Source organism: Corynebacterium sp. H127 (genome assembly GCF_037482665.1).
Classification (GTDB): domain Bacteria; phylum Actinomycetota; class Actinomycetes; order Mycobacteriales; family Mycobacteriaceae; genus Corynebacterium.
The window spans coordinates 1-113,342 of record NZ_JBBHKY010000003.1 but is presented as its reverse complement, the minus strand read 5'-3'; the positions used below and the strand labels follow the sequence as shown (position 1 = coordinate 113,342).

The 113,342-nt window shown below is 57.2% G+C and carries 112 protein-coding genes and 6 tRNA genes (1 of these 118 running past the window's edge); 72 read left to right on the top strand and 46 right to left on the bottom strand.

Annotation, left to right across the window (positions count from 1 at the left end):
* Positions 1-205 carry the 5' portion of a rhodanese-like domain-containing protein gene (locus WG936_RS04540; protein WP_339563992.1) on the bottom strand. 83 nt of this gene lie to the left of the window's left edge, so 205 of the gene's 288 nt are visible here — the first part of the coding sequence; its start codon is at positions 203-205; its stop codon lies beyond the left edge, outside the window.
* Between the two features lie 105 nt (positions 206-310).
* Here WG936_RS04540 and WG936_RS04535 point away from each other — a divergent pair, with 105 nt between their 5' ends.
* The 5 genes from WG936_RS04535 (at position 311) to WG936_RS04515 (ending at position 3,815) form a co-directional block, all read left to right on the top strand.
* Positions 311-931 carry a DUF4178 domain-containing protein gene (locus WG936_RS04535; RefSeq protein WP_339563991.1) on the top strand — a complete coding sequence of 207 codons (621 nt, stop codon included), beginning with the start codon at positions 311-313 and terminating at the stop codon, positions 929-931.
* A gap of 3 nt (positions 932-934) precedes the next feature.
* Positions 935-1,426 carry a DUF2617 family protein gene (locus WG936_RS04530; RefSeq protein WP_339563990.1) on the top strand — a complete coding sequence of 164 codons (492 nt, stop codon included), beginning with the start codon at positions 935-937 and terminating at the stop codon, positions 1,424-1,426.
* 77 nt (positions 1,427-1,503) lie between these two features.
* Positions 1,504-1,839, top strand: a complete 336-nt coding sequence (locus WG936_RS04525; RefSeq protein ID WP_339563989.1) for a DUF4247 domain-containing protein — start codon at positions 1,504-1,506, stop codon at positions 1,837-1,839.
* 24 nt (positions 1,840-1,863) lie between these two features.
* The gene (locus WG936_RS04520; protein ID WP_339563988.1) at positions 1,864-2,289 is read left to right on the top strand and encodes a DUF350 domain-containing protein; all 426 of its coding nucleotides are present in this window, start codon (positions 1,864-1,866) and stop codon (positions 2,287-2,289) included.
* Complete coding sequence (locus WG936_RS04515; RefSeq protein WP_339563987.1) at positions 2,277-3,815, top strand: polyamine aminopropyltransferase; 1,539 nt, start codon at positions 2,277-2,279, stop codon at positions 3,813-3,815. Before WG936_RS04520 ends, WG936_RS04515 begins: the two co-directional genes overlap by 13 nt.
* Before the next feature lie 82 nt (positions 3,816-3,897).
* Here the strand turns inward: WG936_RS04515 and WG936_RS04510 are convergent, their stop codons facing one another.
* Entirely contained in the window at positions 3,898-4,371 is a 474-nt protein-coding gene (locus tag WG936_RS04510) for an inorganic diphosphatase (RefSeq protein ID WP_339563986.1), read from the bottom strand.
* A gap of 86 nt (positions 4,372-4,457) precedes the next feature.
* Between WG936_RS04510 and dacB the strand changes: the two genes are divergently transcribed.
* The 11 genes from dacB to WG936_RS04455 all read left to right on the top strand — a co-directional run bounded on the left by dacB (position 4,458) and on the right by WG936_RS04455 (position 14,255).
* A complete protein-coding gene (gene dacB, locus WG936_RS04505; RefSeq protein WP_339563985.1) occupies positions 4,458-5,717 on the top strand; it encodes a D-alanyl-D-alanine carboxypeptidase/D-alanyl-D-alanine endopeptidase in 1,260 nt (419 codons plus the stop codon).
* 41 nt (positions 5,718-5,758) lie between these two features.
* On the top strand, positions 5,759-6,634 hold the full coding sequence (gene tilS, locus WG936_RS04500; RefSeq protein WP_339563984.1) for a tRNA lysidine(34) synthetase TilS: 876 nt from the start codon (positions 5,759-5,761) through the stop codon (positions 6,632-6,634).
* A gap of 62 nt (positions 6,635-6,696) precedes the next feature.
* A complete protein-coding gene (gene hpt / locus WG936_RS04495; RefSeq protein WP_339563983.1) occupies positions 6,697-7,281 on the top strand; it encodes a hypoxanthine phosphoribosyltransferase in 585 nt (194 codons plus the stop codon).
* A 136-nt stretch (positions 7,282-7,417) separates the two neighbouring features.
* On the top strand, positions 7,418-9,928 hold the full coding sequence (gene ftsH, locus WG936_RS04490) for an ATP-dependent zinc metalloprotease FtsH (protein ID WP_339572210.1): 2,511 nt from the start codon (positions 7,418-7,420) through the stop codon (positions 9,926-9,928).
* The gene (gene folE / locus WG936_RS04485; protein ID WP_339563981.1) at positions 9,921-10,499 is read left to right on the top strand and encodes a GTP cyclohydrolase I FolE; all 579 of its coding nucleotides are present in this window, start codon (positions 9,921-9,923) and stop codon (positions 10,497-10,499) included. Before ftsH ends, folE begins: the two co-directional genes overlap by 8 nt.
* Entirely contained in the window at positions 10,499-11,344 is an 846-nt protein-coding gene (folP, locus tag WG936_RS04480; protein ID WP_339572209.1) for a dihydropteroate synthase, read from the top strand. The genes folE and folP overlap by 1 nt, the downstream gene beginning before the upstream one ends.
* 1 nt (position 11,345) lies before the next feature.
* Entirely contained in the window at positions 11,346-11,714 is a 369-nt protein-coding gene (gene folB, locus WG936_RS04475; protein ID WP_339572208.1) for a dihydroneopterin aldolase, read from the top strand.
* 2 nt (positions 11,715-11,716) lie between these two features.
* Positions 11,717-12,217 (top strand): 2-amino-4-hydroxy-6-hydroxymethyldihydropteridine diphosphokinase, encoded by a 501-nt coding sequence (gene folK, locus WG936_RS04470; RefSeq protein WP_339563978.1) that lies wholly within the window; start codon positions 11,717-11,719, stop codon positions 12,215-12,217.
* Positions 12,217-12,681, top strand: coding sequence for a DUF3180 domain-containing protein (locus tag WG936_RS04465; protein WP_339563977.1), 465 nt, complete (start codon positions 12,217-12,219; stop codon positions 12,679-12,681). Before folK ends, WG936_RS04465 begins: the two co-directional genes overlap by 1 nt.
* 18 nt (positions 12,682-12,699) lie before the next feature.
* The gene (locus tag WG936_RS04460) at positions 12,700-13,734 is read left to right on the top strand and encodes a DUF6779 domain-containing protein (RefSeq protein WP_339572207.1); all 1,035 of its coding nucleotides are present in this window, start codon (positions 12,700-12,702) and stop codon (positions 13,732-13,734) included.
* Positions 13,734-14,255 carry a hypothetical protein gene (locus WG936_RS04455; protein ID WP_339572206.1) on the top strand — a complete coding sequence of 174 codons (522 nt, stop codon included), beginning with the start codon at positions 13,734-13,736 and terminating at the stop codon, positions 14,253-14,255. The genes WG936_RS04460 and WG936_RS04455 overlap by 1 nt, the downstream gene beginning before the upstream one ends.
* Positions 14,256-14,464: 209 nt before the next feature.
* On the opposite strand, the gene WG936_RS04450 is transcribed toward WG936_RS04455, so the two are convergent.
* Positions 14,465-16,534 (bottom strand): PhoX family protein, encoded by a 2,070-nt coding sequence (locus WG936_RS04450; RefSeq protein WP_339572205.1) that lies wholly within the window; start codon positions 16,532-16,534, stop codon positions 14,465-14,467.
* A gap of 232 nt (positions 16,535-16,766) precedes the next feature.
* On the opposite strand from WG936_RS04450, the gene WG936_RS04445 reads away from it, so the two are divergent.
* The 3 genes from WG936_RS04445 to lysS are packed head-to-tail and all read left to right on the top strand — an operon-like array spanning position 16,767 to position 20,001.
* Positions 16,767-17,228, top strand: coding sequence for an RrF2 family transcriptional regulator (locus WG936_RS04445; protein WP_339563973.1), 462 nt, complete (start codon positions 16,767-16,769; stop codon positions 17,226-17,228).
* Positions 17,229-17,245: 17 nt separating this feature from the next.
* Positions 17,246-18,394, top strand: a complete 1,149-nt coding sequence (locus WG936_RS04440; RefSeq protein ID WP_339563972.1) for a globin domain-containing protein — start codon at positions 17,246-17,248, stop codon at positions 18,392-18,394.
* A gap of 35 nt (positions 18,395-18,429) precedes the next feature.
* Complete coding sequence (gene lysS, locus WG936_RS04435) at positions 18,430-20,001, top strand: lysine--tRNA ligase (RefSeq protein ID WP_339563971.1); 1,572 nt, start codon at positions 18,430-18,432, stop codon at positions 19,999-20,001.
* Between the two features lie 87 nt (positions 20,002-20,088).
* Here the strand turns inward: lysS and WG936_RS04430 are convergent, their stop codons facing one another.
* Positions 20,089-20,721: a Pr6Pr family membrane protein gene (locus WG936_RS04430; RefSeq protein WP_339563970.1), complete on the bottom strand. Its 633-nt coding sequence runs from the start codon at positions 20,719-20,721 to the stop codon at positions 20,089-20,091.
* 80 nt (positions 20,722-20,801) lie between these two features.
* On the opposite strand from WG936_RS04430, the gene WG936_RS04425 reads away from it, so the two are divergent.
* From WG936_RS04425 to WG936_RS04415, 3 genes are all read left to right on the top strand, one after another.
* Positions 20,802-21,155 carry a hypothetical protein gene (locus WG936_RS04425; protein WP_339563969.1) on the top strand — a complete coding sequence of 118 codons (354 nt, stop codon included), beginning with the start codon at positions 20,802-20,804 and terminating at the stop codon, positions 21,153-21,155.
* Positions 21,156-21,323: 168 nt separating this feature from the next.
* Positions 21,324-23,933: an ATP-dependent Clp protease ATP-binding subunit gene (locus WG936_RS04420; RefSeq protein ID WP_339563968.1), complete on the top strand. Its 2,610-nt coding sequence runs from the start codon at positions 21,324-21,326 to the stop codon at positions 23,931-23,933.
* A gap of 204 nt (positions 23,934-24,137) precedes the next feature.
* On the top strand, positions 24,138-24,308 hold the full coding sequence (locus WG936_RS04415; RefSeq protein WP_339565296.1) for a DUF4236 domain-containing protein: 171 nt from the start codon (positions 24,138-24,140) through the stop codon (positions 24,306-24,308).
* Here WG936_RS04415 and WG936_RS04410 read toward each other — a convergent pair.
* Positions 24,287-25,153 (bottom strand): A/G-specific adenine glycosylase, encoded by an 867-nt coding sequence (locus tag WG936_RS04410; protein WP_339565297.1) that lies wholly within the window; start codon positions 25,151-25,153, stop codon positions 24,287-24,289. The two genes, WG936_RS04415 and WG936_RS04410, sit on opposite strands and share 22 nt — an antisense overlap.
* Before the next feature lie 56 nt (positions 25,154-25,209).
* Here WG936_RS04410 and WG936_RS04405 point away from each other — a divergent pair, with 56 nt between their 5' ends.
* Together WG936_RS04405 and WG936_RS04400 are read left to right on the top strand one after the other, a co-directional pair.
* Positions 25,210-25,827 (top strand): carbonic anhydrase, encoded by a 618-nt coding sequence (locus WG936_RS04405; protein WP_339565298.1) that lies wholly within the window; start codon positions 25,210-25,212, stop codon positions 25,825-25,827.
* Positions 25,828-25,885: 58 nt separating this feature from the next.
* The gene (locus WG936_RS04400) at positions 25,886-26,548 is read left to right on the top strand and encodes a hypothetical protein (protein ID WP_339565299.1); all 663 of its coding nucleotides are present in this window, start codon (positions 25,886-25,888) and stop codon (positions 26,546-26,548) included.
* Between the two features lie 39 nt (positions 26,549-26,587).
* Here the strand turns inward: WG936_RS04400 and disA are convergent, their stop codons facing one another.
* The 3 genes from disA to WG936_RS04385 form a co-directional block, all read right to left on the bottom strand.
* Positions 26,588-27,655 carry a DNA integrity scanning diadenylate cyclase DisA gene (gene disA / locus WG936_RS04395; RefSeq protein ID WP_339565300.1) on the bottom strand — a complete coding sequence of 356 codons (1,068 nt, stop codon included), beginning with the start codon at positions 27,653-27,655 and terminating at the stop codon, positions 26,588-26,590.
* 6 nt (positions 27,656-27,661) lie between these two features.
* Positions 27,662-29,023, bottom strand: a complete 1,362-nt coding sequence (radA, locus tag WG936_RS04390; protein ID WP_339565301.1) for a DNA repair protein RadA — start codon at positions 29,021-29,023, stop codon at positions 27,662-27,664.
* A gap of 106 nt (positions 29,024-29,129) precedes the next feature.
* The gene (locus WG936_RS04385; RefSeq protein WP_339565302.1) at positions 29,130-29,678 is read right to left on the bottom strand and encodes a hypothetical protein; all 549 of its coding nucleotides are present in this window, start codon (positions 29,676-29,678) and stop codon (positions 29,130-29,132) included.
* A 229-nt stretch (positions 29,679-29,907) separates the two neighbouring features.
* On the opposite strand from WG936_RS04385, the gene WG936_RS04380 reads away from it, so the two are divergent.
* The 7 genes from WG936_RS04380 (at position 29,908) to WG936_RS04350 (ending at position 37,243) form a co-directional block, all read left to right on the top strand.
* On the top strand, positions 29,908-30,489 hold the full coding sequence (locus WG936_RS04380) for a CarD family transcriptional regulator (protein WP_339565303.1): 582 nt from the start codon (positions 29,908-29,910) through the stop codon (positions 30,487-30,489).
* Between the two features lie 16 nt (positions 30,490-30,505).
* Positions 30,506-31,237 carry a 2-C-methyl-D-erythritol 4-phosphate cytidylyltransferase gene (gene ispD, locus WG936_RS04375; RefSeq protein ID WP_339565304.1) on the top strand — a complete coding sequence of 244 codons (732 nt, stop codon included), beginning with the start codon at positions 30,506-30,508 and terminating at the stop codon, positions 31,235-31,237.
* Positions 31,230-31,709 (top strand): 2-C-methyl-D-erythritol 2,4-cyclodiphosphate synthase, encoded by a 480-nt coding sequence (gene ispF / locus WG936_RS04370; protein WP_339565305.1) that lies wholly within the window; start codon positions 31,230-31,232, stop codon positions 31,707-31,709. The genes ispD and ispF overlap by 8 nt, the downstream gene beginning before the upstream one ends.
* Before the next feature lie 10 nt (positions 31,710-31,719).
* Positions 31,720-33,072: a cysteine--tRNA ligase gene (gene cysS, locus WG936_RS04365; protein ID WP_339565306.1), complete on the top strand. Its 1,353-nt coding sequence runs from the start codon at positions 31,720-31,722 to the stop codon at positions 33,070-33,072.
* A gap of 10 nt (positions 33,073-33,082) precedes the next feature.
* A complete protein-coding gene (gene rlmB, locus WG936_RS04360; protein ID WP_339565307.1) occupies positions 33,083-34,021 on the top strand; it encodes a 23S rRNA (guanosine(2251)-2'-O)-methyltransferase RlmB in 939 nt (312 codons plus the stop codon).
* Positions 34,022-34,336: 315 nt separating this feature from the next.
* Positions 34,337-36,382 carry a glucose PTS transporter subunit IIA gene (locus WG936_RS04355; protein ID WP_339565308.1) on the top strand — a complete coding sequence of 682 codons (2,046 nt, stop codon included), beginning with the start codon at positions 34,337-34,339 and terminating at the stop codon, positions 36,380-36,382.
* A 21-nt stretch (positions 36,383-36,403) separates the two neighbouring features.
* Positions 36,404-37,243 carry a PRD domain-containing protein gene (locus tag WG936_RS04350; RefSeq protein WP_339565309.1) on the top strand — a complete coding sequence of 280 codons (840 nt, stop codon included), beginning with the start codon at positions 36,404-36,406 and terminating at the stop codon, positions 37,241-37,243.
* A gap of 6 nt (positions 37,244-37,249) precedes the next feature.
* On the opposite strand, the gene WG936_RS04345 is transcribed toward WG936_RS04350, so the two are convergent.
* Genes WG936_RS04345 through WG936_RS04335 form a run of 3 tightly spaced genes read right to left on the bottom strand, consistent with a single transcriptional unit; the run spans position 37,250 to position 39,808 of the window.
* The gene (locus WG936_RS04345; RefSeq protein ID WP_339565310.1) at positions 37,250-38,116 is read right to left on the bottom strand and encodes a metal ABC transporter permease; all 867 of its coding nucleotides are present in this window, start codon (positions 38,114-38,116) and stop codon (positions 37,250-37,252) included.
* 3 nt (positions 38,117-38,119) lie between these two features.
* Positions 38,120-38,821 (bottom strand): metal ABC transporter ATP-binding protein, encoded by a 702-nt coding sequence (locus tag WG936_RS04340; RefSeq protein ID WP_339572204.1) that lies wholly within the window; start codon positions 38,819-38,821, stop codon positions 38,120-38,122.
* An 18-nt stretch (positions 38,822-38,839) separates the two neighbouring features.
* Positions 38,840-39,808, bottom strand: coding sequence for a metal ABC transporter solute-binding protein, Zn/Mn family (locus WG936_RS04335; RefSeq protein WP_339565312.1), 969 nt, complete (start codon positions 39,806-39,808; stop codon positions 38,840-38,842).
* Positions 39,809-39,888: 80 nt separating this feature from the next.
* Here WG936_RS04335 and WG936_RS04330 point away from each other — a divergent pair, with 80 nt between their 5' ends.
* On the top strand, positions 39,889-40,953 hold the full coding sequence (locus WG936_RS04330; RefSeq protein WP_339565313.1) for a LacI family DNA-binding transcriptional regulator: 1,065 nt from the start codon (positions 39,889-39,891) through the stop codon (positions 40,951-40,953).
* Here the strand turns inward: WG936_RS04330 and otsB are convergent.
* Genes otsB through thrE form a run of 5 tightly spaced genes read right to left on the bottom strand, consistent with a single transcriptional unit; the run spans position 40,923 to position 45,366 of the window.
* The gene (gene otsB / locus WG936_RS04325; RefSeq protein WP_339565314.1) at positions 40,923-41,678 is read right to left on the bottom strand and encodes a trehalose-phosphatase; all 756 of its coding nucleotides are present in this window, start codon (positions 41,676-41,678) and stop codon (positions 40,923-40,925) included. The two genes, WG936_RS04330 and otsB, sit on opposite strands and share 31 nt — an antisense overlap.
* Before the next feature lie 10 nt (positions 41,679-41,688).
* Positions 41,689-42,117 (bottom strand): META domain-containing protein, encoded by a 429-nt coding sequence (locus WG936_RS04320; RefSeq protein WP_339565315.1) that lies wholly within the window; start codon positions 42,115-42,117, stop codon positions 41,689-41,691.
* Complete coding sequence (locus WG936_RS04315; RefSeq protein ID WP_339572203.1) at positions 42,114-43,538, bottom strand: alpha,alpha-trehalose-phosphate synthase (UDP-forming); 1,425 nt, start codon at positions 43,536-43,538, stop codon at positions 42,114-42,116. Before WG936_RS04315 ends, WG936_RS04320 begins: the two co-directional genes overlap by 4 nt.
* An 11-nt stretch (positions 43,539-43,549) precedes the next feature.
* Positions 43,550-43,888: a hypothetical protein gene (locus tag WG936_RS04310; RefSeq protein ID WP_339565317.1), complete on the bottom strand. Its 339-nt coding sequence runs from the start codon at positions 43,886-43,888 to the stop codon at positions 43,550-43,552.
* Between the two features lie 59 nt (positions 43,889-43,947).
* A complete protein-coding gene (gene thrE, locus WG936_RS04305; protein WP_339565318.1) occupies positions 43,948-45,366 on the bottom strand; it encodes a threonine/serine exporter ThrE in 1,419 nt (472 codons plus the stop codon).
* A 132-nt stretch (positions 45,367-45,498) separates the two neighbouring features.
* Here thrE and WG936_RS04300 point away from each other — a divergent pair.
* From WG936_RS04300 to WG936_RS04290, 3 genes are all read left to right on the top strand, one after another.
* Positions 45,499-45,571 (top strand) — tRNA-Thr (locus WG936_RS04300).
* 372 nt (positions 45,572-45,943) lie between these two features.
* Positions 45,944-47,683 (top strand): pyruvate dehydrogenase, encoded by a 1,740-nt coding sequence (locus WG936_RS04295; protein ID WP_339565369.1) that lies wholly within the window; start codon positions 45,944-45,946, stop codon positions 47,681-47,683.
* A 111-nt stretch (positions 47,684-47,794) separates the two neighbouring features.
* Positions 47,795-48,760 carry a diaminopimelate dehydrogenase gene (locus WG936_RS04290; protein ID WP_339572202.1) on the top strand — a complete coding sequence of 322 codons (966 nt, stop codon included), beginning with the start codon at positions 47,795-47,797 and terminating at the stop codon, positions 48,758-48,760.
* Here WG936_RS04290 and WG936_RS04285 read toward each other — a convergent pair.
* Complete coding sequence (locus WG936_RS04285; RefSeq protein WP_339565320.1) at positions 48,741-50,066, bottom strand: MFS transporter; 1,326 nt, start codon at positions 50,064-50,066, stop codon at positions 48,741-48,743. The two genes, WG936_RS04290 and WG936_RS04285, sit on opposite strands and share 20 nt — an antisense overlap.
* A gap of 97 nt (positions 50,067-50,163) precedes the next feature.
* On the opposite strand from WG936_RS04285, the gene WG936_RS04280 reads away from it, so the two are divergent.
* From WG936_RS04280 to WG936_RS04270, 3 genes are all read left to right on the top strand, one after another.
* Positions 50,164-50,916 carry a MerR family transcriptional regulator gene (locus WG936_RS04280; RefSeq protein WP_339565321.1) on the top strand — a complete coding sequence of 251 codons (753 nt, stop codon included), beginning with the start codon at positions 50,164-50,166 and terminating at the stop codon, positions 50,914-50,916.
* Between the two features lie 102 nt (positions 50,917-51,018).
* Positions 51,019-51,729, top strand: coding sequence for a response regulator transcription factor (locus tag WG936_RS04275; protein WP_339565322.1), 711 nt, complete (start codon positions 51,019-51,021; stop codon positions 51,727-51,729).
* A 9-nt stretch (positions 51,730-51,738) separates the two neighbouring features.
* On the top strand, positions 51,739-53,109 hold the full coding sequence (locus WG936_RS04270) for a sensor histidine kinase (RefSeq protein ID WP_339565323.1): 1,371 nt from the start codon (positions 51,739-51,741) through the stop codon (positions 53,107-53,109).
* Here WG936_RS04270 and WG936_RS04265 read toward each other — a convergent pair.
* Both WG936_RS04265 and WG936_RS04260 read right to left on the bottom strand, forming a co-directional pair.
* Positions 53,072-53,695: an esterase/lipase family protein gene (locus tag WG936_RS04265; protein ID WP_339572201.1), complete on the bottom strand. Its 624-nt coding sequence runs from the start codon at positions 53,693-53,695 to the stop codon at positions 53,072-53,074. The genes WG936_RS04270 and WG936_RS04265 overlap by 38 nt on opposite strands.
* The gene (locus WG936_RS04260) at positions 53,655-54,062 is read right to left on the bottom strand and encodes an HIT family protein (RefSeq protein ID WP_339572200.1); all 408 of its coding nucleotides are present in this window, start codon (positions 54,060-54,062) and stop codon (positions 53,655-53,657) included. The genes WG936_RS04265 and WG936_RS04260 overlap by 41 nt, the downstream gene beginning before the upstream one ends.
* Positions 54,063-54,124: 62 nt before the next feature.
* On the opposite strand from WG936_RS04260, the gene purD reads away from it, so the two are divergent.
* The 13 genes from purD (at position 54,125) to trhA (ending at position 69,111) form a co-directional block, all read left to right on the top strand.
* The gene (gene purD / locus WG936_RS04255; RefSeq protein WP_339572199.1) at positions 54,125-55,387 is read left to right on the top strand and encodes a phosphoribosylamine--glycine ligase; all 1,263 of its coding nucleotides are present in this window, start codon (positions 54,125-54,127) and stop codon (positions 55,385-55,387) included.
* A 28-nt stretch (positions 55,388-55,415) separates the two neighbouring features.
* Positions 55,416-56,771: a TrkH family potassium uptake protein gene (locus WG936_RS04250; protein ID WP_339565327.1), complete on the top strand. Its 1,356-nt coding sequence runs from the start codon at positions 55,416-55,418 to the stop codon at positions 56,769-56,771.
* Entirely contained in the window at positions 56,764-57,423 is a 660-nt protein-coding gene (locus tag WG936_RS04245; RefSeq protein WP_445227829.1) for a potassium channel family protein, read from the top strand. The genes WG936_RS04250 and WG936_RS04245 overlap by 8 nt, the downstream gene beginning before the upstream one ends.
* 48 nt (positions 57,424-57,471) lie before the next feature.
* A complete protein-coding gene (gene purB, locus WG936_RS04240) occupies positions 57,472-58,902 on the top strand; it encodes an adenylosuccinate lyase (protein ID WP_339565329.1) in 1,431 nt (476 codons plus the stop codon).
* An 82-nt stretch (positions 58,903-58,984) separates the two neighbouring features.
* Positions 58,985-59,878 carry a phosphoribosylaminoimidazolesuccinocarboxamide synthase gene (locus WG936_RS04235; protein WP_339565330.1) on the top strand — a complete coding sequence of 298 codons (894 nt, stop codon included), beginning with the start codon at positions 58,985-58,987 and terminating at the stop codon, positions 59,876-59,878.
* Positions 59,879-60,121: 243 nt separating this feature from the next.
* Positions 60,122-61,279, top strand: a complete 1,158-nt coding sequence (locus tag WG936_RS04230; protein WP_339572198.1) for an ABC transporter substrate-binding protein — start codon at positions 60,122-60,124, stop codon at positions 61,277-61,279.
* A complete protein-coding gene (locus WG936_RS04225; RefSeq protein WP_339572197.1) occupies positions 61,276-62,328 on the top strand; it encodes a FecCD family ABC transporter permease in 1,053 nt (350 codons plus the stop codon). The genes WG936_RS04230 and WG936_RS04225 overlap by 4 nt, the downstream gene beginning before the upstream one ends.
* Complete coding sequence (locus tag WG936_RS04220; RefSeq protein WP_339572196.1) at positions 62,325-63,077, top strand: ABC transporter ATP-binding protein; 753 nt, start codon at positions 62,325-62,327, stop codon at positions 63,075-63,077. Before WG936_RS04225 ends, WG936_RS04220 begins: the two co-directional genes overlap by 4 nt.
* A 19-nt stretch (positions 63,078-63,096) precedes the next feature.
* Positions 63,097-65,193, top strand: a complete 2,097-nt coding sequence (locus WG936_RS04215) for a S9 family peptidase (protein WP_339572195.1) — start codon at positions 63,097-63,099, stop codon at positions 65,191-65,193.
* A gap of 358 nt (positions 65,194-65,551) precedes the next feature.
* Positions 65,552-67,000, top strand: coding sequence for a cation:dicarboxylate symporter family transporter (locus tag WG936_RS04210; protein WP_339565335.1), 1,449 nt, complete (start codon positions 65,552-65,554; stop codon positions 66,998-67,000).
* Positions 67,001-67,094: 94 nt separating this feature from the next.
* Complete coding sequence (locus WG936_RS04205) at positions 67,095-67,772, top strand: DUF2334 domain-containing protein (protein WP_339565336.1); 678 nt, start codon at positions 67,095-67,097, stop codon at positions 67,770-67,772.
* A 9-nt stretch (positions 67,773-67,781) separates the two neighbouring features.
* Positions 67,782-68,273, top strand: a complete 492-nt coding sequence (locus tag WG936_RS04200; RefSeq protein WP_339565337.1) for a glutathione peroxidase — start codon at positions 67,782-67,784, stop codon at positions 68,271-68,273.
* A 151-nt stretch (positions 68,274-68,424) separates the two neighbouring features.
* On the top strand, positions 68,425-69,111 hold the full coding sequence (trhA, locus tag WG936_RS04195; protein ID WP_339565338.1) for a PAQR family membrane homeostasis protein TrhA: 687 nt from the start codon (positions 68,425-68,427) through the stop codon (positions 69,109-69,111).
* Between the two features lie 32 nt (positions 69,112-69,143).
* Here trhA and WG936_RS04190 read toward each other — a convergent pair whose 3' ends face one another.
* From WG936_RS04190 to WG936_RS04175, 4 genes are all read right to left on the bottom strand, one after another.
* Entirely contained in the window at positions 69,144-69,821 is a 678-nt protein-coding gene (locus tag WG936_RS04190; protein WP_339565339.1) for an ATP-binding cassette domain-containing protein, read from the bottom strand.
* A gap of 28 nt (positions 69,822-69,849) precedes the next feature.
* Complete coding sequence (locus WG936_RS04185) at positions 69,850-71,718, bottom strand: hypothetical protein (protein ID WP_339572194.1); 1,869 nt, start codon at positions 71,716-71,718, stop codon at positions 69,850-69,852.
* A gap of 216 nt (positions 71,719-71,934) precedes the next feature.
* Positions 71,935-72,357, bottom strand: a complete 423-nt coding sequence (locus tag WG936_RS04180) for a lactococcin 972 family bacteriocin (RefSeq protein WP_339565341.1) — start codon at positions 72,355-72,357, stop codon at positions 71,935-71,937.
* A gap of 402 nt (positions 72,358-72,759) precedes the next feature.
* A complete protein-coding gene (locus WG936_RS04175; protein ID WP_339565342.1) occupies positions 72,760-73,710 on the bottom strand; it encodes an acyl-CoA thioesterase in 951 nt (316 codons plus the stop codon).
* Positions 73,711-73,859: 149 nt separating this feature from the next.
* On the opposite strand from WG936_RS04175, the gene WG936_RS04170 reads away from it, so the two are divergent.
* From WG936_RS04170 to purM, 4 genes are all read left to right on the top strand, one after another.
* Positions 73,860-74,243, top strand: a complete 384-nt coding sequence (locus WG936_RS04170; protein WP_339572193.1) for a sterol carrier family protein — start codon at positions 73,860-73,862, stop codon at positions 74,241-74,243.
* Between the two features lie 83 nt (positions 74,244-74,326).
* Positions 74,327-75,043, top strand: a complete 717-nt coding sequence (locus tag WG936_RS04165) for a VIT1/CCC1 transporter family protein (protein ID WP_339572192.1) — start codon at positions 74,327-74,329, stop codon at positions 75,041-75,043.
* A gap of 72 nt (positions 75,044-75,115) precedes the next feature.
* Positions 75,116-76,615: an amidophosphoribosyltransferase gene (gene purF / locus WG936_RS04160; RefSeq protein WP_339565344.1), complete on the top strand. Its 1,500-nt coding sequence runs from the start codon at positions 75,116-75,118 to the stop codon at positions 76,613-76,615.
* 40 nt (positions 76,616-76,655) lie between these two features.
* The gene (gene purM, locus WG936_RS04155) at positions 76,656-77,726 is read left to right on the top strand and encodes a phosphoribosylformylglycinamidine cyclo-ligase (RefSeq protein ID WP_339572191.1); all 1,071 of its coding nucleotides are present in this window, start codon (positions 76,656-76,658) and stop codon (positions 77,724-77,726) included.
* Between the two features lie 307 nt (positions 77,727-78,033).
* Here purM and WG936_RS04150 read toward each other — a convergent pair whose 3' ends face one another.
* Together WG936_RS04150 and ygfZ are read right to left on the bottom strand one after the other, a co-directional pair.
* Positions 78,034-78,246: a DUF3073 domain-containing protein gene (locus WG936_RS04150; protein ID WP_339565346.1), complete on the bottom strand. Its 213-nt coding sequence runs from the start codon at positions 78,244-78,246 to the stop codon at positions 78,034-78,036.
* Between the two features lie 229 nt (positions 78,247-78,475).
* The gene (gene ygfZ / locus WG936_RS04145) at positions 78,476-79,537 is read right to left on the bottom strand and encodes a CAF17-like 4Fe-4S cluster assembly/insertion protein YgfZ (protein WP_445227929.1); all 1,062 of its coding nucleotides are present in this window, start codon (positions 79,535-79,537) and stop codon (positions 78,476-78,478) included.
* Positions 79,538-79,581: 44 nt separating this feature from the next.
* Here ygfZ and WG936_RS04140 point away from each other — a divergent pair, with 44 nt between their 5' ends.
* A complete protein-coding gene (locus WG936_RS04140; RefSeq protein ID WP_339565347.1) occupies positions 79,582-80,463 on the top strand; it encodes an aminodeoxychorismate lyase in 882 nt (293 codons plus the stop codon).
* Here WG936_RS04140 and WG936_RS04135 read toward each other — a convergent pair whose 3' ends face one another.
* Positions 80,464-81,096, bottom strand: coding sequence for an FABP family protein (locus WG936_RS04135; protein ID WP_339565348.1), 633 nt, complete (start codon positions 81,094-81,096; stop codon positions 80,464-80,466).
* Between the two features lie 34 nt (positions 81,097-81,130).
* Positions 81,131-81,892 (bottom strand): LmeA family phospholipid-binding protein, encoded by a 762-nt coding sequence (locus WG936_RS04130; RefSeq protein WP_339565349.1) that lies wholly within the window; start codon positions 81,890-81,892, stop codon positions 81,131-81,133.
* A gap of 37 nt (positions 81,893-81,929) precedes the next feature.
* Here WG936_RS04130 and mshD point away from each other — a divergent pair, with 37 nt between their 5' ends.
* The 5 genes from mshD (at position 81,930) to pstB (ending at position 87,265) form a co-directional block, all read left to right on the top strand.
* The gene (gene mshD, locus WG936_RS04125) at positions 81,930-82,898 is read left to right on the top strand and encodes a mycothiol synthase (protein WP_339565350.1); all 969 of its coding nucleotides are present in this window, start codon (positions 81,930-81,932) and stop codon (positions 82,896-82,898) included.
* Between the two features lie 209 nt (positions 82,899-83,107).
* Positions 83,108-84,205 carry a phosphate ABC transporter substrate-binding protein PstS gene (gene pstS, locus WG936_RS04120; protein WP_339565351.1) on the top strand — a complete coding sequence of 366 codons (1,098 nt, stop codon included), beginning with the start codon at positions 83,108-83,110 and terminating at the stop codon, positions 84,203-84,205.
* Between the two features lie 238 nt (positions 84,206-84,443).
* The gene (gene pstC / locus WG936_RS04115; protein WP_339572190.1) at positions 84,444-85,505 is read left to right on the top strand and encodes a phosphate ABC transporter permease subunit PstC; all 1,062 of its coding nucleotides are present in this window, start codon (positions 84,444-84,446) and stop codon (positions 85,503-85,505) included.
* A 10-nt stretch (positions 85,506-85,515) separates the two neighbouring features.
* Positions 85,516-86,439 carry a phosphate ABC transporter permease PstA gene (gene pstA, locus WG936_RS04110; RefSeq protein WP_339565353.1) on the top strand — a complete coding sequence of 308 codons (924 nt, stop codon included), beginning with the start codon at positions 85,516-85,518 and terminating at the stop codon, positions 86,437-86,439.
* Positions 86,440-86,488: 49 nt separating this feature from the next.
* Positions 86,489-87,265: a phosphate ABC transporter ATP-binding protein PstB gene (gene pstB / locus WG936_RS04105; RefSeq protein WP_339565354.1), complete on the top strand. Its 777-nt coding sequence runs from the start codon at positions 86,489-86,491 to the stop codon at positions 87,263-87,265.
* 215 nt (positions 87,266-87,480) lie between these two features.
* Here pstB and phoU read toward each other — a convergent pair whose 3' ends face one another.
* Together phoU and dusB are read right to left on the bottom strand one after the other, a co-directional pair.
* Positions 87,481-88,221, bottom strand: a complete 741-nt coding sequence (gene phoU / locus WG936_RS04100) for a phosphate signaling complex protein PhoU (RefSeq protein WP_339565355.1) — start codon at positions 88,219-88,221, stop codon at positions 87,481-87,483.
* 73 nt (positions 88,222-88,294) lie between these two features.
* On the bottom strand, positions 88,295-89,440 hold the full coding sequence (gene dusB / locus WG936_RS04095; RefSeq protein WP_339565356.1) for a tRNA dihydrouridine synthase DusB: 1,146 nt from the start codon (positions 89,438-89,440) through the stop codon (positions 88,295-88,297).
* A gap of 238 nt (positions 89,441-89,678) precedes the next feature.
* Between dusB and WG936_RS04090 the strand changes: the two genes are divergently transcribed.
* Positions 89,679-91,193 (top strand): acetyl-CoA hydrolase/transferase family protein, encoded by a 1,515-nt coding sequence (locus WG936_RS04090; protein WP_339572189.1) that lies wholly within the window; start codon positions 89,679-89,681, stop codon positions 91,191-91,193.
* A gap of 84 nt (positions 91,194-91,277) precedes the next feature.
* Here WG936_RS04090 and cydC read toward each other — a convergent pair whose 3' ends face one another.
* Genes cydC through WG936_RS04070 form a run of 4 tightly spaced genes read right to left on the bottom strand, consistent with a single transcriptional unit; the run spans position 91,278 to position 96,900 of the window.
* Positions 91,278-92,822 carry a thiol reductant ABC exporter subunit CydC gene (cydC, locus tag WG936_RS04085; RefSeq protein ID WP_339572188.1) on the bottom strand — a complete coding sequence of 515 codons (1,545 nt, stop codon included), beginning with the start codon at positions 92,820-92,822 and terminating at the stop codon, positions 91,278-91,280.
* Complete coding sequence (locus tag WG936_RS04080; RefSeq protein ID WP_339565359.1) at positions 92,819-94,375, bottom strand: ABC transporter ATP-binding protein/permease; 1,557 nt, start codon at positions 94,373-94,375, stop codon at positions 92,819-92,821. Before WG936_RS04080 ends, cydC begins: the two co-directional genes overlap by 4 nt.
* Positions 94,376-95,359: a cytochrome d ubiquinol oxidase subunit II gene (gene cydB / locus WG936_RS04075; protein WP_339572187.1), complete on the bottom strand. Its 984-nt coding sequence runs from the start codon at positions 95,357-95,359 to the stop codon at positions 94,376-94,378. It abuts the gene before it with no gap.
* A complete protein-coding gene (locus WG936_RS04070; RefSeq protein ID WP_339572186.1) occupies positions 95,359-96,900 on the bottom strand; it encodes a cytochrome ubiquinol oxidase subunit I in 1,542 nt (513 codons plus the stop codon). Before WG936_RS04070 ends, cydB begins: the two co-directional genes overlap by 1 nt.
* 252 nt (positions 96,901-97,152) lie before the next feature.
* Here WG936_RS04070 and WG936_RS04065 point away from each other — a divergent pair.
* Positions 97,153-97,225: transfer RNA gene (locus WG936_RS04065), tRNA-Lys, on the top strand.
* Positions 97,226-97,367: 142 nt separating this feature from the next.
* On the opposite strand, the gene WG936_RS04060 is transcribed toward WG936_RS04065, so the two are convergent.
* From WG936_RS04060 to WG936_RS04035, 6 genes are all read right to left on the bottom strand, one after another.
* Positions 97,368-97,580: a hypothetical protein gene (locus tag WG936_RS04060; protein WP_339572185.1), complete on the bottom strand. Its 213-nt coding sequence runs from the start codon at positions 97,578-97,580 to the stop codon at positions 97,368-97,370.
* Between the two features lie 151 nt (positions 97,581-97,731).
* A complete protein-coding gene (locus tag WG936_RS04055) occupies positions 97,732-98,301 on the bottom strand; it encodes a hypothetical protein (RefSeq protein WP_339572184.1) in 570 nt (189 codons plus the stop codon).
* On the bottom strand, positions 98,298-98,423 hold the full coding sequence (locus WG936_RS04050; protein ID WP_339572183.1) for a hypothetical protein: 126 nt from the start codon (positions 98,421-98,423) through the stop codon (positions 98,298-98,300). Before WG936_RS04050 ends, WG936_RS04055 begins: the two co-directional genes overlap by 4 nt.
* Positions 98,420-98,611, bottom strand: coding sequence for a helix-turn-helix domain-containing protein (locus WG936_RS04045; RefSeq protein WP_339572182.1), 192 nt, complete (start codon positions 98,609-98,611; stop codon positions 98,420-98,422). The genes WG936_RS04050 and WG936_RS04045 overlap by 4 nt, the downstream gene beginning before the upstream one ends.
* Positions 98,612-99,589: 978 nt before the next feature.
* Positions 99,590-100,198, bottom strand: a complete 609-nt coding sequence (locus WG936_RS04040; protein WP_339572181.1) for a hypothetical protein — start codon at positions 100,196-100,198, stop codon at positions 99,590-99,592.
* A 392-nt stretch (positions 100,199-100,590) separates the two neighbouring features.
* Positions 100,591-103,101 (bottom strand): bifunctional DNA primase/polymerase, encoded by a 2,511-nt coding sequence (locus WG936_RS04035; protein ID WP_339572180.1) that lies wholly within the window; start codon positions 103,099-103,101, stop codon positions 100,591-100,593.
* 180 nt (positions 103,102-103,281) lie between these two features.
* Here WG936_RS04035 and WG936_RS04030 point away from each other — a divergent pair, with 180 nt between their 5' ends.
* Entirely contained in the window at positions 103,282-103,434 is a 153-nt protein-coding gene (locus WG936_RS04030; RefSeq protein ID WP_339572179.1) for a hypothetical protein, read from the top strand.
* A 346-nt stretch (positions 103,435-103,780) separates the two neighbouring features.
* Here the strand turns inward: WG936_RS04030 and WG936_RS04025 are convergent, their stop codons facing one another.
* The 4 genes from WG936_RS04025 to WG936_RS04010 all read right to left on the bottom strand — a co-directional run bounded on the left by WG936_RS04025 (position 103,781) and on the right by WG936_RS04010 (position 106,141).
* Positions 103,781-104,059, bottom strand: a complete 279-nt coding sequence (locus tag WG936_RS04025) for a hypothetical protein (RefSeq protein WP_339572178.1) — start codon at positions 104,057-104,059, stop codon at positions 103,781-103,783.
* Complete coding sequence (locus tag WG936_RS04020; protein WP_339572177.1) at positions 104,059-104,259, bottom strand: helix-turn-helix domain-containing protein; 201 nt, start codon at positions 104,257-104,259, stop codon at positions 104,059-104,061. The genes WG936_RS04025 and WG936_RS04020 overlap by 1 nt, the downstream gene beginning before the upstream one ends.
* A gap of 134 nt (positions 104,260-104,393) precedes the next feature.
* Positions 104,394-104,882, bottom strand: coding sequence for a hypothetical protein (locus WG936_RS04015; RefSeq protein WP_339572176.1), 489 nt, complete (start codon positions 104,880-104,882; stop codon positions 104,394-104,396).
* Positions 104,879-106,141 (bottom strand): tyrosine-type recombinase/integrase, encoded by a 1,263-nt coding sequence (locus WG936_RS04010; RefSeq protein WP_339572175.1) that lies wholly within the window; start codon positions 106,139-106,141, stop codon positions 104,879-104,881. The genes WG936_RS04015 and WG936_RS04010 overlap by 4 nt, the downstream gene beginning before the upstream one ends.
* A 332-nt stretch (positions 106,142-106,473) precedes the next feature.
* On the opposite strand from WG936_RS04010, the gene WG936_RS04005 reads away from it, so the two are divergent.
* From WG936_RS04005 to WG936_RS03980, 6 genes are all read left to right on the top strand, one after another.
* Complete coding sequence (locus tag WG936_RS04005) at positions 106,474-106,899, top strand: VOC family protein (RefSeq protein ID WP_339572174.1); 426 nt, start codon at positions 106,474-106,476, stop codon at positions 106,897-106,899.
* A 217-nt stretch (positions 106,900-107,116) separates the two neighbouring features.
* Positions 107,117-107,189, top strand: a tRNA-Glu gene (locus WG936_RS04000).
* 38 nt (positions 107,190-107,227) lie between these two features.
* A tRNA-Asp gene (locus WG936_RS03995) sits at positions 107,228-107,304 on the top strand.
* Positions 107,305-107,557: 253 nt separating this feature from the next.
* Positions 107,558-107,631: transfer RNA gene (locus tag WG936_RS03990), tRNA-Asp, on the top strand.
* A 25-nt stretch (positions 107,632-107,656) separates the two neighbouring features.
* Positions 107,657-107,729, top strand: a tRNA-Phe gene (locus WG936_RS03985).
* A gap of 106 nt (positions 107,730-107,835) precedes the next feature.
* Complete coding sequence (locus WG936_RS03980) at positions 107,836-108,111, top strand: GNAT family N-acetyltransferase (RefSeq protein WP_339565363.1); 276 nt, start codon at positions 107,836-107,838, stop codon at positions 108,109-108,111.
* A gap of 60 nt (positions 108,112-108,171) precedes the next feature.
* Here WG936_RS03980 and epsC read toward each other — a convergent pair whose 3' ends face one another.
* Both epsC and cysK read right to left on the bottom strand, forming a co-directional pair.
* Positions 108,172-108,765, bottom strand: a complete 594-nt coding sequence (gene epsC, locus WG936_RS03975) for a serine O-acetyltransferase EpsC (RefSeq protein ID WP_339565364.1) — start codon at positions 108,763-108,765, stop codon at positions 108,172-108,174.
* 70 nt (positions 108,766-108,835) lie between these two features.
* Complete coding sequence (gene cysK, locus WG936_RS03970) at positions 108,836-109,771, bottom strand: cysteine synthase A (protein WP_339565365.1); 936 nt, start codon at positions 109,769-109,771, stop codon at positions 108,836-108,838.
* Between the two features lie 470 nt (positions 109,772-110,241).
* Between cysK and ramA the strand changes: the two genes are divergently transcribed.
* Positions 110,242-111,087, top strand: coding sequence for an acetate metabolism transcriptional regulator RamA (ramA, locus tag WG936_RS03965; RefSeq protein ID WP_339565366.1), 846 nt, complete (start codon positions 110,242-110,244; stop codon positions 111,085-111,087).
* A gap of 10 nt (positions 111,088-111,097) precedes the next feature.
* On the opposite strand, the gene WG936_RS03960 is transcribed toward ramA, so the two are convergent.
* The gene (locus WG936_RS03960; protein WP_339572173.1) at positions 111,098-111,670 is read right to left on the bottom strand and encodes a cob(I)yrinic acid a,c-diamide adenosyltransferase; all 573 of its coding nucleotides are present in this window, start codon (positions 111,668-111,670) and stop codon (positions 111,098-111,100) included.
* 61 nt (positions 111,671-111,731) lie between these two features.
* On the opposite strand from WG936_RS03960, the gene murA reads away from it, so the two are divergent.
* Entirely contained in the window at positions 111,732-112,988 is a 1,257-nt protein-coding gene (murA, locus tag WG936_RS03955; RefSeq protein WP_339565368.1) for a UDP-N-acetylglucosamine 1-carboxyvinyltransferase, read from the top strand.
* Positions 112,989-113,342 lie beyond the last annotated feature (354 nt).

Genomic DNA, 113,342 nt, shown 5'->3' with positions numbered 1-113,342 from the left:
ATTGGCCAACCTGGGCGGAACGACCCCCAGATTTGCAGATCAAATACACCTCGCGCTCTTTGTCCACGTTGTCCACGTGAGACATGAAGTCTGACATCGGCATGTTGATCGCGGTGGCTGCGTGAACATCTTCGAATTCGTTGACTTCACGGACGTCGATAAGCTGCGCGTCAGTGGGAACTTCGGTGACAGAAACGGTACGCATAGGGACTCCTTGATGATGAGAGATATTTCGCACCAGCGTACCGGGAGGTAAAGAGTTGGTCACTTGATGTGCAACAGGCAGGTGGTGCTTATAGAGTCGATTGACATGAGCTTCGGATTCTTGTTCTTCATTGTCTTGGCCGTGATCGCTGCGGCGTTGTCAGTCTATTTCTTCAAGACTGCGCGCTCTGCGGATGCGGACGGCATCGGCACGCCGCAGCGCTTCCATCAAGACCCGCTGAAGGACGTTGTCGGCGCAGATCAATTCGGTCCGGATGTGATTGCGCCGGGTGCCATCATTTCCCGCGGTGGCAAGGACTACGTTGTGCGAGGCACATTAACGCTGAACGAGGGCCCATACTACTGGTGGGAGCACCTGCTCGATGGCGGCGATGGATCCGAATGGTTCGGAGTCGAGGTCGATGAGGGCGAGCTGAGCCTCACCTGGTGGAAGACTCGGAAGGGGGCTGGAATCAGCCCGGATTCTCGCGTCGAATTTGAGGGCGTGACTTATATGGAGAGCGAGCGAGGGCACGCGAACTACCGTTCCGCCGGAACCACTGGGCTGCCCGAGAGCGGTGAGATGCGCTATGTTGACTTGGCCGATGCCTCGGGCAATAAGCTCCTCGGCTTTGAGGGCTGGGCAAACAATGAGTCCTGGGAAGTATCCACTGGCACTACAATCCAGCCGGGCGAGCTGACGGTTTACCCAGCACCAAAGGTGTAGTCGGTGCTCGTAACGCTGAACTGTCCTACCTCCGACGTGAGTGCCACCGCCCTAGGGCTGCGTCTCAACGGGCCAATGCCTGGTGTCTTAACAGATCGGGTGATTGTTGCTGAGTGGAACCAGCAGTCAACGCAGTTGCATCTGGGGATCATTGGTGCCTCCCATGTAGCAACAGTGACGCTAGGGGCAGCGAGCTTTCGGGAGGAAATCTCCTGCTTCGCGGGGGATCCTGGCAGCCTAGTCTCGCAGCACATAGGCGGTTACACTTTGCGTGCGGCAACCAAACATTGCCTAGACTTCAGTGCGGAGGCGAGCGACATCCTCGCGCAATGCAGCGGCGATGATTGGTTAATCGCCAGGTTTCCCGGGGTAGGAGAGCATCATTTAACGGCAGTTCGTGGCGAGTTCGTAGCCGGAATTTGGCATTGGGAAACCCACCATCTTTACCCTGAGGAGGCAATCATTGTGAGCACTGAAAGCAGGTATGAGCTGTGAGCCCGGAGTTTCGTAGAAATATCGCAGTATTCTTTGCCTTCGTTTCAGTATTCAGCTTGGTAGGGGCCTGCACGTCAGTGACAAATAGGTCTTCCGCCCCGCGCTATACCGCAATGGGGACCCATGCCTGCGAGGGGGATATCCAGCAGGTAGCCAGTGAGATCGCCAAAAATGACAAGCCGCAGGCGCGTCAATTCGATCCTAAAACCGGTACGGAGTACTTGCGCTACCGCAACCGCCTAGTGTCCGTCTCTAAGGCTGGCCCGAGCAATTGTCAGATCAGAGTGGAAAGCCTTGACCGCGTCAATGATGGTGGTTTTATCTGGCTCGGTCCCGGTTTCTCCCCTGGATCTCCGTCCGGTTCCTCTGGAGGATCTTCCGGCTCCGGTGGTTCTGGCACCGGCGTTAAATAGCCCAAATAGCAAGGAAAATGGCACATGACTTCTGAACTGCTTCTCGACGTCCGCGACACCGTCGTCTACTTTGTCCTCGCGCTATTCGTATTGCTCGCAGGATTCGGCGTCCTAGACCTACTCACCCCAGGCAAGCTCTATCGAGCAGTGTTCGTCGACCACCTGCCCAACGCCGGCATCATTGCGATCGGGCAGCAAGTGGCGCTCGGCATCATCGTGGTGACGGCCGTGCTCGGATCCCCGTCGGAACTACTAGCAGGGGTCAACGAGGTGATCGTGATCGGTCTCCTCGGCATCGTCCTGCAATCTCTGGCGCTGCTCGTGCTGGAGGCAGTGATTCCGGGGCGCTTCCGCGACCTAGTGCTTGATCACAAGCTTCGCTCTGGTGCCGTCGTAGCTGCCGTGGTGTTAGTGGTTATTGCCGCGGTAAATGCTGCATGTTTGACCTAGGTTCCCGCTGGTGGCGCTTCTTCCTCCTCAGTGCTGTTGGGGTATGTGCGGCTTCCGGCCTTATTTATGAGCTAGCACTGCTGACTCTGTCTACTAGCCTCAACGGCGGTGGGGTGGTGGAAACCTCGCTTATCGTCGCCGGTTATGTTGCAGCCCTTGGCGCGGGCGCGCTCTTTGCCAAACCGCTATTGCGTTGGCCGGGGATGTCCTTCCTTATCGTGGAGACCGCCCTCGGTATTGTGGGCGGCATTTCTGCGCTGGTGCTGTACATCGTCTTCGCTGCGGTTGGGCAGTCCGTGGTCGTACTGGTACTGGCCACTTTTCTTATCGGCGCATTGGTGGGTATGGAAGTACCCCTCCTCATGACACTGATTCAGCAGGGCAAGCTTGCCGACGCCCGGAGCGTTGGTTCCCTATTGGCAACCCTCAACTTCGCGGACTACTTTGGCGCCTTAGTGGGAGGGCTCGTCTGGCCGTTCATCCTATTGCCATCCTTAGGCATGATGCGTGGCACCCTGGCCGCAGGAATGGTGAACCTTGCCGCGGCGTTGTTTATTGCCGTCGTATTGCTGCGTTCCTCGCTGCCCGCGCGCCAACTTTGGTCCGCTGTGGTGGGACTGGTGCTGGCCCTGATAGTGCTCGTCGCACTGTTGGTACGCAGTGATGGCATTGTCACCACGGCGCGTGCGGTGCTGTACCGCGATCCAGTGATTCACGCCGAACAGTCGGCTTATCAAGACATTGTGGTGACTCGGCGTGGCCAGGATCGCCGGCTTTACCTCAACGGCGGCTTGCAGTACTCCAGTCGAGATGAGTACCGCTACACCGAGTCTCTGGTATATCCAGCGCTCACCGCAGAAACCAAGTCGGCCTTGATCATCGGTGGCGGTGATGGGCTTGCAGCCCGGGAGTTGCTGCGTTTCGGGGTGCCGTCGATTACCCAAGTGGAACTGGACCCTGCGGTGGTGGAGCTGGCCAATACTGTGCTGTTAGCTGATAATGGCGGAGCCCTGCAGGATCCGCGAGTGCACGTCATCAACGAGGACGCTTTTACCTGGTTACGCGCCGGAGGGGAAGGGAAAACCTACGATGCGGTGATCATCGATCTCCCAGACCCGGACAACCCCACCCTGGCGCGCCTGTATTCCGAAGAATTCTATATGTTGGCGCGCAGCGCTCTAGCCCCCGAGGGGCGCATGGTTGTGCAAGCATCCAGCGCGTTCACCACACCGGATGTGTTTTGGCGGGTGCGATCGACCCTCGCTTCCGCGGGGTGCCTAAAGACGATTCCGTATCATACGCACGTGCCGACCTTCGGGGACTGGGGTTTTGTGCTGTGCGGCCCCGAACAGATGCACCTAGAGCTTCCCGACGCCCAGGGGTTGCGCTACCTAACACCAGAAGTGTTGGCCGCAGCGGCAGTGTTCGGCCTAGACAATGGGCCTCGTGAATTGCCGCCTTCCACGCTTGACCGGCCCTACATCGTTGATGACCTCCGCCGAGGGTATCGCCAGGCGGGCGAATAGGTGTCAGATGTGGAAAAACCCACTTCTACTGGAAGAAAACACTCGGAAATCGTCCAGGAGAAGTGGGTAATTCGGCAGGCTGCTACTTGTAACGCGCGATAGCCTCGGCGAGGATCTTCTCTGCCTCAGCCTTATCGCCCCAGCCGGAGCCAGTTACTTCCTTGTTTGGCTCAAGATCCTTGTAGCGAGTGAAGAAGTGCTCGATCTCGTCTTTCTGGAAGTCAGAGACATCAGCGATGTCCTGCAGGTGATCCCAGCGCACGTCATCGACAACGCAGAGCAGCTTGTCGTCGCCGCCGGCCTCGTCGGTCATCTTGAATACGCCGAGCGGGCGTGCCTTCACGATCACGCCTGGGAAGACCGGCTCCGGCAGGATCACGAGTGCGTCCAGTGGGTCGCCGTCTTCGCCGAGGGTATGGTCGATGAAGCCGTAGTCAGCTGGGTAAGCCATTGGGGTGAACAGGTAGCGATCCAAGAAGACCTTGCCGGTCTCATGGTCAACTTCGTACTTGTTGCGGGAACCCTTTGGGATCTCGATGGTGACTTCGATGCTCATAAGCACTCCTTGGAATTGGTCAAAAGTTCACCACCATCGTAGCGCTGCAGGCACCACGGCAGGAGCCTAAGGGCTAACCTAGTGGGGTGTTTAAAAAGGTCGGGTGGATCAGTGCTGTTGTTGTCACCGCTATCGCCGTCGGTGGCGTAGCGACGACGGCTGCGCTACAAACCGACGCTTTTGAAACCTACGACCATGATCCAGCGCCGACCCTAGCTGCGCCAACCGGCCACATTGCTTCGCAAAGTGGTGGCGAAATTGATACAGAAGAACTGCGCGCGAGATTGGCGGAGCACGCAACTGATCCGCGCCTAGGAAAACTCAGCGGCGTAGTCAAAGATACCAAAACCGGGCAGGTGGTCTGGGAACAGAATGCCACCAGCGGTGCGCGGCCAGCGTCGACGACCAAAATCCTTACTGCCGCGGCTGCGCTGTTAACCCTGGACCGCAATGACAGAATCGAAACGCAGGTAGTGCAGGCTGAACCTGGCACCGTGGTCATCAAAGGCGCGGGCGACGTCATGCTGACCAACGAGCAACTGGATCAGCTCGCCTCCCAGATTGGCAGCGCGGACCGAGTCCTCGTGGACACCTCGCTGTGGTCCTCCGATACTTTCCTCAACAGCTGGGGGCGAGAGAATATCGCTTCCGGCTACATCGCGCCGATGGAGCCCGTGATGCTCTATGGTGCGCGCATCGGTGCCACCTCAGGAGATGTGCCGCGCTCTACGACGCCCGCCGCGGATGTTGCCAAGGCCTTGGCTGATCGCCTCGGTGCCAACGCGGGGCTCGGAAAGGCACCGGAGGGGGCATCCGTCATCGCTAGTACGCAGTCTGAGCCACTGTGGCAGCGACTAGAAGAAATGATGGAAGAGTCCGACAATGTAATGGCCGAGGCCGTCGGCAGGGAAGTCGCGCTCAAACGCGGAACGGGCAACACGGTCGCTGCCTCTGTGCAAGCCACACGCGAAGTGCTCCAAGAAGCCGGCTTTGACCTCACTGGACTAGACCTCAAGGACAACTCAGGGCTCTCCGAGAATAACGTCAACACCGCCCGGCTACTTGACGATGTCCTTTTCCGTGCGACTTCTGACGTGAGATTGCGTCCCCTGCTCGACACTTTGCCCATCGCTTCTGCAAACGGCACGCTGGCCAACCGCTATCTCGACTTGGCAGGACGTGGCTGGGTTCGCGCAAAAACAGGCACGTTGACCGGTACTTCAGCCTTGGCAGGGCTGGTCACGTCCGCCGAGGGCAACACCTTTACCTTCGCGCTGATCTGTAATGACGTAGACATCACTACCTCCCGAGAAGCGCTTGACGAGTTTGTCTCCGAGCTGCGCTGATGGCCCCTGACTACCCGAAACACAGTCCAGCTTTCCTGAGATTGCGCACGGCCGTGCGCCCCTTCGTCCGCCCAGAACAGTGTGTGTTGGGACTGTCCGGTGGCGCGGATTCATTGGGGCTGTTGGCAGCCGCTCTAGTAGAAGGGCAACAAGTCCACGCAGTGTGTGTTGACCACGGGCTGCAGGCAGGTTCCGACGCGGTAGCCGCTATGGCGGCGCGCATCGCACGCAGTTGGGGCGCCACCGCTGAGGTCATCGCGGTGGACGTACCAGGTGGAGAAGGAATGGAAGCGGCGGCCCGCGAGATCCGCTATCAAGCCCTGACCAAGTCGCGCCAGCCAGTCTGGGTAGCGCACACCATGGATGACCAAGCGGAAACCTATCTGCTCGCCGCGCTGCGAGGCAATCCTGCCGGAATGCTGCCGGAATCGAGCATGCACGGAGTCCCGCTTCTTCGTCCGCTGCTGAGCGTGAGGCGTGCGGATACTCTCGCTTGCTGCGCAGAACTGGGGGTGCAGCCCTGGCAAGACCCACATAACGATGACCTGGGGTTCCGTCGGGTAGCCATCCGGAAAAAGACCATTCCAGATCTTGGTGAACTGATCGGCGGAGACGCGGTAGCGCCGCTGGCGCAGGCAGCTACGAGGGCGGCGCAGCAAGCATCATATTTTGCTGAGGTGCCCGCGGAGTCGGACGTCGACAAGCTGTTGCACATGCACCCTGCACAGCGCCAGGCTGCCCTGGCGGCGCTGATCCGCCAGGAGGGTGGTGTCGTTAGCTCTGCTGTGGTGCAACAGGTGGAGCGATTGCTGACGCAGTGGCACGGGCAGGGGCCAGTCGCCATCGGCGCGAACAAGGGACAACGGGTCTGGTTAGGCCGTTCCGGGAGGCAATTAGGCCGGAATCTTGGTGCCTAGGGGCAAAAAGTGGCAAGCTGGCTGTAATCGTTTGTTTCTCGCTATCAAGGGGCACCTCGCACATGCACGATAAGAAGGACTTCAACGTTCCGGCCAACCGCTATGGGGAGGATGTCGAAGCAGTTCTCATCGACGAATCCACCCTGCACGCCCGCATCCAAGAGCTGGCGGATAAGGTATCGGACATTTACCAGGATGCTGAGGATGATCTCATCCTGATCTGTGTGCTGAAGGGCGCCGCATTCTTCATTACGGATTTCGCCCGCGCATTGCGTGTACCAAGCCAACTGGAGTTCATGGCCGTCTCCTCCTACGGCAACGCCACGAGTTCTTCTGGTGTGGTGCGGATTCTGAAGGATCTGGATCGCGATGTTGAAGGGCGCGATGTCATCATCGTTGAGGACATCATCGACTCGGGGCTGACACTGTCTTGGCTGATCAAGAACCTGAAGAATCGTAACCCGAAGACCCTTGAGGTGGTCTCCCTGCTCCGTAAGCCGGAAGCAGTCAAGGCCAAGGTAGATCTGCTCGACGTGGGCTTTGAAATCCCGAACGAATTCGTTATTGGATACGGTTTGGACTACGCCGAGCGCTACCGTGACCTGCCTTTCGTCGGCACGCTGCATCCCCGGGTGTACTCCAACTAACTCAAGCTTTTCGACGGCCACGGGAACACCAACCCGTGGTCGCTCGTTAATACTCCTGACACTGCACTACCCGCATAACTTTCGAGAAAGGTTCCGGCCGGGCTGGCGCGTCCAGTGACCGAGTCCGGCGGCATCTATGGACAACAAGAGACTGATTCGATACGGCGGAATTGCCGCGATCGTGCTGATGATCATGTTCAGCATCACGCTGCTGACTAGCGATACCCGGGGCTACCAAAAGGTGGAAACCTCGATCGCCATTGCGCAGCTGGACGCGAAGAACATCAAGGAAGCTCGCATCGATGACCGTGAACAGCGCATCCGGCTCGACCTCAAGGAGCCAATCAAGGTGGAGGAGCGCGAGGGAATCACCCAAGTAGTCTCCGATTACCCCGCCCGGACAGCACCGGCGATTTTTGAGAAGGTGCAGGCCGCCGACGCTGAGAAGTACAACACTAAGGTCACACAAGACTCCTTCCTCGGCTCGATGATTCAACTCATTCTCCCGATGCTGATCATCTTCGGTCTGCTCATGTTCATGATGTCCCGCATGCAAGGCGGCGGCATGGGAATGTTTGGTTTCGGCGGCTCCCGAGCCAAGGAACTGACCAAGGACATGCCAACCAACACTTTTGCCGATGTCGCCGGCGCAGACGAAGCCGTGGACGAGCTCCAGGAGATCAAGGACTTCCTCCAGGATCCAGCTCGCTACGAGGCCCTCGGGGCGAAAATTCCCCGCGGTGTGCTGCTCTACGGCCCTCCCGGCACAGGTAAGACGCTGCTTGCCCGCGCGGTAGCAGGCGAAGCCGGAGTTCCGTTCTACTCGATTTCAGGCTCGGACTTCGTTGAGATGTTCGTCGGCGTGGGCGCCTCGCGCGTCCGTGACTTGTTTAAGCAAGCCAAGGAAAACAGTCCATGCATCATCTTCGTAGACGAAATCGATGCCGTCGGCAGGCAACGTGGCGCCGGCATGGGCGGCGGACACGATGAACGCGAGCAGACGCTCAACCAACTCCTGGTGGAAATGGACGGCTTCGGGGATCGCCAGGGAGTGATCCTCATGGCCGCTACCAACCGCCCAGATATCCTCGATCCAGCGCTATTGCGTCCGGGACGCTTTGACCGTCAAATCCCCGTCACCAACCCTGACTTCAAAGGCCGTGAGGAGATCCTCAAGGTTCACGCCAAGGGCAAGCCATTCGCTAAAGACGTGGACATCACCGCCCTCGCCAAGCGCACCGCCGGCATGTCCGGTGCCGACCTGGCGAACGTTCTTAACGAGGCCGCACTGCTCACCGCCCGAGTCGGTGGAAATGTCATCACTGCCGACGCCCTGGAAGAAGCCACAGACCGTGTCATAGGCGGGCCACGACGCTCGTCCAAGGTCATCTCCGAGCATGAGAAGAAGGTCACGGCCTACCATGAAGGTGGCCACACCATCGCTGCGTGGGGTTTGAAGAATATCGAGCCCATCTACAAGGTCACCATCTTGGCCCGCGGTAAGACTGGCGGCTTCGCCATGACCGCCCAAGAGGACGACAAGGGCATGTATACCCGCGATGAACTGTTCGCACGCATCGTGTTCGCCATGGGCGGCCGGTCAGCGGAGGAACTCGTGTTTGGCGCACCTACTACTGGCGCTTCCAACGACATCGAGCAAGCCACGCGCATCGCCCGCTCGATGATCACCGAATACGGCATGAGTCCAGAGATCGGCACCGTCAAGTACGGCCAAGAGCAAGGCGACCCGTTTGCCGGCCGTGGGGGAGGGGGTACCTTCGATCCTTCGCAGTCCGTGCAAGCGACCATCGACGAGCAGACTCGTTACCTGGTGAATAAAGCGCACCAGGTTGCCTATGACATCCTGCGTGAAAACCGACACTTCCTAGACACGTTGGCGGAAAAGCTACTCGAGAAAGAGACCCTTCGCCGCCCTGATCTTGAGGTGATTTTCGCAGGCCTCGAACCACGTGATGCCCTGGAGGTATTCCCCGGTGAAACTGCAAACTTCCCCGCACAGGTTGGTTTCGAACCCGTGAAAACCCCAGTGGAGTTGGCTATTGAACGTGGGGAAGAGCCGCCGAAGCGCTTCTCCATTCTCGAGGCCTCCCGGGCCGCACGAGCAAAGCGCCAGCAGGAACTGCAACAACAGCAGCAAGGTATGGCGATCCCAATTGGGCAGCCAGGACTGCCGGGCCAGCCTGCGGCTCAGCCAGGCTCTGCCGAGGACGCCGGGCGGCACGCTGCGCCAGAAGGTGGCACCCCGACGTATGGCGGCACGCCACCTCCTGCTAGCTGGTCCGCGCCGGGCTGGCCACCGCGAGATGCTGCCAACAATCCTTATGCAGCTCCGCAATCCCCTTCGGCACCTCCAGTAGCGCCAGCTCCGACGCCTGCCAAGGATGCACAACCTGCTGCCCCGGCAGATCCAGACGCAGATCATGCAGCCACTCCGGAACCCCAATCCGAAGCGCGCCCACAAGGTGAGGCGAAAGGTGAGCATCCGGGCATGCACAACTATGCCAGCGACGTTCCAGAGAAGCACAGCTCAACGCACCCGCGTCCTAGCGATGCGCCGACGGAGGAAATCGGGTTCCGGTTGCCGGAAAATGAGCAGCCGGAAAACCAGGAGCGTAAGGATGACTAACCCGGATTTTGATCAGGCGCGGGCAGAAGCCGCGGTTCGGGAGCTGCTGATTGCCGTGGGTGAAAACCCAGACCGAGAAGGCCTGCAGGAGACTCCGGCCCGGGTGGCTCGCGCCTACGCAGAAGTCTTCGCTGGTCTGCACGTTGATCCAACTGAGGTGCTGGCAAAAACGTTCTCGGAAGATCACCGCGAACTGGTTTTGGTGCGTGATATTCCGATCTACTCCACCTGTGAGCATCACTTGGTGCCGTTCTTTGGCACTGCACATATTGGATACATTCCCGGGCACACCGGCAAGGTCACTGGCCTTTCTAAGCTCGCTCGCTTGGCTGATCTCTATGCCAAGCGACCACAGGTTCAGGAACGGCTAACCTCTCAGATCGCAGATGCGTTGATGGACAAACTCGACGCGCACGCGGTCATCGTGGTCATCGAATGTGAGCACCTCTGCATGGCGATGCGTGGAATCCGCAAACCAGGTGCCACCACCACTACTTCTGCGGTGCGTGGCGGTTTCCAGAAAAATGCTGCCTCGCGTGCTGAGGTGTTGAGCCTCATTAGGGGAGCCTGATGCGCGTCGCTGATTTGACGATCCCGGGCCGCTGCGCAGTCATGGGCATTGTGAACGTTACCGAGGATTCCTTCTCTGACGGCGGTCGATACGTGGACGTCGATAAGGCAATCGCGCACGCCCACGAGCTGATCGCCGCTGGTGCGGACATCGTCGATGTCGGTGGTGAGTCCACGCGCCCCGGCGCAGTTCGAGTGGCACCAGATCTGGAACGCGACCGGGTGGTTCCGGTGATTCGTGCGCTGGCGGAGGATGGGATCCGAACCTCTGTAGACACCATGCGGGCCAGCGTCGCCGAGGCCGCCGCAGCAGCAGGAGTCAGCCTGCTTAACGACGTCTCCGGTGGCCTCGCTGATCCCCGCATGTACTCCGTCATGGCGGATACAGACCTCCCGGTGTGTCTGATGCACTGGAAGACCGTGCAGTTTGGCGATGCCGCTGGCACTGCGCACTCTTCTGGTGATGTGGTGCAAGATGTGCGCGATGTCTTTGACCTATTGGTCTCCAATGCGCTGGCAGCCGGCGTACAACGCGATCAAATTACGCTGGACCCCGGCCTTGGCTTTGCCAAGTCTGCGGCAGACAACTGGGCGTTACTCAAAGCCCTACCAGACTTCATCGCCGGCGAATTCCCAATCCTGGTTGGAGCTTCCCGCAAGCGCTTCCTGGCCCAAGTGCGTCGAGACCGTGGGCTGGAACCCGAGTCACCGGTGGCCGCCGACTCTGCGACGGCCGCAGTGACCGCCATATCCGCTCAACTGGGAGCGTGGTGCGTGCGTGTCCACGAAGTCGGGGTATCCCGCGATGCGGTGGACGTGGCAGCGCGCTGGAATGTAGGAGGCTAAAGTGGCAGACCGCATTGAGCTTAAAGCCGTGGAGTGCTTCGGCTACCACGGCGTCTTAGCTGCCGAGAAAGAGTCCGGACAGAAGTTCTTCGTAGACGCTACGTGTTGGCTAGATTTTGCTGCCGCTGCTGCCTCCGACGACCTGACGCAGACTGTGAACTATGCGGAAATAGCGGAGTTAATACACCGCATTATCACTGGTCCGAGCCGGGACCTCATTGAAACGGTGGCTGCCGAGATCGCGGATGCCGTGATGACTCGTTACGATTCCTTGCATGCAGTGGAAATTACCATCCACAAGCCAGCTGCTCCGATCCCGTTTCCGTTCGGCGACGTGGCGGTAGTAGCCAGAAGATCCCGCAGGAGGTAGCAATGCGCGCAGTACTATCGATCGGATCCAACATGGCGGATCGATTCGCACTGCTGCGGTCGGCCTACGACTATTTCGCCCCCGAGCTCCTCGCAGCGTCCAGCGTCTACGCCACCCCTCCGTGGGGAGTTGAAGACCAGGACGAATTCCTTAACGCCATCCTCATCATTGAAACCGAGCGCAGCCCGATGCAGCTGCTGCAGGCTGCCCACGAGGTCGAGGCGGCTGGGGATCGTCGTCGTGAAGTGCGCTGGGGGCCGCGCACCCTGGACGTTGACATCGTGCAGTGCCTTGTCGACGGCATCGAGGTCGTATCCGAAGATCCCGTGCTGACCTTGCCGCATCCGTGGGCACGAGAGCGCGCCTTCGTCCTCGTGCCGTGGCTCGAGGTAGAACCAAACGCGCGGATGCTGGGGGCTTCGCTCCGGAGCAGCCTAGGTGTGATCAGCGAGGACAACATTGCCCAGGTACGTAAGGTTTCGAGCTTCGAGGCGATTGCATAGTGAAACGCACTAACATTCCGCTACTCGCGCTCGCTGGGGCTTTTGTAGCCTGTGCTGCACTGATATTGACCTGGGCTTTCTACGGCAACATGGTGAGCACCTCGCTCAGCGCTTCCCTGACGCTGTGGATCATGGCCTTGGTGTGCCTGATCTTGGCCTGGCGTATTAAGGATCGGAAGGAAAGCGGCCGGATTGGGATGGATTCTTCTCAGCTCAGCCCACTGCAGGCTGCCCAGTTCCTGATCATTGGCAAAGCCTCCGCGTGGACGGGAAGTTTGGTCGGTGGGGCCTACTTCGGGATGGCGTTGTATGTCCTTCCCCGGATTGCAGACCTTTCGGCTGCTGCGGAAGATGCGCCGGGAGTGATCGCTTCGACACTTGGCGGCATCGCGCTGTGTTTTTCAGGACTATACCTAGAAAGAAACTGCGAGACCCCACCGCCTACCGACGGAGAGTACGCCTAGCAGGTAGATTGGTTAAACATGAGCGCAGCGGATAACCAGGATTTTGATGTAGAAAACCCCGAGGCTGGCATTGATCGTGGTCAGATCATGCTGGTTGTGCTCGTGGTACTCGCCGTCATCGCCAGTGTTGTGATGCTCTTTTCCAATAGCGATGCGGCGATGAAGGTCGCAGTCCTCGCAGCATTGTGGGCCGCGTTCATTGGCCTGTTCATGGTGTCCAAGTATCGGCGCATCGCAGCCGAGGAACGGGCCCGTAGTGAGGAACAGCGCTACCAGTTCGAAAACCAAGTCAAAAACAGTCAGGTTGAGCTGGCAGAAGAGAAAGCTGTCGCAGCATCTGCCCAAGATACTCAGCTCCTGCAGGACATTCGTGATCAGTTAGTGGAGATCCGACAGCAGCTAGAGGATCTATCTGGGCGCGACCTCGGCTATGAGCCGGCAACCCTCACCGCCGAGGCCAGCCGAATCCGAGAAATTGAAGCTGCGGCCGAAAAGATGAAAGCCAAGCAGCAAGATTCGCATCCGATCACGGCGGAGACAGAAGCAGTTTCGCTGCCACAGCAAGAAACCGAAGATCAGCGTTCTTATGCAGGCGCTCCGGCCTCGGCGATGGATTCGCACAGGTGGACTGCGGAAACTTCCGAGCAGGTCGCAGAGCCGGCGGACTCCCGAAGCACTGCACCTGCCACGCCGACCGCAAGTAAACCAGCAGCCGAAGTTGAGGAAGACCAGCGCGAAGATCCGGGTGCTGATTGGGTGTCCCAATGGGTGGCTAAGTGGGATACTCGCCCAGAGGCGGAGCCGGCTACTGAAGTGATCAACTTAGAGCAGATGCCAAGGCAGGAGCCTAAGGAGGAGCAAACTTCTCTGAAGGATGCAGCAGATTCAGGCGCACGTCGGTTTGATACCGGCTCCTTCGCCGCCGTGAAGTTGGATGCTCCCGCGAAGAACTCCGAGACGGAAGCTGAGGCGCATGGACGCCGTCGCCGCGATGAGCGCGCCGACGCGATCTCGGTTGCGGACCTGTTGGCCAACTTGAAGAAGAACAAGTAGTGGGTGCGCCGCGGCTCAACATCGCGGTGGTCGGCACGTCCTCCGCGGGGCGCGCCCTCGCGAGCCGGCTTGTCGACGCCGGACACACCTGCACCCACGATGTTCCTTGGTCTGATCTCGGCGACTACAGCGCTGTGCTGCTGGCCTTGGAGTCCGAGCTCCTGCCCGACGTGATTTCGCGGCTGGAGCAAACGATGACGTGCAAACATATCGTGCTGCATTCCGCGCTCGGCGCGGGAAGCGACGTTCTCGCTGAGCTAGGCTCCGTGGCTATCGCGATGCATCCGCTCGACTCAGGGGCCTTCGTCGTTTCTACGTCGGAGGACGAACTGAGCCGAACCATCGCGGAACTGCTGGTTTCCGAAATGGGCGGGTATTCTATCCGAGTGCCGGACGCGGAGCGTGCGGTGCTGCCGGAGGCCCAGCGCAAGATCGCCGAAGCAGCGCAGCTGCAGCGGGAAGCGCTGGCCATGGCGGAGTCTGAAGAAGTCAGTTCCGTCATCGTTGCGATGATGGGTTAGCGGCAACTAGCGCCACAGCAAGCAGTGCTAGGCCCACCGTAGTGGGGTCGAGACTTCCGGTTGTGCATTACACGTAGCCGACTGCAGCCACTTCTGGACGTACCCAGCTAAACGCGCGGCGTCGGCAGCGTAGCAGGTGGTTCCGTCAGCGACAACGCAAAAGCCCAGTGGAATTCCACTGGGCTTGAGGCGTCGGGTTAATCGACAGCTTAGGCTTCTACGCCAACCTTGCCCTTCTTAGGCCAAACCACAACCACGGCTGGACGCGGAACTGCGTCGCCACCGTCTGGCCAGTGGATGACTGGCTTGTCTGCGGAAGCGTCGTCGCCTTCGCCCGGGTGCTGCACGTTTACCATCACGCGCTCGTCGCTGACGATAGGGCCACAGGTCTCGGCGCCCTTAGGAACGGTCAGGAAGCACTTCAGCTCGCCGCGGTTGTCGCCATCGACAGCCACTGCGTAAAGGCCATCGTTGGACTTGAGTGCGTTGCCATCGGTGGAGACCCACAGGTTGCCGTGAGAGTCAAAGGCTACGTTATCGGGGCAGGAAATTGGGGAGACCTTCTTCTTGTCGAAGCCACCGAAATAGGTGTAAGCCTCTTCTGGGTCGCCACAAACCAACAGCAGGTTCCAGGTGAAGGATTCGCCGGCGTGGTCATCATCCATTTCCATGACCAGGCCGTTCTTGTTTTCTTTCACTGGTGCCCACTCGGCAACCTCTGGGTAGTTCTTGCCCTCTTCGGCTGCGCCGCGGTACTTGTTGTTCGTCAGCGCGATGTAGATCAGGCCGGTCTTGGGGGAAACTTCAACGTCTTCAGGGCGGTCCATCGCCGTCGCTTTTACTTTGTCAGCTGCCTGACGGGTGTAAACGGCAACTTCCTCGACCGACATGCCCTCGACGTGGGACTCGGCGGACCCATCTTCCTTGGCCGTCAGTAGCTTGACCCACTTGCCCTTGCCGTCGAAAGCGCCGTCCTTCGGCAGATTGCCGGAGCCATCGAACTCGTCCTTCGGAGAGTTACCCTCGAACTGTGCAACGTACAAGGTGCCTTCGTCGAGAATCTTCATGTTGTTCTCGAGGTCACCCTCCTTGAACTTGCGCGTGGAGATGAATTTGTACAGGTACTCGTTGCGTCCGTCATCGCCGGAGTAGCAGACTACTGCACCATTCTTGGCGATGTGGATGTTGCCAGCCTCGTGCTTGAAGCGGCCGACAGCGGTGTGCTTGACTGGCGTGGACTTGGGGTCCATCGGGTCGATTTCGACGAGCCAGCCGAAACGGTTTGGCTCATTCGGGGTCTTGGAGACATCGAAGCGGTCATCAAAGCGCTCCCACTTGCGGTCGGTCGCCTCTCCCTTGATGTCGTAGCGCTTGAGCTTCTTCTTGGCGTCGTCGTCAGAAAGCTTGTCGGCGTTGCCGAAGTACTGATCAATGTTTTCTTCGCCCGAGAGCATGGTGCCCCATGGGGTGATGCCACCAGAGCAGTTATTCAGGGTGCCCAGGACGGTCTTGCCTTCGGGATCCTTTTCGGTCTTCAGCAGATCAGAACCGGCAGCAGGTCCGGTGAACTTGAATGGAGTGGTGCCCGTGATGCGACGGTTCAATGGGCCGAATTCGCGCTTCAGCTCACCGGTACCCTCGACCTTGGAAACCTCCAGGATGGTGTGCCCGTGAGCTGCCAGGCCGATCTTGAATTGGTCCTCGGTTGGATTTTCTTCGTCGTAGCCCTTGAACATGTTTGGTTCGGTGCTGTACTCGTGAGAGCACACGTAGACCATCCGCTTGCTGTCTGAAGGGTGTTCGAGGAGGCCGGCGAAGTCATTGTTGAACCCGAACTGCTTCTCGGCGTCGGCAGGGGTCTGCTTTTCGACGTCAAACTCCGGTGCACCCTCGATGACAGGATCGCCCCACGCGATCAACACAGACTGTTCGTAGCCCTCAGGAATCTTGACCTCGGTCTCAGTGTTTGGCTCCACTGGCGTGAATTGCATGCCTTCGCTGGACTTGACTGGGGTCTTCTTTGCGGAAGAGGTGTCGGAAGATCCTGTGGAACCGGAGTCCTTTTGCTCGGAAGGGGAGCAGGCCGCAAGTGCGGATGCACCACCAACCGCGAGTACGGTGACTGCGCCAGCCTTCAATGCGGAGCGGCGGGTGATGTCTCCGAAGTATTCGTTGCCGGAGTCGTTGGCACACTCACCGAAGCAGGCGTTGCCACACTTGTAGGTACAGGTAAGCGAGCTGCGGCTTGAGGTGAAAAGGTTCAATCCCTTAAGTCCCACTTGGGGCCTCCATGTTCTGTTGTAAGCACTTCAGGGCAGGGCTGCGCCAATGAAGCGATGGGCGGTACGTGTGGAACCGTAAACTGTGCTTCTTGCCGCAGAGGGGAATGAAAGTTACGTCGTGGTGAATTCTTAGTGAAGGCTAGCGTGGATCGTCGCACTAGTAGGATCAAGACGGACAGTTGGAATTAAAGATGTATTCCAGACTCATATTTAAGCTAGGATGTCATTCATGCGCTTGACACGCTTTTCGGATCTCGGTCTGCGGCTTCTGATGCAGCTCGGCGACTACTCCCGCGGTCTGGTAACTCCAGTGGATCGTCGTAGCACCGTGGCCAATCTCGCCGTCGACATCAATGCATCCGAGGCGCATGTGGCTCGCGTCGTCGCAAAGCTGGCAGAGCTGGGCGTCGTGCGAAGTGTTCGGGGTAGAGCAGGTGGCGTCTACCTGCAAGAAGAGGCAGAAGCTCTGAGTGTTGGAGCTGTCCTGCGTCAGCTTGAAGGTAGAGGCGAAGTGATCAACTGCAAGGAGCCTGCCTGCCCCTACGCTGCAAGGGATTGTCTCTTGCGCCACCGTCTTGCCGCAGCTCAAGAAGCTTTTTTCGCTTCTTTGGATGATTTCACCGTGGCGGAACTCTTGCGCGATACTCAGGTTAAAACTGCCGTCGCCTTGGGGATGCCTTCACCCACCTAGCACGCAAAGGCAAAATCATGCACGTGGCACATCAGCCCGATACTAAAACCCGCAGACTCAGCCCAGAGCATGAAGAAACGATCAAGGAGACGCTCCCTGTTGTGGGCGCTCACATCGGCGAAATCACGCCGCTGTTCTACAACAAAATGTTCGCCAAACACCCAGAATTGATCAAGGACACCTTTAACCGCGGCAACCAGCAGCAGGGCGAGCAACAGAAAGCCTTGGCTGCCTCAATCGCAGTATTCGCGTCCATGCTCGTGGACCCCAATGCGCCGGATCCCGTAGAGATGCTCTCCCGCATCGCCCACAAGCACGTTTCCCTTGGAATTACCAAAGACCAATACCAGATCGTCCACGATAACCTTTTCGAAGCCATCGTCGAAGTTCTCGGCGAGGCAGTCACGCCGGAGGTCGCAGCGGCCTGGGATGCCGTCTACTGGCTAATGACAGATGTCCTAGTGGACTTTGAAAACGACCTTTACGCCTCCGCCCAGGTCGAACCCGGTGACGTATTCCGCCGCGCCCGGCTGATGGCGAAAGAACAGCTCACGGACAGCGTTTCGCTGTTCACCTTCGAATCGGAGGACTTGGGTGAAGCGCTGCCTGGCCAGTACACCTCCATTGGTGTGCGTTTGCCAGACGGCGCGCGCCAGCTTCGCCAGTACTCGCTAGTCAGTGCAGAGCAAGGAAGGTGGGTCATCGCAGTCGAGCAGGACGGCGAGGTCTCCACCTTCCTCCATCAGAACCTAGCGATGGGCGAAGAAGTTGACATCACCCTTCCTGCCGGTGACTTGGTGCTCCAAGAAGGAAGCAACCCCGTGGTGCTGATTTCACAGGGGATTGGATCCACTCCTATGGTCGGGATGCTCGCCGCGTTGCAGGATTCTGGCCGAGAGGTCGTGGTGCTGCACGCGGACGAATCTGCTGACACCTACGCCCAACGCGCGCAGACACAGCAGCTGGCCCAGAACCACCATGAGTTCTTCCGTTCCGAGGGGCAGCGACTCGAAGTAGCAGGGCGCATTCCGTCAGGTGCGGATGTCTACCTATGCGGCGGCAGTGGCTTCCTGCAAAACGTACGCGATCAGATTGCGGCATTGCCGGAGCAGCCAGCGGCGCTGCATTTCGAGCTGTTCTCGCCGAATGACTGGCTCGTCAGTTAATACAGGTCCTTGGGCATGGACTACGCTAGATAACCGTGACTGATGCGAAGAATACCCAAGCCCAAGCCGAAGACCTCCCGGAGCAGCTGCGGATTCGCCGTGATAAGCGGCGGCGCCTGCTCAGTGAAGGTACGGACGCATATCCTGTCGTTGTGGATCGCACCACCTCGATCAAGGATGTGCGGGCTAAGTACAACGTCCTCACCGAGGGCGTTGCGCCTATCGACGGCGTGGTGAACCTCAACGTCGGCGAGGAGACGAACGATGAAGTGGCCATCGCCGGCCGCGTCATCTTCGTCCGCAATACCGGCAAGCTCTGCTTCGCATCCATTCAGGAAGGCGATGGCACCCGAATCCAGGCGATGCTTTCTCTCGCAGAAGTAGGGGAAGAGCGTCTCGCAGCATGGAAGTCAGACGTAGACCTCGGTGACTTCGTCTCCGTGCGTGGCCGGGTTATCGCTTCCAAGCGCGGCGAACTTTCCGTCATGGCAACCGAATGGGCCATGGCAGCTAAGTCCCTGCGGCCACTCCCGGTGGCATTCGCCGACATGTCCGAAGACTCGCGCGTGCGTCACCGCTACACCGACCTGATCATGCGCGAGGCTGCCCGTGAGAACGCCATGACCCGCATCAAGGTCATGCGCGCACTGCGCCACTTCCTGGAGAACGAAGGCTTTCTGGAAGTGGAAACCCCGATGCTGCAGACCCTGCACGGCGGCGCTGCGGCCCGCCCCTTCCAGACCCACTCCAACGCCTTGGATATCGACCTCTACCTGCGCATTGCGCCGGAGCTCTACCTCAAGCGTTGCGTCGTCGGCGGCATCGAGCGTGTCTTCGAGGTGAACCGCAACTTCCGTAATGAGGGCGTCGATTCTTCGCACTCCCCAGAATTCGCGATGCTGGAGACCTACCAAGCATGGGGCACCTATGATGACGGCGCTGACCTGATCAAGCGCCTGATTCAGTCTGTGGCGATGGAAGTGTTTGGCACCCTAGAGGTCACGCTTGCCGACGGCACCAAGTACGACTTCGGTGGCCAGTGGCAGGAAATTGAGATGTACCCTTCCCTCAACGAAGCTCTGCAGCGGAAGTTCCCAGGTCAGCCGGAGGTCACGATCGACTCCACTGTCGCGGAATTGAAGGAGATTGCCAAGGTTATCGGCCTGGATGTGCCCGCCAAGGGTGGCTGGGGACACGGAAAGCTCGTGGAAGAAATCTGGGAGATGCTCTGCGAAGATCAGCTCCACGGCCCGATCTTCGTCCGGGATTTCCCAGTGGAAACCTCGCCACTTACCCGTCAGCACCGCACCAAGCCGGGTGTCACCGAGAAGTGGGACCTGTACGTGCGCGGCTTCGAGCTGGCCACCGGCTACTCCGAGCTGGTCGACCCGGTCATCCAGCGCGAGCGCTTTGAGGATCAGGCGCGTCTCGCAGCCGGCGGCGATGATGAAGCAATGGTGCTGGACGAGGACTTCCTCAGCGCCATGGAGCAAGGCATGCCACCAACCTCCGGCAACGGCATGGGTATTGACCGCCTTCTCATGGCCCTCACCGGCCTAGGCATCCGCGAGACCGTACTGTTCCCGATGGTCAAGCCAGAGGCTTAAAACAACAGCCCGCAACGAATGCCTCCAAGGCTGGAGGTGTTCGTTGGCATTCCTGAGTGTGCAACCTCAGTGGCGTCGAAAAGCGGTTTAAGCCACAGCGTGCTCGGCGGCCGCCATGGCGCAGATCAGTGCACCTATTGCAGCCCCCACTGCGCACACATTTCGCACGGCGGTGGGGTAGCCCAGGATGGTGGGATTGAGGAAATCATAGGGATAGTAGCCCTCCGTCTGGGCGCCACGCCCGAAAGTATATCCAGCCCACAGGATCGGGATTGCGAAGGCGAAAGCAGCTGAGCTGGGAGTGACATCTTTAGTCGGGGCGCTCGGCCGATCGAGGAGCCAGAGTGACGGAACTGCAATCGGCATGATGGTGTGAACTATCGGGTTTGTGATTTTTCCCAGGCCTTCCACCACCGTTGTCTTGGCAAGCAGGGTATTGAAAACCACGCCGGTTATCGCCAGCATTGTCACGGCGTCGATTCTTAAGAATGCCAGCCGCGTGGGTCGCTTCCCGACGGCGTACTGCGCGCTCACAACCGTGCCGATGATGTTCGACCACAAGGTGAAATAGGAATAGTGGGCAATCAGCTTTTGCTGTGGGGTTTTGAAGGCGGGCCAGGTCTGGAAAGTGGTGGTAGCTGCCTGATACCCGGATAGGGCGACAGCGACGCCACCCAATAGTCCTGCGAGCGTGCCGGTGCGGCGGACGAGAGTTCTCATAGTTGTCGATCCTACGGGTGGTCAATATTTCCAATCGGATTTTGAGCGTGAGGCGCGTTATTGAAATAGTATTAACTTTCATGAAGAAACATATTGGCCTAGCTGTCGCGCTGCTTGCCTTCCTTGCGGGCGCCCCTACAGCCGCTGCATACGAAGTTCCGCGGCACCCATCCGAAATTGCGCGGGAACAAGCAAAAACTCCTATTGAGCGCCTGCAGGACCAAGCGCTCATGAGCACAATGCAGGCATCATTCCTCGGCATGGCGGTGCCAGATGCCATTGCAGCAGGGAATCCAGGGGTTTTCGGGCCACTTGGGCAGTGTGTCCAGCAAGTGTCCGGCAGTGCGGAAATCCAGCCAGTGCAAATGGTTGCTACCTGGGGTTGCCTGGTAATGAACCCCTCCCTCAACACGCTCCCTCGCTGGTATATGTAAGCCATTCCGCCCAGATATGGCGCTGTTCGCTTATGGCGTACAGCGTCTTTTTTGCAGGTAGGGGCGGTTTTTCATGTCGATAAGTCATGGGGCGTGCACAAAGTGGAAATTCTTGCGCGATCATCGCGTTAGAGTAGGTGCAATTAACAAACAAAACTGAGGAGAGTCATGTTCGAGAGGTTTACGGATCGCGCCCGACGCGTCATTGTCCTCGCCCAGGATGAAGCTCGCATGCTTAATCACAACTACATCGGCACGGAGCACATCCTGCTCGGCCTGATTTCTGAAGGCGAAGGCGTTGCCGCCAAGGCGCTGGAATCCATGGGCATCAACCTCGAGGACGTACGTCGCGAGGTAGAGGAGATCATCGGTCATGGCACCACGCCGCCGACCGGGCACATCCCGTTTACACCGCGAGCTAAGAAGGTCCTGGAGCTATCCCTGCGTGAGGGACTACAAATGGGGCACAAGTACATCGGTACTGAGTTCCTGCTGCTCGGCCTGATTCGCGAGGGCGACGGAGTTGCTGCCCAGGTATTGGTTAAGCTCGGCGCGGACCTGCCACGCGTGCGCCAGCAGGTAATTCAACTGCTCAGCGGTTACGAGGGCGAGGGCGGAAGCCCTGATGATCAAAGTGGCGCGAACCTAGCAGGCGCCGGCGCAGCACCCGGTGGGCGTACTGCTCCACAGGGCGGTGCGGGGGATCGTTCCAATTCCCTCGTTTTGGATCAGTTTGGGCGCAACCTCACTCAGGCAGCTCGCGACGGCAAGTTGGACCCAGTAGTGGGGCGCGAGAAAGAAATCGAGCGCATCATGCAGGTGCTGTCTCGCCGCACCAAGAACAACCCAGTTTTGATCGGTGAGCCAGGCGTGGGTAAGACCGCTGTCGTCGAAGGCCTCGCGCTAGACATTGTCAACGGCAAGGTTCCGGAGACACTGAAGGATAAGCAGCTGTACTCGCTCGACCTTGGTTCCTTGGTTGCAGGCTCCCGCTACCGTGGTGACTTCGAAGAGCGCTTGAAGAAGGTGCTCAAGGAGATCAATCAGCGCGGTGACATCATTTTGTTCATCGACGAGATCCACACCTTGGTGGGGGCTGGTGCCGCGGAAGGTGCAATCGATGCAGCTTCGCTGCTGAAGCCGAAGCTCGCCCGTGGCGAACTACAGACCATCGGCGCCACCACTCTGGATGAGTACCGGAAGCACATCGAAAAGGACGCAGCTCTTGAGCGCCGCTTCCAGCCAGTCCAGGTGCCGGAGCCGTCCGTCGAGATGACTATTGAAATCCTTAAAGGTCTCCGGGATCGCTACGAAGCGCATCACCGCGTTTCCATCACTGATGGCGCACTCGCCGCCGCCGCTAATTTGTCCTCCCGCTACATCAATGACCGGTTCTTGCCAGATAAGGCAGTCGATCTCATCGACGAGGCTGGCGCGCGCATGCGCATCAAGCGTATGACCGCCCCAGAAGGCCTCCGTGAGATCGACGAGCGTATCGCCGATGTGCGACGTGAAAAAGAAGCCGCGATTGATGCCCAGGACTTTGAAAAGGCCGCTGGGTTGCGTGACAAGGAACGCAAGCTGGGCGAGGAGCGCTCCGAGAAGGAAAAGCAGTGGCGCTCCGGTGATCTTGAGGAGATCGCAGAAGTCGGCGAGGAGCAGATTGCTGAGGTGCTGGGCTCATGGACCGGCATCCCGGTGTTCAAGCTGACAGAGGAAGAGTCTTCTCGGCTGCTGCACATGGAGGACGAGCTGCACAAGCGCATCATTGGCCAAGAGGATGCCGTCAAGGCGGTATCTCGCGCCATCCGACGCACTCGTGCCGGCCTGAAGGATCCTAAGCGACCTTCTGGTTCCTTCATCTTCGCAGGTCCGTCTGGCGTGGGTAAGACTGAGCTGTCTAAGGCACTCGCCGAATTCCTCTTCGGCGAGGAAGACGCCCTCATCCAGATCGACATGTCCGAATTCCATGACCGCTTCACTGCGTCGCGCCTCTTCGGTGCTCCTCCGGGATACGTCGGTTATGAAGAAGGCGGTCAGCTGACCGAGAAGGTCCGCCGCAAGCCGTTCTCCGTAGTGCTTTTCGACGAAATTGAAAAGGCCCACAAGGAGATCTACAACACCTTGCTCCAGGTCCTGGAAGACGGCCGTCTGACCGACGGCCAAGGTCGGGTAGTGGACTTCAAGAACACTGTCCTGATCTTCACCTCGAACCTCGGCACTGGTGATATCTCCAAGGCCGTGGGGATGGGCTTCTCCGGAGTTTCGGAGATGGACCACGACGGCCAGTACGAGCGCATGAAGGGCAAGGTCAACGATGAGCTGAAGAAGCACTTCCGCCCTGAGTTCTTGAACCGAATCGATGAGATCGTGGTATTCCACCAGCTCAATCAGGAGCAGATCGTTCAAATGGTGGATCTGCTGATCGCTCGAGTTGAGACTGCGCTGCTCGCCAAGGATATGGGCATCGAACTCAGCCCCCAGGCCAAGAAGCTGCTGGCAAAGCGTGGCTTTGACCCGGTACTCGGTGCGCGTCCGCTGCGTCGTACTATCCAGCGTGAGATCGAGGATGTGTTGTCCGAGAAGATTCTCTACGGCGAGTTTGGTGCCGGTGAAATCGTCAAGGTTGAAGTTGAGAACTGGGATGGCGAGTCCAAGGGTGAAGACGCGAAGTTCGTGTTTACCTCCAACCCGAAACCGATTCCTGAAGGCACCTTCTCCGAGATCTCTCCAGAAGCTGCCGAAGCAATTGCTGACGTAGAAGCTGCAACTGAGTAGTTTTTCGTCGTTAAGGCCCGCAAGAATTGTTCTTGCGGGCCTTTTTGTGTGCTTGGTGTGTGCCTGGTGTGCGCCTTCTCGAATCCAAGAACTCGAAAACCCAAGGAATTACGTAGCACTCCTGAAGCGCTTTCCTGGGTTTTTCGAGTTCTTGAAGTAGTTGCCGCGGATTCGAAGGGCGGGAAACAGTTAGACTGTGGAGCTATGGGAATTCTGTTTCGCGAAAAGAAGAAGGTCGGTAAGAACAGCTGGATTAACGTTTCCGGCTCCGGCGCCTCCGCTTCTACCAAGATCGGCCCCGTCACCGTGAACAGTCGCGGTGGCGTGTGGGTGAAACTACCTGGTGGGATGACTTACCGCGGTAGGTGGAAATAACCCTGCTCATCCTGCTCGGCAAGGCCGTCTTCGACGAGGGAGAATAAGGCCCTTGAGCGCTGGTCGGCATCTGGCCATACGACGTCGATAGTCGTCATCGGCACTGGGAGGACGGCTTCTCGCAGCACTGCCATTATTAGCCCGCGCACTTGGCGGTCTGTGCCAGTGAACTTTTGGACGCGACGCTTTGCTTTAGCCAGCTCTGCTGCGGAGGGCTCAGGGCAGCCGGCTTGCTGCCAAGCGCAGAGGTCGCGCACGGGACAAATGTCGCATTTCGGGGTGGAAGTGCATATCAGAGCGCCGAGTTCCATGAGCGCCACGGAAAACTCGGGCGCATCCGTTGTTGGGAGGAGTGTAGCCACCTCAGCGAGTTCGGATTTCCGGGCAGTGCCGGGGAGGTACTGGGCGTCGATAAGCCGGCGGTACACGCGACGCACATTTGTGTCGACGACGGGCACGGACTGACCGTAGGCGAAGGCCGCAACCGCCCGGGCGGTGTAGTCCCCGATGCCAGGTAGCGCCAGCAGCTCAGGTACCGATTGGGGCACTTCGCCACGGTGCTTTTCGACGATCACCTGTGCGCACTCGAGTAGCCGTAGCGCGCGCCGCGGGTAGCCCAGCTTGCCCCAACCGCGCAATACCTCCGCAGGGGTAGCCTGTGCGAAAGCCGCGGGGGTAGGCCACCGGGAAATCCACTCTTGCCAAATCGGCTCGACGCGAGCCACTGGAGTTTGCTGACTCATCACCTCGGAAAGCAGAATTCCCCAGGCAGAGGTACGTGGATTGCGCCAGACGATTTCCCGACCATTGGCCCGGAACCACGCAATTAAGCGGTGTTGCAACATAATTTAAACACTCTAAGGACTTTCAAAATTTTCCTCAAAAGAGCACAATTATAACTATGCGTGATGTCACAGAAGTTAACCCGAAAAATATTTGGAATGCCCTAAAGAAGGGCAATGTACGATTCATGAACTTTGCGATGACGCATCAGAACTTGGATGCGACGCGTCGAGAAGAGCTGGTAACAGGGCAAAAGCCAATGGCTGCCGTTTTGGCTTGTTCTGACTCGCGGGTCCCGGTGGAACACATCTTTGACCAAGGTGCGGGCGATATTTTTGTTATCCGTACCGCCGGCGAAGTTCTGGACATGGGCGTATTTGCTTCGCTGGAATTCGCCGTCGAAGGGCTTGGGGTGAAGAACCTCATCATCATGGGGCACGAGTCTTGTGGTGCGGTGAAGGCCACTGAGGCGGCGCTGGAAGGCGGCGAAATTCCGCCGGGATTCCAGCGTGTCCTGATTGAGAAGGTTGCCCCGTCGATCCTGAACGCAAAGCGCAAGGGAATGGACACGACTGATGACTTCGAAATTGAGCACGTCCGGGAGACCGTTGAGATCGTCCTGGATCGTTGCCCAGTGATCAAGCAGGCCCTCGACGAAGGCGAGCTGGGCGTGGTCGGTGCGCGCTACCGACTCGGTGATGGTTCGGTTGAGTCCATCGTGGAGCACGGCGTCTGATAAAGACACACCCCAAGGGCTAGCAGCATTCCGGCTGCTAGCCCTTTAAGCTGGGTATGTGACCCAGAAGCAGCTACCAGAGATTATCTACATCCGACGCCGCATTGCGGCTGTCGTAGCTTTGCTGATTATCGTTGCCCTAGCAATCTGGCTGATGGTCAGTTGCGGTGGTGGCAACGAGCAGGATCCGGAGCCAACGACCTCTGCGTCCGCTTTTGATAAAACGACGTCGCCAACCGCATCTACTTCGGCATCGGCCACTGCTTCACCTTCGGCTTCTGCTACGGCAACTGCGTCGCCGTCCGCAACCCCGACTCCTGAGCCGAAGAAATCCTGCTCACTCGAGGACCTCGTGGTCACCGCTTCCGCTGACAAGCCGAACTATGGCCCGGACGAGCGTCCGAAGTTCTACCTAACGGTCAAGAATCCCACCGCAGCGGATTGTAAGATTGACCTGCGTAAAGACGGGCTCAAGTTCGAAGTTTATAATCTGGGTACCAACGAGCGACTCTGGGCTGATACGGATTGCAACCCGAGCGAAGACACCTCCGAGCGTACTTTCCCGGCTGGGGAAGAACGGCACTACGAGGCGGTCTGGTCTCGCACTACGTCGGCCCCCAACCAGTGCGATGCGCGCCAGCCGGCCCCTGCAGGCAGCTACTTCCTCCACACTTTGGTTGGTGCGAACAATTCTGAGGCGTTCACCTTCAACCTGGGTTAGTGCTGGCTACAGCTGCCGGCTGAAAGCCAGTGGTTTTTCCTAGGCTCGCAGTCGCACCAAACCGTCGCGAATATGCCGTGCCCACAAAGCTCCCACACTTTCGACGGTGGCGATGTCCTCGACGCTTGCCTCCATCAGTTTGTTGGAGTCTCCGAATGCAAGGATCAGTTTGTCCATGAGGAAGGGCTGTACGCGCGGCACACGGCCCAAGATTCGATAGCCACGTGGGACGATCCACTGGTGGAGGGCTTCCTCTGCAGTGGGGAAGCCGAGAATTCGGGCAATGTGCGAGGACTTGACGATGTCCTGGTCACTGAGCTGCTCTAACTCTTCGAGTGCCGTTTTCACGTCTGCGTCGCTAGGCACTCCGGCGGTGACCAAATAGTCCCGCAGGATGAGCTCGCGGTCTTTTTCATTGTCGCCGAAGAGTTCTTCCAACTGGACCGCCAGTTGCTTGCCGTCGGTGCCGAGCTCGATGACATCGCGATCGATGGTCTCCGCTGCTCTGCGCAGCATGTCCAGCCGCTGGATAACGGTGATGACGTCGGAAAGCGAGGCATAGTTATGTAGTTCGGCCACAAAGAGGCGCTCGTTGACTTGGTCGAGACGCGTGCGGTACCGCTCCATGGTGGCGATAGCCTGATTCGCGCGGGAAAGAATGTCCGAGGATCCTTCGAGGATGTGGCGCTTTTTATCCACGTACACGGTGATGATGTTCATGGACTGGCTGACGGATATCACCGGGTATCCGGTCTGCAAGGCGGTGCGTTCAGCAGAGCGGTGTCTGGTGCCGGACTCTTCGGTCGGGAACATTGGGTCTGGCATGAGCTGCACATTCGCGCGTCGAATGCGGGATCCATCGGTAGACAACACCACGGCACCGTCCATCTTGCACAGTTCCCGCAGACGGGTAGGGGCAAACGGGACATCGATTTCGAAGCCCCCGTCGCTGATCGCTTCCACGTGTTCGTCATAACCCAGCACAATCAGGGCTCCGGTACGTCCACGGAGAATGCGCTCCAATCCGTCTCGCAAGCCCGTGCCGGGAGCTAGGCGTTCGAGGGTGTCGCGGAGCGAATATGGTGTTGTGGTGGCGAACTCGGTCATGAGATCCTACTTTACTTGCGCGATTGCAGAGGCGATGTCGATAGCGTACGTGATGTGCATGCCCGGAATTTTCATCCGCTCGCCATCTGGCACGATAGCGCGGGTATAGCCGAGCCGCGCCGCCTCTTGGAGCCGGCGACGCACATTTGGCACGCGACGGATTTCACCAGCTAATCCTACTTCGCCGATGACAACGAGCTTCGGTGGCAGTGGGCGTTGTGACATAGCAGAAACCGTAGCGAGGGCGACCGCCAGATCAGAGGCCGGTTCCCCGATACGCATCCCGCCGACTGTTGCCACATAGGCATCTCTATCTGCAGTCTTGATGCCGGCCCGAGCCGCCAGCACCGCCAGCACCATAGGTACCCGTGTGGCATCGAGTCCAGTAACCGCTCGGCGGGGGTTCTTCGCGGAGGTTTCCACCAAGAGTGTCTGCACCTCTGCGAGGATAGGGCGGACGCCGTCCATAGCAACCATTACTGCGGTGCCGTCTGGTGTGGACTCGCGATGAGAGAGGAACAACCCCGAGGGGTCGGAGACCTCATGAATGCCGTCGGATTGCTGCTCAAAACACCCGACCTCATCCGTAGCGCCGAATCGGTTCTTAATGCCTCGCAACATCCGTAAGGAGGAGTGTCGGTCTCCCTCGAAGTTTAGGACCACGTCCACTAAGTGCTCGAGCGTGCGCGGGCCGGCTACGTTGCCGTCTTTGGTTACATGTCCTACCAACAGCACCGCTATGCCAGTTGTTTTGGCAAGCGAAGTCAGGGCTGCAGTGACAGCCTTAGATTGGGCGACTCCGCCTGCTACGCCTTCTACCCCCTGTGCATTCATCGTCTGTACGGAATCAACGATCAGAAGGGAAGGCTTGAGTTGTTCGACGTGCCCGAACACTACGTCTAGATTGGATTCGGCAGCCAGGTAAAGGGTGTCTATCAAAGCACCCGTCCGCTCTGCACGAAGACGGACCTGCCCAGCCGATTCTTCTGCGGTCACGTAGAGCGCGGTGCGACCTTGCTTGGCCCATTGTGCCGCCACTTCCAGCAACAAGGTGGACTTGCCTACGCCAGGTTCGCCCGCGAGGAGGACAACGGAACCTGGGACAATTCCTTGGCCCAGCACCCTGTCTAACTCGCCGATTCCCGTAGTCTTCGACGTGCTGTCGCTCGGGCTAATGTCCTTGATGGAGACAGCAGGTGAAGCCGGGGTGAGGGCGGTATTTGGGGAAAAGCTAGCAGTGCTAGAGGCAACACGCCTGCTCAGTTCTAGAGTTCCCCATGCGCCGCATTCAGGGCAGCGTCCGAGCCATTTTGGGCTGGAGTAACCACACTCGCTGCAGGTGTGAATGCTTCTTTCCTTTTTTGCCATGTCTGAAGATACTAGCCTATGGCCAGGACAATGCTAGAACAGTTGTTCTAAAATGGTGTTAAAGAAAACGAGCCAAGGAATCTTGGCTCGCATCTCCAGATAACGCCTAGTGGGCGTGGGTAGGCTCTACCCGGTTATCGGCACCCTCTTCGTGGTGGTTGGCGGCGATGGTCGCTTTCATCTCAACCTTGCCGGAATCGAACTCGAAGGTTACCGGCTTCTGGCCGCCGACCGCGAAGCCGTCGTTGGCCAACGTGGTGGTCAGGTAAGTGATGCAAGCATCTTCACTCTTTTTGATCTTCTCAATATTGGTCGCGGAGTCGGCGACTGCGCTGCAGTTGCGCTCGAGCTTAGGGCTCTCGGAGAGATGAACGTCCTTGCCATCAACCTTCACGGACTTCAGCTCGTGAGGCTTCATGGTGGTGTCCTGGTTGATCACTGTGAACTTCAGGGCAGCGGAGTTGTCCTCGCTGACGATGACGGTTACGTCACGAAGCGCCACGGACTTATCCTCGGTGGTTGCGCTTGCGCCGTCCACTGCTGCGACCTGGTCCGAGGTCTGGGAAATCTGGCCGGCGCTGCATGCGGAAAGCATGGCGACAGTTACGCCTGCTACGGCAAGGAGTGCGCCACGGCGGGCAGTCTTCAGGATCATCACTTGGTTTTGTCCTCCATCTGAGGCTTTTGGGCAAGACATTTGTCGAGTAGTCAGTCTAGCCGGGCTTTTCTCAGAACACCTAGTTGTTAGGCAGTCCCTTGACAGTTTTCTTTCCTTTTCACGCAAAATCACACCTGTATTGGGTGGGATTGGCTATGCAAAGGCGCAGGTAATTGGCGTGGTAGAATGATCGCCGTTGTTGCAATTACACCTGTCAGGAGTGGGTATGGAATTCAAGGTCGGGGACACTGTCGTTTATCCGCACCACGGGGCTGCGCAAATTGAGGCGATCGAGCAACGTGAACTTGGCGGACAAATGATGGAGTATCTGGTGCTCCAGATTCGTCAGTCTGACCTCGTGGTACGCGTGCCCGCTAAAAATGCTGAACTCGTTGGCGTTCGCGATGTAGTCGGTGAAGACGGCCTGCAAAAGGTGTTCTCCGTGCTTCGTGAAACCGACGTGGAGGAAGCTGGCAACTGGTCTCGACGCTACAAGGCTAACCAGGAGCGATTGGCTTCCGGCGACGTGAATAAGGTTGCAGAAGTCGTTCGTGATTTGTGGCGACGCGATCAGGATCGTGGGCTTTCCGCAGGTGAAAAGCGGATGCTTGTGAAGGCGCGGCAGGTTTTGGTTGGCGAGCTCGCCTTGGCGGAGACCGTCGACGAAGCGAAGGCTGACGATATTCTTGCGCAGATGGATGCCGCCGTCGAGAGGCACCGCGTAAGTGCTTCCGTACCGGAGACGCCGGCACTTGAGGAAGATGAAGACATCAACCTCGATGACCTCAACTTCGACGACGAAGACTAGTAAGTCCGGTCCCGCCATGGCTCGTCGTGTAACCGCCCTGATCGCCGCCGCGGGCAAGGGGACTCGACTCGGTGCCCCCGTCCCGAAGGCATTCGTTTCTCTCCGGGGAAAGACTCTGCTGGAACGTAGCATCCAAGCGATGATCCACTCGGCAGTTGTCGATGACATCATCGTCCTAGTTAGCCCGGACATGGAAGAATACTGTCGCACGCTGCTCAGCAAACGCGGGCTATTTGAGGCGGAAGTACCCATCCGCATCGTGCATGGCGGCGGCGAGCGGGCGGACAGTATTTGGTGTGGACTGCAGGCGCTTGACGACGCCGGTGTGGTCCTCATTCACGACGCCGCGCGCGCCCTAACCCCTCCCGGCATGATCGCCCGGGTTGCCCGGGAAGTCTTGGCCGGAAAGAACGCCGTGATTCCGGTGGTTGCGGTGGCAGATACGATCAAAAAGGTGGTCGAAGGTGCTGTCATCGACACGCCTGATCGCTCCTTGCTTCGGGCCGTCCAAACGCCTCAGGGATTTGACCTTTCTACCCTCAAGCGTGTGAACACGGAGTTCTTCGGCGGGGAACAGGACTTTGTGCCTACCGACGATGCCAGCCTGATGGAATGGGCGGGGGAGCCGGTGCATACCGTGCAGGGCGACCCGATGGCGTTTAAAGTGACCACGCCAATGGATATGGTCCTTGCCCAAGTGATTACCGATGATGCCGAACCAACGATCTTTGAGGTGCCCAGTGACTAACCTGATTCCACGCGTCGGTATCGCTACCGATGCCCACCAAATTGAAGCCGGAAAACCTTGTTGGATCGCATGCCTGCTGTTTGAAGACCAGGATGGATGCGAAGGCCATTCCGACGGCGATGTGGTGGCCCATGCCGTGGTGGATGCGCTGCTCTCAGCTTCGGGGCTGGGGGATTTAGGCAGCTTTGTTGGCGTCGGTCGCAAAGAATATGACGGCGTTTCCGGTGCGCAATTGTTGCGAGAAGTACGGGAGCTGTTGTCCGACAAGGGCTTTGTTATTGGAAACGCAGCCGTACAGCTGGTCGGCCAAACTCCGAAGATAGGGCCGCGCAGGGTGGAAGCAGAACAGGTGATGTCTGAGCTGATCGGTGCTCCCGTTTCTGTGTCCGCTACAACTACCGATCACATGGGCTTTACCGGCCGCGGTGAAGGTCGGGCAGCAGTGGCCACCGCCGTGGTGTGGAACGGCTAGACTAAAACGCGTGACTCTACGCATTTTTGACACCAACACCAGAACTCTCCGCGACTTCGTTCCTGTAAGAGAAGGGCACGCCTCGGTTTACTTGTGTGGTGCCACAGTGCAGTCAATCCCGCACATCGGGCACGTTCGCTCCGGTGTAGCCTTTGACGTCTTGCGTAACTGGCTGGAGGCGAAGGGCCTCGATGTCGCTTTCGTGCGGAACGTGACGGACATCGATGACAAGATTTTGCGAAAAGCCGAAGAGAACGGTCGCCCCTGGTGGGAGTGGGCAGCCACCCACGAACGTCACTTCCAGTGGGCGTACGATCAGCTCGGCGTAACACCACCCAGCATCGAACCACGTGCTACCGGCCACGTGACAGAGATGGTGGAGTACATGCAGCGCATCATCGATAACGGTCACGGCTATGCCTCCGACGGCAATGTCTACGCCACCCCAACCACCATCGATGGCTATGGGCAGCTCTCCGGTCAAAAGCTCGAGGAAATGGATCAGGGCGAATCGGCAGGCACCGGAAAGCGTGATCCGCGCGACTTCACCATGTGGAAGGCAGCTAAACCCGGGGAACCTGCATGGCCCACCCCATGGGGACGAGGACGCCCAGGATGGCACATCGAGTGCACCGCTATGGCGACTAAGTACCTGGGGGGCACTTTTGATATTCACTGCGGTGGGCTCGATCTGCAATTCCCACATCACGAGAATGAGATCGCCCAGGCGCATGCCGCCGGCGATGGCTTTGCTAACTACTGGATGCACAACGGCTGGGTCACCATGTCGGGTGAGAAGATGTCTAAGTCCCTCGGTAACGTGCTGTCGGTGCCGAACATCTTGGAGATCGTGCGGCCAGTGGAGCTGCGATACTACCTCGGGTCTGCGCACTACCGCAGCATGCTGGAGTATTCCGAGGAAGCGCTGAAGGAAGCCGCCGCAGGCTACCGCCGGATTGAGTCCTTCCTCGAGCGCCTCGGCCCGGTAGAAAAGACCACGTGGACTCCAGCTTTCGCAGCAGCAATGGACGACGATATCTCCGTGCCGAAAGCATTGGCAGAGATCCACAACACCGTCCGGGCGGCCAACTCTACGAAGGATAAAGCGGAGCAGATTAGGCTTGGCGGCCAAGTGCGTGCGATGATGGCGGTTCTTGGGGTTGACCCGCAGTCGGAAAAATGGGCGTCGAAACGCGATGGCGACCATGCACTTTCTGTGCTCGTCGAAGCCGAGCTGGCGCGACGCACTCAAGCTCGTGCTGAAAAGGACTGGCAGGCTGCGGACGAGGTGCGAGATCGTCTCGTCGAAGCCGGCATCGAGGTCACCGATACCCCCGACGGCCCGCAGTGGTCGCTAGTTTAAGGAATACATCATGGCTGGAAATGATCAGCGACGCGGCGCCGTCCGCAAGACCAACAAAAAGGGCGCAGTGAAGGGCTCAGGCGGCCAGATTCGCCGCGGTCTGAAAGGTAAAGGCCCGACGCCAAAGGCCGAGGACCGCGAATACCACGCTAAGTACCGCGCCAAGAAAACTGCGGAGCGCCGCAACCAAGGCCGGCACGAGAAGGAACAAGATGAGTTCGTCGTCGGCCGTAACCCGGTCGTCGAGTGCCTGCATGCCAAGGTTCCTGCTATCGCACTGTATGTGGCAGAAGGCACCGCTAACGACGACCGTCTGTCCGAAGCCGTATTGATTGCGCACAACCGAGGCATTCCGGTTATTGAAAAGGCGCGCTATGAGATGGATCGCCTGACCGGCAATGCCATGCACCAGGGAATTGGCCTGGTAGTGGAACCGTACAAGTACAAGGACGTGGAAGATCTACTGCAGTCCGTCCGCGATTCCGGTGAACCGGGCATGCTGGTGGTACTGGACAACATCACCGACCCTCGTAACCTCGGTGCGGTGATCCGCAGCGTTGCTGCTTTCGGTGGACACGGAGTGATCATTCCGGAGCGCCGTAGTGCCTCCGTCACTGCAGTGACCTGGCGAACTTCAGCTGGTACCGCGGCGCGCCTGCCAGTGGCTCGTGAAGTCAACCTTGTGCGAACCCTCAAGCGCCTGCAGCAGGCCGGTTACCAGGTTGTCGGTCTTGATGCTGGTGGCGACCACACCTTGGATACCTATGATGGCACTGATCCAGTAGTCATCGTGGTCGGCTCCGAGGGTAAAGGAATCTCCCGACTTGTGGGCGAAACCTGCGACACTATCATGTCTATCCCGATGTCAGGCTGGGTGGAATCCCTCAACGCCTCCGTGGCTGCGGGCGTGGTGCTCAGTGAGTTTGCGCGCCAGCGACGCCTGAAGTAACGCGGCAGGAACGGGTCGGTCTTTCGGTCGGCCCGTCTTTTTTGCTCTCGCAGGCAGTGGTGCCCGGCTGTTTTTGTAGCTGCGACTTTTGCCACATGGATATGGCTTTGTCGTTCCACATTCGTGTAGTAAAATTTTGGTTATTCCAACCAACAGGGTTGTTACTCACGAATTTCGGTGAGGCAAGACCTGGGACATGAGATACTGAGCGGTTTTCCGTTCGGTGTTTGATGTCCCAGGTCTTTTGTCATTTCTGCTGATCTTCGAAGGACAGCCCCGCGTTTACGCAAGTTCAATCTAAAAGGAGATCTGAACGTGTCATCACAACGAGAGCAAACCGCGCAAGCGATTCTCGACGCCATCGGTGGTGCCGAGAACATCGCTTCGTTTTCTCACTGTGCAACCCGCTTGCGCTTCGAGCTTAACGACGCATCAATGGCTGACAAGAAGGCTTTAGATGCGATTCCAAAGGTAATGGGAGCAGTACCTCAGGGTGGCAACCACTACCAAGTGGTAATCGGTGGCGACGTAGCCACCGTGTACGACGACATGAACTCCCTCCCGGCCATGAAGGGTGCCGGTTCGCGAGTGAAGTCTGATGCTGACGTCAAGGCTGAAGCACGCGCAAAGACCAAGGGCAAGCTTCCGTGGATGGATGCTTTCTTCGAGTACCTGTCCGATTCCTTCCGCCCAATTCTCGGCGTGCTGCTCGGTGCCTCCCTCATCATTGCATTCACTGCAGTTCTCGACGCACTGGAGATCGTCGATTTCCGTGCCACTGACAAGGCAATCAGTTGGATCTTCGTCGACGCTATGTGGCGCTCTGTTTTCTACTTCCTCCCAGTAATGGTTGCCTACAATGCTGGCAAGAAGCTGCGCATCGATCCATGGGTAACGGGCTCCATCATGTTCGCTCTGCTCACCCCAGAATTCCTCTCCCTGGCTGAGAACGCAGCCACCACCTGCGTGACCAACGACGCTCTGGGCACTGAAACCTGCAAGGCCACCATCTTCGGCCTGCCGATGCTGCTGCAGGGCTACGGCGGAAACGTATTCGTACCGCTGATCATGGCTGCGATTGCTGCGCTGTGTTACAAGTTCTTCCAGAAGATTATTCCTTCCGCAGTCCACATGGTCTTCGTGCCATTCCTGACCCTGGTGGTCATGATCCCACTCACCGCATTCCTCATCGGCCCATTTGGTGTCTGGCTCGGCAACGAAATTGGCATCGGCCTGTCCTGGATGAACTCCAATGCACCGTTCGTTTTCGCCATCCTGATCCCAATGCTGTACCCATTCCTCGTCCCACTGGGTCTGCACTGGCCACTCAACGCTCTGATGCTGGTGAACATTCAGACCCTCGGCTACGACTTCATCCAAGGCCCAATGGGTGCCTGGAACTTTGCTTGCTTCGGTGCTACTGCTGCCGTGCTCGTCCTTTCCCTCAAAGACCACGATCCGGAAATGCGCCAGACTTCGGCTTCCGCACTGGCTGCCGGCCTCCTTGGCGGCATCTCCGAGCCATCTCTGTACGGTATCCACCTCCGCTTCAAGCGCATCTACCCACGCATGCTCGTTGGTTGTTTCACCGGTGGTCTGACCATCGCCATCCTTGGTATGGCATCCGATGGTGTCAAGACCGGGGCATTCGTCTTCACCTCGCTGCTGACCATTCCAGTGTTTAGCCCAATGCTCACCTACGTCATCGCGATCGCAGTGGCCTTCTTCACCGCGTTCATCCTGATCCTTATCACGGACTACCGCACTCCTGAAGAAAAGGCAGAGGCTTTGGCCCGAGCCGCTGCAGCTCGCGACGCTGATGGTGAAAGCGAGCAGTTTGGTGAGGAAGCTCCAGTAGCAGCAGCTACCGCTGCAGGCGCCGCAGGCGGAGTCGCAACCCTGACCAAGACCCGCACCCTGGCCGCTCCAGTAGCTGGCGACATGGTCGCTGTAGCCGAAGTTTCTGATGCAGTGTTTGCCTCCGGCGCACTAGGTGAGGGCGTTGGTATCAAGCCAGCCGAATCAACCGTGGTATCTCCAATCGAAGGAACCGTAGTAACCGCCATGAAGACGGGGCATGCCTATGGCCTCAAGACCGAAGATGGCGTGGAAGTACTCGTCCACATCGGTATCGACACCGTAAAAATGAAGGGTGAAGGCTTCAAGCAGCTGGTACAAAAGGGTGATCGCGTCACCGTCGGACAGCCGCTCGCTGAGGTCGACTTCACGGCCGTCGATAAGGCTGGCTATGACCCAACCGTCATCATGACCGTCACCAACACCAAAAAGCTCGGTGCTGTGCAGCCCGCAGCCGCTGGCAAGGTGGCCGCTGGTGACACGGTAGTCACAGTGGAAAGCTAGTCAGTTAGTAGACTGCACAGTATGCAGATTCTGCGAATCTTTAACAACAACGTCGTCCTCGCCGCAACGGCCGAGGGCGGCGAAGTTGTTGTTACTGGGCGCGGCGTTGGTTTCCAAACCAAGCGCGGTGACGAAGTGGATGAGGAAAAGATCGCAAAGGTCTTTTATCCTGCAGACGGTAGGGATCCGGATCATCTCGGGGAGATGCTGTCCTTCATCCCCGCCGAGCACATCAAAATCGTGATCGAAGCGATGGTGGACGCGGGTTTCAACATGGACCTGCAAGACAAGCTCACCCTGGTCATCGCCCTTGCTGACCACGTCAGCGGTGCAATCAGCCGCGCAATGGGAGGCCAGCAACTGGCCTACCCACTGCAGGCCGAAGTGCAACAGCTCTACGCCGAGGAGTACGCACTAGCCCGACAGCTCGTGGCTGCAATTAACTCGCGGTTGCGCGTGGAAATCTCCCAGCAAGAAGCCGTGGCATTCACGATGCACATTGTGAATGCCAGCTTTACCAGCGGAGATCTGTCTTATACCTACAAGATGACCGGTTTGATCGAGCAGATGATCGAGGTCATTTCTCAAGACCCGAACAAGTCCTACGACGCCGAGCTGGACCAGATCAGCATCGCTCGCTTCATCACCCACCTGCGATACCTCTTTGTGCGCATTGCGCAGCACAAACAGCTTTCGGGCGAACCTTCGGCTGTCGCTGAAGCTGTGGCGCAGTCCTACCCGGATGCGAAGGACCGCGCCGAACAGCTCGCCGAACTCGTCGAACTGCGAATGGGTGAGGCCCTGACAGAGGACGAAGTGTCCTACCTAGCGTTGCATGTGGCCAGGCTCTGGCGGAAGTAGTTGCTGCTAGTCTGTGTGCGCGTGGCCGCAGCAATGCGCGTTGCGATTTTCCCGCGCCACCACAACCTTGCCGCGTCGCCAGCCGATTAGTCGGCAGATGAGGTAGATGGCGAAGGAGATCGTGGTTACAAAGACGCTCACGGGAAGTCCAGGGGCTAGGGACAGGAGTAGGCCACCTACCGCCGCGACTTCCGCGAACAGGATGGACCACGCTACGGCTGTGATTGGGCTTGAGGTAATCTGCACTGCCGCTGCGCCCGGAGTGATGAGCAACGCCATGACGAGCAAGGCACCGACGATCTGAACTGACTGCGCGGTGGTCAGGCCCACGAGCACCGCAAACAGGATGGCTATCAAGCGGACGTTGATTCCGGCGGCGGCTGCCATGGCAGGGTCTGCGGAGGCAAACAGCAGCGGACGCCACAGCAAAGCGACTGCTCCGACAACCACTGCGACAATCACGGCCAGCAGCCCCAGTGAAGCCCCAGAGACGCCGACGATTTGCCCAGTTAACAGGGAAAAGGCGGTCGAGGACTTTCCGGGGTAGAGGTGGATAAACAGCACCGATAGGCCCATGCCAAAGCTCATCACTACGCCGACGGCACTGTCTTGCTGGCTCATTCCCAGCAGCGCCAGGATAATCGCTGCAACTATGGAACCTACTACGGCGCCCAGTCCCACGTTGAGGCCAAGAAGTAGTGCGGCGGAGGCACCCATCAACGCGAGCTCAGAAGTGCCGTGCACCGAAAAACTCATTTGACGCAGCACAATGAGTGGGGCCATAACTCCAGAAACAATGCCGAGCAGCGCGGCCGCCATTAGCGCGGTGCGGACGAAGTCTACGTCCAGTAGATACAGGGTTTGTTCAAGCACGGATTACACCACAATCATTCGGCCGTTGACATGCACCACATCGATGTGGGTGCGGTACAACTCGGACAGGACTTCGGAGCGCATGACCTCGCTGACATCGCCGAGCGTGTGACCGTAGGGGCCGATGTAGAGGACGCGATCCACCACGTTCAGGATCGGGTTGATGCCATGGGTGACAAAGACGACGGAGGCGCCGTGTGTGCGGCGACGGGCGTCGAGTTGCGCGACGGTGCGCTGTTGGACTCCGGGATCCAGGGAGAGCAGCGGCTCGTCGCATAGCAAGAGTTCCGGGTCGCGGGCATAGGCCTGGGCTTGACGCACGAGTTGCTGCTGACCGCCGGAGAGCTTGCCGACACGCCGGTCAGCCAGCTCCGCGGCGCCAACTTGGTGGAGCAGGTCGAGCACAGTGCTTTTCGACGGCCGTCGCCCGGCGAACACCCCGTGGGCTAGCGACAGAGAAACTAAGTCCTTGGCGCGCAGCGGCAGGTCCATTGGGAACATGCGTTGTTGCGGGATGAAACCGATCTTGGACGTGGCCGCAACGCTGCCGCGGCTGAGCTCGCGGGTCCCCAGAATTGTGTGGAGCATGGTGGATTTTCCGGCACCATTGGGACCTAGAACCGCGATGAATTCGCCGGGGCCGACCTTGAGGTTGAGGTTTTCCCAGAGCGGATCCACCGCGGCTTCAGTAAATTTCAAGAGCACGTTTTGAGAATATCCTAATTAGTGGTCATGTCCGATATTGCTGGCTGCTGATTCAAAGCTTTGCAGCGTGCGGTCGAAGAAGTCGAAGAAGTTGATGCCAGTGGCGGGGGTTTCCGCGACATCGATGATAGGGATGTGCTTGGCTTCGGCCGCCTCGCGAATCCGGGTCGAGTAAGGCGTTTGAGTCTGCGGGGAATCTATCAACAGTTCCACTTCGCCCGCGTCGATGAGTTGGAGCAATTCGTTGAGATCTGCGGCAGTTGGCTCAGATTCGCTTAGGGTAGTGGCCCGATATCCGGCAGGGGTCACATCCTTCATATGTGAGTGCGCGATGATGTGATCGGCGATTGGGTGGGTTTGGGCGATGCGGGCCTGGGGGAGTGCATGGATGCGCTGATCTAATGCTGCGATCGTCTGTTCGGCGCGCGCGGCATCTACCTGGATCTGGGGGTCGATTTTTCTGATGGCATCAGCAGTATCGGTTGCAACCTGGGATAGCGCTCCCGGGTTGTACCAGACGTGTTCGTTTTCTTCCGCACCGGCCGCGCCGCCTGCATGATCATGCCCGGCATGATCGTGTTCGGCATGGGGATCCTCGGCCTCATGGGCATGGTTATGGCCCTCGGTGAGCTCTAACGCGTGGATGACTTTGTCTTGGTCAACCGACTGGTAGAGCCAGGAGTCATAGCCGCCGCCACCTGCGATGATGAGATCGGCTTTCTCGGCGCGGGCCATGTCCATGGCAGAGGGTTCGAAGGAGTGTGGGTCGGCATCGTTGCCAGTGACGATTGCTGTGATCTCAACGCGCTCATCGTCCGTGATGCTATCGACGACGTCAGCCCAGATCTGTGTCGAGGCGACGATGTTGACTTTAGCGTCGGTTTCCGCTGGTCCTGCGTTGGAGCAGGAGGTTAAGCCTGCGCATCCTACGAGGAAAGCGAACGTTAGGGAGATGGGGCGACGATTGCTAGTGAAATCAATTTTCATATAACTCAGGAAACCCTTATTGAATAAGTTTGTCAAATGCACGGGGGTGGGTGGGGAAGATGAAGTGATAAGCTGCTGACATGGCGAAACGCACAAATGGCCGTGGGACGCTCGCCTCCTTAGCGGCCGAACTAGGGGTGTCTCGGACAACCGTCTCTAACGCTTACAATAGGCCCGACCAGCTCTCACCAGAGCTGCGGGACCGCATCATGTCCACTGCTGATCGTCTAGGTTACCCCGGTCCAGACCCAACGGCGCGTTCGCTGCGGACTCGGCGTACTGGAAATATCGGTGTGTTATTTACTGACCACCTGTCTTATGCCTTTGAAGACCTAGCGTCGGTTGACTTCTTGGCGGGAATGGCTGAAGCCTCCTCGGGGGCGCATACTTCAGTAACACTCATTCCTGCTGGCCCTAGTGAGGACATCAACCCGCAGGCACTGGTTGGGCAAACCGTGGTCGATGGTTTCGTGGTGTACTCTGTTTCGGCCGGAGACCCCTATCTGGCAGCGGCTGTCGCCCGCCGCGTGCCGGTAGTGGTGGTAGACCAGCCGACACACACTGATCTCCCCTTCGTCGGCATCGATGACTTTCTCGCTATCAGACCCGCGGCCACCGCTTTGCTCGAGGCTGGGCATCGGAAGATCGGTATTTTGTGCATTCGCCTGGATAGGGAGCGAAACGATGGTCCAGTCTCGCCAGAGCGATTGACAGCTGCAAGCTTGCATGTGCAGCGTTCCCGTGTGCAAGGGGCGCTGGCAGTGTTCGCAGAGGCCGGGATTGACCCGCGTTCGGTCCCTATCGTGGAGCGGCACATCAATGACCGCGAAAACAATATCGATGCCGCGCGCGAACTGATCGAGTCCAATCCAGATATCACCGCAGTACTGTGTACCACCGATTCTATGGCGCTCGGCGTGATGGATTACCAGCCCGGAATGTCCGTCACCGGTTTTGACGGCATCGCTACCGCACAGGCTCGGAACCTCACGACAGTTGTTCAGCCGAACAAACTCAAGGGGGCAACCGCGCGGCAGATGTTGTCGCTGCTTATCGACGCCCACATCAGCGACACCCCAATCGAGCCGCCACGCACGATCCTGCCCACCAGCTTCTACGCTGGTAGCACCGTCGCCCGCATCTGATGCAGCTCGGTTAATAGCTCCTCTACCGCTTGGAGATCGGGCACACGAATATGAGCCTGCGTCTCCCCGTCTCCCACCCGGACCCCGAGATCGCTTGGCTCGAGGGCGCGCATGCCGTTTTCGTCGGTGACATCATCGCCGAGGAACACCACGGCATCGGCTTCGAAGTCCTTGCGAGCCTGCGCGATCCAGGTACCCTTCGTCACTTCTAAGACAGAAAACTCTTCAATGCACTTACCTGGGGTGTGGTGAATCCCCTCGAAGGCACAGGCCCGTGCCGCCGCCACCAGTGGCCCCTGGGAGGCCTGGTCAACAGCGCGATAGTGCAGTACGCGGTGGAAGGGTTTGTGCTCTACGAAGGCCCCCGGCACGCCGTCGACAATCGCGGCAAGTTCAAGCGTGAAGTCATCGAGGCGTTTTTGCTGCTCCGGGGTGAGGACGATACCGTCCGCACCATGGCTGCCTACCAGCGTGATTCCCCTCGTATCGCCAGCGACGTTTTCTAGTCCTTCGCGGTGACGACCAGACAAGATGACGGATGTGGTTGCTGGCAGAGCCCCTAGCTGTTGGAGCGCGGTGATTGAGCGTCGATTGACGGGGACTCGGTAGGCATCTGGGGCGAAGCCAGCCAAGGTGCCATCGAAATCTGAGACCACTAGCAACCGCGGGGCCGAAGCAACTCGAGAGAGGGCAGTGGTGATGTCTTGAGGCGAGGCGAAATCCATACACACCAATCTAGCGCGAGACCAGCAGACGCACCCCTTGGCGATCCACGTCACCCGGCTTGGAAAGCAGCAAATTATCCTTCTCCCGCTTGGCCTCGAACTCGCCGTCGAGTAGCGTCACCAGCTCATCATGGAAGTAGCGCTGCGTCCCGTCACAGGTAACATCCTGGAAATTCATGTCCCTAAAGGTCATCTTCTCTGGCTCTTCAGCGGAAGGCTCAAAGTGAACCCGTCCTTGGAATGAACCGCAGCCGGTGTATCCAGTAACCGTAGAGGAACCGAAGGCCATCTTTGCTTGTCCAGGTAGCTCAGACGGCATATTCGGATTGGAATACACGTTGACGATCTGCCACGTGGTGTCCCTAAACGATGCTTCGTTGGCACACGCAGTAGGCAGCAAGGCCACAACCCCAAGTAGAGCGCATAGCCGTTTTTTCATCGATGCACCTCCAGCGAGTTCAGGAAACTCTGGGCCCACAGATCCACATCGTGCTCCATCACCTGTGCGTGCAGACGTCGCATGCGTGCTTCGCATTCCTCCGGGTTGTGCTTCAGATCGGTATAGGCGGCCAGTAGTTGGCGCTTAATGGACTCAATGTCATGCGGATTGGTGAGATAAGCATCGCCGAGTTCGATGGCCGCCCCTGCGAACTCACTCAGTACCAGGGCACCATCGTCTTCATGGCAAGCCACAAACTCCTTGGCCACCAAATTCATACCGTCCTTAAACGGTGTGACCAGCATGATGTCTGCGGCAGCGTAGTAACCCATGAGGATGTCTTTGGATACGCTTCGATGCACATAATGAACCACGGGCGCGCCCACTTCGCCGTAGAGGCCGTTGATCCGCCCGACTGCGGCTTCGACCTCGGTGCGCGTCTTTTGGTAATGCTCGATGCGCTCACGAGATGGCGTAGCGATTTGGACAAACACCACTTCGTGCGGCTCGATAGCGCCGCTAGCAAGTAGCTCTTCGAAGGCGAGCAAGCGCTGCAAAATGCCCTTGGTGTAGTCTAGGCGATCCACGCCCAAGATCAAGGTGCGATCGCCCAACTTTTCCCGCAAGTCTGAGGGCGACTTGGCAAGCTCAGCCACCCCCTGCGAGTCGATCGAGATGGGGTAGGCAGCCACACCTACCGAGCGCCCGTCAGGTGCCGTCACCGTTGCAGTGACGGTGCGTATCGACGGCGTTCCAGACGTCTCCAGAACATCAGGCTGGCCAATATGAGAACCAGCCGCGCCGGATACCTGCTGCGCGAGGGAGAGGAAGTTCTTTGCATTTTCTACGCTGTGGAACCCAATGAGATCCGCGCCTAGCAGCCCGCGCATAAGCTCTTCCCGCCACGGCAACTGCCGGAAAAGCTCCGCTCCCGGGAAAGGAATGTGGAGGAAGAAACCGACCTTCAGATCGGGGCGAATCTGGCGCAGGATTCCGGGGACCAGCTGCAGCTGATAATCCTGTACCCACACGGTGGCATTTTGATCTGCTACAGAGGAGACCGCCTGAGCAAACTTGAGGTTTACCTCGCGGTAAGTTTCCCACCAAGCCCGGTGAAAGACCGGGGGGACGATGAGATCGTGATACAGCGGCCACAGCGTGGCGTTGGAAAACCCCTCATAGAATTGTTCGTAGTCAGCCGCAGTGAGTGGGACTGGATGCAGCAGAATGCCGTCCTCGGTGCGAAAGGGCCGCGGGGCTTCCTCGGGCACACCAGGCCAACCGACCCAGCATCCTTGGTGCTTCTTCAACACTGGGCTTAGGGCAGTGACGAGGCCCCCGGGGCTTGGCTGCCAGTTTCCCGCAGCATCCAGGTCAACTGGGAGGCGGTTGGCTACGACAACGAAGCTATTCCCACTCATGGTTCCTCAAGCTACGCCTTCTTTGTAGTCTTCTTGGTTGCTTTCTTAGTGGTCTTTTTGGTCGCCTTGGTGGCTGCCTTTTTAGTAGTCTTCTTTGTTGCCTTAGTAGCGGCCTTCTTGCGGGTGCGCTTGGCGGCTTTCTTCGGCGCAGCATCCTCGAACTCGGCGGCGACCTTGCGATGGATTAGGCCTTCCGGCTCAACACCCAACATGCAGGAAAGGGTGACAGCATCCAGAAAGTCGGTCGAATACGTGGCAACGATTCGACGGGCAGCTACTGCAGTTTCCTCTTCGAGGGCGAGCATAGACTCGTTGGCTGCGGCGCGGGTGTCGGTGACCTTGGGTGGCAAGGATCCTCCTGGGAGTTAAAGCAGACTGGACACGTAGGTACACCATCTTACGCCACGACCTATTTCGCGGGTGGTGCAGCCTTGTGGAAGAAGCGACGACGACTGATGAAGGAACGGTATGGGTTGAACTTTGGCGGTCGACGCAGTTTGCGGGCAATCCACTCACCCAGGACCACGCCTGCACCCAACGAGGTGGCGATGGCCAACGCCAGCGCCATGTTGGCAAAGCCCACTAGGAGCTGCTCATTCAAAATCGCGTACATACCGCGATAGATGGAAAGACCAGGCAACAGTGGGGTAATGCCGGATACTGAAACGATCAGTGGCGGGATCAAATAGCGGCGGGCCAACAGGCCACCGGCTAAGCCGATGATGGTTGCCGATATGCCGATACCAACCACCGGCCCCACACCGTAGGGAATGAGCACCAAGTAATACACCCCTGAGCCCGCCAAAGCGGTGAGCCCGGCGATCCACATGGTCTTCCATTCCACGTAGCAAGCCACTGCAAAGGCGGCGGACGCAATTGCACCTGAGAACACCTTTGCAGTATCAGAAGCGAAGTTGGGGGCTGGCAGGGTCTGAATCGGGGGCAGGCTGATTCCTAGCGCTGCTGAGACCTGGATGCCGATGGCCACCCCAGCGACAATGGCGCCGGTCATCAACATTGTTTCAAAAAAGCGCGCACTCGCTGTCACGGGAGCACCAGTAATGCCGTCCTGAATGGCCTGCACCAAGGTTAAACCTGCCAGCAAGACCACCAGTCCGGAAGCAATGATCTGACTTGGGGTCAGCTCGACGCCATGCTGGCTTGCCCAGACGTAGGCTCCGGCGGCCGGCAAAGTGGCCACAAAACCGCCATAGATATTTTGGAAGAACGGTGGCACCAGTTTTGTATCCATCCACCACGTGCCAGCCATGATCACAGCTGCACTGAGAGAAGAGATGGCGGCGACGAGGAAACCACCCCCAAGTAGCACCGCAACTGCAGCGGCCATAATTGACCATCCAAAGAGGAAGCGAGCGAACTGGGCGCTGGGCTTTTTAGCGATGATGTCATCAAGGATTGTTTCGGCAACATCAGGGGAGGTAGCGCCAGCTTGGATAGAACGAATGAGACGGTCTACTTCCGAAAGCTGACCGAAGTTCGTGCCCAAGCGGTTGGCCACCCGAAACACGCTCACGGGGGTCTTATAGGTGCCCATGTGTGTGAACAAAGTGATGGTGTTCATCGTGATGTCCACGTGGGCGTAGTGCAGACCGTACGCAGAAGTCACTGCCCTGATCTGCGCCTTGGTGTCGTTATTGCCAGTGCCGGAAGACAACAAGATGTCGCCGACCCGGGCGGCAATATGCATGACGCCCGCAACTTGACCAGGATCTGTGAGATCAATCGGTGCGAGAGGCGAAGGTGGGGGTGCGGCTTTCGCCGCGTCAATGGTGGCGATTCGGCCTCTGCCTAACCACTTCTCCAGCATCCCGCTCACCCTTTCCAATCAGTTAGCAGTCAGACAACGAACATTACCGATTTGAGAGTGGGGCTGCATCTCTCTTTCTTGGATTAGAAATCAGCTTTCGGGTAGCATGACTTTTCGTGTCCAAAGACACGTGCTGGAGTGGCGCAATCGGTAGCGCAACGCACTTGTAATGCGTAGGTTGCGAGTTCAAGTCTCGTCTCCAGCTCAACTGATGCAGGCCGGGAGCTTTTCTCTCGGCCTGCATTTTGTATTAGCAGGTCAGGACAGGCTGTGGCGCTCGAATTTCTCCAGGCCTCGCTAGCCCGGTCGCCGTCCGCCTAGATTCGGAGTCAGCGAAGAGATGCTCGGACGCGCCTCAAAACCGTAGCGGGTAGCGTAGCCAAACCTTGATTCTATGAAGTGACATCATTATCCGGGCCTCGATGTGTTTTGAGGCGAGAGAAAAAACGAATGATCAAAGGTGTTGCTGCAGCTCAAGGCCAGCTAATTCTTCATTTTTAGTGCTTGCGCTGTGGCGAAGTGTTCTGAGAGCTATCACACTGGTGGGCACAACTAGTGCTAACAGGAGATGAGTGAATTGGCTAAGACTTTTGCAGAACAGATCGTCGAAGCGCTAGAAGGCTACGGCGTGGAAAGAATATTCGGGTTGGTTGGCGATAGCCTGAATCCGATTTCGGATGCGGTCCGCAACTCTTCGATTGAGTGGGTGCATGTGCGCAATGAGGAGGCAGCAGCCTTTGCTGCCGGCGCAGAATCCTTGGTGACCGGCAAACTGGCGGTGTGCGCCGCCTCCTGCGGCCCCGGCAATACCCACCTGATTCAGGGGCTATATGATGCGCACCGTAACGGTGCCAAGGTGCTTGCCCTCGCCAGCCACATTCCGAGTCCGCAGATTGGCTCGCATTTCTTCCAAGAAACCCATCCCGAGCAGGTGTTCGCCGAGTGTTCCGGCTACTGCGAAATGGTGAATTCTCCGAGCCAGGGTGCGCGCATTTTGCATCATGCGGTGCAGTCGACCATGGGCGGAAACGGAGTCTCGGTTCTCGTGTTGCCTGGCAACATCTCGATGGAGGATGCGGGCGATGCTACGTATTTGGACTCGGCAATTGCCGTCGATAAGCCGGTGAGCTATCCGCACCCCACTCAGGCGGCCGCGCTTGTCGACGCCATCAATAAAGCAGACACGGTGGCACTGTTTTGTGGCGCGGGATGTAAGGACGCCCGTGATCAGGTGCTTGCCCTGGCTGAGAAGATCAAATCCCCGGTCGGGCATGCTTTAGGCGGGAAGATGTACATCCAGCACGACAACCCTTTTGATGTTGGTATGTCAGGCTTGCTTGGCTATGGTGCCTGCCATGACGCCACGAATGATGCTGACCTGCTGATTTTGCTCGGCACTGACTTTCCTTACTCCGAGTTCTTGCCAAAGGACAATGTCGCTCAGGTGGATATCAATGCCGCCGCGATTGGCCGGCGCACCACTGTGAAGTATCCGGTAGTGGGTGATGTCGCGGCGACGATCGAGAATATTCTCCCGCATGTAGCGGAAAAGCAGGAGAGAAAGTTCCTCGATTCCATGCTGCATGAGCATCACCGCAAATTGGAGAAAGTGGTGGAAGCCTACACCGCCAAGAACCAAACGCTCACCCCGATTCACCCCGAGCTGGTGGCTGATGTTTTGGACGAGATCGCGGCTGATGATGCTGTGTTTACCGTGGATACCGGCATGTGCAATGTGTGGGCTGCGCGCTATATCAACAACTTCTCTGGCCAGCGCGAACTGCTGGGTTCTTTCCGTCATGGCACGATGGCAAATGCCTTGCCGCAGGCTATCGGCGCGCAAGCGGCGGATCCGAAACGTCAGGTGATTTCCATGTCGGGCGATGGCGGCCTCGGGATGCTCCTCGGGGAGCTGCTCACTGTTAGTTTGCATCAGTTGCCGGTGAAGATCATTGCCTTTAATAATTCTTCGCTGGGCATGGTGAAACTCGAGATGTTGGTGCAGGGCTACCCAGAGTTTGAAACCGACCATTCGGCAGTGAACTATGCGGCTATCGCTCAAGCCGCTGGGATCACTTCCTTCCGTGTGGAAGATCCGGGTCAGCTGCGAGAAACCTTGGAGAAGGCTCTGAACCATGACGGGCCGGTGCTGGTTGATGTTGTCACGGACCCGAATGCCTTGTCCATCCCGCCGAACATCACTTTCGAGCAGATCCTTGGGTTTTCCAAGGCAGCGAGCCGAACTGTGTTTGGTGGCGGTGTCGGAAGGATGTACCAACTGGCAACCTCCAACATTAGGAATATTCCGCGGCCTTAAGGAACTTTTAAGGCCGAGTGGGTGGGGCATGAATTTAATCCGGTGTCCTGCGGGAAGCTCGGTAGGATGAGAACTCTAAAACGCAGGGCTCGAACGTGGAAAGGAACACACATGAGCAACATTCGTGCCGCTATCATTGGCTACGGAAACCTGGGCAAGAGCGTAGAAAAGGTCATCGCTGCGCAGCCTGATATCGACCTTGTTAGCGTGTTCTCTCGCCGCGAGAACTTGGACACCAACGCGAAGGTGATTCCAGTAGTGGAAGCGGACAAGCATGTCGCCGACATCGACGTCCTCTACATGTGTCTCGGTTCCGCTACCGATATGCCAGAGCAAGCAGCAAGCCTGGCAAAGTTGTACAACACCGTGGACACCTACGATAACCACAACGAAGTCCCACGCCACCGCGCTGAGATGGACGCCGCAGCCAAGGAATCTGGCCATGTTGCCGTCATCTCCACCGGCTGGGATCCGGGCATGTTCTCTCTCAACCGCACCTACGCCTCCGCTGTAGTGCCTGAGTATGATCAGCACACCTTCTGGGGCCCAGGCCTGTCGCAGGGGCACTCCGACGCACTGCGCCGTATCGACGGCGTGAAGAAGGCCGTCCAGTACACCATCCCCGCAGATGACGCACTGGAAAAGGCTCGCAACGGCGCAGGCGAAGACATCACCGGTAAGAATGCTCACCTGCGTCAATGCTGGATTGTTGTCGAAGAGGGTGCGGATACCGCAGCCATCGAAAACACCATTCGCACCATGCCGGACTACTTCGTCGGTTATGAAGTTGAAGTCAATTTCATTGATGAGGCCACCTTCGACGCAGAACACACCGGCATGCCACATGGTGGACACGTTGTCACCGCCGGCAAGATTGGTGAGACCAAGCACCTGATCGAATACACCCTCAAGCTGGATAAGAACCCAGACTTCACCGCCGGCGTCATGGTGGCCTATGGGCGAGCGGCGCACCGACTGGCACAGCAGGGCCAGACCGGTGCCTTCACCGTGCTAGAGGTTGCCCCTTACCTGATTTCTCCACTGGAACTAGAGGAACTTATTTCTCGCGACGTCTAGGACTTTGCTGCGGTGCCTTAACCGGCACGAGCAATAGAAAACCGACCGCCAGGATCACGGCAATGCCGATGATTCCTGCGCGGTCGGTTCCCATTTGCGAGACAAAAATGCCGAATGCTGCCGGCGCAAGCCAGCTAACCGCCCGTCCCGTGGTGGCATACAGTCCGAACATTTGGCCCTCCCGGCCGAGCGGGGAAACGCGGGAGAGAAAAGTTCGCGCAGCAGACTGGGCTGGGCCGACAAACAGGCAGAGGATAAGTCCGAAGATCCAGAAATTTCGGGGACCCGACACAAAGTACAGGATCACGGCATCGAGGATCATACAAGCGAGTGAGACCAAAATGACCGGCTTGGGGCCAATTGCGTCATCAAGAAAGCCCGCCGCCAAGGCGCCGAGTGCGCTCACCACGTTCGCGGCCACCCCGAAGAGCAGTACCGCGCCGGGACTGATTTCGTAAACCTTCACCGCCAAGATCGCGCCGAAGGTAAACACTCCCGCCAGGCCATCGCGGAAAACGGCTGCGGCAATGAGAAAACGGACCGCGCGTCGATCCGCATGCCAGAGTTCCTTGACCTCCGCGAACAGTTGCCGATAAGCGCCCAACAACCCCGCGGGCGCCGTGGAAAGATCAGGCTGGATCTCAGGTACGCGAAACATTACCGGCAATCCGAAGGTGAGGAACCATACGGCTGCCAGCACTGCAACCAGCCGGATATTGAGCCCACCTGCAGTAGCTATGCCGAGGGCACCACGAGTCTCGCCTTCTCCAGCGATGAACCCCAAGTAGCAGATCAAAAGCAACACAATGCCGCCGAAATAGCCGGCAGCCCAGCCGAAACCGGAGACCCTTCCCACGCTGTCCGCAGCTGATACCTGGCGCAGCATCGCGAAGTAGGGGACCTCCGCAAACTGAAAAGTCAGCGAGGCGATCGCCATGATGGCCACACCGATCCAAAAATAGTGGTTCGCATCGTTGCGGACGAAGAATAGGCTGGTCATGAGCAGAAATGTGACACAGGTCCACACGCGCACGCTGCGGCGACGCGTGCCTTTGATGTCGCTCATTCTTCCCTGAATCGGAGCGAAGAGCGCGATGGCCACACCTGCAGCTGCCATTGCGAAACTGAATTTACCGGTCGCGTTAGTGATGTTCTTGCCCACCGAATCCGTCAGATAGACGGAAAACACGAAGGTCAACAAGACGGCGTTAAAGGCCGCGGATCCCCAGTCCCATGCGGACCATGCCAGAACAGTGACTTTGTCGGTGCGCTGAGAGTCCGCGTGCGCGGTGGCGTCGATAGGCATAGCAAAACCTTAGCCCCGCCACGGGTGGGCTGCAGCGGGGCGGGAAACGTAGGCTGAATTTGACCTTGACGCAGCGGAAAGGTGGAGGGTGACTCTTGTGAGCGAATTGACCATTGGACAGGCAGCGCAGCTGCTGGGAATTTCTAAGCGAACGCTGCGGCACTGGGACGAGATCGGCCTACTGCAGCCGAGCTTTCGTAGCTGGGGTGATTACCGGTTGTATACCGAGGATGACCTAGACGTAGCGCTTGAAATCCTGGTGTATCGGGAAACGGGAATGCCGCTGAAGGAGATCGCAGAGATCGTCAACGGCGGAGAATCGAGTCTCGTGCGGCTTCGGAACCAGCAGCAGCACCTGAAACAACAGCTCGCTCGCCTGCGTCAGATGCATGACGCAGTCACCACCATCCTAGAAAGGGATCTGACCATGACTGAGAAAATACAGGCGATGGGCACTTCGTGGGCTGAGTACGCCGAAGAAGCCGAGGCTCGTTGGGGAGACACCCCGGAATGGGAGCAATCCCAGGAAAAACAACAGGCCATGACAGCAGGAGACTGGGCGAAAGCAAAGGAGGAAATGGAGTCCTTTGCAATCGCGCTGGCCGCAGCAGAAGATGCTGGCGTTGCTCCGGGGACTGCGGAAGCAAAGAAGCTGGTCTATCGGCATCGCACGCAGGTTGCGCAATGGTATGAGTGCACCGCAGAAAAGCAAGTCTGCTTGGCCAGAATGTTCCTCGCTGACGAGCGCTTCCATGCGGCCTATGCGGGGCGACAGGAATTCCTGCTTCGGATCGTCGAGAAGCAGGCGGAGCTCGAAGGCGTGGACCTCAGCGCGGTTGAGTGGCGCTAGACAGCGCGAAAATGCTCACAGCAAACGTTCAGCGACTGTGCAGACAGTGTCGAGGCCGATAGCCTTTACTAGGAAGCTAGACACTAAACAAAGGAAACAGTCATGAGTGAGCCAAGCGTGAAAGTCCTCGTCGTCGACGACGAGCCAAATATTGTTGAACTGCTAACGGTTAGCCTGAAGTTCCAAGGATTCGATGTGGCATCGGCAACCTCTGGTACCGATGCCCTCCGGGTGGCACGGGAATTTCAACCGGAAGCCTTCATCCTCGACGTCATGCTGCCGGGCATCGACGGCTTTGAGCTTCTGTCAAAGCTACGCGCGGAAGGTTTCGACGGCCCCGTGCTGTACCTGACAGCTAAGGACGCGGTAGAAAATCGCATCCATGGCCTGACGATCGGTGCGGACGATTACGTCACCAAGCCGTTTTCCCTTGAAGAGGTCATTACCCGCCTGCGCGTAATCCTGCGCCGGGGTTCCGTAGTGTCTGAAGACGCCGAATCCAGCTCCGTGTTGAGCTACGCAGACCTCGTTCTCAACGATGACACTCACGAAGTGACCAAGGCGGGCGAGATCGTGGAGCTTTCGCCAACCGAGTTCAATTTGTTGCGTTACCTCATGCTCAACGCCGAAGTGGTGCTGTCGAAGGCAAAGATTTTAGACAACGTGTGGCACTACGATTTCGGTGGCGATGGCAATGTGGTGGAATCCTACATTTCTTATTTGCGCCGCAAGATCGATACCGGTGATACGCCGCTGATCCAGACTGTTCGCGGCGTCGGCTATGTGCTGCGCAAACCACGCCAAGCTTCCTAAGCCTTAGTAATGAAACGCTTGTCCCGCCACATCTCGCTGCGAACGTGGCTCGTACTCATTGTGGTGGTGATCTCCGGGTGTGGTCTCAGCGCCAGCGCCGTGGTGGTCAGCAGCATCATGCGAGATTTCACTGTCGGACGCGTCGACCAGGACCTGCAGAAGGCTTCCGACGGTTGGGCCGCGCGCAACGATTTCCTGCGGCCAGACCCCTCGAGCGCCCGGCCCCCGAGCGACTTCTACGTCCAGAAGATGTATTCAGACGGCTCGCGCATCATTGTTAATGATTCCGAAAGCGCCCCGGATCTATCCGCGGTGCATTTGAACTCGGGTCCGGTCACCGTCGGCCCTGCTGCCGATTCCGAGGGGGAGGCGCGTTGGCGGGTGATGGCGACCTACCGCGACGGCGTATCGACGGTAGTAGCCCTGAATCTGAACCGCGAAGACCGTATCATCGAGCAGCTCATCTTTACCCAACTCACCATTGGTGTCCTGGTCTTGGTGATCCTCGCACTCATTGCCTACTTTGTGGTGCGCGCTGCGCTCAGACCGTTGCGCGATGTGGAAAAGACCGCAGTTGCCATCGCAGGCGGTGACCTGGATCGACGTATCCCGCCGCTACCTCCCACCACGGAAGTGGGGCGACTGTCGCGTGCGCTCAACGCGATGCTCGGCCGTCTCCAAAACTCCGTGGAAGAAGCGCAATCCCAGGAGCAGCAAATGCGCCGCTTTGTCGGTGATGCCTCGCATGAGCTGCGCACCCCTTTGACCTCCGTCCGCGGGTATACCGAGCTGTACCGCTCTGGAGCCATGCCGGATGCGGACAAGGTGATCACCAAAATCTCCGATGAAGCGAGCCGCATGAGCTACCTGGTGGAGGATCTGCTTTCGCTCACACGCGCGGAGGGTTCGCCGATGGAGATGCGCAAGGTGGATATCTTCGAACTCTCCGTGAGTGTTGTCGCGTCGATGCGGGCAGCTCATCCTGGCCGCAAAGTGGCGGTGTTCAACCAATCAGTGGACGAGCCGCTGGTATGGGGAGATCCGCAGAAGTTGCATCGTGTGGCGCTTAATTTGGCAAACAATGCGCTAGTGCATGGTGGCGCGGATGCCGCGATTGAGATCACGAGCGATGAAAAAGTTGTGTGCCTCAACGTTCGTGACAATGGAATCGGCATGAGCCCAGAGGTAGCCGAGCACGTCTTTGAGCGGTTCTATCGTTCTGACTCCTCGCGGTCTCGTGCTACTGGTGGCTCGGGTTTGGGGCTGGCGATTGTTAAGTCTCTCGTCGAGGCCCATAACGGCACCGTTGAGGTGGAGTCCACGCTGGGGGAGGGCACCGTGTTTAAGGTGTGTCTGCCTCGGTTAGTTGAAGAGCGCTAAAAATCGCGGGAATTTGTTTCGGGATGTGGGCATGATGGACACCGTGGACTCGGATGACTTCGCCGAGTTCACTGGAAGTTCGTGGCACCACGGTATCTGCGTCGGAGACGATGGATACCACCCGTGCCTGCGGTGGCAACACGGCAGGAAAATTCCCCATGATCTGCCCCAAAGCTGGACCTGCGACCCATTTCAAGATTCGCTTGTACCGAGTTCTGGGCACGCCACGCCATGCCGCCCCGAGGCCCACCAAGTGACGAATGCTGTTCTGGGCGTCCCCGTGCGCTGCCTTGAGAGCCAAGAAACCGCCCAATGAGTGCGCGAGTACGTCGACGCGCTCGAACTCGGCGAGGAAATCGCTGACTTCGCGGGCACACCGCCCTAGATCGGCGGTGCCACGATCGCCGTATTCGAGGCCTACGACCCGTCGGCCACGTGCTTGTAGTGCTTCCGCTGCGCGTTGGAAGTTGCCGGGGGAGCTGAGCGTGCCATGCAATACGGCGATGGGGACATCGTCTGATTCGATGGGGGTTGGGAGAACGCCACTACGAGGCAGCCAGAGCAGCTTTGATATTCTCGGCGGCATCGTCCATCTTTTCTGGGTCAGTTTCGTCCATGTGCAGGGCGCGTTTGAAATCGTACTCGTTCATGTGGTTGGTGGGGAAGACGTGGATGTGAGTATGCGGAACATCGAAGCCGGCGATGATGAAGCCGGCGCGTTCACAGTCAAAAGCCGCGATGATGGCTTGCCCGATCTTCTGGGCGACTTCAGAAAGGTGCGACCACGTAGCTGGGTCTAAGTCGGTCCATTTGTCTACTTCTTCGATAGGAACCACCAGCGTGTGGCCATAATTGAGTGGCTCAATGGTTAGAAATGCAACGACCTTGTCGTCTCGGTAAACAAAGCGGCCCGGCAGTTCGCCGTTGATGATTTTGGTGAATACGCTAGTCATATCCCCCACAGTAGCTTCGGGGATAACTAACCGCTGGGAGTTCCTTAAGTAGACTGTGGTACATGCGCATTCTGGTAATCGGCTCGGGCGCCCGAGAGCACGCCCTCCTCCTTGGATTGTCTAAAGATCAATCCGTCACCGACCTGCACGTCGTACCTGGTAACGCGGGCATGGCGGCCCTAGCAACTGTCCACGAGGGGAAGGCTGATTCTCCCGCAGAGATGACTCAGCTGGCCACGAAACTCGCGGTGGATTTGGCTGTGATTGGGCCGGAAATCCCGTTGGTTGCTGGCGTCGCAGACGCCTTGCGTGAAGCCGGCATCGCGGTGTTCGGCCCCTCAGCTGCTGCTGCACAGATCGAAGGCTCCAAAGCATTTGCTAAGGCGGTTATGGCCGACGCGGGCGTAAAGACTGCCCATGCAGAAAGTCTTGCACCAGGCGCTGCGGAGTCCGAGATTGACGCTGCCTTGGATCGTTTTGGTCCGATCTGGGTAGTCAAAGATGATGGTCTAGCCGGAGGCAAAGGCGTGGTTGTTACCGAGGATCGTGCCGCAGCACGCGAGCACGTCCTGGCAGTGCACCACGGTGGTAACCCAGTCTTGCTGGAAAGCTACCTGGATGGTCCCGAGGTATCCCTGTTCTGCCTCGTTGATGGGGAAACCGTTGTCCCTCTCCTGCCCGCACAGGACCACAAACGGGCCCTGGATAATGACGAAGGGCCGAACACGGGCGGCATGGGTGCCTACACCCCGTTGCCATGGTTGCCAGCGGATGGCGTACAGCGGATTGTCGACGAAGTCTGCATCCCAGTTGCCGCCGAAATGGTGAAACGTGGCACGCCGTATTCTGGCCTGCTCTATGCAGGACTCGCATGGGGCCGCGACGGCATCTCCGTGGTGGAATTCAACTGTCGCTTCGGAGACCCGGAGACGCAGGCAGTGCTCGCTCTGCTCAAGACCCCGCTCGGGCAGCTCCTGAACTCGGTTGCCACTGGCACGCTTGCGGAGCAGCCGCCTCTAGAGTGGGAGGACGGTTACGCCTTGACTATTGTCTTGGCAGCTAACGGTTACCCAGAGGATCCTCGTACGGGCGATGCTATCCACAACGCTGATTCGCCACAGGTTTTGCATGCCGGCACGGCTCGAAATGAGGCCGGTGAACTAGTTTCATCCGGTGGCCGAGTGCTCAACGTGATTGGCACCGGCGCTACGCTTGCCGACGCCCGTGACAGTGCATATGCCGTGATCAAGGATATCGAGCTCGCAGGAAGCCACTACCGCAGTGACATTGCGTTGCCTGCCGTGGAAGGGCGCATCACTATCTAATCAGGGGTGACTGGAATACACTGTGCCGGTGCAATTCTCACACTCTGATTCTCGCAAGAAGGGGTTTAGCCCGGCGCAGCTCGTGTCGGGTAGCTTCTTGTTGCTGATCTTCCTGGGCACAGCCTTGTTGCTGCTGCCGTTTTCCCGTAGCGGGCCACAGAGCCCAGACGCTGTCACCGCGCTGTTTACCGCTACGTCGGCGGTGTGCCTGACGGGGCTTACCGTGGTGGATACGGCCACCTACTGGTCGCATTTCGGCCAAGCCGTCATCATTAGCTTGATCCAAATCGGCGGACTCGGAATTATGACCCTAGCGACGGTCGCGAGCTACCTGCTCGTTGGTCGGCTCGGGGTCCGCGGGCGGTTGAATGCCGCAGCAGAAATGCGCGGCAGGGACTTGGGTGAGGTTAAGTCAATCATCCTCGGGACTATCGGTTTCTCACTGTTTATTGAAGCAGTGATCACTATATTCCTGACCTTGCGTTTCTATTTCGCGTATGACCTGAGCCCAGCAGCCAGTCTGTGGGAAGGCTCTTTCCACGCGGTGTCCGCATTTAACAACGCTGGATTTGGTCTGGCCAGCTCTAATCTCATGCCCTATGTCGGGGATTTTGGCATCATTGTGCCGATTGCCCTCGGCGTGATTATCGGTGGCCTGGGCTTTCCAGTGCTGTTGGAGATCCGGCAGCGCTTTCGGACCAAATCCCGCCTCCCAATTTCCTTAACTATGAGCTTCACGCTGTGGGGAACCGCGATCTTGTTGATCACGGGAACTCTCGGCACAGTGGTGTTTGAGTGGAATGGCGCGCTCAAAGATCTGGATGTTGCTACTTCTTGGCTAGCGGCGTTCTTCCATAGCGTGTCCACTCGTACCGCAGGATTTAATTCCATTGATCTAGCCCACCTCCACGATTCCACGATGATGATGACGGACATCCTGATGCTGATCGGAGGTGGCTCCGGCGGCACCGCCGGCGGAGTGAAGGTAACCACCACGGCGGTGTTGGTGGCCGTCATGGTGGCGGAAATCCGCGGCGATGACCAAGTATTGGTTTCGGGGCGTCGCCTGCCAGGCCGCATCGTGCGACAAGCAATGGCGGTTTTCACGATGACTGTTCTAGCGTTGTTGGTCTCCGTATTGACATTGCAGATCCTCATGCCGCAATACACGTCACACCAGATTGTCTTTGAATGCATCAGCGCTTTCGCTACCGTGGGTCTTACCACAGGCATCACCCCGAGCCTGCCGGAGTTCGCCCAATTGTGGCTGGTAATGCTCATGTATGCGGGTCGTGTTGGCCCGATCACCCTCGTCGCCGCGCTGGCGGCCCGACATAGCAAACGGTTGTACACCTATCCGACTGAGAGGCCGTTCATTGGTTAAGCTATTTTCCCGGCAGACTGTCCCACCCGTGGTAATTATTGGGCTCGGACGATTCGGCATTGCCCTAGGCGATGAGCTTGTTCGCGCCGGGGTGGAAGTCCTGGGCATCGATGTGGATGAGGCCACCGTGGTTAAAGCGTCCTCTGTGCTCACGCACGCAGTGATTGCCGAGACCACCGATGCGGACACACTGCGTCAGCTGGGCGTGGATGATGCCGAGCGAGTGGTGATCGGAATCGGATCAGATCTCGGTGCCTCGCTGCTGACCGCCTCCGCAGTGATGGACTTGGGTGTGAAGAATGTGTGGGCTAAGGCTGACAATGATCAACACGCTAAAATCCTGACTCAGATCGGGGTGCACCATGTGGTGCGCCCGGAGCGTGACACAGGGCGTCGAGTAGCGCACCTGATTGCCGGGCACCTGCAGGATTACGTCGAGTTTGACCCTGACTTTGCTATCGCCAAGCTCGCCCCACCAGTGACTATGCACGGCCGAATGGTCAGTGAGGTCCCGCCAGGCATCACCATTGTGGGCGTGCGTCCGGCTGAAGGCCGGTTCACAGTCCCCGAGTCGGGCTATGTCATCCGCTCCGGTGATTTGGTTATTGCGGCAGGTACGGCGAAGGAATTGGACCGGTTCTGCCTTAGTTAACAGCGAGCAGGCTATCCCTTCGCGCTAAGCGTGGAATAATCTAGAGGCGTGGCTGACAAAAAGAAGATTTCAAACGTCCTTTCCAACCGATACGCGTCCGCAGAGCTGTCTAACCTCTGGAGCGCCGAAACCAAGATTGTTCTGGAGCGTGAGCTTTGGATTGCAGTGATGAAGGCACAAAAGGACCTCGGCGTAGACATCCCGGCCGAGGCCATCACTGCGTATGAAGCCGTGATCGAGCAAGTGGACTTGGCTTCCATCGCGGAGCGGGAGAAAGTTACTCGCCACGACGTGAAAGCGCGCATCGAAGAGTTCAACGCGCTGGCTGGATACGAACATATCCACAAAGGCATGACCAGCCGTGACCTCACGGAGAACGTTGAGCAACTGCAGATCCACCGTTCCCTCGAACTTATCTTGGGTAAGTCTGTGGCAGTGTTGACGCGAATTGGTCAGCGGGCCGCAGAATTTCAAAACCTGGTGATGGCAGGCCGCTCCCATAACGTTGCTGCGCAGGCCACCACCCTGGGCAAGCGATTTGCTTCCGCTGCCGACGAACTCCTGGTCGCCATTGAGCGTGCGGAGTCAATGATTGCGCACTACCCATTGCGTGGCATCAAGGGGCCAATGGGTACTGCTCAGGACATGTTGGACCTCATGGGCGGCAACGAGACAAAGCTGGCTTCCCTGGAGACTCGTATCGCGGACCACCTCGGCTTCCACCGGGTGTTTGATTCAGTGGGGCAGGTATATCCGCGCTCCCTCGACTTCGACGCGGTTTCGACCTTGGTCCAACTCGGCGCCGGTCCCTCTTCATTGGCGCACACCATTCGTCTGATGGCCGGCAACGAAACCGTCACGGAGGGTTTCAAGGAAGGCCAGGTTGGATCTTCCGCAATGCCGCACAAAATGAATGCTCGGTCTTGTGAGCGCGTTGGCGGTATGCAAGTGATTTTGCGCGGCTACCTGACGATGGTGGCAGACCTTTCCGGTCAGCAGTGGAACGAAGGCGATGTATTCTGTTCTGTCGTGCGCCGCGTTGCCCTGCCGGATGCCTTCTTCACTATCGACGGCATGTTTGAGACATTTCTCACGGTGCTCGACGAGTTTGGGGCGTTCCCAGCAATGCTCGATCGCGAACTCGAGCGTTACCTGCCGTTCCTGGCCACCACACGCATCCTCATGGCTGCGGTGCGTTCCGGAATGGGACGTGAGACCGCGCACGAAGTGATCAAGGAAAATGCGGTGGCAGTTGCACTGAACATGCGTGAAAACGGTGGTGATCAAGACCTCATTGAGCGCCTGGCAGCAGACCCACGCATGACGCTGTCAGCAGCTGATTTGGAAGCGGCGCTCGCAGACCGTCACGCATTCATCGGAGCAGCGGAATCCCAGGTCGGGCGAGTCTTGGCTCGGATTCAGGACGTCGTTGGGCGTTATCCAGAAGCTGCTAGCTACCAGCCTGGAGAGATTCTCTAACCCTAGGGAATTGTTCGTCGCCCTGTCTGCGCCACCATGGCCGCATGGAAATTCGGTGGGGGCAGGGCTACACTGCTTCACTATGCGTCCTGAACTTTCCTCGTACAATCACCTCTCTGCAGGCAAAGTACGCGAAATCTACGAAATTGATGACGAGAGCCTCCTCATGGTGGTGTCCGATCGAATTTCGGCTTATGATTACATCCTCGACACGGAGATCCCTGACAAGGGCCGTGTGCTGACCGCAATGACGGTTCACTTCTTTGACAACATCGATTTTCCGAACCATCTCGCCGGCCCAGTAGATGATCCGCGGATTCCCGAAGAAGTGTTGGGCCGTGCACTCGTTTGCAAGAAGCTGGAGATGCTGCCATTCGAGTGTGTCGCCCGTGGTTACCTGACTGGCTCCGGTTTGGCCGAGTACCAGGAAAGCGGCACCGTGTGTGGCGTAGAGCTACCAGAAGGCCTCCGTGAGGCCTCCAAGCTTCCAGAGCCGATTTTCACCCCTGCTACGAAGGCTGACCTGGGGGATCACGATGAAAACGTGAGCTTTGACGTGGTCGTCGAAAAGCTGGGGCAGGCTCGTGCAGAAGAGCTGCGGGATGCGACGCTGTCGATCTACCGTCAGGCCGCTGAGATGGCACTGGAGAAGGGTGTCATCCTCGCGGATACGAAGTTCGAGTTCGGTCTGGATTCCGAGGGCCGACTGGTGTTGGCGGATGAGGTTTTGACGCCGGATTCCTCCCGCTACTGGCCCGCAGATGGCTATGAAGAGGGTCGAGTGCAGCCTTCTTTTGATAAGCAGTACGTGCGTAACTGGTTGACTGGGCCAAAGTCTGGTTGGAATAAGGCATCCCAGACGCCGCCGCCAGCATTGCCTGGTTCCGTGGTCGAAGCCACTCGTGAGCGCTACATCGAGGCCTATGAGAAGATCTCCGGGAAGAAGTTCTCGGAGTGGATTGGTTGTTGCGTGTAACCAAGGTTGCAGGCTGTTGATTCAGCTCGGATAGTAGTTTCCCGTCTCCGCCATTGGTGGGGGCGGGTTTTCGCGGTTTGGGGATTGGTGGCATAGCCAAAATCGGCTGGGGGAGCCATTTCGGGATTGTGGGAGTGTCACTTCCCAGCCCCGCAATAAGGCCAGCCTTGCCTAAGTAAGCATCGCCTAACTATAGTTCAGGATCGGTTTGTCTTTTCATTTTCCGATCCAAGGAGTCTCTCCATGAAACCATTTCGTGCCGTAGTAGCATCACTCGGCGCATTCGCTACTCTAGGCATTCTCGCTGCGTGCGCGGGGCCCGATGCCGCGACGCAGCAGGCGGAAGCCCCGCTAAGCGTCACTGACATCAAGGGGCGCACCGTCACGCTGGACAAGATGCCAGAACGAATCATCTTGGGCGAAGGTCGCGGAGTCTTCGCTACTTCGATCCTGAACAAGGACCAGCCAGTAGATAAGGTTGTCGCGATGGGAGAGGACCTCAAAACTGCGGCGCCGTCCTACTTTGATGCCCTGGTCAAGGCTCGACCGGAGGTACAGTCCGTGCCTACCATCGGTAGCCTTTCTAAAGGCGACGTGTCGGTGGAGAACCTGCTGAGCTACCAGCCGGACCTCATGGTGCTGTCTGCTGACAACTACGACGCTCTGCAGGCGATCGGAATGCCAGAAAAGATGGATCAAGCCGGCATTAAATATGTGGTCACCGACTTCCGGCAGCACCCGCTCACCAACACCACGGCCTCGATGGATATCCTCGGAACGGTCTTTGGCAAAAAGGAGCAAGCCACCAAGTTCAATACGGAATGGACTCAGACTGTTGATTCTGTGAAGGAGCGTGCCGGCAAGATCGAAAAGAAGCCGAGCGTCTTCTTGTGGCGTGCAGCCGGCCTGAAGGACTGCTGCTCCACAGTGAAGGATTCCAACCTTGGCGAATTTGTCAACGTTGCAGGCGGAGATAACATCGGCGATCACATTCTCAGCACGGAATCGGGCGACGTGACCGCGGAAAAGCTTATCGCTGAGCAGCCAGACATGATCATTGCAACCGGCGGATCCTGGGCCAAGGACCCGAAGAAGCCGGCAGCGATCCCACATGCAAACTTGGGCTACGCCACTGATGAAGCCACCGCTAAGGATACCCTCAACGGTTTGACTAAAACGCCAGGCTTTGAGCAGGTCACGGCTGCGAATGAAGGGCGACTCTACGGCGTCTGGCACCAGTACTATGACTCACCGCTGAACTTCCTTGCAGTCGAGCAGTTTGCTAAGTGGCAGCATCCAGAAGAGTTCGCGGATGTGGACGTCGATAAGCACCTGCAGAGCGTCCACGAGGAGTACCTGCCCTTCGCGGCCAGCGGTACCTTCTTCTCGGAGCAGCGGTGACAGCAACCGTAACGGAGCACATTCTCGCTGAGCACCGGGGCGTGGTGCGCAAGCGGCGCAGGATCATCCTCGCACTCAGCGTGGGCGCCTTCATCGCGTTTGTGATCAGCGCGATGGTTGGTCCGGTTATTCTCAGTCCCGGCGAAGTATTGCGGGGGCTAATTGCACCGAACAACCTCGATGACACAGCGCGGACTGTTCTGTGGCGACTCCGGTTGCCCATGTCCGTGATGGCGGTGCTGGTGGGCATGAGCTTGGCTGCTGCGGGTGCGCAGATGCAAACGATTCTGAACAATCCGCTTGCTGAGCCCTTCACTTTGGGGATCTCGGCCGCGGCGGCTTTCGGTGGTGCGTCTGCGATCGTGATGGGCTGGGCCGCAACAGGTAACGCACAGACGAACCTGGCTGCGATGGCTTGGCTGTCTGCGATGCTGGCCACCGGTGTGATTTTGGTGGCAGCAGTGGTGCGAGGCGCGAGCGCGGAAACGATGATTCTGCTGGGCATCGGAATGGTGTTCTTGTTTCAGGCATTGCTTGCGCTGATGCAATATCGTGCCACCACTGAATCGCTGCAGCAGATTGTGTTCTGGTCTATGGGGTCTATGACGCGCGCGACGTGGGGCGGTAATGCCATGATTGGGCTGGCACTGTTGTTGTCTCTGCCCATCATGATTGCAGCATCCTGGCAGCTCACCGCATTGCGGCTTGGCGACGCCCGGGCTCAAGCCATGGGCGTGAACGTCAATAGGCTCCGCATGGTCATGCTCATTGTGGTGGCATTGCTCTCTGCCACGGCGGTGGCTTTCGCTGGAATCATCGGTTTTGTAGGCCTCGTCGGCCCGCATGTGGCGCGCATCTTCGTTGGCGAAGACCAGCGCTATTTCCTGCCAGCGTCTATGGCCGCCGGTGCGCTCATCATGAGCGGCGCCCATGCTGCCAGCTTGCTCATCATTCCGGGCATCGCAATCCCCATTGGCATCATCACCGCGCTGTTGGGCGTTCCATGTTTCATGCTCATCATCTTGAGCAGAAAGCGAGTGATTTGGTGAGTATCTCTTTAGAGATCAATGACCTGCGCGCCGGGTATGGTAAGCGTGCCATCCTCGATGGGCTGAGCACCATGCCTATCGACGGCGGGCACCTCACCGGCGTGCTCGGCCCCAACGCCTCAGGCAAATCAACCTTGATTAAGACTTTGGCAGGCATCAATCGGGTGCGAGGTGGCTCGGTCGAGCTCAGCGTCGATGGGCAGGGCGTGCAGGGAAAAGAACTGCGTGCGCACATGGGGTACGTGCCTCAAGAGCTGCCGAGCTCAGCGAGTATTACGGCGTTTGAAGCAGTGCTGATTGCCGCTCGTCGCACGCGGGCCACCAGTCCGGAGCATGTAGCTGCGGATACGATGGGTGCGATGGGAATTGGAGGGTTTGCCGGAACCAATCTCGCAGAGCTCTCCGGAGGGCAGCGGCAACTAGTGGCGGTGGCCCAAATGCTGGTCGGGGATCCTTCCGTCATGCTGCTCGATGAGCCAACTTCGGCGCTCGATCTCAACCGACAGATCTTCCTGCTCGACTTGGTCCGGGAACGGGTGCGCTTCAGTGGTGCGGTCGCCTTGGTGGCGATTCATGACATCAACCTAGCCACTCGCTTCTGCGAGGAGCTGGTAGTGATGAAGCAGGGCAGAGTGATCGCGCAAGGAACCCCCAGAGAGGTTATCTGCCCCGAGCTTTTGGATAGTGTGTACGGAATCAATGCGCGCATTCTAGAAGATGACGGGGTCCCGGTAGTCTTGCCGTGCTAAATGGGTACCATCGGTACCCATGTATCCCATCGCCGACAAACGTCCCAGCACTCGCACCCACCACGGCATCAATTTCGTGGATAACTACGAGTGGTTACGGGACAAAGGCTCCGCCGACACGATCGCCTACCTAGAAGCTGAAAACGCGTACACGGCGGAGCAGACCGCGCATCTGGGCACACTCGAAGACAACCTGTTCCAAGAGCTCAAGGGTCGAATCAAAGAGACGGACATGTCCGTTCCCGTGCGCCAAGGCGACTACTGGTATTTCGGCAGAACCGAAGAAGGCAAGAGCTACGGTCGGTCCTGCCGTGTCCCCGTCGTCGCGGGGCAAGATGCCTGGTTGCCACCAACCATCGCGGAGGAACCTCCGGCAGAAGAGCAAGTACTGCTCGATTTCAATGAACTCGCTGCAGGCCATGACTTTTTCTCCGTGGGTGCCTCGACGGTGACGCTGTCGGGCAATTTCGTTGCCTACTCCGTGGATGTGACCGGAGACGAACGTTATGACCTGTACATCAAAGACTTGCGCACCGGCGAACTGTTGGAAGATCGCATCGAGGGTATCTTTGCAGGTGCTACCTGGGCGGGGGAAGAGTACCTGTTCTACCAGCGCGTCGATGATGCGTGGCGCCCAGATTCGGTGTGGCGGCACCGGGTAGGTACCCCAGCTTCCGAAGACGTGCTGGTGTTCCAAGAACCCGATGAGAAGTTCTGGGTGGGCGTGGGCACCACTCGTTCGGATAAATTCCTGCTCATCGAGGCAAGCTCCAAGCTGACCTCCGAGATCTGGGTCTTGGAACTAGACAACCCTACCGGCGAGTTTCGCTGCCAGCTCCCGCGTCAGGAAGGGCTGGAATACGGCATCGACCACGCGGTTATCGACGGCGAAGACCGCTGGCTGGTCATCCACAATGCCGCTGGTCCAAACTTTGAGATCGGTGAGTGCCCGGCGACTGCCTTTGTGATCGAAGATCTCAACGTCCTCGTCCCGCATCGCTCCGATGTCAGGCTGGAATGTATCGATCCTTTCGCGGGGCACCTGGTGCTGGGCTATCGCCGCGACGCAATCGGGCGGGTTGCCTTGATGAAACTGGACCCGGGGTACACCAATTTCACAGAGATGAGTTTTGAGGAAGAGCTCTACTCCGTGGGCTCCGGCGGGAACCCAGAGTGGGACACCCCAGTGTTCCGGTACACCTATGTGAGTTTCACCCAGCCTGCGAGTGTGAGCTTGTTGGACGTCGCCACGCAACAGCGCACGCTGTTGAAACAACAGGAGGTGTTGGGCGGCTACAACCCGGCGGACTACGTTGCCACACGCCGATGGGTAACTGCCCGCGATGGTGCGAAGGTGCCGGTGTCGCTCGTTCATCGTGCGGACCTAGACATGAGCAAGCCGAATCCGACGATTCTGTACGGCTACGGCTCCTACGAGCACTCCATCGATCCGGACTTTTCAAATTTGCAGATTTCGGTATATGACCGTGAGGTCATCTTTGCGGTGGCTCACGTACGTGGCGGCGGCGAAATGGGGCGACGCTGGTACGACGACGGCAAGATGCTCGCCAAGAAGAACACCTTCACCGACTTCATCGATGTCGCAGATGATCTCATTGCTGCGGGGATTACAGCGCCCGAGATGCTAGGCGCTGAGGGAGGCTCGGCTGGCGGCCTGCTCATGGGGGCCGTTGCCAACATGGCTCCGGATCGGTTCGCGGCGATATCTGCCAAGGTGCCCTTCGTCGATCCTTTAACCTCAATTCTTATGCCTGAGCTGCCGTTGACGGTGATGGAGTGGGAAGAATGGGGCGACCCATTGCACAACAAAGAGGTGTACGACTACATGGCCTCTTACGCGCCTTACGAGAATGTCGCGGCGCTGCAATATCCGAACATCATGGCGGTCACCTCACTCAATGACACCCGTGTGCTGTACGTAGAGCCGGCAAAGTGGATCGCGAAGCTGCGAGACACCGCTGTTGGGGGAGAGTTCTTGCTGAAAACAGAAATGGCGGCGGGGCATGGTGGCGTATCTGGGCGCTATGAACGGTGGCATCAGGCTGCATTTGAATTGGCGTGGTTACTTAACCAAATTGCAGGGCACACAGAATAGGGAGTGTGACTTATTTCACAAAGTGGCAAACTGCATGCCGAAAGGGTGGAATGGGGCAAGAATATCGTCCCTGTGCTGCAGAAACATGCAGGCGGAAAAATGTGACATTTTTGAAAATATCCCCTCCGGTTGTGGGGAGGGGATTGTTGAGCAGAAACGACGTTGCTTTAAAGAAAGTATGGCAACTACAGTTCCGCTAAGGACTGATGTGCGTCAGACTACATTTCGCGAAGTATAGTTCGGCTTTCACAAAATTGGGCTGCGGTGCGTCAACCTCCATGCGAAACACTCATTAGTGACTACTGGAATTTTGTAACGGAAGTTTCGGCGGTCGTTCGTAGAAGGATCCAACACAACCATGTCTGATCAAGACAAGATCGCGCAGCCGGTAGTAACCGGTACCGGTGCCACAGCACTGCCAAAGATCGCGGAACCAAACAAGCCGCGCAAAGACCGTACTCACTGGCTGTACATCATGGTGGTTGTTGCCATTATTGCCGGAATCACCTTTGGTCTCGTTGCTCCCGAACGGGCTGAGTCCTGGCGAATCGTCGGCAAGATGTTTATCCAACTGATTACGATGATCATTCCTCCCGTGATCTTTTGCACTATCGTGTTGGGCATTGGTTCGGTTCGCTCCGCTGCAACCGTTGGAAAAGCTGGTGGTATTGCGCTGGCTTATTTCGTTACGATGTCCACCTTTGCTTTGGCAGTGGGGCTTTTGGTCGGTAATTACATTGAGCCGGGCTCAAATCTGAATATCGCCCCAACGGATAACCCCAAGTCCGTACCGGACCCTGAAAAGGCAACCGGAATGGTCGGCTTCATTCAGTCGATTATTCCGAAAACCATGTTCTCCGCATTCACGGAGGGCTCTGTTCTCCAAGTATTGTTCATCGCCCTGCTGTTCGGTTTTGCAGTGCAGTCCATGGGCCGCGCGGGTGAGCCGATTTTGGGATTTGTCGCGCATCTGCAAAAGGTTGTGTTCAAGATTCTGAACATGATTCTGTGGTTGGCACCGATTGGTGCGTTCGGTGCAATGGCGGGCGTTGTTGGCGGCTCAGGTATGGCAGCTGTGAAAGAACTTGCAGTATTGATGTTGGCCTTCTACATCACCTGTTTCCTGTTTGTGTTCGTGGTTCTTGGCCTGGTGCTCAAGGTGTTTGGTGGCTTCAACATCTTCAAATTGTGCAAGTACCTCGGCCGTGAGTTTCTCCTCATCGTGGCGACTTCTTCCTCAGAATCTGCGCTGCCCAACCTCATGCGTAAGATGGAGCATGCAGGTGTGGACAAGTCTACCGTCGGTATCGTCGTTCCCACTGGCTATTCCTTCAACTTGGACGGCACCGCGATTTACCTGACGATGTCTGCCATCTTCATCGCGGATGCGATGCATATGCCGATGAGTCTTGGCGAGCAAATCGGACTGCTGGTGTTCATGATCATTGCATCTAAGGGTGCCGCTGGCGTTTCTGGTGCGGGTATCGCTACCTTGGCTGCCGGTTTGCAGTCACACTCTCCCGCATTGTTGGGTGGTGTGGACGTCATCATGGGCATCGACAAATTCATGTCCGAGGCCCGTGCACTGACCAACTTCGCTGGTAACTCTGTAGCCACCTTGCTGGTCGGCACCTGGACCAAGACCATCGATAAACAGCGTGTCCACGATGTTCTTGACGGAAAAGTTCCTTACATGGCTGCGCCGGACGATACCCACGTTGACCTTCGCAACCCAGAGGTAGAGAACTCTCCGAACCTGAACCTGCAGCCGACTCCTCAGGTGGACTTGGACGCATACAAGCACTAGTGACTTTCCCCGACCTAAAGCGCTCTCTTCGGAGGGCGCTTTTCGCTTTCTACTTGCCGAGACAAACTGATAAAGCCGTGGGATAATATCCTGCATGCGTGGCACACTGTTGGTTTCAATCTCGAGTATCTTTGATGCCACATGTGGAGACGCAAAATCGCTGATCGATCACCTTGATGACCGTTGTGTCCCCGTGTCCTTGCTGGTGGCGCCGCATATCGACGGCAATTGGCACCTTGCAAAAGATGAAGGCACCCGCTCCTGGCTCATAGCGCAACAACAGCAGGACCGCGCTCTGATTCTCAATGGATTTGATCAGGCAGTTCAGGGCCGACGCGCGGAATTCGCAAACCTCGAGTCTCACGAAGCTCGTCTGCGGCTGGCTGGCGCTACTCGGCAAATGTCGAAGATGGGTTTTGACCTCGATTTGTTTGCACCACCGCGCTGGCGCCTGTCAGAAGGTACCCTGCAGGTCTTGCCGGAATTCGGCTTCACGTTGGTGTCATCGACACGCGGCATTCATCACCTGGAGACCGGAGACTTTACCCAAACGCGAAATCTATCCTTCGGTGAGGGCTACGGCGCTGCTAAATGGTGGCGCCGCAACATCATCCGCGCCGTGGAACGCAACGCAGCCAAAGGGCGGACCGTGCGTCTGTCGATTTCCGCGCGCAACCTGTCGGACAAGAAGACGGTAAAGGACTTCAAAGTCGCCGTGGATCGAGCTCTCGAGCTGGACATAGCGCCGCGGGACTACCGCGACTTCCGCTAGCGTAGGGGCATGACTTCGATCTATGACACGCCAGTAACGCTTATCGACGGCCGCACCACCACTCTCCAGGACTGGGCAGGTCACCTCATCATGGTGGTCAATACCGCCAGCGAATGTGGACTCACCGGCCAGTACGAGGGGCTACAGCAGCTCTTTGACGAATACGCAATGCGAGGCTTCTTCGTCCTCGGAATGCCATGCAACCAGTTCGGTGAACAAGAACCCGGCAAGAACGAGGAAATCGCAACCTTCTGCTCCCGCAACTATGGCGTGACGTTCCCGATGCTGACAAAGGCCGACGTCAACGGTGACAATACGCATCCGCTCTATCAAATCCTGAAGCAAACCTCAGACGCTGAGGGAGAAGCCGGAGATGTGCAGTGGAACTTTGAGAAGTTCCTCATTTCGCCGTCCGGGGAAGTAATCGGCAGGTTTCGTCCTCGCACCGAACCGGAAGATGATGCAATCGTGGAGATGATTGAGGAAAACTTGCCGGTTTAGGTGTACATGCCGATTTTGTCACTTCGGAGAGTTCAAAATCGTGCGGATCCTTCCTCGCGGGGTGAGAAAATCGGCGCTAGTCCCTGCTAGGGCGGTATCGGCTAGAAACAAATAGGGCACAGAAATTTACCGAAACGTAAGATAGGCCAGTATGTCCTTAACTGAAACGGTTCGCCAGCGACTTGATCGCGGCCCGCGACCGAAAACTAGAGGATGGTTTCATTTCATAGCGAGCGTGCTCAGCTTGGTCTCGGGTACGGTGCTTGCCACCTATGCGTGGCTCATGCTTCCTCACCTCGAGGCTGTGGGCGTGACGGTCTACGCCGTCGGATGTTTTCTGCTCTTTGGGATTTCGGCCGCTTATCATCTAGGCCCGTGGCAAAGCAGTCACACGGTGCAGTGGTGGCGCCGTGCCGATCATGCAACAATCGCCATTTTCATTGCAGCTACCTACACACCACTATGTCTATTGTCCTTTGATCGGGTTACTGCCTCATGGATTTTGGGCATCGCCTGGCTGGGGGCCTTGGCTGGAGTGATACTCAATGTGGTGTGGATCAGGCATCCCCGCTGGCTAGATGTGGTGGTTTACCTCACCCTTGGTTGGATTATCGTGCCACTTGTTCCGCAACTATGGAGAAGTGCCGGGCCAGCGGTAGTTTGGTTGATATTCGTTGGTGGGGTTGTTTACTCGCTTGGGGCGCTGGTTTATGGCTTTAAGTGGCCTGGCCGCAACGCGCGCATTATCGGCTATCACGAGCACTTCCACGCCGCCACCATCATTGCAGCGGTGGTTCACCTTGTGGCTATCTGGATGATAGTTGTGGTGGCTGCGTAGCTGAGGAAGTGGTAGCCCTTCTATGCTGCCGGCTAGCCTAGATGGATAAGTTGGTCGGATGCTCGCGCAGTGTCTGGATTGTGGGTGCTGATTACAACTATGGCGCCGTTGTCGGCGAACCTGCGGAGTAGCTCGGTCACGTTGGTGGCGTTGTCAGTATCCAGCGCGGAAGTAGGCTCATCTGCAAAAACCACTTGTGGTCGATGGAGTAAGAGGCGCGCGATAGCTACCCGTTGTTGCTCACCACCGCTGAGAGTGTAAACCGGGGTGTCCAAGCCGCATGTGAGATTGACTGCGGACAACGCAGAGTCGAGAGATTGCGGGCGATCCCGTCGAGGTGTGCCAGAGGACGCTAGCGCAAGGTTGAGGTTCTTCTCGATGCTCCAGTTTTCCACCAGTGCGAAGTTCTGGAAAAGGAAGCCTACGGTGTTGCGATAGAGCTTTCGGACTCGGCTTCGGGAGAAGTCGCTCCACGTTTGGTCTCCATAAACAACGGTTCCGGAGGTGAGTGGCTCAAGCAATCCGAGCGTGTTCAACAAGGTGGTCTTGCCAGCGCCACTGCGACCCGTGATGGCAGTAATCGTTCCGGGTTGCATGGTGAGGTCGAGATCGTGCCAAAGTGCTCTCTTGCCGATGTCTTTGCAAAGCGAACGTCCATGCAGTGGAGCAGAAGCGGGCCGAAGATCCGCGAATAGGTCTGAGTTATGCATAATGAGTTTTGAATACCTTTGTCAGTTGCTAGGGGTGCTTGATCATTTCGAGGCTGAGAGTTTGTTCTCGCCTTCTAAGGGCAAGGCCTCCCGCAGCAAGAGATAGGCAAAGCACCACGATTCGTGCACACCAACCGATGAGTGTGGATGCCGGCCCCAGCGTGAAAGCGATAGCTGTAAGGGGCAGAGTCAATAGGAAGAAGGATCCGTATCGTCGCCATAATGGGGCACCATGTATGTGTTGGACGAATAGTGGCTGACGTCGTCGTTCTGCATAGACTGCAGCGAGCAGCGCCCCAATGCTCGCAGTGATAAGCGTGAGAATACTGGTAGAAATTGCATGATGCACAATTCTTTGTTGAGCTTCGACTAATTGTGCACGAGCGGAATCTTGAGGTTGTTCGAACCATGCCACTAAGCTGTGAGCAGCGTTTTCTCTCAATTTATGTAGAAGTTCTTCCTTCTCAAACGCAAAGAGTTCGGCACCACTAGAGGTTAATGAAATGTGGGAGTAGGAGGAAAGAGCTCCTGTGGGAATGATCAGAATTATGGGGTCGAATACCGGTCCGGGTGGGAGAGTGCGGTTTCCGGTGGCAAATATCGAAATAGGTGAGTCAGCGTCATATTCTTGAGCTTCAACGTCTGCCAGCGGGATTGTCGTCGAGATGCCGTGGCGTGAGTCTAGCTGCCGCTCAAACTGAAGTCTGTCTCGTACCTCGGATTTCAATGTCTCAGTTTGATCTTTTTGAGATGGTGGCACGAGAATGCGAGCACTGTTCGATGGGAGCGGGGTATCGAGCAGCCCCAGGTGCTGAGCAGACGTGGGGTTAAGAACGATGCATGGTCGTGGTGCGGTGATGTAAGGAGACCGGCCTGGTAGGTCTAGTGCGCTCAGAAATAGGCGGTTATCGCTGTCGGCTGCATCAACGAACGAGCGCCATGCAGGTAGTGCGGTGCGCACCTCTGACTCTTTGGTGCCCCAAAGCGCAATCTCAAAAGCGTCGGGCCCCTCGTTCGTATAGGCGGCCGCCTGTTTCGCAGAGTGGGCCTGACGCAACGCTGACTCAGAGTAGCCGAGTCCGATGAAGGCACTGCTGAGTACTAGCGCAAGTGTGATTGTGGATGCCAGGAACACGATTCCCAACGGACGCTTGCCTTTAACCTGGTCCAGAACACGCGGCACTGCGGTAACAACAATCCCCACTGCTGCTGAAGTTGCACAACCTGCGAGTGCTCCGACGATTGCCACTATCAAAGCGAACACTAGGCCGGGGAAAGCGAAAAGCTGGGTGCCTCCCCACCCAAGGAGTCCGACGATAGCCCACGCTCCCCAACCTAGGAGGACTGTCAATAGCCCAAACAGCAGGTAGCGGGCAGATTCGGTTGCTGTAATTGTGAGTGGCTGTGCCCCGTGTAGAGACTTGACGGCTCTGACGCGGGAGGTTGTCGAAGCCGACACTAGTGCAGCAACAAACACGGCAAGCACGCCGCCGACCTGTAGAAACCAGAGCGGATCGGAAAAATATTCCTTGGAAAGCAATGATGCAGCTACGGTTGAGCTGTCCGCACTTACTGAGAAGTATTCTTCTGCAGTCGTGATGAATGTACTGACGTCACTGCTGGCCCCGTACAACGTCCATTTTCCTAAGGGGGAGGCATATTCGGCGGGCATGTGTTGTACGTCGGTGGTGGAAAAGCCATACTCAGCATATGCGGAATCTGGGGATGGTGCAGTCTCTCCGGCCGGTAGGCGGGTCTTAGGATTCAGCACCGCGATCACGCGATGTGGGGCACCTGTTTCGTTCGTGTAGGACACCTTTGCCAGCTGCACCTGATGCTGGTTGGCAAGGCTTACTAGCGTTTCGATATCTGACGTACCAGAATCCATCACGGACATTTGCCCATCGGCCCCAAAGGGATGATTCTCTTCAACTTTTAGGGAAAACTGGCCGGCAAGTGTCACAGCAATTGCGATGTTGAAAAGAAGTGCTAAGCGTAACAACCAGTGCATTTCGGCTTTCAGAGTATGTTTGTGCAGGCGAGAAAAACTGTTTCCTGTTTGGGACGCTCTTCTCGCCTGCAGTAGTTTCAGATGAACAATCTTTGGGACTAACTAGTCAGCAAACCAGTAAAAAGATTGATCAACTTCGTTTTCAACGGCTGGTAGTTCTGCGTGAGACCAAGCGCCACCCGTGAATACGGCGCTTCGATCTGTTTCGCCGTGTGCGTTGGTGACTGATGAGCCGTGTGGTCGAGAGTCATGGAGAAAATCTGAGTACACGACTCCACCGCCATTAGGGCCGGTAGTGCCGTAGTTCCACGTTCCTCCTTCCGGATGGTCTGTTGCACGTGGTTGCACAATGCCTGCGTTGTCATCTGCGACTTCGCTTCCCCATTCGGTTGTGTTCTCGGGTAGTGCTTGGTCTCCTGTGGCGCCAGCAAAGCCTGCACTTCCGAGCGCTGTCATGGCGCTGATTGTGGCGATGGCGGCGCCAATAGTGAGTTTTCTCAGCTGCGAGTTGAGTCGTACGGTCATGGGAAACTCTCCTTCTGGTGTGTGGTGGGGGATTGGCGGAGTGTCAATGTGAAACCGTGCATCGAGACCACATTCCCAAGGTCTCGATCGTTGCGACTGTTCTCCCTAAATCGATCAGAGGATTGAGTCGCACAATTTGGGATGATTTATCTGACACGCCTAGGGGGATGCAATCTGCCCAATATTGAACATTAAGTTCTTTTGATAGGGCGGTGACTGTAGGTTAACCTTGCCTAACTATGTGGGCAAGGATTCTGGAGAAATTAATTAACGCCCCCCAACTGGGTGTAATTTTGGTTGGCTGGGAAATCTGATGTATATGCAATGGTGGAAGAGGATCTTGTTCTAGCCAGAAAAAAATTTGCCCCGCCTTGACTAGGGCGGGGCAAATTTTGGTGCACACTAATCCACGTGAAGCACTGACTTCTGTTCAGTAAGCGGCTTAGGCGAGTATTCGCCCCGCAACGCGCGTAGCTTGGCTGCGTGCTCGTAGAGGCGAAGATCCTCCTCTGTTTTTGGTACAAACTGGCGAGCAGGCAGCGGCACACCATCGATATCCACGCCCACGTAGGACACGGTTGCGTGGATCGCGGTCTGTAGGGCGGAGCGGCCACCACGAGGGGCACCGGAGCGTACGTGAATCGACATTTGCATGCCGCGGGAATCAGTTCGCATCAGGCGGGCATCGACTTCAATGAGGTCGCCGATCTGGATGGGGCGGTAGAAGCGGATACCACCGGCGTAAACAGCAACGGTGTGCTCGCCGGACCATTCCATCGTGCAGGCAGCTCCTGCTTCGTCGATCCACTCCATGGCGGTGCCGCCATGCACTTTTCCGCCCCAGTTGACGTCGGTAGGCTTTGCCAGGAAACGGGTGATCAGGCGAGGCGCGTCGGAAGGGCCGTCGTAGGTCTGCTTTTCCATCTCCTCCTCAATCGCTTTGCGCAACTCGATTCGAGAGAGGGCCGCCTCGTAGACGCGTTGTTCTTCCTCGGTTTGTGGTTCGTACTTTGGCACCTCGACAGCTTTGCCGGTCTCGGTGTCTTTGGCGACGAAGATGACGAGGCAATCACAAGCACGGGTGTAGATGCCTTCGCGTGGATCGGCGGAGTAGACCTCGTTGACAATGTGCATGGAGGATCGGCCGGTCATGGAGATGCGGGATCGCACTTCCACCATGTGGCCAGAGGGAATCGGGCGGAAGAAGTGAATGTGGCCCACGTAGGCAGTGACACAGTAGGTGCCGGCCCAGGAGGTGGCGCAGGCATAGGCAGCCTTGTCGATCCATTCCAGCACGCGACCACCATTGACTCCGTGGTTTCCGGCCATGAGGACGTCGGTTGGCGCTGCCATGAATCGAAGGGTGACGGCTGGATTTCTATTTGACAATGTTGTGGGCTTCCTGTGGGGACGTGGCGGTTGTGTACTGCGCAATTGAACATAAACATGTTAACTCTAGGTACCCTCGCTGGGATGAGTGGGTACAAGTTTAAGGGAAGAAATTGTTGAAGCGATCGGCCCCAGAGCCAGGGGAAACTAGGGAAGCGGTCCAGAGAGTGCGTGCCTGGATTGACGATCCAGACATGCAGCCGTTACCCAGTCGCGCAGAACTTGCGCTAGCTGTGCGCCTGACTGCACGCACCCTGGAGCATGTGGCCCCTGGGCATAGCGTCGAAGTCCGGGTGCCACCGTTCGTCGCTGTCCAATGCATAGCGGGCCCGCGGCACACAAGGGGCACTCCGCCCAACGTTGTTGAGATGCGGCCAGAGATTTGGCTGCGCCTGGCTGCTGGTGCGGTGACCTTTGAGCAGGCGCTTAGCGACGGCCATATCGAGGCCTCCGGTACCCGCGCGAATGAGATTTCGCACTGGCTACCCTTAGTTTGAGTAGCCTAAACTTCGTTGTGACCTGCGGAAATACCATCTATCCTTTGTGTGGTTGACAAATTCACAAAAGGGTAGGGATAGCGATGCTAGATCAGACGGTCGAGTATTTTGAACCACACGCGACAAACGTCAATTCCAAGTTGAATTGGCTGCGCGCCGGGGTGCTCGGCGCCAACGACGGCATCGTCTCTGTGGCCGGGTTGCTGATGGGTGTGGCTGCGTCCGGAGCGGGCTCTAAGGAGCTGATGACGGCTGGCATGGCGGCGGTTGTCTCCGGTGCTGTTTCGATGGCGTTGGGCGAATACGTCTCTGTTTCCGCGCAGCGAGACACCGAGCAGCAATTGGTGGCAAAGGAGCGCTGGGAGTTGAGTAGATTCCCGGCGCAAGAGCACGCAGAGTTGGTTGGGATTCTCGAGGAAAAGGGTATGTCCTACCAGACCGCTGAGGCGGCGGCCACTGAAATGGAAGAACACGATGCGCTGGCTGCTCATCTGGATATGGAACTTGGCATGGATGCCGAGGACTTTACTGATCCGTGGGTGGCCGCCGGTTCCAGTGCGATTAGCTTTGTGGTCGGCGCGTTGATCCCATTCCTGTGCGGGATGTTTGCTCCGGCTGGCGTGAAGGTGTGGGTGATTTTGGTTGGCACGCTTTTGGCGTTGTCCATCACCGGTGGTCTATCTGCGAAGGTCTCTGAATCCAGCAAGTCTCGTTCAATTACCAGGCTGCTCGTCGGCGGCGCATTGGCGCTGGTAATTACCTATGTGATCGGCTGGCTATTCGGCGTTTCGGTGGCCTAGCGGCGCTCAACGCGGAGCCTGTTTTCGGGGGTCGGCTGGGCGTTATGGTAGTTGAGGGCTAGACAGGCTACGATGAACACCGTGGTAGACAACGGTACTTTTATCCGTCCGGATCTTGATGACCACGGTGAGAACGCCCCTCGTGAAGAGTGTGGCGTATTCGGCGTGTGGGCTCCGGGCGAAGATGTCGCAAAACTCACCTATTACGGCCTATACGCTTTGCAACACCGCGGTCAGGAAGCGGCGGGCATTGCGGTAGGTGACGGCGACTCCATTGTCGTATTCAAAGATCTTGGTTTAGTTTCGCAGGTCTTTGACGAGCAGTCTCTCAGCGCCCTCAAGGGAAATCTGGCAGTGGGGCACACCCGCTACTCAACTGCCGGCGGTGTGTCCTGGGAGAATTCCCAGCCGATGTACCGCGTCACCCCGAACGACGTTGACGTAGCCCTGGGGCACAACGGCAACTTGGTGAACTACCTTGAGCTATTGGATGAGGCTGCCGAACTTGGCCTGGTTAAGAAGGCGACGCAGCCTTCTGATTCGGACATCATGACCGCCCTGCTGGCGCACAATGCGCGCGACGGCAAAACCATCTTTGAGTCAGCTAAAGAATTGCTTCCGCGTATCGAGGGTGCATTCTGCCTGACCTTCATGGATGGCAACAGCCTCTACGCAGCCCGGGATCCGCACGGCGTCCGCCCGCTGTCCATCGGGCGCCTCGACTCTGGCTGGGTCGTGGCTTCCGAAACCTGCGCACTCGACATTGTCGGAGCTTCCTTCGTGCGCGATGTTGAGCCAGGTGAGCTGCTGCGTATCGACGCCGCCGGCATCCATTCAGTCCGCTTCGCAGAACCCAAGCGCAAGCTGTGCGTTTTTGAACACGTCTATCTGGCCCGTCCAGACTCGGTGATTGCGGGACGCTCCGTCCATGCGAGTCGCGTTGAGATTGGCCGTCGATTAGCGGCGGAATGGCCGGCAGAGGCCGACATGGTCATGCCGACACCGGACTCCGGTACCCCGGCAGCTGTCGGATACGCGCAAGCTTCGGGGATCCCTTTTGGCCTCGGATTGGTGAAGAACGCCTACGTGGGCCGTACCTTCATCCAGCCAACCCAGACGATTCGTCAGTTGGGTATCCGGTTGAAGCTGAACCCGCTTAAAGCAGAAATTGCTGGTAAGAAGCTCGTTGTTGTGGATGATTCCATCGTGCGCGGCAATACCCAGCGCGCCCTGATCCGGATGCTTCGTGAAGCTGGCGCTGCCGAGGTGCATGTTCGCATTGCGTCGCCACCTGTGAAGTGGCCATGCTTCTACGGCATCGACTTCGCCTCGCCGGGCGAGCTCATTGCGAATAACGTAGATAGCAATGACGAGGCCGCCATGGTTGATTCCGTGCGCGTTGCCCTCGGAGCTGATTCGCTCGGCTACGTTTCCGTCGAAGGCATGGTGGGAGCGACCGAACAAGAGCGCAGCAATCTGTGCTGCGCTTGCTTCGATGGCAATTACCCGCTGGGCTTGCCGGAAGGCAACGCAAATGCGGAGCTCGTCAAGACCATGCAGGCTGACAACTAATACTCTTTACCCACCACATCCAGGAGAAGTGAACTTCCCAATGACCGAATCCAACGAACAAGTAACCTCGTACGCTGCGGCTGGCGTCGACATCGAAGCTGGCGACCGCGCAGTCGAGCTGTTCGCGCCATTGGCTAAGCGAGCCACCCGCCCTGAGGTTCGGGGAAGCCTAGGTGGGTTTGCCGGGTTGTTCGCGCTGGGCAAATACAAGGAGCCATTGCTCGCAGCAGGCTCCGACGGTGTGGGCACCAAGCTCGCAGTCGCTCAGGCCATGGACAAACACGACACCATCGGCATCGACCTGGTAGCAATGTGCGTGGATGACCTGGTGGTCTGTGGCGCCGAGCCACTATTCCTGCAGGACTACATTGCCATCGGCAAAGTTGTGCCAGAGCATGTTGCGCAAATCGTTTCCGGAATCGCAGAAGGCTGCGTGCAGGCAGGTTGTGCTCTCCTCGGCGGTGAAACTGCAGAGCATCCTGGCGTAATGGAACCTTCACATTACGATGTCTCCGCAACCGCAGTCGGCGTCGTCGAGGCGGAAGATGTACTCGGCCCAGACCGTGTCCGTGCCGGCGACGTTTTGATCGCAATGAAGTCCTCTGGCCTGCACTCTAATGGTTACTCCTTGGCTCGCCACGTGCTGCTAGAAAAGGCCGCCCTGCCTCTCGACGGGCACATGGAAGAACTCGGACGCACGCTCGGCGAAGAGCTGCTCGAGCCAACCAAGATCTACGCCTTGGACTGCCTAGCACTGGCTGCCGAATGCGAAGTGCACACTTTCTGCCACGTCACGGGTGGCGGACTCGAAGGAAATATGGTTCGCATCATTCCCGAAGGCATGGTTGCAGAAATGTCCCGCAGCACCTGGACCCCGGGCCCAATTTTCCGCACCATCGAAAAGCTCGGGCAGGTGCCTCGGGAAGAGATGGAAAAGACCTTCAACATGGGTGTCGGTATGGTCGCAGTAGTCGCAGCAGCCGATCGTGATCGCGCCTTGGCGATGCTCACAGCTCGCCACATCGATGCCTGGGAGCTAGGCACCGTGCGTGCGGCCGCCGAAGGCGAGACCGAGCGGGCGATCCTGAAGGATTCTCACCCAGACGCCTAAGCACTCTTTTTTGAGAACCCACCTTTTGCTTCCTGATCCAGGCTGCGAGGGGTGGGTTTGATGCTTTTCGGGGGTTTGGGCGCGCTATGTGGAATTTGTCATTCGGTGTGGAGGTTTTTCGCTGATTTGCGACCTTCCGGTGTGAGAAATTCGACGTCGGCGCACGAACCCTCGAAAGCCCTCCGATCGGCATTCCAAAGCACAACTGGGACGCGTGTGTAGGCAGAACAGGCGCAGTGAACACGAGAAAACGAGGTAAGAGAGTTTTTCTCTTACCTCGTTACACGCTTTGAGAGTTATTGAGCGCTTATTTGCGCCCAGATTCAGGAGTATCTTCCCATTCGTCTTCTACCCACTCGGAGTATGGATCCTCGTAGTCATCGGGCTGGCTGTAGGAGGTATCCTGGCTAGCCTTTCCCGACAACTCGCGTTGCAGCGAGTCCAAATCCATATCCGGCGTGTTGTACTTTAGCTGACGAGCAACCTTGGCTTGCTTAGCCTTGGCACGGCCGCGACCCATGGCCTGACCCCCTTGGAGTAAACGGGGCAGACGAAATTCGTCTCCCCAGGGCTTAATATCTATATGTGTGTATTCCTGTAAGACACAATAGCGGGTAGTGACGAAAAATGCTCAAACGGGGCTATGACCGGCCGGGATGTTGGGCATTTTCCTGGGTCCTGTTCTGGTCATGACTGCTTTTTTGTTAAAACAGGCCTCGAAAGCGTTGCTACCCCCACGGCGGGAGTAATTAGGACTGGCCTCGTAGTCGGTTGATGGCTGCGCGTCCGGGTCTTTCCGTGGTGTCATCGGTAGGCAGCGAAGCTGAATCGACGGCAGCGGAGACGTCACCAATCAGTAGCTCGCTGCTTAGGGCGGAGCGCTTAATTAATGCAAGGGCGATGGGCCCGAGGTCGCAGTCATCGATCACAGTTCCCAGTCTGCCTACCTTGCGGCCACCCGCAGTGATCTCAGCGCCAGTGGTTGGCAGGGTTGGGGCGGAGCCATCGAGATGGACGAGCACGAGTACCCGGGGGGAGCGCCCGAGGTTATGGACGCGGCTGACGGTTTCTTGTCCTCGGTAGCAGCCTTTGGCCAGGTGTACCGCTGCAGGATTGCTTTCTGAGCCGATGAAGTTGGGGACTTCGTGGGGGATTGACTTGTCGTCGAGGTCAGCGGCTAGCTCAGGTTCCAGCGCTTTCACGCGTTCCGCGGTGAAGGCCATCAGGCCGATAAGAGTTGCGCCTGCTGCCTCGAGTTGGGAAACAGTGGCGTCGATAAGCGTGCGGTCGACGGCGAGATCAACACGGCGTGGGCCCGCCCAATTCACCTCGCGGGAGAATGCGCAGTCGGGTAGCGGGATGGGGGCGCCGAGGAGCGTCAGCAGTGCGAGGTTCGTCTCGCTGATCGTCACCTCGGACCAAAACACCATTTTCTGCAGGTAGCTCATCAGTGAGGCTGCTTGCGCCCGAGGAACATCAAGGTAAAAGGTGTCCTCGGTACGCGTGATGTCCGCATGATGCAGAACGCGCCCCTGACCGTCCAAGTCGAGTGCCTGCGCGGAGAAGCCCGGCAGGACATCGTCGAGCTTCTGGGAGAGCAAGTTGTTGAGGAAAGTCGGAGCGTCTGGGCCGGCAACAGAAATGATGCTGCGCTGGGAACGATCTACCACGCCTGTTCCGGTTTCGATCACGCGCTGTTCCACCAGCGGGGCACCGTAGTGCCACGCGACCCCCTCGTGATCCACTGGCGATGGCTCCTGCAGCGCTGCGGCGTGCGGACGGGACAACAATTGCGAGTTTAGGTTAGCCACACAAACGATGTTAGCGCGAGTCAAAGCAGCGTAGCCTAGGAGGCATGAGCACACATGCTGTTGCCCCTCTGATCTACATTCTGGAGCCCTTCGGCGGGTCAACCCGCGAACACAGCTTGGCCCTGCCGATGATTTTTTGGGATGACGCTGCTGTCACCCGTGGCGATGGCGTTTTTGAGTCCATCCGCATTATCGATGGAAAAGCAAAGAACTTGCACAAGCATGCGGAGAGGTTCGCTAGGTCAGCGGCCATTTTGGGGCTCCCTGTGCCTGATAGCCAGCACTGGATCCATGCGACCGAGGAAGCTGCAGCACAGTGGGCAGAAAAGAACGGCCCTCTCGAGGGCGCCTGTACCTGGACCATGTCACGAGGGCGCGCGAGCCGGCCGGATCTTCCTACGACTTGGCTAGTGGTTAAACCGCTGTCAGATGAAATCTATCGACAGCGTAAGGAAGGGGTGAAAGTACTCACCGGGCCACGAGGCTACCAACTCACCGAATCCGCGCCATGGAGTGTCGCGGGAGCCAAAACCCTGGGATACGTGGAGAACATGGCCGCGTTGCGGTACGCCCGCCAGCAGGGCTTTGATGACGTCATCTTTCGGGATGGGGACCGCGTCCTAGAAGGTGCCACCTCCACCATCATCAGCGTGCGAGGTACAAAACTGCGCACCCCGACCCCGGGTGGAGAGATCCTCGCGGGCACTACCCAGGCAGGGATCTTTGAGTACGCGGTCAAGAAAGGGTGGACTGCGAAGACCAAAGATCTAGAGGTTTCGGACTTGCTCAAGTCTGAGAGTGTGTGGCTGGTGTCGTCAACACGCGGTGCAGTCCTTGTGACGCAGTTAGACGAACACAAACTCAAGCCGGCGGGTGACCTCGAAGCTGCGCGCCGGATGCTGCAGCGCGCGCTCGAGAAGTGCTAGCTAGCCGATCACACGCTTGAGCTGTGCAGACATCCGAGGGCGCAGCTCCCCAGCGACCATGCGCTCGTCGACCCAGCCCAGCTCGTTGGTAGGCAGCAGCCCATAAAGACGCTTACCCGGACCAAGCGAAGACGGTCCCGACGCCGTCACCATGGTGGAGGCGCTCTCCAGCTGCCACGCGCGCTCGTTGAGTGGATTGCCATAGAAGATCTCTACTACGCCGGTGGAATGGCACACGATGTACTCAATCTCATCGTTGAGATCAATACGCAAGAAACCCGTCTCACGCATATCTGGTCCGGCGGCATTGCCGTCCTCGTCCAGCTTCCACTGCCGAGAATTGTAGGCAATGTAGTTCTCGCCGTCGTGTGCAAAAGTGATTTCTTGACCGAAGCTGTATTGCCCGTCCACGGCGGTGTCTGCTTGACCTTCGCCGCGCCAGACCCCGATCAGAGGTAGTAGCGCCAGCAGTCCATCGTGCAGGTTTGGGCCGTGGCGCAGATTTGCGGTGTCATCCGGAATTGGCAGCTCGCCAAGGCCGGGAATGTTGCGATCCGCAGTCTGCTTGGATTGCTCAGCCGCAAGGTTTACCGCGTCAGAACCGCTCAATTTGTTCTCTGGGGTTTCACTCATGACTAATAGCCTAGCGGTGCGGTGGGGTCCGTTGCTAAGGCAGATATGTAGCAGGCTTAGAGATTGGGGAGAGATTACTGGCGTCGATGGTGGTGTTGCGCTGTTCCGTCTCAAAGTAGATGGAACCGCCGCTGCAGTACACGCGGTTAGTCAACGAGGGCAGCGGTAGTGTGCGGCTGTCGATGGTCCAACTGAACGCATCCTGGGCATCCTTTTCCCGGCCGGGAGGGACGTTGAGGTAGCGGTCCGGTGACATCGCGATGGTGGTGTCAGAAATCCGCAGCTTTGCGACGACCGTGATCGGCTTCTCAAAGCCTGCCGGAGTGCCTGTGAGCTGCACCTCCGAGGAGGGGCCGCCAGAAGGCGAGATGTCATAGGGGTTGGAGATGTCGAGGTCTGTGATCCCTAATTGCTGGCCCATCGCTACTCCATCGAGGCGCAGGTTGCGGGCAACCAATTTTGCGGGCACCTCGCTGAGCTTGCCGCTAAAAATCTCTTTACGGTCCATTTCAAGATCCGTGACCTCGGTGCGTGCGTTCACCATTCCAAACCCAGGGACGTCGACGTCTAGCATTTCCGCAGTCAGGGTCGGTGTTGCCTCCCGCCAAATATTGGCAAAGTAGGGAAAGCCGCCCACATAGATGCGCGGGGCGACGCTGAGCCGCGAGTGGGCCTGTGCGTCTTTGGCAATGGTTCGCTCCGCGCGCATGGCGAGTGCGTTGTCTGCGACCCACAACAGTGCCAGCAGGACAGCAACGATGCCGAGGGCTGTGGCGAACCGGGAGGAAATCTTCACGTCTTTATTCTTACCGGATGCGTTACCCTCGGTGGGTATGACTGCTGAAACACCGGTATTAACTAGCCTTTCCGAACAACCCGAAATGGCGGAAGGGGTCACGGAGCTGATCGCCCGGGCGGAGGCGAACGATCAGGTGGCTCCGCTTTCCGAGCAGTTCTTGCTTGGACTTAGCGACGCAAGAATCGGCCAGCAACACCTAGTGCTCAGTGTCGAAGGGAAGCCCGTCGGTCTGCTGGCGGCTGAGGTGACTCCAGAAGGGGCGGTAGCTGAACTCGTGGTGGATCCGGGGTGGCGGCGCCAAGCCATCGCAACTGAATTGCTGCGCGCGGCGATGGGCCGATGGCGGCGGGTTGATCTTTGGGCACATGGAAACCTGCAGGCAGCAATAGATTTTGCGCAGAAGTTCTCCGCAGAAAAAACGCGAGAATTGTTGGTGATGCGGTTGGAGGAGCACGTTGCCTCTGCGCACATCCCTCCAGGTTTCGAGTTGCTGACGCTCAATGCTTCCCGGGAGCGTTTCGGGGCTTTCGCTGATTCGGAGCTGCTCCGCGTAAATAATGAAGCTTTCGCTTGGCATCCCGAGCAAGGTAATTGGGAGCCTTCGCGTTGGCAGCGGGCGCAAGAGGTGGAGTGGTTTGATCCCGATGGCGTGTTCTTGTTGTGGGGTCTACCGGGGGTACTCGGAAAGGGGCAAACGGGGGAGAACTCCCCACAGTTGGTGGGTTTTCATTGGACTAAGTGCGTTAAGTCACAACAGGTAAATGTGGGGGAAACTCCGGGTGAAGTTTATGTGGTTGGACTAGCTGATGCTGTACGCGGCAAGGGGCTGGGCAAAGCAATCATCCTGGCGGGCATTAATTTCTTGCAGGAAAACTGTTCTGAACAGGTAATTTTGTATGTCGAGGCGGACAATCTCGCAGCCGTGACTGCCTATGAAAAGCTTGGGTTTTTCCTGGCAGAAACCCACGCCGTGTACCGGTTTTGCGCACAGGGAAGGGGCTGAAACTAAGGGACTTAAGTGTGCAAAGTTCCCTGGGCGAAACTCAAATTCACCAAAAGTTAACCTTGCCGGTTCCTTTTAGAAACTTGAAACCCTTAGGTTGCTAAGCGAAGCAACGTCACGCAGGATTCCTGCATCGTGAGGCAGTCGGTCCGCGCCGACAGTCAGGGCGTTGTCCAAAAAATCCAAATTACTGCACCGGAGGAAATCCCGTGATTCGCAACTTCAAGCGCACCGTCGCTGTTCTAGGCGCCGTCGCCGCTGGTTCTATCGCCCTGACCGCTTGCTCTGAAAGCTCAGAAGGTACCGATGCTGGTACCAAAGTCGAGGGCCTGTCCGGCACCACCGGTCAGCTGGTAGCTGAGGGTGCTTCTTCTCAGCAGAAGGCTGTTGACCTTTTCGGTGTCAAGTACTCTGAAGCAGTTTCCGGCGCTACCTTCGCTTACACCCCATCTGGTTCCGGCTCCGGCCAGAAGCAGTTCATCGCTGGCCAGGTTGCGTTCGGTGGCTCCGACTCTGCACTGAAGGACGATCAGGTAGAGGCTGCTAAGCAGCGCTGTGGTGGCAATGACGCTTGGCACCTGCCAATGGTTGTCGGCCCAGTTGCAGTTGCCTACAACCTGCCAGGCGTTGACAAGGTAGTGCTCACCCCAGAGCTGACCGCCAAGATCTTCAAGGGCGAAATCACCAAGTGGAACGATCCTGCAATTGCTGAGGTTAATAAGGACGCGAAGCTCCCGGACACCTCCATCAAGGTTGTCTACCGTTCCGAGGAGTCCGGCACCACCGATAACTTCCAGAAGTTCCTGAAGGCCACCTCCAATGGCGTGTGGGAGACCACAGGCAAGTCCTTCCCAGCAGCTACCGGTGCAGGTGCTAACGGCTCCACGGGTGTTGTTGGTGAAGTAAAGGCCACCGAAGGTGCCATTACTTACGTAGAGTCCGGCTTTGCTAAGGACGCTGAGCTTGGTATCGCCGACCTAGACTTCGGCAATGGCCCAGTTGAGCTCAACTCTGAGACCGTCAATAAGGCGCTGGCAAAGGTGGAGTACAAGGGCGAGGGCCACAACATGGTTGTGGATTCCACCAAGCTCTTCGAAATGAAGGAAGCTGGTGCGTACCCACTCGTACTCACCACTTACGAAATCGTTTGCTCCGCTGGCTACGACGCTGAGACCTCCGGCCGAGTTAAGGACTTCCTGAAGGTTGCCCTGGCTAACCAGAGCTCCGACCTCGAGGCTCTGGGGTATATCCCAGTCTCCGGTGAGTTCAAGGACAAGCTGACCGCAGCTGTCGACGCAATCAAGTAACTAACTTGCATTGGGGAGTGATCGACCTCAACTGAGACCACTTCCCGAATGTCCCAACAATTGCTGGGGCACCACTGCCCCCGTTGAGCATCAATCCAACGGGGGCACTTTGGTGGGTATCAGTAGCACAGCCAAAAGAAACTCGGATCTGAAGAAAATAGGTCCGATCGCCACTCTCAGGTTGTTGATCCTCACCGGTAACACCCACATCACTAGAGCTCTAAGGAAATTCTCCCGCATGGCTGAACAACTTGCTGGCCAGAGCGCAGACCTCATCAGAGAGGACCGCGGTGACGATGTCATCGCAACCACTACTGGTGCAGGCCACGCTAAGCCTCCTGCTCCCGTAGCAACCAACTCTGGTTCGGTGAAGCGACCTGGGGATCGAATCTTTGAATTCCTCTCCACCGCTTCCGCATTTACCATTTCGATCATTATCGGCGCCGTCGGTGTGTTCCTCTTGTGGCGCGCTGTCCCGTCAATGGCCAATAACGCTAACGGTATCGGTGGCTTCTTCACCTACTCCGGCGACTGGAACACTGCGGACACCTCCGCGATGTACTTCGGTATCCCAAACCTGCTAGCGGTGACATTCACGGTCTCGATCGTGGCGCTCATTATCGCGATGCCGGTTGCGCTTGGAATTGCCATCTTCCTCTCGAACTACGCACCGAAGCGCCTAGTGAAGCCGCTCGGATTCTTGGTTGATCTCCTTGCCGCAGTTCCCTCGATCGTTTACGGCCTCTGGGGCGCCAAGATTCTCGGCCCGGCGCTCTCGGGATTCTTCGAGTGGATCAATAGCTGGGGTAACGGTTTCTTCCTGTTTGCTCATTACGCCAATTCTCCTTCTTTCGCTACCTCGCGAAACATGCTCACTGGTGGCATAGTGCTCGCAGTCATGATCCTGCCGATCATCGCTGCGACGGCCCGCGAAGTATTCGTGCAGACCCCGAAGGGGCACATCGAATCCGCTCTCGCTTTGGGTGCCACCCGTTGGGAAGTCGTCAAGCTCACGGTGTTGCCATTCGGCCTGTCAGGTTACATCTCCGGCAGTATGCTCGGCCTTGGCCGCGCGCTCGGTGAGACGATGGCGCTGTACCTCGTTGTTTCCCCGTCCTCCGCGTTCCGTGCTTCGCTTTTCGACGGCGGCACGACCTTCGCAACCGTCATTGCTAACGCTGCACCTGAGTTCAACAACGACATGAAAGCCGGCGCATACATCGCCGCAGGCTTGGTCCTGTTCTTCCTGACGTTCCTTGTGAACGCTGCAGCCCGTGCCGTTGTTAAGAAGAAGAGTTAGGTAACTGAATATGTCACACGCTGTAGACACTCAGACTGCAGACGCACCTTTGGGCCAGAAGTCTGCGTTCACGCACATCTCCTCGAGGCGCAAAACGACCAATGCGATCGCAGCAGGCATTATCTACTTTGCCATGTTCCTGGCATTCATCCCGTTGGTATGGGTGCTGTATGAAGTGATCTCCAAGGGCTTTGGCCCCGTTCTCAATGCTGACTGGTGGGCGAAGTCTCAAAAGGGTGTCCTTTACACCCTCCCTGGCGGTGGTGCTGCTCACGCGATTATCGGCACCTTCGTTCAGGCAGGTATCACCTCAATCGTCTCCATTCCGATTGGAATTTTTACCGCTATCTACTTGGTGGAATACTCCAATGGCAACCGACTGGGCCGGATCACCACTTTTATGGTTGATATTCTGTCCGGTGTTCCATCCATCGTTTCCGCATTGTTTATTTACTCGGTGTGGATCGTCCTCTTCGGTTTCGAACGCTCCGGTATCGCAGTTGCGCTGGCTTTGGTGCTGTTGATGGTTCCCGTGATTGTCCGCAATACGGAAGAAATGCTTCGGGTGGTGCCACAGGATTTACGCGAGGCTTCCTATGCCCTCGGCGTACCAAAGTGGAAGACCATTGCCAAGATCGTATTGCCGACCGCACTTTCCGGCATTGTCACTGGTGTCATGCTCGCCATCGCCCGTGTGATGGGTGAGTCCGCTCCAGTGCTCATTCTGGTGGGGTCCACTCAGGCCATCAACTGGAACCCAATGAAGGCTCCGCAGTCCTCACTCCCGCTGATGATGCTGGACATGTACAAGGCCGGTTCCACTCAGCCAGTCATGGACAAAATGTGGGGAGCCGCCTTCACCCTGGTCGTCATCATCGCCGTGCTCAACATCGGTGCACGCATCATTTCCGCGAAGTTCTCGGTTAAGCAGTAACTTCTTCCCCTCGCTTTCGAAAACATTCAAAACTTTCAAGGAGACACCGATGGCTAAGAGCCTCGATCTGAAGAACGTCAACATTTACTACGGCGATTTCCACGCAGTTCAGGATGTAGACCTGCACGTGCCACCAAAGTCCGTTACTGCATTCATCGGGCCTTCCGGCTGTGGCAAATCTACCGTGCTGCGTACTCTCAACCGGATGCACGAGGTCACCCCGGGCGCTCACGTTACTGGCGAAATCCTGCTCGATGGCGAGAACATCTATGGCCCAAAGGTGGACCCAGTATCCGTGCGCAACACCATCGGCATGGTGTTCCAGAAGCCGAATCCATTCCCAACGATGTCCATCGAAGAGAACGTTGTTGCCGGTTTGAAGCTATCTGGCGAAAAGAACAAAGCCAAGCTGAAGGAAGTAGCTGAGCGTTCCCTCCGCGGAGCCAACCTATGGGAAGAAGTGAAGGATCGCCTGGATAAGCCAGGTGGCGGCCTTTCTGGCGGCCAGCAGCAGCGCTTGTGCATCGCTCGCGCGATTGCTGTTGAGCCTGAGGTGCTGCTCATGGACGAGCCATGCTCCGCGCTGGACCCGATTTCCACTCTCGCGGTTGAGGACCTGATCCATGAGCTGAAGGAAGACTTCACCATTGTGATCGTTACTCACAACATGCAGCAGGCTGCTCGCGTATCGGACCAGACGGCCTTCTACTCGCTCGAAGCTACTGGTAAGCCTGGCCGGCTCGTGGAGGTTGGCCCGACCAAGAAGATCTTCGAGAATCCAGATCAGAAGGAAACCGAAGACTACATCTCGGGTCGATTCGGATAGTTCTTCGCCACCGCACCCAAGTTTTCCCTGGGTGCCTCATAGCCTTGGGAGGGCCCCGGCCTTCTCTCCATAATCTTGTTCGGTGTTGTATCGGCAGTGTGGCGCTGCCTGAAGACGCAGCACCGGGCAACGTGCAGGATCCTTAGAGCACGAAATACAGATAGGGTGACTTCCGATTTTTGTGGAGTCACCCTATCTATTCGTGTGGCCGCGGTTTAGCGGGGAGAATCGGAGTTGAAGCGAGCCTCCAGCTCGGTGAAGCGCTTCGCCCAATCTGATTCTTCCTTCTCTTGGCTCCGGCGCTCCTGATATTCGGTCGGCGTCAGCCCGGTAGTCAGATAGACGATGCGCTCCGAAACGTTCACGGAGTGGTCCGCATAGCGTTCTAAGAAGCGTCCCAATAGCGCGACATCCACCGCTTCGACGGTGGAGTAAGGCCACTCACGTCGAGTCAACATAATCATCAAGTGGCCGTGAATGTCATCCACCAAGTCATCATCAGTGACGAGCACCATCGCGATGTCCGCATCTGGGTTCTCCAACAGGTAATGAACCTTCTCGCCCATCTCGGAGATTAAGCGGGCCATTTCCGCGAAATACGGCAGCAGTGGCTGTGGCACGGCGCTCGCTGGGTGGCGACGCCGGGCAGATTTAGCCACGTGTTGCGCCAAGGCCCCCATCCGGGCGAGATCATCGACGATGTAGATCGAAGAGATGACCTGACGTAGATCGCGCGCTAGCGGCCCCTCCGTGGCGAGTAGCTCCACCGCGCGCTGCTCGCAGCGCTGCTGAATCTCCTCTAGCTCTTCGGTCATTGAGAGGGCATCTTCTGCAGCTTGCAAGTCAGTTTCCAGCAAAGCTTGCAGGCTTTTGTCCATGACCGTCTGGACAGTGCCACATAACACGATCAGGTCATGGGCGAAGGCGTCCAAATGTTGTCTATAAGCGGTCCGCATGAATATAAACTATAGGTGTTCCTGCGGTTCTTGTCGCGTCCTCAATCAAATTGTTGCACTTCGGGGCATGATTTTAACCGCCGGAGTGCATGATGTCTGCTCCCAGTGGAACAGTTTCATCCTCCGGATCATCGAGCCAGCCTTCTGGGAGGACAACCTTTCCGGGAGATCCTTGGCGTCCCCGTGGCCCCTCAGCGTCGTCGGCAAGCGCCGCCGAATCCGCCAGCGGTGCCAACAGTGCCTGCAACTCTGCGAGGCTCGAAATCCGTGCGAGATCGGCTCGCAGTTCGCCGCCGACGGGGAAACCTCGCATGTACCAACCCATATGCTTACGGAGCTCGCGAAGTCCGTGTTCTTCGCCGTTGTGTTCAGCTAACAGTTCCGCGTGACGATAAATGATGGCGGTGACCTCGCCCAGTGTTGGCGGAGCAGGCTTATCGACGCCCTGGAGTTCTGCAGACAACTCGGCGAAGAGCCACGGTCGGCCCAGGCAACCGCGGCCGATGACCACGCCATCACAGCCGGTTTCCCTCATCATGCGGCTGGCATCGGAAGCCGCGAAGATGTCGCCGTTGCCGAGGACCGGTACTCCGGTGTGAGCTAGGTGCTCTTTCAAGCGGCGAATCTCTTCGTAGTTCGCGCTACCGGAATACCGCTGCGCGGCAGTTCGCCCGTGTAGCGCGACTGCAGCTGCGCCTTCTTCGACGGCAATCCTGCCGGCGTCGAGATGCGTGTGGTGCTCTTCATCGATGCCAATGCGCATTTTCACCGTGACCGGGACGTCTGAGTCTGCGGTGGCTTTAACAGCGGCGGCCACGATATTGCCAAAGAGGCGTCGCTTATAAGGCAAGGCGGAGCCGCCACCGCGCCTAGTGACCTTAGGGACTGGGCAGCCAAAGTTCATGTCGATGTGGTCCGCTAGGTTTTCATCGACAATCATCTTCGCTGCTCGATAGGTGTACTCGGGATCCGTCGTGTACAGCTGCAGCGAGCGAGGCTGTTCGCTTGGGGCAAAGGTTGTCATATGCAACGTCTTCTCGTTGCGTTCTACCAGGGCGCGTGCCGTCACCATCTCGCAGACGTAGAGGCCGGAGACGGAGCCCATCTTTTCCAGTTCTTGTTCTCGGCACAGCACCCGGAAGGGCATGTTAGTAACGCCAGCCATGGGGGCTAGTACCACGGGAGAATTCAGACGCAGGGAACCTATTTGCAATGACACGTGCTTTATTGTCCTGCTTTTGCCGGGAGACTACAAATGAACTTCGCGTCACCCTAGAGCGGGTGGAAAACGGGCGAGCGGGGAAGCAAAGTTTTGTGAACGCCGGGTGTGAAGTGGGGGAGTCAACTAGTGTGGAGTGCAAAGCTATCGTGTACATTGTGTATCCACAGTCACAGTGACTTGGGACTTATGTCACTAATTAATTACTGGGTTCTGCTCAGTCTCCTAGGAGGAATGAATGTCTGATCGTATTGCGAATGCCCAGCTTCGCGGCAAGGTAATGACGGCTGAAGAGGCCGCACAGTTTGTGAACCACGGTGATAAGGTCGGCGTTTCCGGCTTCACTGGTGCTGGTTATCCCAAGGCTCTGCCTACCGCGATCGCCGAGCGAGCAAAGGCCGCTCACGCCAAGGGTGACGAGTACATGATCGATCTGTTCACCGGCGCGTCCACCGCACCTGACTGTGACGGTGTGCTCGCCGAGGCGGATGCCGTCCGCTTCCGCGCCCCGTACCAGTCCGACCCAATCATGCGTAAGAAGATCAACGAGGGCATCACCCTCTACGCCGATTACCACCTTTCCGAATCTGGCCTGTACGTCGAGCAGGGCTTCTTCGGTCAGATGAACGTAGCCATCGTCGAGGCCGTCCGCATTACCGAAGAGGGCCACTTGGTGCCGTCATCCTCCGTCGGCAACAACGTAGAGTACCTAGACAACGCCGAGAAGATCATCATCGAGGTCAACTCCTGGCAGTCCGAAAACCTTGAGGGCATGGCCGACGTCTACCGCATCAACCGCCTGCCGAATCGCCAGCCGATCCCGATTACTGAGCCGGGCCAGCGCATCGGTAACACCTACATCGACATTGACATGTCCAAGGTCGTAGCAGTTGTAGAAACCAACGCGCCAGACCGCAACGCCCCGTTCGCTCCGATCGACGAGGCTTCCAAGCAGATCGCCGGCCACTTCCTCGACTTCCTCGAGGGCGAAGTAGCCGCCGGCCGTCTGACTTATGACGGCTACATCATGCAGTCCGGCGTGGGCAACGTCCCGAACGCTGTTATGGCCGGCCTGCTGGAATCCAAGTTCGAGAACATCAAGGCCTACACCGAGGTCATCCAGGATGGCATGGTCGACCTCATCGACGCCGGCAAGATGACTGTTGCTTCCGCCACCTCCTTCTCTCTGTCCCCTGAGTACGCAGAGAACATGAACCGCGATGCTGCCAAGTACCGCGAGACCATCATCCTGCGTCCACAGCAGATCTCCAACCACCCAGAGGTTGTCCGCCGACTCGGCCTGATTGCCACCAATGGCCTGATCGAGGCAGACATTTACGGCAACGTGAACTCCACCAACGTCTCCGGCTCCCGGATGATGAATGGTGTTGGCGGTTCCGCAGACTTCACCCGTAATGGTTTCGTCTCCTCCTTCATCACCCCGTCCGTGGCCAAGGGCGGCGCTATCTCTGCGTTCGTTCCGTTCTGCTCCCACATTGACCACACCGAGCAGGACGTCAAGGTCCTGATCTCCGAGTACGGCTACGCCGACCTGCGCGGCCTGGCTCCGCGTCAGCGCGTTCAGAAGATCATTGCCCTGGCGCACCCGGATTACCGTCCGCTGCTCGAGGAGTACTACGACCGTGCCCTGAAGATCGCCCAGGAGAAGGGCATCATGCAGACGCCGCATGACCTGGCCACCGCGTTCTCCTTCCACCAGCGTTTCCTTGAAACCGGAACGATGCAGAAGTAGCACGGTTTTAGTCTGAAATGCCCGGCCTCCAGTTCGAGTGGTGGCCGGGCTTTCTGCTGCCGAAGCTTGCGCTCGGGCCGCTGGTCAATGCGCATGCGTTACGACGACCACAGTCCGCTCCCGCAGTGCGCCAGGCAATGGCTCTTCCAGCAGCATCTTTAATAGCCGCGATGCATCTTCGCTGGCAATGTGCTCGGTTGGTTCATCGAGCAACAGGACAGGGGCAGTGGAACACAGTGCGCGGGCGAGTAACAGCCGGCGACGTTGTCCACTGGAGAGAGAGTCAGCTCCGGCAGTCAACACGTCGCCGAGACTGAAGTCAGTTAACCCCACCGCGGACAGTGCATCCGCCATGATGGCATCGGTAGCGGATGGGGCAGCGACGAGCAGGTTGTCACGGATGGTGGTGGCGAAGATCCACTCATCTTCAGGATGGGCATGGATGTGTGTACGCAACCAATCCTGATTGATCTCACTCATAGGCACGCCAGCTATCTCAAGTCGGCCACCAGCGGCGGGAATGAGGCCTGCTAGCGTCAGCAGAAAGGTGGTCTTTCCAATGCCGCTAGGGCCTGTGATGCGATGGCGAGAACCGAAAGGCGCCACTAATGTCCATGTTCCGGTGCCATGAGCCAAGGCAAGATCAGTGGCATCAATATCGTAGCTAGTGGGCTGTTTTGAGCGAGTTTGAGCAGGACTACCAATGAGCTTGCGAAGCCGGGCTGCTGCGTCCTTGGCATCTACCGCATGGGTTGCCGCAGCACCCAGGGGCCCATGCGATTCGAAGGCAGCTAACGGGAGTAGGACCAGCATGCCGAGCCACGTCGCTGAGCCCTGGTAGCTAGCTAGTCCCACCGCCACGATTAACACCGTGGACAGGCCCATACCCAGCTCGGTGAGCCCGGCTGCGATGGCTAGCGGCCTTTCTGCCGCCACAATCTCAGCACTATTGCGTCTAGAGGCCGCAACGGTGCGGTCGATTTGATGCCTGGATAGACCTGCGACGGCGAACTCAACGCGATGCAAGAGCTGGTCATCGAGCGCGATTCCCAACTCGTCGGTGCTCAGGGCTGCCTGGCAGCGCCGGTAAGACATCGCCGCTAAATAAGGGACAAGTCCACCGGTGATAGTAAAGCCCACGAGCAGAATCACACCCGTCCAAAAGTGCAAGGCAATTGCCGCGCCAACTGAAATCAGCGAAACCACGAGCGCGATGCCCGCCGGAATGAGTGAACGAACAATAAAGTCGGCGACGCGATCAGCATCGCTTCCTAATCGAGCTAGGCCGGCGCCCCGGGATAAGCTGTGCGCAGCGCCGGTGTTATCGCTAGCGATGGCGTCGAAAAGCGCCGCGCGCAGGCGTGTGGTTGCATCCAGGGCGACCCGATGCCCCACGAGTCGGTCAAGGTAGCGAAACACTGCGCGGGAAATGCCGAGTCCGCGCACAGCGGTGATAGCGATGCCGAGATCCAAGATCGGAGGCATTTGCCAAGCGCGGGTTATCAGCCAGCCGGATAGAACCGTCAATGTCAGAGCGGCGAGGAGCGTTAAAGCTCCCACGAAGATGGCTAATACCAGGCTGCGAGCGCGAACCTGGGCCAGCCGGAGCATAAGGACGAGATCACTCACAGGTCGATCACCTGATCCGCGAGCTTGGCGAGTCGGTCATCGTGACTGCAGATCACCAGCGTTTTGCCCGCCTGCGCCTGACGCCGCAACTCGGCCCCCAGTAGCTCAACGTATTCCGGGCTGAGGTGTGCACTCGGCTCGTCGAAAAGCAGGGTGCTCTTCTCGGAGTCCGAAACCGAGCGGGCAAGCGCTAGACGCTGGCCTTGACCTGCGGAAATGCCAGCACCGTTGGGGAGAACTCGTTGCGCCAGCGGTACTTCGAATCCGAACGCGACCTGCGCCCGCGTATCTGGGGGCGAGCCGAACAACTCCAGGTTATCCGCCACAGTGCCGCCGATGAAGGCAGGATGTGCGGGCAGGAAAGCGATGTCTTGCAGATCGGGAGCGGAGATCTCCCCGCTTAGCGAGCGATCCGGTAGCATACCGAGGATTGCCAGGAGTGCCGTTGACTTGCCGCTACCGTTGGCACCGCGCAGCACAGTGATCTCGCCGGGCTGAGCGTTGAAAGTCAGATGTTGGGGCCGCACGCCATCGCGTCCAGAGACACTCAAGTCATGCACGGACACACCTGCGTCTTGCACGGTGCGATAGTGGGCAGTGAGCTCTTCATCGGAATCCAACAGATCGAAGACCTGTTCAGCAGCCGACATGCCATCGGATGCGGCGTGGAAGCTTGCACCGACTTGGCGAAGCGGCCCGTAGACCTCAGGGGCGATGATGAGTGCCACTAGGCCAGCAAGCAGCGTCATATCTCCGGCCACAAGCCGCAGCCCGATCCCTACCGCCACCAGCGCAACAGAGAGCGTAGCTAAGAACTCCAAGGCGAAGGCAGACAGGAAAGCGAGCTTAAGTACTGACATCGTGGCATCGGCATGGCTGCGACCGGTACGAATCAGCTGTTCATGTGGCGCCTTCGTGGCGCCAAGCGCCCGGAGAGTTGGTGCCCCCTGAAGCAAATCCGCAAGCTGCCCGGAGAGTGCGCTTGCCACGCGAAGCCGTCGCTGCGTGTGTGAGCGGGTGAGTGTGCCGATTAGAACCATGAAAAGTGGAATAAGTGGGATCGTGGCGGCCGCCAGAATTCCCGAGGGCAGGTCGAAGTACAACATCACCGCGAGGGCTAGGGGCGTCGAAATACAGCTCGCGACGAGCGCAGGTACATAATCCGAGAGATACGGTCGCACGCCACTTAGCCCCTCGGTGAGCGTGGTGCGCCACTGCGCTGCGTCTGCCTCCACTTCCCGTGGGTCGCGCCGGGACAAGGTTGTTAAAGCGGCCTCGCGTAACTGGTCAACCGCTGTGCCAATGCTATGCGACGCCCATCGCTTCGCAGCATATGCTGTGACAGCCTGTGCGATCACCACGGCTAGCAACACCCACAGCAACCCCCACTTGGCGGTGTGATCTTCGATGAGAGTGGCAGCGAGGACACCGATGAGCACTGCGCGAGCCACGATAAGCATGGTTTGCGTGGCCTGAGCGATGCCACTAATCAGTAAGTGCCTCCTAGCTGCTGGTGCTGCTGCTAGGAGGCGCTTATTTAGGGGTGAAGTCATCTAGACGCTTACCCGCTTGCGGAAGACCCAGTAGGTCCAGCCCTGGTAGAGCAGAACTAGTGGGGTGAGTATGAATGCTGCCCAAGACATGACCCGCAACGTGTAGTGGCTGCCGGAGGAGTTATAGATATCGAGGGTGACTCCGTCAGCTAGCGTCGTCGGCATGAGGTTTGGGAAGAGCGACCCGAAAAGCTGGGCGGAACACAAGATAATCACGCTGGCCCAGCACGCGAAAGCCCAGCCATCACGGGATTTGAACAGTGTCAGCGTCGCGGCTAACGCGCACAAAACCAACAGGCCGAGGGGAAGCCACGTCAGCGTGCGTCCATAAGCAAGTTGGGTCCAGATCAGGAATGCTGCTGCCACTAGGATCGTGGGGACAATCAGCTTCTTGGCAAAACCATGAGCCACGCCTCTTAATGGTTCCTCGGCTTTGAGCCCTAAAAAGAGCAGGCCATGAATAAGGAAGACGAGCACAAAGGTTACGCCGCCGAGCAGTCCGAATGGGTTGAGCAGTGCAATGAAACCATCGAAGCCGGATTCGATTTGGCGATTGGCGTCTATGGCTACGCCGCGGACAATATTGCCAAAGGCTACGCCCCACAGGATTGCCGCTAGCCAACTACCGATGATGATTCCGATATCGCAGCGATCGCGCCATGTTTGGGTTTCTACTTTGCTGCGCCACTCTAAGCCAACCCCACGCAGGATCAGCCCAAGGAGGATCAAGAAAAGTGGCAGGTAAAAGCCGGAGAACATGGTGGCATACCACTCCGGGAAGGCGGCGAACAGCGCGCCACCTGCTGTGATGAGCCAAACTTCATTTCCATCCCAGACCGGGCCGATCGTTTTGATCGCTGCGGTTCGTTGTTCCTTCTTCAACCACGGCAGAATCATTCCGACACCGAAATCGAAGCCTTCCAGAACAAAGTAGCCGGAGAAAAGTACCGCTACTAACAGGAACCAGATTGTTTGAAGATCCATTAGCTATTCCCACCTTTAGCTGTAGTAGCGGATTCGGCCGTCTGGGAGGTTCCAAAATGCAACGGCTCAATCGGCGCATCCGGTGGATAGTAACCGTCAGCAGCGTGTGCGCTAGCACCAAGAGGGAGTGGTCCTTCGACCACCTTTTTGCGGATCAGCCAGAACCACATAACGGCTAACGCGCCGTACACGAGTGTAAAACCAATGAGGGATACCCACACCACCCACGGTTGGTGGTTGGATACACCGAAGTCTACAATGAGGCGAATTTGATCTTCCCCGTTTGGGCTACCTGGGCCGAATGAGGGATTCGGGTGCACAATCCACGGTTGACGACCCATCTCGGTGAACACCCACCCGGCAGAGTTCGCCAGGAAGGGGAAGGGAATCATCCAGAGGGCTAGGGTGCCAAACCACTTCTGATCAGGCAAGCGTCCCTTACGGGAGAACCAAAAACCAAGGACACACAGTACCAACGAGCCGACCATGAGCCCGATCATCATACGGAAAGACCAGTACGTGATGAAGAGGTTCGGGGTGTAATTACCAGGACCGTATAGGGTCTCGTATTTTTCCTGTAGTTGGTTCACACCCTGCAGGGTGACGCCGGAAAACTTGGTTTCCGATAGGAAGCTCAAAACCCAGGGGACCTCGATCCAGTGCCGAACCGACTCACAGTTGTTGTGCGTGCCCACAGTAAGTACAGAGAAGTATGGATCCAGCTGGGTCTCACATAGCGATTCGGCAGAAGCCATCTTCATCGGTTGCTGGACGAACATCAACTTGGCCTGGATATCTCCGGTGGCAGCCAGCAGCACGCTAGATATCGCGGTGGTCCAGAGACCCAGGCGCATCACTGGTCGCCATAGGGTTTCCGCCCGCTGATTTTCGGTGGCGTTGGCCCGTGCGCGGCGGTCCCGCACGATCCACCAAGCGCAAATTCCCGCTACAAAAGTGCCCGAAGTGAGCAGCGAACCAGCTGCGGTGTGAGGCCAGGCCGCAAGGGCGGTGGGGTTACTCAGCAGCGCTCCGATGTCGGTGAGTTCGGCGCGACCCGTTTCCGGGTTGAATACTGCACCGACAGGATGCTGCATAAAGGAGTTCGCCACAATGATGAAGTAAGCGGAAAGATTCACTGCGATAGCGACTAGCCAAATGGAGGCGAGATGCGCCCATTTGGGTAGTCTGCCCCAACCAAAAATCCACAGCCCTAGAAATGTGGATTCAATAAAGAACGCCGCGAGGCCTTCAAGTGCTAGGGGAGCGCCAAAGACATCTCCGACGAATCGGGAGTATTCGCTCCAGTTCATACCAAACTGGAACTCTTGCACGATGCCTGTGACCACACCCATGGCGAAATTCACTAGGAATAGTGTGCCGAAAAATCGGGTCGCCCGATACCAGTGATCTTTGCCGGTCACATGCCATGCGGTTTGCATTGCGGCAACAAGGGGAGCGAGACCAATGGTCAAAGGGACAAAAATAAAATGATAGACGGTCGTAATGCCGAATTGCCAGCGTGAGACATCAACGATGTCCATACGCGACACCTCCAAGTCGGAAAAGTAGTCCTATTTACATAGTCTCCTCTTGATTAGTCGGGGGGAAAGCCTTCGAGGTTCCCATCACACCATTTCTGACCCAATTCGGGGCTATGTGCACTGTTGGGGGTACAGATCTCTTCTCTTTGGTGGGGGTTGCCTTCCCAAACTCCCGCTTATGGTGCCCCAGTTTTGAATCAGCTTTTGGCAACGTCTAAAGTGTGTTCTAGCGATCATCGCTGATCGTTGGTCGGGCCTTTAGCTCAGTTGGTAGAGCTACGGACTTTTAATCCGCAGGTCGCGGGTTCGAGCCCCGCAGGGCCCACTTTTAACCCCGTTTACGCAGGTAGACGGGGTTTTTTATTTGCCCGTGCATAATCCGTGCACGCAGGGGTAGTTTTTGTGGCTGTTTTACCAGCAGAAAACCCCGGCCTTCACTTCGAAGCCGGGGCGTGAAGGGTAGGGAATTACCTGTCGGTCTCGATGCTGACAATCTGCGAGGAACTGAGCAGCAAGACCTCTCTGTCTCCGTGGCTGTCAATGGTGACGAACGGCACACCTTCCTTGAGGGGCTGCAGTAGCTCGCGCTCCAGCTCGGTCCGGGTGGCGTAGGTTGCAGACCACTCATTCAAGCCTTCATTCCGGCTGTCCAAGTGGGTAGTTGTGATGGTAATGTTCATCTTGAATCCTTAATCTTGATGAAGTCCTGAGAGTGGCTCAATAGCAATTGCCGTTGCTATCGCTCCCAGGGCTTCTGTTAGTTGTTCGACAGTCTCCACTCCGATAACTACTTTCCCGTAGTGCGTGTGGACGCGGTAGAAGCTCACACTGCTATCCCAAGTAGGTTGCTGGGATGAATTTGGACCCAGCAGGCGGCTTTGCTTCGGCGCTCCAGGATGATGTGCCGAAGAACTGAGTCTTATAGACGGTCCACCCTGCAGCATTAAGGCGCTGGATCACATCGCTAGCAACGTTGGTCATATGGTTATCAAGGGTCCTACTGTCCACGCTGAACGACGTAGCGTCGCCTGCTAGATCGAGCAGCTTCAGCAAGTCCATAACGCCGGTTCCAATACGCCCCCGCGTCTCGATCTGGATCTGCTGCACAAGTGGCAGCTTCCTAAGGTCGATCAACTTCGCGGGTGGGGTTAAGACATATTCGAAGCTTTCCCCCTCTTGGACGTTCCACGCGCCGGGCTGTAGCAGCCAACCCTTATCTGCCAGCGGCCGCAATGCACGCTCCAGCGCTACACGCTCCCAGCTTCGATTGTCCCGGTCTTCACTAGCCAACTTGAGCACCAGTGCTCCGTTGTCCTCAACGGCTGCGTGAAGCTGCGTAGGTACTGAATCGAGCGAGGCGATGGCGCGGCTCTTCAGTGTGATCTCTGTTGCGGTGGTCATCTGCTGATCTCCTTCAGGAATTGGTCTACTTCGTCGGCCGGGATTGCGTCATGGTCTTGTTCGCGGCGGTTGTCGATCTGATCTAGGTCTATACCGCCTAGCAGGTCTTCTACGTAGTTCACGCGGCCTCGCTTTCGACCAGTCCGTTTGACTCCAACCAGACGATCATCCGGTGCCGAGGGAACACCTCGCGCCTACCGAGGCGCACCGACTCTGGCAGCTCCCCAGCGTCACGCATTTTGGCTGCGGTCGGCACGCTCACTCCCAGTAGGTCTGCTACCTCTCGTAGCGTCAGGTAATCGATCTGCATGATCGAACCTCCTATAGTCTGCAATTGACCTCTTTGTCAATCTTTCGTTATATTTATCATATCATACTTCTTTTTACCCCCTTTTACCTGCAAACACACTTTTCTTCGCATTGCAACCGCGTCTTTGCTCAAGGCGTAGACCTGCGCAAACAAAACCTAAGCGGGGGCATGCCATAGAACCGGCGTAGGGTCAAGCCAGCTACACCCCAGTGGCGTATTGAAATAGAACATCAACAAAGCCTGATCGGGTTGTTCGTGCAGGTAGACTGGGTTTTCATCCGCGCTGGGGGCTGAATTCGAGGAGCTAAGTGCGGCAGCTAAATAAGGGGCTAGGCGCATCAAGCCCCCTAGAGCAGGCCGAGAACAACAGCACCCCACCAGCCCAGTTAATACAGGTCAGATCATGTGTTCATTCACATTGGAAAGTGGGGCTTCACCTGTGCAGGAGATCAAGTTCAAGGGGCTAGTCTCGGCAGCTAAAAGGAGAGCGGGGCACTGTGCCGATAGGAGCTTGAAAGGCCGGGGACGCATCCAGGCACGGCAACCAGAGCAGGGATCAAGGAATGTTAAATTCATCCGCGTGCTGTTATCGAGGCTAATATCCGGCGTGAAGGGCTAGAGGTAGTCCAGCTGTACGGCTGGCTAGAGAACCGGACAAGCCCATACAAATAGATAGCCTGAGATGTTCAAGTCCTTAAAAGGGCCTTCGAAAAGCTAATTTGACGCTAACATGAGGGTTTTCTCACGTTATGAGACGGTAATCCCACTTTTTCGTTAAAAAGTGCGGGGACGATATTCCGCAGCACCGAAGGAACGTTCGAAAAAGGCCCCGGGGGAGGTTCCCCCACCCCCCATATACTCTCGCAACATAGAATATCAAAGTGAGATTTCGAACATATACTCGACAAAGTGCAGCACCGAAGGGAAGGTTAACCTAACCCGGGGAGAGGGTACCCGGGGTGGGGTCACGCACACTGGCTAGAGACGCATGAGCTCATCAATATAGGCAAGCACCTTGTCAGGTATCTGCGTGTCAATGTCTGCATGTCCAGTTGAAACCACGAGTGAGAGTTGATGCGCGTCGACATTACAGCGCCTCAAAGTTTCAATTAGCACTCTATCTTTCAGCAAGTAGGTCACCCGTTCACCAGGTGCAAGCGATTGAGGAAGCTCACAACCATACACAAATGAACTCGAATCAAAGTGAATGAACTTTTTAATCCCAGCTTGTCGATAGGGAAACTTTAATGCATTGATTGTAGTTGTGAGCCGTCCCGCATTTTCGATTATTACCCCAACAGCATCGACCGACTCGTTTCGATCTGAAACAAATCCGGTATTAAGTCTAACCTTCAGCTTTGCACCGTTGCTTCGATGAGTGTAGACCTGCCACAACAGAGAGCCAAAGGCAACCGCGAGTGCGAAGAGAGAGATCCACAAAGACCAGCTAACCCCTTGCTCCACGGCTGGAGCTGGAGCTGGAGACTGCACGGGGACTACTACCGCGCTAGGGGTCTGCGTAACTGTGGCCGTTACGGTCTGCTGAACCGTTTGCGTTACGGTCGTGGCGGCTTGAGCAAGGTTCATCTACTGATTATCTCACCTCTCAGACTGGACCGGGGTTAGAGTGTCGACATTCGTCGACGGTTGTCTACATTTTGTCGACAGTGTGTAGACATGCATCCGCGCTGGTCATTGTGTGGTTTTAGGACTTTTGTCTACATTGTCGACACTTTTTTGCCACTCTGTTTTCTATAGAACTTCTACACATTGTGGATATAAATATAAAAAGTTTTAGAGAGTTAGAAATTAGTGTAGACAATGTAGACAAAGTACATATAACCCCAGTTCACAAGGTCTTTTTGAGGTGTCGACAAGTGTAGACAAAGCGTCGACATGGTGTCGACAGTGTCGACACTTTTCAGCCTGCAAAACAAAACCCACCCCAGCGCGGAAGCTATGGCAAGGGTGGGCGGAACCTACGCGGCGGCTTTGAGCTTTACACCTAGCACGCCGCGCTCCTTCTTTGAACCCGCACGGATAGAAGGCGACTTTGTACGTCGAGCCCCCAAATCAATAAGCGCCGAAGTCAGATCGGAAATAGACACCGTAGGCTCCAGCTCCTTATAGACTATCGCGGTCTCAAGGGCCGTGCGTAGCTCAGAGTTAGCGAGCTTGCCTTCAGGCGCGAGCTCAAAACGGTCTCCTACCCATTGCCCCACTTCATCCGCGCTGGCTATGAACTGGTCTGCAAGCTCTCGCATACGCTCTGGCATATCCCCATCGCGGAAGCCGTCACAAAGAGCTTCAGGGTAGACCTGAATCAGCTCAGCGAGGAAACCAACCAGAGCCTCAGGCTTGAGGTGAACATTATTGCTCTGCTTTAGCCAGGCTTGAATCTGCTCACGGTCACCTTCCATCGGCACCACCATAAGGCGATCTCTGAGGGCGCGATCCGCGCCGGGGATATGCGGGACATGGTTGGTTTCAAAGAACAGGGTCACACCAGACTTCACATCTTCGGACGCGCGGAACTTATCGGTCACGGTCATACGGTCGTTGCCAGAAATCGACTTAAGCACGTTCGCGTCACCCTTCGTCTTCGCGGACAACTCAGCCATATAAGCAAACCGGGCCTTGAGAGCTTTAGCGAGCGCCGAATTGTTGCCACCATTTTGTGTGAGATCTGCCATTGAAACCGGCGCTGCATAGGAACCGAGTAAACGCGTATAAGCCGTGGTGGTAGTGCCCTTGCCGGTGGCAGTCTCTCCCAGCAAGCCCCAGAACAGGCGGTGTGGGTTGTCTCCAAGCAGGCCGTACGCCAAAGCGCGGTAGACCCACCCTCGCACCTCTGTGTCGGGGTAAATGAGCTCCAGGAGATCCGCGATTTTGGTACTGCCAGAACCAGCAAAGCGAGCAATATCAGAACCAGAAAGCCCCATAACAAAATCCCCGGAAAGCAGATCTTGAACACTACGCGGGCGCACACATTCAGATAAGGGCTTACCCTTTTCGGCCTGCTTCAGGTCGAGAATTTGGCCGTCACGAAGGAGTAGGACATGCGGGTTAGCGTCAAACTCATCGGCAAACCTAAAGCGGCCTTCGGCCTTCAGGTAGCCCTTCAACGGCTCAATCATATTGCGGGCCCCCGCTGTGGTGCTGAGCTGGTTCAACACGCCGTTAAGGAACTTGACTTCAGCTCTGTCGTCTTCGTCTTCAGAATCTAGGGCTGAGAGCAGAGATTTAAGTAGCGGGGTGACGTTATCGGACATCTCCAGCGCCGCGCCAACGGAGACCAACTCCCCAGTGTAGGTGTCGTACAGCCATTGCTTCACATCCATGTTCGAGCTCTTACCCTGCACCACAATCACCCCTTCGTTCGCCAACGCAAACAGGCGGGCACGTAGCTTATCTCCCTGATAGTTAGCTACCAAGTACGCGGCAGCTTCTATGAGCTCCCCGGCGCGCTCTTCGGCGCACGCCGCGCCGTCTAGATTCGTGAGCTCCTTCGGATCGAAGCTACCGAACTTTTCGACGTACAGCCTGGCTTTGCCGTGTTCTACGTCACCACGAAGGTTGTTGATCTCCCCGGCTAGAGCGCGGTCAAACTCTGCGTGTACGTGTTCATCTCGTGAGCGAGAAGCGCGGGCGCGGGCGAAAGCTTCACGAAGAAAATCGAGAATCTGCTTCACGCCCTTTTCACCCTCCAAAGCACCACGGCGCAAAGCCCACCTCTGAGCCTTGAGCAAAGAACCGTGAGCATCGTTGTCCATAGCTTCCGCGAACTCTTTGGCCTTCATGCTCATGTGCTCAGCCGGTTCTTCCGAATAGCCCGGCGCGACCGTCTCCAGCCACTCCAGGGCCGTATCTAGATAAAGGTCTTCCGAAGGGCCGCGCTTGAGTGAGTCTTTAGCCAGACCGGCTTTGAGGTGTTTTTGCCAGGCGGTAGGCAATTCTGGGAGCTCTGAAACGCAAGGCGGCACGTCTAGTTTGCGGTGGTCTGCTGCGTACCATTTGTAGGCGGTCTCTTTATAGGTAGACGGCCACGCCACGCAATAAGAAACCGTGTGCTGTCTTAGGTCGATACCAGGTCCTGCCGTGGAAGCCCACTTGACCCCAGACTCAACGCGGTAGAACACATGACGCTGATCGTTGCCTGCTCCATGGCGCGTGCTGTACGGGCCTTCAGGGAGCTTGCCTAGCTCATCTTCGAGCAAAGCGAGCGTAGCGGGGCCGTTCTTGGTTTTGTCGTGGAGATCCACGTCAAGGCACATCACGTTATCGGGCATACGCAAAGCCAGGTTGCCTTCGTGTCCTGCCATGAGCTCTAAGGTTTGCTCTTTCGTCTTCGCCGGTGAGTTGCCGAACCAACCTTGACCACGGGGGACCAACGGCGGGTTTTTCTCACCCTGTTTGAGTGGCAGAACTTCAAGCCAACCGCGCTTTTTGTACAGGTTGACTGCGTACTGAATCGTGCTAGAATCGTTCATAACATCTAATTCTCTTTCTTGTGTATGGGATCTAGCCAGCGCTGGTCACGCTGGCTTTTTTCATGGATGTATAATGAATAGTGACCGAATAAGTGTTCGGTTTTGCTGGTGCCGGTTTAATTGGCGCGGTTAAGCGGCTAGGGTGGCACTTCTGCTACTTCTGGTCGCTTCACTGTTTTCATGAGCTCCGAGATAATCGGTCCATACGCTCAAGCAAGCGTTCTGATCCGATTGCGGAACTCCCAGATTTACGAGCAAGAGCTCAAGGTGTGGACGCGCCTGCACTACTGGCACTCCAGGAAGAAGCGACACGAGGCCTTCCAGTGCCTCTAGGGCGCAATCCCTTTCGACCGCTTTTTGATATTTGCTGAACATAAGTTCTTCTTTCTACTGAGATTGAAATGATTAAATTAGCCTTCTACTGAATATAACGTTGTTGAGCTGCACTTATTCTCGCGTTTTCGCAAGGTTAACAACAGGTTAACTGCCGTGTACGGAGCAGCCACCGCGTGTCCCGCGCCGGGAACGACACTTGGCAAACTTGAAGCCTTTGGAAAAAGTTAACCTAAAGTTCACTTTGAGCTATTGCGATTAGCCGGGAAACGGGCTATTTAAGCCGTCGAATTGCTCTAGTGGCACTCTCACCCGCCGTGTTGCTGTTGGTCCGCGAGCCGGGCAGCTAGCGCGCCGGGATAGCCTCAAGGGAGCTACGGACTGCAACAATGTCCGAATACCTACCGCGATAGGCCTTGACCAGAGTTTGCGCTTCTCGTTCGCTCCTACAGCGGCGGAACAGAACGAAGTGGTCATCGTTGGCCACGAACACGGCGAAAGTCTCACCCAAGGTCGCCTTAGTCGGCAGGCCAGTTAGCGGCGCGGTAAACGCGTTAATCCAACTCTCCAAGCGGCCGCTAGGCTCTCTAGGGCGGTGACTCAGCGATTCAACTTCGGGCAACATTACCGAGCCGAACCTAGGGGAGTGAGTGCGGCTTCAAGCTCAGACAGGCGCACACGAACAGAGCGGCCTAAGCGGTATGCAGGGATCTTCTGGGAATCAATGAAGCGCTCCAGAGTGCGGCGACTTACAGAGAAGTAGTCGGCGGCAACATCGAGGGTGACGTGCTTCTCACGGGCGGTTGCTGTGGTGTTTTTGGACACGGCAAATTTTCCTTATTCGCCGGTAGCGACACGGCAAGGAAATTTGCTTACTAGCTTCAATTTAGCCTGAAGCGTTCGGCCCGCAATAAATTAAGGTTGGACTCAGAGTAAAACTAAAAGTCGTCAGCTGTCAACTACTGTGGCAAAGATTCAATCGTGATCTTGTACCCGGTGGCGAAGTAGTGCGTCTTATCCAGGTAGCCCGAAATGTGAGAGCACCTTGCAAAACGATTAGGGCTGTAGTCTGCTTCGAAATCATCAAGAGTAGCTAGGTATGCCAACTTGCCTAGTGGTTGCCCAGACTCCCTGTAGAGCTGTTCTAGCTCCGATTCCCGCACCCGCGAGGTAGCTAAGGCATCGAGCATTTGGCTAGGGGGCATTACTTCGATTGCCCGGCGCGATATCCCGTGTGTTCTAGGTGCTGTGGCGTTCACACCGTCTGGGGTGAGTTTCGTAACTACGTTGCGTGTTGTGGCGTACACAAGCATGGCGCGGTGGCCGTCGAATTCCAGCGTTTTTGCTAATTCGCAGCCTTTGGGGCATCGCAGGCTGTTAACCTTTGCGGCCTTGAGCTGTTCGGGCGCTAGCTGGAAGTAACGCCCCATTGCGGTGTTGATGCTCATGCTTCTTCCTCTGTGATGAACTTATCCAAGTTTGCGGCGGCCTTGTGTTCGTAGTTGGCGCTGGCTCTCTGATACTCCATGAGCTGCTCTATCTTCTCATGGCCCATAATGCGGCGGGCTTCCTCTAACGAGATCCCAGAGTGGTTAACCAGCATCGTTCCAAAGAAGCGGCGTAAGTCGTGGGGCGTAATATCTGGTCTCCCCGCTGCTTCCTTCACAGGAGCAAAGTCTTTGCGAAACTCGGTATCCTTCATCTGCGAGCCGTCTTCTTTGGTTATGAAAAGATCGTTTTGTCTCTTGCCAACATAGGTTTTGAGGTGAGCGCGAACAACTGCGGCCTTAGATGCGGGTACAACAATATCGCGGTTGCCTGCGTCCGTCTTGGGCGTGTCCATCACTAGCAACACTTGCTTGCCGGTCACCTCGTCTTTGATCCGCTGCACGTTGCGGCGCACTCGAATAGTTAAGGTGTCGCCGTTGTCGATAAAGTCTTTGCGGCGTAGTTCCAGCAATTCGCCTAATCGCAGTCCGCACCATTGCAGGACAACGAGCGGGGCTTTGAGCTTCTTGTGTGCTTGCTCAACCATTGCGGCTGCTTCCGCGAGGGTTAAAAGCTCTTTGTCCTTGTTGTCCGAGCGCGGGGGAGTGCCAGCGCCTTTGATGTTGACCGGGTTTGTAGTGATGATCTCCAGCTCATTAACCGCATGACCAAAAGCTGTCTTCAATCGCTTGTAAGCGTAAGCGTTCGTGTTGCCTTCATCGGGCCATTGCTCTTGAACTTGAGACCACCACACACGTATGCGGTTTCGGTCTACGTCCACCACAGGAATATTTGCCAGGGAATCGAAGCCGGGGAAAGAGTCGCGCAGCACCCGCGTGTCTAGTTTTCTGCGGTGGCTTTGCCGGGTTGATTCCTTCTTGATGGCGGTGCTCTTGGAAAGCCAATCTTCTACTAACTCCTTGACGGTCATTTGAGCTTTCGCTTTGTCTGTCGGTGCTATCCATTTGGTGCCCGAAAGTTCGGCGGCATGAATCGTGTCGATCTGGTCGTTGATCCAATTCTCTGCTTCGCGTGCTCCGTCTCCGTTGCGGCGGCGTGCGTCCACGTAATCAAAGGCGAACGTGCGCGGGGCTTTGTGGGTTACACCGTCCTTGCGAAAGAAGGCTTGAAAGCGTCCGCTCTGAAGTAGGCGCACGGTTCCAAAGGTTCCCTTGCGCGTCCACTCAGACCGAATTTGCTCGTCAGTCTTCTTCGCCATGTTCGTTTCCTTTCGGGTGCGCGTGCACGTTTCGTGCACCCTGAATATCGTTTAAAGCCGTTTTCTGTCGTGTGTTGACTTACCCCTAATTTAGCCTTTATGCTGGTCACAAGGTTAATCGCCAGGTGGCGGGGGTAAAGAGAAAACCTACAGATTAGCCCCCGCAGGGCCCACTTTTGAGAGCCGCCGTGTAGCTTTTGCTGTCACGGCGGTTCTTTTATTTGTGCTGATGGTGCCTGGGGCCTTGGGAATCACATTGACTTTGCCGTCGGCAAGCGGATCTGTGTGCGGGCCTTTAAGCTCGGAGCAAACCATCGGTCGTGAGGATGACCATGACAATCAAAAACGTCCCTTACTACGCTTTCGCTGGCAATGCCCGCGAGGCCATGGAGTTCTATCAGTCCATCTTTGGCGGTGGTCTGAACGTAATGACTTTCGGCCAGATGGGCGATCCAAGCCTGCCGGAAGACATGGCGGAGCTGCTCGCGCACGGCCACCTTGCTGGCGACGCCATCGAACTCGCTTGTTCTGACTATGTCGAGGGCTTCATGGGTCAGGAACCTTACGAGATTGGAAACCACCTCTCTCTGTCCCTCTGGGGTGATGACGTTGTAGAGGGGCGCTCCTACTTTGAGAAGCTGTCCGAAGGTGGCCAGGTGAACATGCCTTTTGAGAAGCAGATGTGGGGCGACACTTACGGTCACGTCACCGACAAATTCGGCATGGCCTGGTCCATTAACGTGTCTGAACAGGTCTAAAGCGGGCCCTGCTTATCGACGGCCTTAGGTTGCTCGCGAGGGCGAGCGCCGCGGTCGCCGGTGGGGGCCTTTTGAAAATCCTCCTGTGGGGCAAGCGCTCCAACGTGAGCCAGTTCTCTTTTTCGCGCTATTGATACTGGTCAGGGGCGGATTTTGTGATGTAGGAAAATTCCCGTATATTAAACGTCTGTCGCAAGGGAAATCCCTTGTCTGGCTCGCTCCCATCGTCTAGGGGCCTAGGACACCGCCCTTTCACGGCGGCGACACGGGTTCGAATCCCGTTGGGAGTACAAGGTCCACTTTTAAGTGGGCCTTTAAAAATGGATATGGCCCTGTGGCGCAGTTGGTTAGCGCGCCGCCCTGTCACGGCGGAGGTCGCGGGTTCAAGTCCCGTCAGGGTCGCCATATCGTTTTCGTAGCGCGGGTCTCGAGGAATCACCTTGGGGCCCGCGCTGCTTTTGTTTTCTTAGCGATTCGGTGATCATGATCATGATCATGATCATGTGAGTGGTGATGTCAAGAGTGGCCGAATTCTTGCGCGCTTACTCTTATAATCATGATCTCCGCGCCCCTATTTACCTGCTGATTTGTCTATTTTCTCGTATTCTGTGTAAAGTCTTACCTCGTGCAAGGGACGTAAGTTCCGGGTACGGCATAAGGCCCTGTGGCGCAGTTGGTTAGCGCGCCGCCCTGTCACGGCGGAGGTCGCGGGTTCAAGTCCCGTCAGGGTCGCTGGAGTATCCTAGCGATGTTCCTTGGCCAGATAGCTCAGTCGGTAGAGCACACGCCTGAAAAGTGTGGGGTCGCCAGTTCGATCCTGGCTCTGGCCACAACGAAGCCCTCGTGAAAACGAGGGCTTTTTTGTGCGCAAAGACACAAAGTTGTGGCATGCTGGAGCGCACCTGACGTTGGTTAAGCACTCTAGGAGGTCCACCAATGGCCGATGTACGCCACAACGACATCAAATCCCGCTACGAGATTCTCGTTGACGGAGAAGTAGCGGGATTTGCGGAATATCAGAACTCTGGGACAACTAGGGACTTCCACCACACCGTGGTGGACGCTGCGTACCAGGGGCAGGGCTTGTCCAAGCAACTGATTCAGGAGGCTCTAAATGACACTCGGCACGGGGGATTCCTAGTAGTGCCCAGCTGCAGTGCAGTGTCTGGGTTTATCGCGAAAAACCCAGACTATGAGGACCTGCTGGCATAGAAAAAGTTGTTGGCCCGGACTCCGCTTTGAAAGGTGGTGTCCGGGCCGGGGATGTCGAGGTTATTCCTCAATCACTGACTTGTGACCCGAAACATAAGCGTCTGGGTCGACCAGCTTGATGCATTCATCTGGATGGCGTGGCCGGTTCTTGGCTGGGATACCGATGGCAATGTGATCCTCGGGGACATCTTTGGTCACAACGGCGTTCGCGCCGATGGCGCTGCCAGCACCGATCGTGATGGGGCCTAGTACTTTGGCACCGGCGCCGACTGTGACATTGTCCTCAAGCGTCGGGTGGCGCTTTGTTTGGGTCAGCACTTGGCCTCCGAGGGTAACACCGTGGTAGAGCATTACTCCTTCACCGATTTCAGTGGTCTCGCCGATGACGATTCCCATGCCGTGGTCGATGAAGAAGCGACGTCCGATCGTTGCTCCCGGGTGGATCTCAATGCCAGTGAGAAAGCGGGTGAATTGCGCCAAAACGCGTGCTGGCCCTTTGAATCCGCGGATCCAAAGGGCGTGACTGAGGCGGTGCGACCAAATGGCATGCAAGCCGGAATAGACAATGGCGTTTTCAAGGTCTCCGCGGGCAGCTGGGTCGTGTTCGCGGGCGTTTTGTAGATCCTCACGGATCATACGTACAAGCTGGTACATAAACGCCGATATTATCAGCTTAACCGCGCTCTCAACAGCCCCTTAGGCGTCGATAAGCGCGGCAAATCAGTTAGTCGCGGATATCCTCAAACAAAATCGTCGAAACATAGCGTTCGCCGAAGTCTGGGATGACGGTGACAATCGTCTTTCCTTTGAATTCCGGCCGAGAAGCAAGTTCCAGTGCTGCCTTTACGTTGGCTCCTGCGGAGATACCACCCAAAATGCCTTCTGTTGCGCCAAGCTTGCGCGAGGTTGCTACCGCGTCGTCGTTGGAAACGGTTATTACTTCATCGAGGATCTTGCGATCTAAGACGTCTGGAATGAAATTCGCACCCAGACCTTGGATCTTGTGTGGACCGGCTTTACCAGTGGTGAGCAGCGGAGAATCTGCTGGCTCGACGCCGACGATGGTGATCTCCGGATTGTGTGATTTAAGGACACTGCCGACGCCAGTGACGGTTCCGCCAGTGCCGATACCGGCAACGAAGGCATCAATCTTGCCGTCGGTGTCCTCCCAAATCTCAACCGCAGTGGTCTCCTTGTGGATCTGAGGGTTGGCTTCGTTGCTGAACTGGCGAGCCAGGATGGATCCTGGGCGGGAGGCAACAATCTCATCGGCCTTATCTACTGCGCCTTGCATTCCCGCGGCGCCAGGGGTGAGGACAATCTCTGCTCCGTATGCGCGGAGCATTACTCGCCGCTCGGTGGACATTGTTTCCGGCATGGTAAGTACCACGCTGTAACCTCGGGCGGCACCCACGAGCGCAAGGGCGATACCGGTATTGCCGGAGGTAGCTTCAACGATTGTGCCACCTGGCTTTAGCTCGCCCGAAGCTTCGGCAGCATCAATGATGGCGCGCCCGATTCGATCCTTGACGCTGTTAGCGGGATTAAAGAACTCTAGCTTTACGAGCACCTCGGCTTCGAGTCCCTCGACTATGCGGTTGAGACGAATCAGCGGGGTGTTTCCAATAGTTTCGACAACGTTGTTGTAGATCTTGGCCATGTTCGGGTCCTTTTCTCCAGTGGATGTACTTTTTCGAGAGTGTACGCTTAACCGACCTAAAAAGGTAGTCCGGTCAGTTTGTATCGAATAGACCTTACGGTCTATTGGTGTTGAAATTGTTCAACGAAGTCCGATATTTTTGGGTTAAAAAATGTGACATATGCCCCTTCGGGAACTCTTGTATTGAAGGGTAATGTGTGTGTGACTGTTGTGGATTGCATATGCATTGACGGTTTCGGGGGTAGCGCGACGGTGCATGCTTGCAGGTCACGGCTGAATTGGCAGAATAGTTGGCCGTTGGCGAAGGGGTGGGTCGGGTTGAAGGTTGGCGCATAGTATGCAATTCAATTGCTATATTCTGAATATTCTCAGCTTTGGCGTACCCCCGCTTTGTGGTTATACTCCACGGTACTGTGTGAATAGCACGCCGGCGGGTGTACCTGCACGGGTGAGAGTATGGAGGAGATCCCATGGTGGAGACGCAAGCTTTGAAGGACGATGACGACGCAATCCGCGCCGCGCTCACCTCTCTCAAGACTGCAACAGGCATTCCCGTCACGATGTATGCAACGGTTTTCGGAGAAAACAAATTACAAATCAGCGCTTGGGTGGGGCTTCGCACACCAGCGCTGCAAAATATCATCATTGACGGCGGTGCCGGAGTCGGTGGCCGTGTTTTGGCTACGAAGCGGCCTGTTGGTGTGTCTGATTACACTCGCGCTAGTGTCATTTCTCACGAATATGACAAGGCGATTCAAGATGAAGGACTCCATTCCATCGTCGCCGTTCCCGTAATCGTGCACCGAGAAGTCGTCGGCGTCCTATATGTGGGCGTGCATTCTTCGTTGCGTCTCGGCGACAAGGTTATTGAGGAAGTCACCATGACCGCGCGTGCGCTCGAACAAGATTTGGCGATCAACGCCGCTTTTCGACGCACCGACAGCCCGCGGGGCGGAGCCGTGAAATCAGGACGCGTGATGAATGGGGCAGAGTGGGAACAAATCCGCTCCACACACTCCAAGCTCCGCATGCTGGCCAACCGAGTTGGCGATGACAGCCTGCGCAAAGAGATCGAAGAACTCTGCGACCAGATGGTCACTCCAGTTCGGATGAAGCAGACCACAAAACTCTCCGCGCGTGAACTCGATGTGCTTGCTTGCGTCGCACTCGGCCACACAAATGTGGAGGCAGCCGAGGAGATGGGCATCGGAGCGGAGACCGTGAAGAGCTACCTGCGTTCAGTCATGCGCAAACTCGGAGCTCACACCCGATACGAGGCGGTAAACGCAGCTCGTCGGATCGGCGCACTGCCTTAAAGCTGAACTATTAACGATCGCCGCCGGGAACCCATTTGATGTCGTTCCCGGCGTTTTCAATTCTCCCCAGAATAAACAGCAGGTCACTGAGCCGGTTCAAGTACTGTGCCGGCATTTTAGAAGTGGTGTCTGGGTGCTGTTCGAAAGCTGCCCAGGCTATTCGCTCAGCGCGACGGGTAATCGTACGTGCGGTGTGAATCAACGCTGAGGTTGGAGTTCCACCAGGCAGTATGAAGGAATTCAGCGCTTCGAGTTCCTCGTTATAGGCGTCGCACTCGGCCTCGAGGCGCTCGATGTACTCGGGTTCGATCCGTAGCGGTGGATACTTCGGGTCTTGTTCAATCGGTGTGGCTAGGTCGGCACCGGCGTCGAAAAGCTCATTTTGTACCCTACGCAGCGATGCAGCAACGTCCGCTCGTGGTTTTCCGATCGCCAAGACTTGGCCGAGCGCGGCGTTTGCTTCCTCGGTGTCGGCGTAGGCGTGGAGGCGGATGTCGTTTTTGGAGACGCGCTCGAAATTCGACAGACCAGTGGTACCTTCGTCGCCGGTACGAGTGTAAATCTTTGTCAAATGAACAGCCATGCCTCCAAAGGTATCGGAACCCTGAGGGACATACATCGGAATTGTGTTTAGACTTGAGGCCGTGAAAGACAAATTTTTGGTCACGGGTGGCAATCGGCTCAGCGGTGCTGTGAAAGTCAGCGGCGCAAAGAACAGTGTTTTGAAGCTCATGGCGGCGGCCTTGCTAGCTGAAGGAACCTCCACCTTGACGAACTGTCCGGAGATCCTCGATGTGCCGCTCATGAAGGATGTCCTTGAAGGGCTTGGGTGCAGCGTCGATATCGACGGCAGCGTTGTCCGAATTACTACCCCTGCGCAGATTAAGAGCGATGCGGATTTTGACGCGGTTCGTCAATTCCGTGCCTCTGTGTGCGTGTTGGGGCCCCTCACTTCGCGTTGTGGCAGGGCGGTGGTGGCGCTGCCGGGGGGCGACGCCATTGGTTCTCGGCCTCTTGATATGCACCAAACCGGCTTGGAAAAGCTTGGCGCGAAAACAATGATCCGCCATGGCGCGGTCGTCGCCACTGCAGAACATTTGAAGGGTGCGCACATAGCTCTTGATTTTCCTTCTGTTGGCGCGACCGAAAACATCCTCACAGCGGCGGTGCTGGCAGACGGAGAGACTACCCTCGATAATGCTGCGCGCGAGCCGGAGATTGTCGATCTTTGCAAAATGTTGCAGTCCATGGGCGCCAATATTGAAGGTGCCGGCACTTCAACCATCCGCATCGTGGGAGTGGAGAAGTTGCAGCCAACAACTCATGAAGTAGTCGGAGACCGCATCGTTGCGGGAACCTGGGCTTACGCCGCTGCGATGACCGGTGGCGACATCACTGTGGGCGGTATTTCCCCAGCAAATGTGCATTTGCCACTACAAAAACTGCGTCTTGCCGGTGCTGAGGTAGAAACTTACGAAAGCGGATTTCGGGTTCGCATGAACGGCCGCCCATTGGCTGTGGACTACCAAACTTTGCCTTTTCCAGGTTTTCCGACGGATCTCCAGCCAATGGCGATTGGCCTAGCGGCTGTCTCGGAAGGCGTATCCGTCATCACAGAAAATGTTTTTGAATCACGCTTCCGTTTTGTAGATGAGATGCAGCGGCTCGGAGCCGATGCGACCGTCGATGGGCATCACGTGGTTGTCCGCGGCATTCATGAGCTTTCCTCTACCTCGGTCTGGAGTTCTGACATCCGCGCTGGTGCTGGCCTAGTGCTAGCTGCGTTGTGTGCCGATGGCGTTACAGAAGTCCAAGACGTGTTCCACATCGATCGTGGATATCCGCGTTTCGTTGAGCTGCTGACAGAACTGGGGGCGAAGATTGAGCGCGTCCCCAGCTAGCTTTTAGCCGTTTTACCTGGGGGTTTGTGTTGTTGGTTGGGGGTGTGTAACTTTATGTGAGTCAGCGCGACCGACAACGCCCCGCCTTTGGGTGTGCGGCGGTAGGAAAACGAGTCGTTGGCGAAACTCCTTGCTTCTGATTGTGATTGCCTGTTGTGGGTGGTTGTGGTTGGTGTGCGTGTGTTGTTTGAGAACTCAATAGTGTGCCAAGTACTTATTTTGATACTTTTTGTATCTTTTGATTTTTTGGTTGTGTGTTGGTGCCGGCAGGCCCGGAGGGGTCTGTGTAAGCATTTAATACTCAACTTTTTGTGGTGGCGGGTTTTTCCTCGTCGGATTGTCGGTCATCACTTT

What these genes read in the sequence shown, in the direction of transcription:
- WG936_RS04410 (WP_339565297.1), bottom strand. Translation starts at nt 25,153, where the DNA reads ATGTTGCAACACCGCTTAATTGCGTGGTTCCGGGCCAATGGTCGGGAA.
- mshD (WP_339565350.1), top strand. Translation starts at nt 81,930, where the DNA reads ATGACTGCTGAAACACCGGTATTAACTAGCCTTTCCGAACAACCCGAA.
- WG936_RS03960 (WP_339572173.1), bottom strand. Translation starts at nt 111,670, where the DNA reads ATGGCTGTTCATTTGACAAAGATTTACACTCGTACCGGCGACGAAGGT.
- trhA (WP_339565338.1), top strand. Translation starts at nt 68,425, where the DNA reads ATGTCCTTAACTGAAACGGTTCGCCAGCGACTTGATCGCGGCCCGCGA.
- WG936_RS04415 (WP_339565296.1), top strand. Translation starts at nt 24,138, where the DNA reads ATGGGAATTCTGTTTCGCGAAAAGAAGAAGGTCGGTAAGAACAGCTGG.
- ispD (WP_339565304.1), top strand. Translation starts at nt 30,506, where the DNA reads ATGGCTCGTCGTGTAACCGCCCTGATCGCCGCCGCGGGCAAGGGGACT.
- pstC (WP_339572190.1), top strand. Translation starts at nt 84,444, where the DNA reads ATGGCTGAACAACTTGCTGGCCAGAGCGCAGACCTCATCAGAGAGGAC.
- purD (WP_339572199.1), top strand. Translation starts at nt 54,125, where the DNA reads ATGCGCATTCTGGTAATCGGCTCGGGCGCCCGAGAGCACGCCCTCCTC.
- WG936_RS04290 (WP_339572202.1), top strand. Translation starts at nt 47,795, where the DNA reads ATGAGCAACATTCGTGCCGCTATCATTGGCTACGGAAACCTGGGCAAG.
- WG936_RS04055 (WP_339572184.1), bottom strand. Translation starts at nt 98,301, where the DNA reads ATGACCACCGCAACAGAGATCACACTGAAGAGCCGCGCCATCGCCTCG.
- WG936_RS04265 (WP_339572201.1), bottom strand. Translation starts at nt 53,695, where the DNA reads ATGCCGCCGAGAATATCAAAGCTGCTCTGGCTGCCTCGTAGTGGCGTT.
- pstB (WP_339565354.1), top strand. Translation starts at nt 86,489, where the DNA reads ATGGCTAAGAGCCTCGATCTGAAGAACGTCAACATTTACTACGGCGAT.
- WG936_RS04215 (WP_339572195.1), top strand. Translation starts at nt 63,097, where the DNA reads ATGTATCCCATCGCCGACAAACGTCCCAGCACTCGCACCCACCACGGC.
- WG936_RS04080 (WP_339565359.1), bottom strand. Translation starts at nt 94,375, where the DNA reads ATGACTTCACCCCTAAATAAGCGCCTCCTAGCAGCAGCACCAGCAGCT.
- WG936_RS04230 (WP_339572198.1), top strand. Translation starts at nt 60,122, where the DNA reads ATGAAACCATTTCGTGCCGTAGTAGCATCACTCGGCGCATTCGCTACT.
- WG936_RS04200 (WP_339565337.1), top strand. Translation starts at nt 67,782, where the DNA reads ATGACTTCGATCTATGACACGCCAGTAACGCTTATCGACGGCCGCACC.
- hpt (WP_339563983.1), top strand. Translation starts at nt 6,697, where the DNA reads ATGCACGATAAGAAGGACTTCAACGTTCCGGCCAACCGCTATGGGGAG.
- WG936_RS04285 (WP_339565320.1), bottom strand. Translation starts at nt 50,066, where the DNA reads ATGCCTATCGACGCCACCGCGCACGCGGACTCTCAGCGCACCGACAAA.
- phoU (WP_339565355.1), bottom strand. Translation starts at nt 88,221, where the DNA reads ATGCGGACCGCTTATAGACAACATTTGGACGCCTTCGCCCATGACCTG.
- WG936_RS04025 (WP_339572178.1), bottom strand. Translation starts at nt 104,059, where the DNA reads ATGTTGCCCGAAGTTGAATCGCTGAGTCACCGCCCTAGAGAGCCTAGC.
- disA (WP_339565300.1), bottom strand. Translation starts at nt 27,655, where the DNA reads ATGACCGAGTTCGCCACCACAACACCATATTCGCTCCGCGACACCCTC.
- radA (WP_339565301.1), bottom strand. Translation starts at nt 29,023, where the DNA reads ATGGCAAAAAAGGAAAGAAGCATTCACACCTGCAGCGAGTGTGGTTAC.
- WG936_RS04010 (WP_339572175.1), bottom strand. Translation starts at nt 106,141, where the DNA reads ATGGCGAAGAAGACTGACGAGCAAATTCGGTCTGAGTGGACGCGCAAG.
- WG936_RS04515 (WP_339563987.1), top strand. Translation starts at nt 2,277, where the DNA reads ATGTTTGACCTAGGTTCCCGCTGGTGGCGCTTCTTCCTCCTCAGTGCT.
- WG936_RS04070 (WP_339572186.1), bottom strand. Translation starts at nt 96,900, where the DNA reads ATGGACATCGTTGATGTCTCACGCTGGCAATTCGGCATTACGACCGTC.
- purF (WP_339565344.1), top strand. Translation starts at nt 75,116, where the DNA reads ATGAACACCGTGGTAGACAACGGTACTTTTATCCGTCCGGATCTTGAT.
- otsB (WP_339565314.1), bottom strand. Translation starts at nt 41,678, where the DNA reads ATGGATTTCGCCTCGCCTCAAGACATCACCACTGCCCTCTCTCGAGTT.
- WG936_RS04135 (WP_339565348.1), bottom strand. Translation starts at nt 81,096, where the DNA reads ATGAGTGAAACCCCAGAGAACAAATTGAGCGGTTCTGACGCGGTAAAC.
- WG936_RS03980 (WP_339565363.1), top strand. Translation starts at nt 107,836, where the DNA reads ATGGCCGATGTACGCCACAACGACATCAAATCCCGCTACGAGATTCTC.
- WG936_RS04535 (WP_339563991.1), top strand. Translation starts at nt 311, where the DNA reads ATGAGCTTCGGATTCTTGTTCTTCATTGTCTTGGCCGTGATCGCTGCG.
- epsC (WP_339565364.1), bottom strand. Translation starts at nt 108,765, where the DNA reads ATGTACCAGCTTGTACGTATGATCCGTGAGGATCTACAAAACGCCCGC.
- cydB (WP_339572187.1), bottom strand. Translation starts at nt 95,359, where the DNA reads ATGGATCTTCAAACAATCTGGTTCCTGTTAGTAGCGGTACTTTTCTCC.
- WG936_RS04440 (WP_339563972.1), top strand. Translation starts at nt 17,246, where the DNA reads ATGCACGTGGCACATCAGCCCGATACTAAAACCCGCAGACTCAGCCCA.
- WG936_RS04235 (WP_339565330.1), top strand. Translation starts at nt 58,985, where the DNA reads ATGCGTCCTGAACTTTCCTCGTACAATCACCTCTCTGCAGGCAAAGTA.
- WG936_RS04175 (WP_339565342.1), bottom strand. Translation starts at nt 73,710, where the DNA reads ATGGCAGCGCCAACCGACGTCCTCATGGCCGGAAACCACGGAGTCAAT.
- WG936_RS04185 (WP_339572194.1), bottom strand. Translation starts at nt 71,718, where the DNA reads ATGTCCGTGATGGATTCTGGTACGTCAGATATCGAAACGCTAGTAAGC.
- WG936_RS04015 (WP_339572176.1), bottom strand. Translation starts at nt 104,882, where the DNA reads ATGAGCATCAACACCGCAATGGGGCGTTACTTCCAGCTAGCGCCCGAA.
- WG936_RS04510 (WP_339563986.1), bottom strand. Translation starts at nt 4,371, where the DNA reads ATGAGCATCGAAGTCACCATCGAGATCCCAAAGGGTTCCCGCAACAAG.
- WG936_RS04385 (WP_339565302.1), bottom strand. Translation starts at nt 29,678, where the DNA reads ATGATCCTGAAGACTGCCCGCCGTGGCGCACTCCTTGCCGTAGCAGGC.
- WG936_RS04140 (WP_339565347.1), top strand. Translation starts at nt 79,582, where the DNA reads ATGAGCACACATGCTGTTGCCCCTCTGATCTACATTCTGGAGCCCTTC.
- cysK (WP_339565365.1), bottom strand. Translation starts at nt 109,771, where the DNA reads ATGGCCAAGATCTACAACAACGTTGTCGAAACTATTGGAAACACCCCG.
- WG936_RS04045 (WP_339572182.1), bottom strand. Translation starts at nt 98,611, where the DNA reads ATGCAGATCGATTACCTGACGCTACGAGAGGTAGCAGACCTACTGGGA.
- WG936_RS04405 (WP_339565298.1), top strand. Translation starts at nt 25,210, where the DNA reads ATGCGTGATGTCACAGAAGTTAACCCGAAAAATATTTGGAATGCCCTA.
- WG936_RS04165 (WP_339572192.1), top strand. Translation starts at nt 74,327, where the DNA reads ATGCTAGATCAGACGGTCGAGTATTTTGAACCACACGCGACAAACGTC.
- folP (WP_339572209.1), top strand. Translation starts at nt 10,499, where the DNA reads ATGCGCGTCGCTGATTTGACGATCCCGGGCCGCTGCGCAGTCATGGGC.
- pstA (WP_339565353.1), top strand. Translation starts at nt 85,516, where the DNA reads ATGTCACACGCTGTAGACACTCAGACTGCAGACGCACCTTTGGGCCAG.
- folE (WP_339563981.1), top strand. Translation starts at nt 9,921, where the DNA reads ATGACTAACCCGGATTTTGATCAGGCGCGGGCAGAAGCCGCGGTTCGG.
- WG936_RS04035 (WP_339572180.1), bottom strand. Translation starts at nt 103,101, where the DNA reads ATGAACGATTCTAGCACGATTCAGTACGCAGTCAACCTGTACAAAAAG.
- WG936_RS04180 (WP_339565341.1), bottom strand. Translation starts at nt 72,357, where the DNA reads ATGACCGTACGACTCAACTCGCAGCTGAGAAAACTCACTATTGGCGCC.
- WG936_RS04425 (WP_339563969.1), top strand. Translation starts at nt 20,802, where the DNA reads ATGAAGAAACATATTGGCCTAGCTGTCGCGCTGCTTGCCTTCCTTGCG.
- purM (WP_339572191.1), top strand. Translation starts at nt 76,656, where the DNA reads ATGACCGAATCCAACGAACAAGTAACCTCGTACGCTGCGGCTGGCGTC.
- WG936_RS04210 (WP_339565335.1), top strand. Translation starts at nt 65,552, where the DNA reads ATGTCTGATCAAGACAAGATCGCGCAGCCGGTAGTAACCGGTACCGGT.
- WG936_RS04335 (WP_339565312.1), bottom strand. Translation starts at nt 39,808, where the DNA reads ATGAAAATTGATTTCACTAGCAATCGTCGCCCCATCTCCCTAACGTTC.
- WG936_RS04275 (WP_339565322.1), top strand. Translation starts at nt 51,019, where the DNA reads ATGAGTGAGCCAAGCGTGAAAGTCCTCGTCGTCGACGACGAGCCAAAT.
- WG936_RS04460 (WP_339572207.1), top strand. Translation starts at nt 12,700, where the DNA reads ATGAGCGCAGCGGATAACCAGGATTTTGATGTAGAAAACCCCGAGGCT.
- WG936_RS04430 (WP_339563970.1), bottom strand. Translation starts at nt 20,721, where the DNA reads ATGAGAACTCTCGTCCGCCGCACCGGCACGCTCGCAGGACTATTGGGT.
- folK (WP_339563978.1), top strand. Translation starts at nt 11,717, where the DNA reads ATGCGCGCAGTACTATCGATCGGATCCAACATGGCGGATCGATTCGCA.
- WG936_RS04445 (WP_339563973.1), top strand. Translation starts at nt 16,767, where the DNA reads ATGCGCTTGACACGCTTTTCGGATCTCGGTCTGCGGCTTCTGATGCAG.
- WG936_RS04350 (WP_339565309.1), top strand. Translation starts at nt 36,404, where the DNA reads ATGCAGATTCTGCGAATCTTTAACAACAACGTCGTCCTCGCCGCAACG.
- WG936_RS04315 (WP_339572203.1), bottom strand. Translation starts at nt 43,538, where the DNA reads ATGAGTGGGAATAGCTTCGTTGTCGTAGCCAACCGCCTCCCAGTTGAC.
- thrE (WP_339565318.1), bottom strand. Translation starts at nt 45,366, where the DNA reads ATGCTGGAGAAGTGGTTAGGCAGAGGCCGAATCGCCACCATTGACGCG.
- WG936_RS04205 (WP_339565336.1), top strand. Translation starts at nt 67,095, where the DNA reads ATGCGTGGCACACTGTTGGTTTCAATCTCGAGTATCTTTGATGCCACA.
- ramA (WP_339565366.1), top strand. Translation starts at nt 110,242, where the DNA reads ATGGTGGAGACGCAAGCTTTGAAGGACGATGACGACGCAATCCGCGCC.
- WG936_RS04330 (WP_339565313.1), top strand. Translation starts at nt 39,889, where the DNA reads ATGGCGAAACGCACAAATGGCCGTGGGACGCTCGCCTCCTTAGCGGCC.
- WG936_RS04420 (WP_339563968.1), top strand. Translation starts at nt 21,324, where the DNA reads ATGTTCGAGAGGTTTACGGATCGCGCCCGACGCGTCATTGTCCTCGCC.
- WG936_RS04190 (WP_339565339.1), bottom strand. Translation starts at nt 69,821, where the DNA reads ATGCATAACTCAGACCTATTCGCGGATCTTCGGCCCGCTTCTGCTCCA.
- WG936_RS04150 (WP_339565346.1), bottom strand. Translation starts at nt 78,246, where the DNA reads ATGGGTCGCGGCCGTGCCAAGGCTAAGCAAGCCAAGGTTGCTCGTCAG.
- WG936_RS04090 (WP_339572189.1), top strand. Translation starts at nt 89,679, where the DNA reads ATGTCTGATCGTATTGCGAATGCCCAGCTTCGCGGCAAGGTAATGACG.
- WG936_RS04005 (WP_339572174.1), top strand. Translation starts at nt 106,474, where the DNA reads ATGACAATCAAAAACGTCCCTTACTACGCTTTCGCTGGCAATGCCCGC.
- ftsH (WP_339572210.1), top strand. Translation starts at nt 7,418, where the DNA reads ATGGACAACAAGAGACTGATTCGATACGGCGGAATTGCCGCGATCGTG.
- WG936_RS04260 (WP_339572200.1), bottom strand. Translation starts at nt 54,062, where the DNA reads ATGACTAGCGTATTCACCAAAATCATCAACGGCGAACTGCCGGGCCGC.
- WG936_RS04030 (WP_339572179.1), top strand. Translation starts at nt 103,282, where the DNA reads ATGAGCTCCGAGATAATCGGTCCATACGCTCAAGCAAGCGTTCTGATC.
- WG936_RS04520 (WP_339563988.1), top strand. Translation starts at nt 1,864, where the DNA reads ATGACTTCTGAACTGCTTCTCGACGTCCGCGACACCGTCGTCTACTTT.
- WG936_RS04040 (WP_339572181.1), bottom strand. Translation starts at nt 100,198, where the DNA reads ATGAACCTTGCTCAAGCCGCCACGACCGTAACGCAAACGGTTCAGCAG.
- WG936_RS04380 (WP_339565303.1), top strand. Translation starts at nt 29,908, where the DNA reads ATGGAATTCAAGGTCGGGGACACTGTCGTTTATCCGCACCACGGGGCT.
- rlmB (WP_339565307.1), top strand. Translation starts at nt 33,083, where the DNA reads ATGGCTGGAAATGATCAGCGACGCGGCGCCGTCCGCAAGACCAACAAA.
- WG936_RS04060 (WP_339572185.1), bottom strand. Translation starts at nt 97,580, where the DNA reads ATGAACATTACCATCACAACTACCCACTTGGACAGCCGGAATGAAGGC.
- WG936_RS04270 (WP_339565323.1), top strand. Translation starts at nt 51,739, where the DNA reads ATGAAACGCTTGTCCCGCCACATCTCGCTGCGAACGTGGCTCGTACTC.
- WG936_RS04320 (WP_339565315.1), bottom strand. Translation starts at nt 42,117, where the DNA reads ATGAAAAAACGGCTATGCGCTCTACTTGGGGTTGTGGCCTTGCTGCCT.